This is a genomic window from Nocardia sp. NPDC056952, assembly GCF_042674185.1.
GTDB lineage: Bacteria > Actinomycetota > Actinomycetes > Mycobacteriales > Mycobacteriaceae > Nocardia.
On record NZ_JBHURA010000004.1, the window covers coordinates 509,177 to 621,485 of the forward strand.

Consider the following 112,309-nt stretch of genomic DNA (forward strand, 5'->3'; position numbering starts at 1 on the left):
GCTCATCATGGTCAGCGTGGGTCTCGACACGGTCAAGCAGATCGAGAGCCAGCTGATGAATCGAAATTACGAAGGGTTCCTCAAGTGAGAGTTGTTCTGCTCGGTCCGCCGGGTGCCGGCAAAGGTACTCAGGCCGTCCTGCTGTCAGAGAAGCTGGGCGTTCCGCACATCTCCACCGGAGACCTCTTCCGCGCGAATATCAGCCAGCAGACCGCCCTCGGTCGCGAGGCGCAGAAGTACATGGACGCGGGCGACCTGGTCCCCAGCGACGTCACCAACCGCATGGTCGAGGCGCGTGTCGGCGAGCCCGACGCCGCGAACGGTTTCGTGCTCGACGGTTACCCGCGCACGGTCGATCAGGCCGACGCGTTGAAGAAGATCCTCGAGCACAACGGCACCACGCTCGACGCGGTGCTGTGCTTCGTGGTCGCGGAGGACACCGTGGTCGAGCGGATGCTCGCCCGTGGGCGCGCCGACGACACCGAGGACGTCATCCGCAACCGGCTGCGGGTCTACCGTGAGGAAACCGAGCCGCTGCTCGAGCACTACGACGGTCTGGTCGTGACCGTCGACGGCATCGGTGAAGTCGATGAGGTCAACGCGCGGGCGCTGAAGGCGCTCGGTCAGTAATCAGCGGATCGGAGTACTGAGGCCGGATGGTCTTCAACCGTAAGAAGAAGGTCGTGCCGTTCCGTTCGGCGGGCGAGCTGGATGCCATGCAGGCAGCCGGCGCGATCGTCGGTGCCACGCTGGTCGCCGTTCGCGCGGCGGCCAAGCCCGGCGTCTCGACGCTGGAGCTCGACGAGGTCGCCGAGGCGACGATCCGCGACGCGGGCGCTGTCCCGTCGTTCAAGGGTTATCACGGGTTCCCCGGCTCGATCTGTTCTTCGGTCAACGATCGTGTGGTCCACGGGATCCCCTCGGCGAGTGACATTCTCGTCGAGGGCGATCTCGTGTCCATCGACTGCGGCGCCATCCTCGACGGCTGGCACGGCGACTCGGCGTGGACGTTCGGCATCGGCACCATCATCGAGGCCGATGAGTTGCTGAGCGAGGCCACCAGGCTCTCGATGGAGACCGGCATCGCGGCGATGCTGCCGGGCAACCGGCTGACCGACGTCTCGCACGCCATCGAGCTGGGTACGCGCGCGGCCGAACAGGCGCACGGCCGGCAGTACGGCATCGTCGACGGTTACGGCGGCCATGCCATCGGGCGCGAGATGCACATGGATCCGTTCCTGCCCAACGAAGGCGCGCCCGGTAAGGGCCCGCGCCTGGTGGTCGGGTCGGTGCTGGCGATCGAGCCGATGCTGACGCTCGGTACCACCGAGACCAAGACGCTCGATGACGACTGGACCGTGGTCACCACCGACGGGACGCGCGCGGCGCATTGGGAGCACAGCGTCGCTGTCACCGAGGACGGGCCGCGCATTCTCACGCTGCGCCCGGAGTAGTTCACCGACGGCTTTTCGGTGAAGTAATCGTTCTAATCTGTCTGGTCGCCTGCGCGATCCTGTATCTCTGAGTGATGAGATCCCGGATCGCGCTGGTCGCCGTCGGTTGCGCGGCCTCGGCCTTGCTCGTCGGCTGCGGTGAGCCGCCGCCGGACGCGCGCTATACGGGATCGGGCAACACCTACGGCACCGCGAACGCGGGTTTCGAGACCTGCATGGTGACCGACGCGGGCGGCGTCGACGACAAGTCGTTCAACGAATCCGGCTGGAACGGGGTGAAAGCCGCGATCGACGCCAACCCCGGCGTCTACGGTTCCTACCGCCAATCCAACAGTTCCGCCGACTACGAACCCAATCTGCGAGCCTCGGCCGACGACGACTGCGATCTGGTGATCGGCGTCGGCGGCCTGATGGCCGAGGCGGTGGCACAGGTGGCCGCGGAGTACCCCGATCAGCGTTTCGCGATCGTCGACGCGCACGTCGAGCTGGACAATGTCTACTCGATGGAGTTCAATGCCGCCCAATCCTCTTATCTGGCAGGCTATCTCGCGGCGGGAGTGTCCAAGACCGGCCGGGTCGCCACCTGGGGCGGCATGCAGATTCCCGCGGTGACCATCTTCATGGACGGGTTCGCCGCCGGAGTGGCCGGGTACAACGCGGCGCACGGGACCGCGATCGCCGTGCTCGGCTGGGATGTCGAGGACCAGAACGGTTCGTTCACCGGCAATTTCGACGATACGAGCGCGGGTCGCTCGATCACCGAGAACTTCATCGCCCAGGGCGCCGACGTGATCCACCCGGTCGCGGGACCGGTCGGCATGGGTGGGGCGTCCGCCGTGCAGGACTCGCCGAACGTATCCATGATCTGGGTGGATTCCGATGGCTACGAGGCGGTTCCGGAGTACCAGGACATCATGTTGTCCTCCTCGATGAAGGACATCTCCGCCGCGGTGCGGGTGGCGATCGACAATGCCTTCGGCGACGGTGTCAAGGACGGCCGGTACGTGGGCACCCTGAGCAATGCCGGGGTCGGGCTCGCGCCGTTCCACGATTTCGACGCGAAGGTGCCCGAGCCGTTGAAGCGGGAGCTCACCACTCTTCGGCGCGACATCGTCGACGGCAAGATCGTGATCAATTCCCCGGCCGCCCCGAAGCTGTAGAGGACAGGCGCATGCGACTCGAAGCACAGGGACTGACCAAGGCATTCGGAACGTTTCTCGCCGACGACAGCGTCGATCTGGTGGTCGAACCCGGCCAGGTGCACGCGATCCTCGGCGAGAACGGCGCGGGCAAGTCGACCCTGATGAACATGCTCTACGGCATCCTCGAACCGACCAGCGGTCAGATCCTGATCGACGGCGAGCCGGTGCGGCTGCGATCGCCGGGCGACGCCATCGCCGCCGGAATCGGCATGGTGCATCAGCATTTCAAGCTGGTCGGGCCGTTCAGTGTCGCCGACAACGTGCAGCTGGGTCGCGAACACGTCAAGCGGGGCAGCCTCGATCGGGCGACCGCGCGGCGGGCGGTGCTCGAGGTGTCCGAGCGGTACGGTCTGGCGCTCGATCCCGACGCGATCTGCGAGGACCTGCCGGTCGGCGTGCAGCAGCGCGTCGAGATCGTGAAGGCGCTGTCGGGCCGGACCGATCTGCTGATCCTGGACGAGCCGACCGCCGTGCTCACCCCGCCCGAAGTGGCCGAGCTGCTCGGGATCATCCGCAATCTCACGGCCTCGGGGATGTCGGTGATCTTCATCAGCCACAAGCTCAAAGAGGTGAAAGCGATCGCCGACACGATCACTGTGCTGCGGCGCGGGAAGGTCGTGGCCGAGGCGTCGCCGCAGGACAGCGAGGCCGAGCTGGCGGCGGCGATGGTCGGGCGGTCGGTCGTGCTCACCGTGGATCGCCCGCCCGCGCGGCCGGGCGAGATCGCGCTGGACATCAAGGATCTGACAGTGCTGGGCGAGCGGGGGACGCCGATGCTCGACGGACTGAGTTTGGCTGTGCGGGCCGGTGAGATCGTCGGGTTGGCCGGGGTCGAGGGCAACGGGCAGACCGAACTGGCCAGGGCGGTGCTCGGCACCATCACGCCCGAGGGCGGGTCGGTGGAGATGAGCGGGACCCCGGTCACCGGATGGAACCCGTATCGGCGGATCGTCGCCGGGCTCGGCTATATCCCGGAGGATCGTGGCCGCGACGGGCTGGCCGCCGATTTCACCGTCGCCGAGAACCTCGTCCTCAATCAGTACCGTGACAAGCCGCTGTCGAATCACGGGGTGGTCGACGCGGCGGCGGTGCGTTCGCTGGCCGACAAGGCCATCGCCGATTTCGACATCCGTACCAGGGGGCCGGGGGAGCTGGTGTCGGCGTTGTCGGGCGGCAATCAGCAGAAGGTGGTGATCGCGCGCGAATTCTCCAGGCCGCGCTCGGTTCTGATCGCCGCGCAACCGACGCGAGGAGTCGACGTCGGCGCCATCGAGTTCATCCATCGCCGGCTGGTCGCCGAACGTGACTCGGGGACAGCGGTTCTGCTCATCTCCGCGGAGCTGGACGAGATCCTGGCCCTGTCCGACCGCATCGCCGTGATCCACAACGGGCAGATCGTCGGCGTCCTGGCCCCGGACACGCCACGCGAGATCATCGGTCAGCTGATGGCAGGCCATCGTCCCGCCGATCCAGCACCCGCGAGCTGAGGACACCCATGCCGAGTACGACCATCGAGCCGGACATCGACTCCCCCGGCGAGCGTAAGCCAGAAAAGCGCGACGTAGGCCGCACGTTCGTGGGGTACTTGACCGAGGCCAACAGCGTGATGGTGACGATCTATTCGTTGCTGCTGGCCTTCGCGATCGGCGCCCTGTTGATCATCGTCTCCGACGCGGCGGTGCGGGGTGCCTGGGGCTACTTCTTCAATCGTCCCGCCGATGCGCTGAGTTTCTCGTGGCAGGCGGTGAGCGCGGGATATCGCGACATGTTCGAGGGCGCGATCATCGACTTCGGGCGGGTGAGCCAGTACATCGACGGTGACGCCACCCTGGCCCAGGTGCTGCGCCCGATCTCGGAGACGCTCACCTACGCGACCCCGCTGATCTTCACCGGGCTCGCCGTCGGTCTGGCGTTCCGGGCCGGACTGTTCAATATCGGCGGGCACGGGCAGTTCATCCTCGGCATGCTCGGCGGCGTGATCGTCGGGTTCGCGCTCGACCTGCCGCCGCTGCTGCATGTTCCGCTGGCCCTGCTCGCGGGGGCGCTCGCCGGCGGTGTGCTCGGCGCCATCCCCGGTGTGCTCAAGGCGAAAACCGGCGTGCACGAGGTGATCTCGTCGATCATGCTGAACAATATCGCCACCTATTTCCTGCTCTGGGCGTTGAGCACCACGTTCATCCACGCGACGACCTCGCAGGAACTGGTCTCCAAGCAGGTGGACTTCTCCGGCCGATTGCCCCGGTTGCTCGGCTGGGCGGGCTCGGGTCTGCGGGTCAGCGCGGGGCTGTTGCTCGGGCTGGCGCTCGCGGCCGGAATCTGGTGGCTGTTGCGCAAATCCACCTTCGGCTACCGGATCCGGGCGGTCGGCGCCAATACGCACGCGGCGGAGACGGCGGGTATCGATATCGGGCGCACGTTCATCACGACGATGGCGGTGTCGGGCGGGCTGGCCGGGTTGGGCGGTGCCGCACTGGTACTGGGACTCAACCCCTACACGGTGAATCCGGGTACGGTCGCCGAATTCGGGTTCGACGGGATCACCGTCGCGCTGCTCGGGCGGGCCCATCCCGGCGGCATCGTGGCCGCCGCACTGCTGTTCGGTGCGTTGAAATCGGGCACGCTGCACATGCAGCCCGCCATTCCGGTCGAGATGTCCACGCTGTTGCAGGCGGTGATCGTGCTGTTCGTCGCCGCGCCCGCGCTGGTGAAAACCCTGCTGCACCTGCGCACACCGCGCGGTGGTCTCAACACTCTGGAAGCGAGGGGCTGGTGAGTACCACCACCGCGTCACCGGCCGTCACGGCCGAAGCCGTCCGGCACAATGTGGCCGGGGTGGTGCTCATCGTGCTCGGCATCGGTCTCGGCGTCCTCGGCCTGCTGTTCGTCGAGGGTGGGCGCACGACCACCTTCCGGCTGGATCAGACCGTCGAAAGTGGTTGGACCGTCGACACTCTCACGATCGTGCTGGTCCTGAGTGTGGTGACGGTGGTGCTCGGTGGGGTGCTGGCGGCGCGGCCGCTCTCGCGGCGCGCGCACGGGGCGATCGTCGGCATCGCGGTGGCGGCCCTGGTGATCGCGGCGCTGTCGTGGGTGGTCACGCCGGGTGTCGGCTTCCCGGTGGAGTTCGTGCTGGCGTCGACGCTGTTCCTGGCGCTGCCGTTCATCTTCGGTGCGCTGTCCGGCGTGGTCTGTGAACGGTCGGGCGTGATCAACCTCGGCATCGAGGGACAATTCCTGGCGGGCGCGTTCACCGCGGTGCTGTTCTCCTCGATCACCGGCAGCCCCTACGCCGGGATTCTGGCCGCGGTGATCAGCGGCATGCTGTCGACGCTGCTGCTGGCCTGGCTGGCGACCCGCTTCGAGGTGAACCAGCTGGTCACCGGTGTCATTCTCAATCTGCTCGCGCTGGGGCTCACCGGCTTCCTGTTCGAACGGCTCATGCGCATGGACCATTCGCTCAACCAGCCGAGCACGGTGCCGCGCATCGGTGGGTTCCTCCACGACATCGGCCTGGGCTTCCTGACCGACATCCCGGTGCTCGGGCCGGTGCTGTTCGACCAGAACCTGTTCGTCTATGTGGCGCTGGCCTGCGTGTTCGGGCTGTCGTATCTGCTGTTCCAGACCCGCTGGGGCCTGCGCACCCGCGCCGTCGGCGAACATCCGGCCGCGGCCGACGCCGCGGGCATCGACGTGAACCGCCTGCGCTTCTGGAATGTCACCTGTGCCGGCGCCCTGTCGGGGTTCGGCGGCGCCTTCTTCACCATCGCCAACAACGTGACCTTCAGCAAGAACATGACCGCCGCGCTCGGCTTCGTGGCCTTGGCGGTGATGATCGTCGGCCGCTGGAAGCCGGTCGGTGCCCTGCTGGCCGCCCTGCTGTTCGGCTTCTCCAGCGCCCTGCAACGCTTCCTCAACACCATGCCGGGCAACCCGATCCCCACCGAGTTCCTCGGCATGCTGCCCTACATCGTCACCCTGGTCGTGGTCGCCGGATTCATCGGAAAGGCGGTCGCGCCCGCGGCCGACGGCATCCCGTACCGGCCGGGCGACAAGTAGTCAGCCTTCGAGCAGGACGGTGACCGGGCCGTCGTTGGTGAGTTCGATCTGCATGTGGGCGCCGAATTTTCCGGTGGCGACCGTGGCGCCCAGTTCGCGGAGTGTTTCGGCGAAGATGTCGACGAGGGGTTCGGCGAGGGAGCCGGGGGCGGCGGCGTTCCAGGACGGGCGCCGGCCCTTGGCGGTGTTGGCGTAGAGGGTGAACTGGCTGACCACCAGGATGGGGGCATCCAGGTCGGCGGCGGAGCGTTCACCGTCGAGGATGCGCAGGCGATAGGCCTTGTCGGCCAGAGCTTTCGCGTTGGCCGCGGTGTCGGTATGGGTAGCGCCGACGAGAGCGAGGAGGCCGTGGGGGACACCAGACGCCGCCGGATCGATGCGGCCGACCACCTGATCGTCGACGCTCACCTGGGCGCTGGTCACACGTTGCAGCAGTACTCGCACAGTTCCGATCATGCCGGGTGACCGCGCCGGGCGGCATCCCGGGGCGATGTATCTGTCGGTGCGATCAGCACGGGTCCACTGGTCACAGCGTGCCGATTCAGTCCTTGCCGAAGAAGAGGATATTCGGGCCGTAGTCGGTGAGCGGGGCCTTCTCCGCGGACTGGCGGATGCCCGCGCCGGGGAGCTCGGTGACCTTGGCGAACATCTCGGCATTGCCGAAGGCGGCTCTGACCTGGGTTTCGGAGGCGTAGTCGGCGCCGTAGTCGGCCAGGGTCGCGAAATCCAGGGGGGCCAGCGGGGTCTCGAGGGGTGCCTGGCCCGCCGGCCTGCCGAGCGCGGCGTACTGGGTGGCGACGCCGTTGTCGTAGAGGCACAGTTCGTAGGAGATCTTCTCGATCGTGGCGACGGTGAGGACCGGCCATTTCATCGAGAGGGCCACGGCGAGTGGGTGTTTGCCGAGGGCGCCGATCTCCCAGTTGAGGCTCTTCACCGAAATCCAGCTGCCCGAAGACTTTTCGACGAGCACCACATCGGCGCCGAGCTCGGTCTCGAGGTTGGTCTTGGGTTCTTTGACGCCCCAGTGCTTGTCGTGCACCCCGGCGAAGCGGCCTGCGTCGACGGGATTCCCGCCGTCCTGGGCGTACGCGGCGACGATCGCGGCGCGTACCTGGTCCAGCGCGTCCGGCGCCGAGCACCGGACGGCGATCGCGCCGTAGGTCGCGGAGATCTCGACCGGTCGCGACGGCGGCTCCGGCATCGCCCCTGCCGCAAGGGGTTTGAGACCGACCAGGGCCAGCCGCCAATTGATCTCGTCGATCGTGGCCAGGTCGCCACCCGACTGGTACAGGATCTGCTGCTGGGTGAGCCGCCCCGCGCGTTCGAGGGTCGGTGCGCCCAGTTTCACCAGCGCCTGCGTGGTCTTGACGGTGAGATCGAGCTCCTCGACCCGGGTTTCCCGCAGTTTCGCCGTGCTCGCGGTGGTGGTCACCTCGGAATACAGGGTGCGGTAGCTCGCGATGGCCTGCTTGCGTGAGCGCCCCACCATCAGGGTGCGCAGCAGAGTGCTCAGACTCGCCAGGTACTTGCCCGGTTGTTCGGAAGCGCGCGCGTACATCGCCGCCCGAATCCGGACCGCCGACTCACTGGCCGCCACCGCCGCGTCGTGATCGAGCCGCATCAACCACACACCGCACTTGGACAAACCGTCGGCGCACATGGCCGAAACATCCGGGTAGTCCTGCGCGACCTGCCGATACGCCGAACAGGCGCTGCGAATGGTGTTCGTCGCGAGCTGCCGGTGCCCGACCAGCCGTGTCGCCTGCTCGAACAACCGCAACGCGTCCTGCAACGCACCCGCGTACTCGTAGGAGACGTACCCCCCGACCAGCCAGTGCAGCCGGATCGCGACCGCTTCCTGCGCGGGCTCCAGCGCCTCCGCCGTGCGGTCGCGCCCCGACGGATCATCCCTGGTCGTGAGCAGACCCTGTGCGAGCTCGGTCAGTGATCCGGCCAAGCGCAGGTAGTCGTCGGCGTGCTGGCTGCGGGTGTTGGCGCGATTGGCTGCCACGCGCCGTTCGAGGCCGCTCAGATCGGTCATGAGCAGTTCCATCGCGACGTCAAGCTGGGCACCCATCGTTCGTTCGTTCATGGCCGTCCGGCGGCCGCTAGCGCTTTGATCGAGTCTGTCACAGATCGGTGTCGGCTGCCGGATCGTTCGCCGGAACCGGCTGTTCATCCGGCATCGGTGCCGGTGTTTCCTTGGTGCTGTGCATATTTCGCATTGCTCACTAGAATGCGATGCGATCGAGTCGGCTGCGAGAGTCGGCGGTGGGGTGCTTCGAGGAGCGGTTAGCGTGGGCGATTCTCCCTGGTCAGGACTGGCCAGTAAGGCAAAAGTCAAGGTCGAGACGGGAGCCGCGCTCGAGGCGGCCAAGGCGTGCAGTACGGCGATCGAGGTGTTCAAGGGTTGCCAGAATCTGTTCCGCGACCACGACCTCAATAACTACGACGAGTCCAAGCTGGGCGGCAGCCAAGTCGACGCGGGTCCGCCGCTGCGGACCAAGTTCATCTCCGAGGCCACCCAGGCCAAGGACCTGCTGGGGCGCTATATCGACTCGCTCGAAGACCTGGTCTCGATGTTCAAGGCCGCGGGCGAGTCCTACACCGACACCGACAAGGGCTCCGGCGACAACATCGCCGCGCTCAAGGGTGATCTGAAGAATGTGAACTCCTCGCCGGGTGCCAAGGATATGAAGGGCGAGGTCTCCCAGGCCGGTGGTTACACTCCGGCCCACTGGGAAGTCGATGTCAAGGTGCGGCAGGGCACCGGCATGGAAATCAAGATGGAGAAGCACAACTACGACATCGAGACCGCGAACGTGCCCAAGCACGCGGGCACCGCGACGGCGGAATCGGGCGGTGTGCGGATACCCGTCCGCGCCGCGGACAACATGTCCTGGCGTGACATGTACGACCTCGGTCAGCGGCTGTCCTGGCAGGAGGTGGCCAACGACGCTCCGATCTGGGAGGCGATGGCCCATGCCGTGCACGGCGCCGCCTACAACCTCGAGCAGAAGCTCGGTGAGATCACCCGCGACCGGTGGGAGAGCCAGGGCGGTGACGCCGCGTTCGCCGCGATCTCCACGTTCGGCAAGTCGGCGATGACCGCGAGTGACTCCTTCACGATGATGCAGCAGAACCTCGAGTACACCGCGAACTGGTTGTACGCGACCAAGGTGTCTATGCCGATCGACAAAGAAGACAAGTGCGACGACGATCTGCAGGAGAACCGCGATCGGTACAAGCGCCACTACGTCGACGGTGTCGGGCAGACCGAGAAGCTCTTCCCCGCGGCCGCGGAGCCCGCGGCGCCGAAGGGGCCGGTGAAGCCGCCGGAGAACAACAACAATAATAACAACAATAATAATAATAATAACGGCAACAGTAATAACAACGGCAATAACAATGCCGGTGGTAACAACAACTCCGGTGGTAGCGGAAATTCCGGTGGCAGTGGCAATTCCGGGGGTGGGAGCCAACAGCAGGCGACGTCGCCGGCCGCCGTGGCTGCCCAGCAAGCGGCGCAGCAAGCTGCCCAGCAGGCGGCCGCGGAGCTGCAGCAGAACGGCACCAACGGTTCGCAGCAGGGCGCGAACGGTCAGACGGCGGGTTCCATCGGATCGAACGGATCCACCGGGTCGTCGGCGGGGTCGAGCGGGTCGGGGTCGGGCGACATGTCCAGCATCCTGTCCTCGGTGATGTCGGCGGTGACGTCCGCGGTGTCCTCGCTCACCCAGGCGCTGCCCTCGCTGGCCACCGCGCTGCAGCAGGTGTCCGCCGACACCAGCGGTACCGGCGCCACGTCGGGCCTGCCCGATTTCACCCAGCTGGGCAACCTGTTCGGGCAGTTCCCCGACCTGACCGAACTGCTGTCGCAGTCGCCCGAGATCAACCAGCTGATCGCGGACAACCCCGCCCTCTCGCCGCTGGCGGAGTTGCTCGGCATCGATACCGCGACGACGACCGTCGACGGAGCGGGACTGCCGCAGGAGAGCACCGAAACGGCTGCGGGCGAAGCATTCCCGCGTGCCTCGCTGCCCGACTTCTCCAATCTCTCGGGTCTGGGCGAGGTCGTCACTCCGCTCACCGGCTTGCTCGCGGAGTCGATGGCGACCGAAGCGCCCGCGCAAGTGGTGGAAGCGCCCGCGCAAGTTGTCGAAGTGCCGGTCGAATCCGTGGAAGTCGGCGCCGCCGGCTCGCTCGCGCACGCGCGGCCGGAGGCGCAGGCGTGACGCGCAAGTGGGAGCTCACCGACATCGAATTCCGGGTGCTGTGGCAGCGATTCGTCGGCACCGATCTGCCGCGTCCGCTCACCTTCCAGACCAGGACTCGCCTGCACGAGGACTACGAGGAGGAGAAGTACCAGGTCTGGCAGCGTCTGCAGCACACGGTCGATCCGACGCTTCGCTCGGTCTTCGATGTGCTGGAACGGCCGGAAGTATATGTGCGGCTGCGTGGTTGGAACGATCGTGCGCGTGACGACGCCGACCAGTGGCTCAAGGCCAGGGCCGCGCGAGCCGGTGCCAACGGATACCTGGTCTACCAGCTCCCCGGTGAAACCCCCACCCACAGTGGTGGTTACACGGTGGTCGACATCGGTCCTCACGGTCTGGCCGACGCCATCGTCGACCTGATGCCGACCACCGGTGCGGGCACGGGCGGGATGATCCCGCTCGTCACCGACGCGAGCGCAGGCGCCGGCGACGAGTACGGGCAGCGATCCTCGATGTTCTTCGAAGAAGCCGACACCTCGATCGTCGAGCGCAGCACCGAGTTCTTCAACCGTTCCGCCGACCGCACCGGAACCATCAACATCCTGCAGAATCAGTCCATGTTCGGCTCGCGCGGGATGCATCGCGACATCCTGGTGTGGCGCGATCTTCCCGACGACGGACGCTATGTCATCGAACTCCCCAGCGAGAATCCCATCGCCACCCCGATGTCGCGATCGGACCTGACCGAGAAGGTCAACACGTCCATCCAGCGGATGATGTCGCGCGTGGAATCGCATTGGGAAGCAAGCGCATAGGGGCCGCGAGGTACCCACCGTTCACAGCGCTTTCATCCCGGGTTCGTTCCGTCGTGCGAGGCTGTTGCGCACGCGAAAGAGTTGTGGTGTGCTCAGAGCCACCACTCGTGGAGGGATGAGGGCGATGGGCACCTTCGAGTACGACGCCGACGATTTCCGGACCGCGGCCGGAAAATCGCGCAACGTCAGCACGCAACTCACCGGCATCATCAATACGCTGAACAGCTCGCTCAACGGCCGCGGAAACGTGTGGGGCAACGACAAACTCGGTCAGAGCTTCAACGACGGCCCCGGCGGCAACGACGGTTACGACTCCTCGTGGACCAACACCAGCGACAACGTCAAGACGATGGCGAAGTCCATGGGCGAGTTCGCCGACGGTCAGACCGAAAGCGCCGACTACATCGACAAGATGGAAAAGGGCAACCGCGACGGCTTGAAGTAGCCGCGCAGTCGGTCAACTCGCGTCCGGGATACCGAGGCCCGGCAGATGCAGGCTGCTGTTTCCGGCACGCTCGACCCAGCCCTGGTAGACCAGCGTCAGCGGGGAGTCGATGCCGAAGCCGTCGCGGAGTCCGGTGACGGTGATCGCGGCGAGCCGGCGGTAGGCGTCGGTGTCGACCGGCCAGGGGAATTCGGCCCACCAGTTGTCGCAGTGGTCCTGGTCGGGTTGGCGCCAGCCGGCCCGGGTGATAGCTCGCCAGCCTGCGTCGTCGGGGCGGGATGCCTGGTCGAGCCAAGCGTTGCCGGGGAGTTCGGCCAGGACCGATTCGCTCGTCTTGCGAAATTGTGCGAAGCGGCGCGAACCGGATGGTGCCACTTCGCCGATCACCAGAACTGTGGTGTCGGGGGCGGCGGCGAGCTCGTTTGCCAGCCCACGGGCGAACTCTTCCCAGTCGGTCACAGTAGGCCCTGGTTGTCGAGTTGGAGGTTGCGGTCGTCTGCGGCGAGGCGGGTATTGGTGACCAGATTCAGCCAGATCGACGCGGTGGAGAGGATGAGGACGACGGTCGTTTCGGCGCCTGCCCATCGAATTTGCGGGGTCGGTGCTTTGACCTGCGCGGTCGGCTCACCGAGGCGCTCGCTGATCGCCTGCGCGTAGTCGACGAAAGCTGTTTTCACTGCGTGCTTTTCGCTCGCCTCGGCGTAGTCGGTGAGCTGCAGCTCGATGCGGGTTACATCGCCACTTTTGGCTTGGATGGTCCCGCTGTCGGGGCCGAATCCGGTGTCGAGCATGATTCGGCGCGGTCGGCTGGAGATGGTGTGCCAGCCGAATTGTTCGACAATCGAGGGGGCATCGTCGATGTTCCATGACCAGTCGAGGGCGGCCAGTCTGTCGGAGAGATCGGCGGCGTCGGCGGATGGCATCGTTCGCCATGTGGTCATTCGCTTGCCTTCCTGTTGTCTTGGAGCGCGAGGCCGGTCATGGGAGCCGCGAGTGCGCCATCCTCATCCCATTGACGTCGGAGTAACAGCCGGTGGTGTCTGTCGTAGTGGTGTTCTTCGCTGATCCGGCCGTCGGGGCGGTACCGGTACCAGGATCCGATGGGGCCGGTGGGGCTGTTGACACCTTCGTGGCGGACCTTCCCCTTGACTGATTCGGTATAGAGGCCGTCGGGATAGCCGTCGCGATAGTCCTGGATGTATGTGGGGGCGTGGACTCGTCCGGTGAAGGGGTGACCGTTGTGCTGGAGGGCACCGGATTCGGCGGCTGTGAGCGTGGGATCGTCATGGGCCAGGTCGGGGTGTGTCTCGGCGGGGTAGGCGGTGAGCTCGCCGTTGTCGTCCCAGCGCTGTTGGCGGAGAGTCTTCCCGGAGTCGTCGGCGATCGCACGGTGTCGTGGTGTGCCGTCCTGGTTCCAGGTGATCTGAAGACCGATGGGGTTTCCCCGGTGATTCACCCAGGCGTGGTCGCGTGCGCCGTCCCAGTGCCAGGCGAATTCAGGCCCGTCGCGGTAGCCGTCGAGGTGCCATTCGATTTCTACTACGGGCCCGTCCGCGTAGTTGTAGCCGTATCCGACCGCTTGGCCGGTAAACGGTCGGCCGTGGTAGGTGTTGAGGCCGTCGTGGTTCTTGTCGTAGACGAGTCCGGGGTCTTTGTGGTTGACGGCGCTCGGGAGGAGGGGTTTGGCAAGGGCTGCGGCGTCGAAGTCTTCGACGAGAACTCCGGCGGAGTCCCAGCGTTTACGGTGTTGGAGATAGCCGCTCGTGTCGTAGCTGTCTTCTTGGATGAGCGTGCCGTCGGGGGACCAGTAGCGCCAGTCGTCGTACTTGAATCCGCGCCTGTACCAGCCTGAGTGCCGCCGTGTTCCGTCCGGATACCAGGCGGTGCAGCTTTGTTCGCGGTAGCCGTTCTCATAGGAAGTGTTTTCGATTTCGGTGAAGTCGGGCAGGTATTCGACTGTTTCACCGGTGAATGGTTCGCTGCGGTAGTAGACCCGTCCGTCCACCGTGGTCAGTTCGGGGTCATTGATGTCGATGAACAGCGACACGCGACTTTCCTTCCCGCTCGTTCGCTTCTCAGAAATAGGACAGGAACGCCGCGTCGAAATCGGGGTCGCGGGTGTCGAAGTTCTGGGGAGCGTAGTCGAGGGCGCGGACGTGTTCTATGAACTCGGTGGGCAGGACGAGAGCCTGCTCGGCGAGGTACTTCAGCGAGTCCTCGCGCCAGATCCAGACGCCGTCGGAGTACAGGGAGGGGCCGCCCTCGATGTCGGCGTCTCTGGTGAACAGGTCGGGGGATTCGCCCATGACGTCGAAGATCGCGCGAACCTTGCGCATGTAGTTCAGAATCCGGTCGCGGTCGCCCTCGACGGTACCGGTGGGCGCGTCGAAGACCGAGGGCAGCTCGTCGTGCCCGCGCTCGTACATCTCGCGGTACATGGCCACCGGCTTCAATTCCATTGCGTGCGTCCCGTTCTCGATATCATGGAGTCTGTGTCCGGCTCGGCGTGCTCGTCGGCTCGGGGTGCCCCGTCGTGCCAGCGCTTCGGCGTGCCCCGACCCCGATCCTTCGCCCGCACCGGCTGGTCGTCAAGTCGCCCGCGCGGGGTTCGTTCCGGCTGCCTGGCGTTCATTCTGTCGTCACCACGGATTCGTCGGTAGCTGTCACTCTGTTGCGCAGGCGAACGAGTTGTGGTGTGCTCGACCGGGCATCACTATTGAGGGATGAGGGGCGATGGCGACGTTCACGGGCTCGAGTTGGTGACGTAGCGCTCCATGATCGATCTCCCATCTGGGCTGCATTGGCTCTCGATTCTTGCCGGCATGGAGTGGCCGGAGGGCAATGAAGACGAGATGTGGGCCATGGCCGAGGACTGGCGCACGGCCGCAGACAGTCTTCGTGGCCTGGTAGACGACGTCGATGCCGCCAAAGACGCTGCGTTCAAGGCATATCCGCAGGGCGACGGCGTCGAGGACATGCTCAAGGCCTTCGAGGGGATGGCCCGCGGCGATCAGTCGGTGACCAAGCTGGGCGAACTGTTCGACATCCTCGGCGACTCGGTGTATCAGACCGGCACCGAGATCGAATACACCAAGATCATGTTCCTGTCGTCGCTGGGCTTGCTGGCGCTGGAAATCGCTGCGGCGTGGATCTTTCCGCCGACGGCTCCCGCGGTGGAGGCCGCCGCGATCGGCGTGACCCGCGTGGTGGCGCGAGGAATCTTCGGACGCGTGCTGGCCGCGATCCTGCGGCACGGCGCGAAGGCCGTGATCACCCGGGTCCTGAAGTTCGTCGGCCAGCACGTGGCGATCGACACGGCGCTGGGCACCCTGCAGGAACTCGGCGTCCAGCAGTGGCAGGTGGATCAGGGCCACCGCAAGGAGGTCGACTGGAACCAGGTCAAGGCGGCCGCGGTCTCCTCCGCCGCCGGTGGTCTGGCGGCCGGTCCGTTCGGCAACTTCCTCGGCAAGCGGCTCGGCGACGGCATGTCGCCCTGGCTCAAGGGCGCGATCACCGGCACCGGTGCCGGTCTGGTCGGCGCGGGCGGCGGCATGCTCGGCCAATTCGGGTACGAGGGTATGACCCAGGGGTGGGATCAGGCCTGGAACAACCTGAAGACCGCGGCGTCCGACCCGCTGATGTGGAGTGCGGGCGCCACCAACGGCGGACTCTCGGGACTGAACAAGGCCGGGGCGAATTCCGCGTGGTCGGCGATGAAGCCCGGGTTGTTCGAACGGCCCAGCTTCAGCTCGCAGGTTCGCGATGCCATGCCCGGCCACGACCTCGGAACATTCGGGCAGAACGACGGTGCGGGCGGCGACGGGTCGTCCAACCGTCCCGGCGGTGAGGGCGAGAACCGGGCCGGAGCCGACGACGAGGCGACCGGTGCCGGTGACGACGACGGCGTGCGCGCGGGCGCGGGCGACGACACCATGGGCGGCGAGGGCTCGGGCGAGTCGCGAGCCGGTGCGGGTGACGACAGTCAGTCGATGCGCCCCGCGGGCAGCACGCAGTCGCCCGAGAGCGAAGCCCAGGGGCCGACGAATTCCGAAGAGGGACGGGCGAATCAGCAGTCCGGCGACGACGGGCAGTCCTCGGCCGAGGGCGGTGCGGCGGCTGGGCGCCAGGACTCCAAGCCCGAGGTGCAGGGCGGCGAATCGCAGGCGGGCGACGGTGGTCGTCAGGACGGCGGCGGCCGTGCCGAAGGGGAAACCCCTGCGGCGCAGTCGGATTCCGGGCAGGACAAGTCTCGGGCCGGAGAGGCCGAGCAGGCCGATGGTGCGAGCGTCGGTGAGGGCACGCGCACCGACGCGCAGTCGAGTGGTCAGCCGGTCACTCAGGTCAACGACACTCCGGCGACCAACCGGGACACCGCGACGCAGGCCGGGGCGCCGGTCGGCGCGGGTATGACGGGTGCCGGTCCCGCGGCGACGGCGGGGCCCTCGCCTGCCGCGAGCGGTCAGGCGCCGGTCACCAATCAGGCCGCGACGCCGACGACCGGTCAGCCCGCCGCGAGTCCCGCTCAAACACCCAGTGCCCCGGCGCAATCGACGCCGCAGCAGTCCACTCCGGGCCAGCAGTCGACGCCCGCGCAGGGTTCGCAGCCCGCGGCCCGCCCCGGCGCGCCGGAAGTCCGCGCGGGGCTGACCGACGGCGTGCAGCCCGGATCCGACATTCGTTCCGGCGCACCGGAAGTCAGAACCGATAACCCGACTGTCGACGAGTCGGGGGTGGCGGACCCGCAGGGCACCGCCGAAGATCCCGGTGCGACGGGTCGACCCGACGGTGAGAGTCGCGCGGGTGTCGGTGAACAGCGCGGCGCCGGTGTGGCCGAGACGCCGCTTCAGGGGTTGCAGGCTGCGCCGGGCGAAGCGCCGCCGACCCGCGCGGGCGAGCCCGAGGCAACCGCCGACCGGACTCGGGTCGGCGATTCCGAGGTTCGGCCGGAGGCCGATCCGCTGGCCGAAATTCCGCCGGTGGTGCCGATCGTCGGTGCGGATCCGGGCGCGAGCCCGGCCCGGCCGGGCCCGGAAACGGGTCGTCCCGGGCGAGCGGGGGCCGACGACGCCGCCTCGCCGCGGGACCGCGCCGACTCCGGCGATGATCGCAGGCAACCGCAGCCCGACGACAACGACAGCGGCCCGGTCTACGACACCCAGCTGCCCAACGGCCAAGGCGTCGTACACCATCCGACCGGCACGGCCATCGGTGAGGACGCCCGCACGCACCGGGTGAGTGAGAACGTCCGCAACGACGGCTCCCACGACGTGGTCGTGCACGGGCGGCGCGACGGTTCGGTGACTCCGAGCAACGGGGACCCGGTCCACCCGCGCGACATCGTCGACGCGATCCGCAACAACCCGAATTACGTTCCAGGAACGCCTATCCGGCTGCTCTCCTGTCACGCGGGCAACAGCAAGGGCTGGGCGCAGTACATCGCCGACCAGCTCGGCGTCGATGTCACCGCGCCGACCGATCGAGTCGGTGTGCGGCGCGAGCCCGGCTCCGATCCGGTGATCGATCGCGGTGGCCAGTGGCGCACGTTCAGCCCGGAGTCCGCGACGACGCCGAGCGATACACCTTCGCCCAGAACGGATTCCGATCCGTCCGATACTCGCGATCGCGACACTCTCGATGGCGACGGACCACCACTGGATCGCGAGCTCGTCGACTTCATGAGCGACCAGGACCCGCCGACCCGCCCGACCGCGATGTCGTTCCTCCAACCCGAACCGGGGACCGTCAACGCACCGTTCAGCCGAACGCCCGGTGTCGACGCGCATCTGCTGGGCGTGCTGGATCCGAACGACCCGATGGTGCAGACCGCGGGCGATCCACCCCGGATCACCCATGTCGGCGGGGAGCCGATCGACGAGTTCTCCCACCGGCTCAGTGCCGAGCGCGGCCAGGCGTTCGTCGACGCGTCCACGCCGGACGCGGCCTTGGTCGCCGACTACGAGCAGCACAAGGCCCAGCAGAAGGCGCTGGAAACCGCGAAGTCCGACAAGGGCCGGGCGGTGCGCGATGCCGCGATGGCCCTCAAGGACGCCCGGACAGCACACACCCGCGCTGTCGAGGCCGCCGCGGACGCACGCAACCGCGGCGCCGAGGACGCCGACGCGCTCGACCGCGCCGCCGAGGAGGCCGCGGACGGGGTGCAACGCGCGGAGGCAGGCGTCGCGGACGCCAAGGAGCAGGCCGCGGCGGCCAAGACCGCCCTCGACAACTTCCTGGCCGCCGACGCGGCCGAATCCGAGGCGGGCAATTCGCCCGCCAAGCGCTTGGAGAAGGCCGAAGCCGAGCGGCTGCCCGGCAAGCGGCGGGGCCACGTCACCTCCATCACCATCGACCGCCTGACCGGTCGCGTGTACGAAGCCGCCAACGGCACCTCCGAGCAGCGCATCCACCCCAGCGAGCTGCACCCGACGCTGCACGACAACGTCGCCCGCTACCAGGACCCCACCGACGCCTACCACAACGGGCGCGACCCGGCCCATTTCCCGCACACGGACAACCCGCTGGGCCACGCCGAAGTGCGCGGCACCAACGCCGCCCTGCACGATCGGGAACTGCTCAACCAGCAGCGTGACCCCGGCGATCAATTGCCGACCGACTTCGACGGCCTCGCCTCGATCCTCAATTCACCGTTCGTCCCCAGCCGTGGCGTCGAAGCACCTTGCTGTGCGAACTGCACCCGGGTGGTGCAGGGCACCGAGAGCACCGCGGGCCACATCATCGACGAAGGGGCACCCCGGGTCGACCCGCTGCGGCACACCGATCTCGAACAGGCGGCCAGGGACGGCAATCCCATCGAACCCCGGTTGGTCTCACCCGAATATCCGGAGACCGACTTCATGGGCGACGACGATGATGTCGCGGGTCCGGATCGAGGGTCCGACGATTCGGTGCCGCCGGGGATGTTCCGTGGGGAAGATGGGCTGTTGCACCGGCCCGGGGATCGAACAGACAGTTATCGGGATCCGGATGGGACCTGGCATCACGTCGATGATCCGGCGGGTACCAAGCGCAATGTCAACTTCGGCCTGCACGGGCCCGGCGGGGCGTTCGTCAAGGATCACCTGAGCAGCGCCGACTACCTGTACGACGCGATGAAGGGCGATTCGGATTCGCACGAGATGCGCGATCCGGACCGGGCCGCCGAGCTGGAAGCCGCGTCGGAGCGGCGCCTCGAACTGCAAACCGAACGTGACGGCGTTCGGACCGAGCTCAAAAAGCTCATGGCCGAGTTCGAGATCAAAGAGGCGAAAGAGCTCGCTCCCAAGCGTCTTTCCGAAGCGATCCAGAACCTGCGCCAGGAAATCCGGTCCGATGCCACACTGAGCCCGGACGAACGGACCGCCAGGCTCGAGCTGCTCGGCGATCTGGAAGACACCGCCACCGACTACAACGATCTCGGTCGCGAGATGATCGAGGTGTCAAAGACGCTCGGCGAGGTGGCCGGAATCGACTTCGCGCTCGATCCGGATGCTCGCCCGCGTGCCGTGCTGCTGACGCCCTTCGAAGGTGCGTTCGACGGTGCCGGTGTGGTCGACATCGCCGCCTACGTGCCGCGCGCCGACGCGGACTCGGCGCCGACCCTGGTCGTCGTGGAGGCCAAGGGTGTGGGCTCGGTCCTCGGCGGCTCCAAAATCGCACAGGCGGAACAGGGTTCGCCGGAATACCTGCGGCGCACCTTGGACATGGATCGCAATCTCGCGCAGATCCTCAACGAGACTCCCGACCAGATGGTGGCCCGGGGCATCGACCCCGACAGCGCCGAGGGTCGCGCGCTGACCGACGCCGTCGCCGACCTGCGGCAAGCGATGGAAGACGGCACCCTGCAGGTCGAGTACCGGCTGGTACATACTGCCGCCGACGGAACAATCACCGTCACCGAGCTGCTGCTCCAGCGCGACGGCGTGAATGTGCTCGCCGATGTTCCGTTGCCGTTCGGCGCCGATCCGAATGCGCTCGACCGTGGCGACGACTCGCGCGACGACGACATCGATTTCATGGATGACGACGATCTGCCGCCCAGCGATACACCGGATTCACCGGACAGCGATCCGCCTGAGCTCGCCCCCGCGATGTCGAAGGTCCAACCTGTGCCCGCCGTCGGCGAAGAGCTGAGGTCGAGCGATGTGCCCGCCGCGAAGGCACACCTGCTCGGCGAGCTGACCGGAGACATAGTCCGGGATGGCGACGGTTACATCACCAAGGTCGACGGTGAGTACGTCGACGAACTCGTGCGCCGGGTGGCTGCCGAGCGGTTGCCCTTGTACGCGGCGGTCAGCGAAACGGCGGACCGGCAGAAGGCTGCCGATATCGCGGCGACCAAGCCAGAAAAGGCCCGTCTCGCTGACGAATTGGACGCCGCCAAGCGTGCGCGAGGCATCGCGAATCGCAATCTGAAAGGTGCGGCGCCCGAGGATCTCAGTGCCTTGACCGAGATTCGCGACCAGGCGAATGAAAAGTTCGAAGCCTTGGAGAAGAAGGCCGCGGCGGCGAAATCCGCGTTCGGTGAGGCGAATGGGCGGGCGAACCCGATCGGACCTGTGGTGGCCGTCACGATCGATCGTCTGACCGGGCGCGTCTATGAAGCGGCGAACGGCGCGCCGGAATCCGGCCTCCGCGTCCCTGACCTCCACCCGAGGTTGTACGAAAACGCCGAAGCGACCGGTCAAGATATGGCCGAGCTGGCCAAGGGCAACAAGGACGCGAGGGTGTGGGATCACGGCGACGATCCGCTTCGCCATGCCGAGGTTCGCACGACCAACGAAGCGCTGCACGATCGCGAACGAAACGGTGAGCGCACCGATCGCGCCTCGATGGCGGCGCTCGTTCACGCACCCATGAATCTCAAATCGGCCGAAGGCGTCGTGTGCTGTGCGAACTGCACCCGAATGGTTTCCGGGACGGAGAGCGCCGAGGGCTTCTCCCGCAGGCATGCCGAGGGTGTGCCGCAAGACATTGTCGACGCCGAACTCCGCGCCGACCTCGAAGGCTCGGCGAATCCGGATGGCACGCCGAGGAAGCCACCCCTTGTCTCTTGGGACGGTGCGCTGCGGGCCGATACCGACTTCATGGGTGACGAAGACGGCGAAACACGGAACCGGAAACCGGATTTCGCTGACCCGGAGCCTGAACCGATGCAGCGCCAGGTCCGCGTCGAGCTGGGTGCCAACGGAGAAGTCGTCGCGCTGCACATCCAGCTGGCCGACGGGCAGTGGGTGGTGGCGCGGAACGACGGCGACGAGGCCACGCAGAATGTGCCCGCGCGCAACGACGCCGACATTCCCGAAGTCGACAACCGGAATGCCCTGCGGAAACTGGTCGACGATCTCAATGCCGGGTATCAGGGGCTGAATCTCAAGTACCCGTCCGGATCGGGTCTCGACGGGCGCGGACAGACCGCGTTGCGCGACGGCGTCAGCGGCGGCGCGCACCTGCTGACCGACCCGCCCGTGACGCCGGCACCCGCGCAGCCCGCGCCGCCGGTAGACGGTCCGATGATCAGCGAACCACCGCCCGGTGCGGGAGATCCCGCGTTGAACGTGGCGCGGATCGGCAAGGAAGGGCTCACCTGGTACCACAACCGTGAGCACATTCCGGTGATCGGCGGAGTGCTGGGACGCGAGGCGGATTCGGCGGGCAATTACCGCCCGGTGTACTACCCCGACGGCACCGAATACCGGCCGTGGATCTCCGATGCCGATCCGAACGCGGTGCGCGACACCGTGCTCAGCGAGCTGCGGGCCAACCGGATGGACGCCGACGAGGTCCGCGACATCCTGAAGGAACTGTTCGCGGACGCCCGCGATCCGCGCCTGCGCCAAGACCTGATCGACGATCTGGAATTCAACGGACTCATCGACACCGACGAGGCGCGGGCGATGGAGGACGCGCCCGTTCCGCCCGCCGAGACGCCGCCGGAGCAGCAGGGTCCGCCGCCCGAGGGGGAGACGCTGGCCGAGATGGCCGAGCGGCTCGGTATCGATCTCGACGGTGAGGGACCCCGGGATGTGCGCCGGGCGATCGATCTCCAGAGCCACCGGCTGCTGCGCGAGATCGGTGCGATCGAGGGCCTGGCCGACGCGGCACGCCGAGCCGACGAGGAACAGACCCGCCCGTACCGGCGCGCCGATCATCCCGCCGACCCGGCGCCTGCCCCTGACGACCGGACGCTGCACGGTCCTGACCGCCTGCGCGAGATCGAGTCGGACGAACCACGGGACGACGCCGACTATTACGACGACGACGAACCGGGCGGCGCCGAGACGTCGCGCAGTCACTGGGGCGACACCAGTGCCCCACGCCCGGTGCCGTTCTCGCGGGAGGTCAGCTTCCTCGACAAGGATCCGCTCGGCCGGTTCCTGCGCGACCTGATCGTCGCCTTCGAGGGCGTCACCTCGCTGCGCGACTACGACCGGGTCGGCAACGGCGCGGACCGGCTGCCCGAATGGGCCAGCTTCTCCGACGATCGGGAGCCGGGCCGGGACGAGGCGCGGGCCCGCGAGTTCTTCGAACACGCACTGCGCCGCGACCAGCTGCGGGACGAATTGTCCGGCTGGGCAGCGATGTTCGGCCGTGACCTCAGTGATCTGTCCGGCGATCGGATGGAACCGACGCTCAACGAGCTGCGTGACGCGGCTCGGCAGCGGGCCCAGAACCTCGCCGATTTCATCGCCGCCGCGCAGCCGATCCTTCAAGGTGACGGCGCCGAACCGGTGGGCAAGTCCTACGGTGATCAGGTCGCGCGGGTGCCCGATGCCGACGGTGGGCCGGACCGGTTGCTGGTCGTCGACGGTGCGCTCGACCGTGAGGAGGCGCTGGCCCGCGCGCTGCGGGACAACCCGGAGCTGGCGATCGACATCGACAACGGGGTGCTGCGGCCCGACTTCCGGGCCGTGCACGCCGACGGCGCGGGCAGGCAGTTCCTCGATCCGGTGGCGACCCCGGAGGTGCAGCACATTCGGCGCACTGTGGACGGCGCCGAACTGCAGGTGACGATGATGCGCGGCGAGGACGGCGAGTGGCGCCCGGTCCAGGCGACACCGGAACCGCCGCCCGCCCCGCGCGACCGTGCGGACATGGTGCGCGACATCGTCGATCTGGCAAGGCAACTCGGTCTGGGTCCGGCCGCGCTGCACCCGGACAATATCGACGCCACCATCCGCGCGCTGCACCTGGACAACGCGGTGCGCGCCGGGCAGGCCGAGGCGCTGTTCGATTACGCCCGCACGATGGCCGACATCGAGACCTTCTACCTGATCGGCGACGCGCGCGATCAGCTGACATCGCGGCTCGGTATCGCGGAGGGCGAGCTCACGCCGAGACGGATCGCCGAGGCCCTGACCGATCCGAAACAGCGGCGCGGCAAACGCCAGCAGCAGTTCGAGGACCTGCTCGACGGGCAGCAGCGCGAACCGAGCAAGACCGCCGGTTACTCCCAGCAGCTGCGCAACGTCGACGCGGCCGCGGTCAAGGCGGCGCAGGAAGCGCTGATCAAGGCGCTGAGCCCGGGAAATCCGGAGGCACTGCGCCCGAAGGTCAGCAAGACCGACCCACTCACGGGCCGGTCGAAGGTCGGCCCGGCCGACAGCGGCATCGATCCGGCCAAGCTGCGCAAACTCGTCACGCGGATGCACCGGCTCGGCGCGGGCGACCACGCGCGAGGGGCGCTGGCCGCCTACGCCGACGCGCTGATGCGCATCGACCCGTACACCGATCATCCCGCGGGCACCAGAGCGGCTGATCCGCGCACCACCGGCGATCCGCACATCTACGACCGCAACGCGATCCACGGCCTGCGCGATGTGGTCGACGCCGCCGAGCCCGGTGCGAATCCCGTCGATTTCGCGGCCCAGGTCGCCGGCAACATCGCCCGCTCCTATGGTGCGGACGAGCCGGTCGGACCGAATGATCCACGGCCACAGCCGAATCGAGACTGGGCGCGCTTGGTCGGCGTGGATGTGTCCACCGCCGACGGCGCGAAGTTCGTCGAGATCTACGAGGCCTACCGCGACGGCAAGATCGAGAAGCACGAGGGTCTGAGCCCGGAGAAGCTGGCCGCCGAGATCGCGGCCATCCGCGAGGAGATCCGCCTCAGGACCGAGCAGCTCGAGCAGCTGCAGGCGCTCACCGACGAGTTCTACCGGCCGGTGGCCGACCTGCCGCCCGCCGAGGGAACGCCGGCCAGGGAACACCCGGGGTCGCAGCCCGACGGGTTGCCCGAGGGTCGGCGCGGACTGCCCGCGGGGCCGGAGGGTGGCAAGCCGGGCGGGGGTCCGCGACCGGTTGGCCCGCAACCGGATTCGGGCCGACCCGATTCCGAGGTGCCGCCCGAACGCGGCCGCGACCTCGACGATCGGGCCGATGCGAAGCTCGACCAGACCATGCGCAAGCTGGACGAGGTCGCCGACGAACTGGCCGAACCGATTCCCTCGCTGGACGACCTGGTCGGACCGGGTGATCCGGTCGCGCCGCTGGCGATGATCGACGACGCCGTCGAACGCCAGAACAAGCTGCACGACCAGGCGGACGAGCGCCGCGCCAACGGCGCCGATGCCGCGCTGGAGGACACGCTCCGTGATCTCGACGGTGTCGACGAGGACCTCGCCGCGTTGGAGTCGTACCTGCGCGCCCAACGGGATTTCGACGCCGCGCAGGCGGAGATCGCCGCCAGGTTCGAGGAACTGGCTGCCAGGGACGCGGAGGCCGCCGCGCGGCGTGGCGATGACGCCGAGGCGGATTTCGCCGTACGCGCGGCCGACCTGGCCGCGCTCGAGTCCTACCTCGCCGCGCAGCAGCAGTTCGACGCGCTGCGTGCCGAACTCGCCGAGGCCGCGCAGACACGGCCCGACGAGCTCGACGCCGAAGCGTTGGCCGACGCGCAAGCCCTCGAGTCGTATCTGCGGGCGCAGCAGGAATTCGATGCTGCCCGTGCGGAAATGGCCGCCCGGTTCGCCGCCGCGGTCGAACGGCAGGGCGCCACGACGCCGGACAGTGGGAACGGGTCGACAGGCGAGAGCGGCAACGGCTCGCGTGCCGAGAGTGCTTCGCGTGAAGACGACGGTTCGCGTGACGATGACGACGATTCGGGTGATCCGCCCGCGGCGCAGACGGCGCCCGGCGGCCCGCCGTCCAAGCCGCCGTCGCGTCCGCCGACCGCGCCGAGCCCGGAACCCGAAGAGCCGGCCAAGAATTCGTCGCCACTGGATTTCGGTCTGCCCAAGACGCCCGCCGAACTGGCCGTACCCGGCGACGCCGTGCTGGATCAGCCGGTCACCGACGGTGTCGACGCCGGTGACGAACCCCAGCGCGCGTACCAACGCAGAGACTTCCTCAACGATGTCCACCAGTTCCTCCAGGAACTCAGCGATCTGCCGCCCTCGGTAACCGCCGACACGCCACCACTCACTCCACAGCAGGCCGAGCAGATCCGCGTACTCGCCGACGCCCTCGGCCTCGGTGACGCGCTCACCGGCCAGCGTGATCCGCTCGGAGCGCTCGCCGAGATCGCCGATATGGCGCGGGCCCGCGGGTTCCTCGACAGCGCACTGGATCCCGACGCCGAACTCGGCACACCCATGCGGTATCCGGACGACTACGAGCCGCTCGACGTCGACGAGTTGCAGGACGGGCTCGACCACTGGCGGGTCGAGGGCGATCCGCAGGTGCGTGCCGAGATGGCCGAGGAACTGCGGCTGGCCGGACTCGACGACGCACGCCCAGCCCTCGGCGCCGATCCGGAGCCGAACCCGCAGGCCACGCCGCTGCACCCGTCCTCGATACTGCCGCCGGAAGACGGTGCCCGTCAGCCGGGCGGGCCCAGGATCGAGCCCGCGCAGCAGGCGATGGATTGCCTGGCCGCCAGGTTCGGTGTGGATCTCACCGATGCGGGCTCACTCGATGCCGCACGGTATCGCCAGTTGCTGCGAGCGGGTGCGGTCGAGGCGTTCGCCGCCGCGGTCCGGCATGCCGAGGCCGCCACCGATCCGCAGCAGCGGGCGCTGCGCGAGGCCATCGCCCGGCGCTGGGCGGCCCGGCTGGGACTGCCCGCCGACCCCGGTCTCGTCCGCGCCGCCGACGACATCAACCGGTTGCGCGCAGGGGTGACGCGCGACGCCGGTGATATGGCGCACCTGTATCAGATGGTGCGCACCGAGCTCGACGACCGCGTGCTGTCGCTCGACGTCGACGGCGACAAGATGCTGGTGCGGCTGGTGGCCGACGGGCCCGACGCCTGGCATCTGGAACCACTCGCGCGCATCGAACCGAAGCCGTTCACCACGACCGCGGACAAGGCGGTCGAGGTGCCGCCGAAGAAGAACTGGCTGCGCAAGCTGTGGGACCGGCTCGTCAATCGCGGTTACTACGGCGACAATCCGAAGTATCCGTCCGGATCGAGCATGGACGGTGCTGGTCAGTCGATGCTCGGCCACAGTGCCGGGCTGCCGTTGACCACGGTGAAGGACTCGACGCCAGGTCAGCCAGGCGGCGAATACGACCAGCTGCAGATCAAGTTCAATCCGGCGCGCATCCTCAAAGAGGGTGTGCTCATGTGGCAGAACCGCGAGCTGGTTCCGATCCTCAAGCACCTGTCCTCGCGGATCGCCGATCAGGCGGGCGAATTCCTGCCGCTGCGCAATCTCGACGGCAGCGAGTACAAGCCGTGGATCTCCGATGCCGACCCGCAGCTGCGCCGTCAGATCGAGCAGGACCTGCGCGACGCGGGGCTGGAGCATCTGCTCGAACCGGAGAGCTTGTCGCCCGAGGAGCTGGCTGCGCGGGAGCCGAAGCAACTCGCGGACTCCGATGAGCCGGTGCAGATTTCGAGCGAGGGCGAGGAAGTTCCCGCCGTTGCCGAACCGCTGCCGCCGTGGCTGCAGGATGTGGTCGACGCGGTCAACGGACGCATCTCCGATGCGACCGTGCTCGAGGCGCTCGCCCGCGAACTCGGGGTCCAGCTCACCGATTTCAGTGAAGAAGGGCTGCGCAAGGCTGTCGCCGAGGCCGAATACCGGTTGCTGCGCCGCGACGGTGTGATCCAGGCGCTGGAAGCGGCCGCGCGATTCTTCAACGCCGAGCACGCGGACATCCCGTTCCGGCCCGCCAACTTCCACAGCAAGGACCCACTCGGCGCCTACCTCAAGGAAGTCGTCGCGGCCAAGGGCGACGAGTTCAGCTTGCGAATGCTCAACTGGCGCGGAGTGAACAACGGCGGCGAATGGGTCAACATCTGGGGCGATCTCAGCGACGACGGCGGCGATCCGACCGTTCACGCCGAGGACGCACGCAAGATCTTCGACGACGCGCTGCGCCGCGCCGGACTGCGTGACGAACGGTCCACCTGGGCACACCTGGCCGGGGCGGACCTGGAGGCGCTGGTCAACAATCTCGACGGCGAGATCGCGAGGCTGCGCGGGCAGCTGGACGACAACGTCGGCGTGCTCGGTGAATTCACCCAGCGGGTAGCCGATTTCAACGACAGCGACAGCGGCGACCGGCTCGTGGTCGACACCGACAACGGCAAGATCGCGATCGTCGACACCGGGGCCGGACACGAGGCCGCGCTGGCCCGTGCGCTCGCCGAGGCCGACGCCGACTTCATCGACCGGCTCAACCGTGGCGAGGTCGACATCGAGATCCGGGTGGTCGGCATCGACGACGGCGGCCGCGTGCACATCCTCGAGGTCGACGCGCCCGAGGTGCGGCACCTGCGCACCGAGGTGGACGGGCGCACGGTCGACGCGACGATGGTGCGCGACGGGACGCAGCCGTGGCGGATGATCGAGCGGCCGCCCACGGGCACCGAGCCGGCCGCCGACCTTCCCGCAGTGGCGAATGACACGAATCAGCCTGTGCCGGAACCTCGTTCGCTGGCCGAACTCAGGGCCGACATCGCCGAGGTGGCGCAGCGGCTCGGCATCGACGATCCGTCGAACCTGTCGGGGGAGCAGCTCGACGCGCTGCTCGCCGAGCAGGAACGCGCCAATCAGGTGCGGGCCAGGCAGGTCGAGGGGCTGGTCGACTACGCGCGCAGCGCCGACGCGATCGACAACTTCAACGCGCTGCACAATGCGCGCAGTGCGTTGGCACTGCGCTTCGGGGTCACGCCGGAGGCGCTCAGCCCGGAGGCGATCGCCCGTGGGCTCGCCGACCCGGCGACGCGGGTGGAGCTGCATCGTCAGCGGTCGGCGAATCTCACCGATTACGCGAAGCTGCTGCGCGCACTCGACCCGGCGGCCGTCGACGCCGCCCGTGACGCGCTCGCCCCCCATCTCGGCCTGCCGCGCGGTGCGCTGCCGCTCGACGCGGCGGCGCTGGCCGAGGCGCTGTCCAACCGGGCCGCGCGCGGTGAAATCGACGATCTCCTCGGGCCGCTCGCCGACTACGTGCGGGCGCTCGCGAAGGTCGATCCGTACGCCGACAACCTGGTCTACAACCCGGACACCGACCCGCGCGCCATCGGCGACGACCCCCCGGTGCACCTGCGCGACGCCCTCGACTTCCTGCGCGAAGTGGGCGCCGACGACCTCGGCAACCGGTCGCCGCTACCCGCCGCCCCCGAGGACGCCGTCCCCGGACCGAGCCGCGACCACGCGCGCCTGCTCGGCGTCGACCTGACCGACGCCGACGACAAGCGGGTGGCACAGGTCTACGAGTGGTTCCGCGACGGCCGCATCGACAAGCACGAACGCCTGACCCTCGAACAGCTGGCGCGAGTGCACGAGGAGATCCGCGACGAGATCCGGCAGCGCGCCGCCGACATCGCCCGCCTGCGCGAGCTCCTCAACGAACCGTTCGTCACCGACCCCGAGATCGACGCGCCCACGTCCCCACCCGCAGTGGACGCTAGGCCGACCCCCCATGCCCCCGCCCCGGATTCACCCGCACTGCCCACACCTGATCCCGCCATGCCTGCGCGCCCCGGTACACCCGCGCCGCCGGCATTGTCTGCGGGTCCGGATGTCAACGGCAACAACCAGGTTCCGCCGGCGTTGCCTGCAGGTTCGGTTTCCGATGGCAATAACGAGGTTCCGCCAGGGTTGCCTGCGGGGCGGGATGCTGACGGCGACAACCAGATTCCGTCGACATCGGGTGTGGGGCCGGATGGCAACGGCAACAACAAGGTTCCGCCGGGTTTGTCCGCCGGTCCGGATATCGACGGTGAGAACAAGGTTCAGCCGGGTGCTGGTTCGCGGCAGGATCCGGGCTCCGACCCGGCTGCCGAGAACGCTGACTCCGGGCTGCCGACACAGAGGCCGGGATCGCCGGATCCGAGCGAACGAGTGGGCCGGAGAGAGCGCGGCGACCTTGGCGACCCGGCGAATTCGCCGACTCCGCGCAGGGTCGGCCCGGTGGGCGCAGACCCGGACGTTGTTGCGGGCGAAGTCGATCCGAGCGGAGACGTCGGCGCGGGTCGGACCGGCGACGGCAGTGCGGCTGGGCAGGCCATCCCGCGTGAGCCCGATCCAGTGGGTGCTGGCGCGAATGTAGTGGTGGGCGAAGCTGATCCGAGCAAGCCGACATCGGGCGTTGACCGGGGCGACACCGGCCGGGCCGAACAAGAAGGTTCGGAGGCGGGCCAGGGTGCGCGTCGGCCGTCGGTGGACGATCCGGATTCGGGTGTCGATGACGGCGTGCCGACCACGGCCGGAGACTCGGACAAGGGTGGGGACAACGCTGATTCGGGGGATCCGGACAAGAGCTTCGACCTGGATCGGGACGGTGATGCCGACGGGAACAGCCAGGGTCCGCCGCGGTCGCCCGATGGTGAGGGGCGGCCGGGAGTGCGCAGGCAATTGCCGGGGTCGGCGATGCGTTCGCACATTCCGCATCCGCCGCACGAGTACGAGGTCGAGCTCGACGTGCCGGTGTTCGACGCCGTCCAATGGCCGGTGCCGCCGCTGGCGCTGACGCCGGAGCCACCACTGCCGCCGGAACCGCCGAGCCAGCCGGAACCGCCGCGCCCGCCGAGCCAGCCGGAACCGCCGCGCCCGCCGAGCCAGCCGGAACCGCCGTGCCCGCCGGATCAGCCGAATCCGTCCGTGCCACCGAAACCGCCTGTGCCGCCGGGCGAACCGCTGCCGCCGGTTCCGCCCATGCCACCGTTGCCGCCTGCGCCGCCGGAACCGCCGCTGCCGCCTGTGCCGACGCTTCCGCCGCTGCCACCCGTGCCGCCGGTACCGACTGAGCCGCCGCTTCCACCTGTGCCGCCGTGGCCGACTGAGCCGACACCGAACGAACCGACGGTGCCGTCGTGGCCGGTCCAGCCGACACCGCCCGGCGGAAATCCGAGTCTGCCGTCTCTTCCGCCGTGGGGAACGCAACCCCCTGGCTCGGGTATGCCGGATCAGCCGGGAAGCGGTCAGCCGTTCCCGCCAGGCAATGGTCAGCCCTATCCGCCGAGTAGTGGCCAGCCGTACCAGCCGGGTAATGGTCAGCCGTTCCCGCCTGGAAGTGGGCAGCAGTACCCGCCGGGTAACGGTCAGCCGTTCCCCGGTAGTGGTCAGCCGTACCCCGGTAACGGTCAGCCGTACCCACCTGGAAGTGCTCACCCGTACCCACCCGGCAACGGTCAGCCGTACGCGCCGGGCAACGGTCAGCCGTACGCGCCGGGCAATGGTCAGCCACCGGGTAGCGGCCAGCTCTACTCTCCGGCGAACAGGAACCCGGCCCTCGACCAATCCGGTTGGCAGCAGCCGGGTACCGGCAATCCGCAGGGTGGTGCGCCGATGTATCCGCCGCCCGCGATGCCGCCTGCCGGTGGGCAGGGCGATGCCCGCAGGCCGTATCGGCCGGAGTATCAGCCGCCGACCGAGCACATCGTGCTGCTCGTCCGTCCGTACGGCGGTGGCGTGCTGGCCGAGTTCGATCCGCGGTCCGGCTCGTTGCGGCCCGCGGCGCCGGGACAGCTCGGTGCCGACGGCCTGTACGCCGATCTCGGTGGGGTGACGGTGATCTTCTATCGGCTCGCCGATCGGCTGATGGTGCAGGTCGGCGCTCAGCCGATCGAGCTCACCTGGGCCGCGCACGTGGGCTGGGAGCGTTCACGGCAGCGGATGACGCGGTTCACGGTCGCGGTCGACGGCAGGCCGATGGGTGAGCTGATCTACCGTTCGCTGCCGCCGGAGCTGGACCTCGGCCTGCTGATCCGTAACGTGGTTGCCGATCCGGCGGGCCGGATGACAATCTTCAGCGACCGAGTCTGATGCGATCGGAGAGGTTTCGAAGGTGAGTGACGATCCGATCGAACTGAGCGATCCGGATGTGGCGATCGACGCGGCGACCGGCAGGTTGTCGTATCGGGGTGAGCCCTACAGCGGCGCGGTGACCCAGACCCGCCCCGACGGCAGCTGGCGCGAGTACTGGAGCTACGACGACGGCGACCGCGACGGTGACTGGACGGGCTGGTACCCCGACGGCACCATGCGCTACAACGGCGAGTTCTACCGCAACCGGCCCGTGGGCACCTGGCAGGAGTGGTATCCCGACGGCGCCCGCCGCTTGGAGGACGTCTACGACATCGAGGGCACGCTGCTCACCCACTCGGTCTGGAACCAGGCGGGCGAGGTGATCGAATTCGAGGACGAGCGCACCCGCAAGGGCATCGCGGCCGACGCGTTGCCCGCGGACGATCCCGCGTTCCGCTGGGACGACGAGGAAGGCCGTCTGTACTACGGCGACGAGCCGTTCACCGGCAGGCAGTTCCGCCGCCCGGCACCGAGCAGCCCCATCACCGAACTGGCCGGCTACACCGACGGCTACCCCGACGGCCCGACGCGCGGCTGGTACCTCGACGGCACCCCGCGCTACACCGGCGAGTACGCCGATCGGCACGAGGTGGGCCGCTGGCGCACCTGGTTCCCCACCGGGAATCGCAAGGAAGAAACCGTTTTCGCCCCCGACGGCGCGCTGCTCACCCGGACCGTGTGGGACGAGGCAGGCACCGTGACCGCGCGGTACGGCGAGAACCAGGACTAGGCAACAGGAGTGCGCAGTGGCTGACGAGCTGGCCGGGGATCCCGATGTCGGATTCACCCTCACCACGGTGGTGGCCGACGACGACGGGATCACGGATCGGGCCGCCGCCCTGAGTCATCGCATCGCGAAAACGCTGGCGGCGCTGGGTCCGCCGGGCTGGACCAAGGTCGAGGCTTCCTTCGCGCTGACGGCGGCGGCCGAGGTGTCGATGGTCGTGTTCCACGATGAGCAGGAGCGTTTCGCCCGGGTGTTCCCGAGCCCGGAACTGCTGGATCTGCTGCGTGAGCACCGGCACCTGTCCGCGTCGATGGGCGACGGGCCGTGGTGGCGCTACCTGCTCACGCTGAGCAACGCGGGCCGGATGAACGTCGAATTCGACTACGGCGACGACCCGTTCCCGGACGACCAGCTCTTCCCGCCGACGGTGTACCGCACCGACATCGAGATCTATCCGCGCGATCGGCTGCCGATCTGGCTGGCCGCCTACATCGGTCACGGTAACCGGCAGATCCGCACGCCGCTGGCCGCGGCCGAGCAGGCGCGTGCCGATACCGCGGCGGGCCGCACCGCCATCGGGTCGGCGCCGGACGTGGAATTCCCGCCGCTCGATCTCCTGGCCCGCCGGTGGGCGCTGATCGCCGCCGCGTTCGTCGCGATCGGCTCCAAGTGGGGGCCGCGCGTGACACCGGCCTTCCACGTCTTCGAGGGCTCGAAACACAGCGGCTCCACCCTGTGTCTGCTCCCGGGCGATCGTGCGGTGCTCTCCGGCGGGGTATGGGACGCACCGGAACTCGATGCCGTCTACAACAAAGACCTCCCGATGCCGCAGTTCTTTCTCGGGGCCCCCGACTGGGTCGCCGAGCCGGTGATCAACCGCCGCGCCGAGAACGGTCTGCTGAGTTTCTGCTACTGGTGGGAGGGCGGCCGCTGGTATCGGGGCGCGTCGGCGGGCGCCGACGCGCTCACGTCCGCCGTCCCCGGGATGTGGGACACCAGGACTGTCGTCGACGTGCTGACCGGCTTGCTCGGCGCGAAAGCGGGTCAGGCGCAGAAGGAAGCGGTCCCCGGCCTGGTCGAGGCCGCCGAGCGTGGGGCTGTGGCCAGGGAGGCGTTCACCCGCGTCTTTCCCGACGATGTCTACAACGTCGATTCCGCGTGGTTCCAGCTGAATCTCGCCGGTTCGGCGGGCACCCACACCGTCGGCCTGGCGACCTGACCTACGGCGTCGTGCTGTTGCGTGGGTGTGGCAGTTGTGGTGTGCTCGCTAACCGACGGGTTGGGCGCGACGGCCCGCGAGTCGGAGGGAACCGGGAATGGCCAACGAGCACGCCAAGGCACAGATGGCGGACATCCTCGAGACTGTCCAGACCCAGATGCGTGCGATCGCGCAGGTCCAGCAGGACCGCGCCAAGATCATCGCCAGCGCCACCGTGCGCAAACGGGTGACGGTGACGGTCAACGCCGACTACAAAGTCATCGAGACGAAGTTCACCCCCGACATCGACGACCTCACCTACACCGAGATCGCCAAGGCCGTGACCGAGGCCGCGCAGCAGGCCTCGGTGGAGGTGGCCCGCAAGACACAGGCGCTGATGGCGCCGATCCAGAGCGAACGCGCCCGCCTGCCGAAGATCACCGAATTGGTCGACGACATGGACGGTTTCGCGATTCCGCAGCCGGTGGAAGCCTCGCTGGAGCCGCCCAACTCGCCTGAGCGGGAACGACTCTCGACCGACGACGAAGACGGATCCCGAGATCCGTCGCGGCCCGCTACCGACGCGGGCTGGTGATCGCGATGGCCGGAGATGGTCGAACCATCGCCACCAGTGAGATCGCTGCTGTACATGCGTAATTCATGTGACAGACCGTAGAATCGTTAGCAAGCCGTGCGAATCGGCGGTGTCGTGGTAGCGGTGCCAGGCGGGGCGCGAGGCGACACCGGTACGGACAGGGAGGGTCGACTTCATGACGGGACCATCGGCGCAGGATCAGTGGGCGGGGCTGCGTTCGGCAGCCTCGGACGGATCGCTGATGCTCGAGCCGTCGGCGTTGCCGAACCTGGTCGAAGCCGCCAACAACGCGCGTTACTGGGTCAACTCGGTGAAATCCCAGGTGGACATGGTCTCGAACCTGCCCGAGTTCTCCTCACTGGAGTCGGGCAAACAACTGTCGAAGCAGTTCGAAGGCAAGGCCGGTCAGCTGCAGACCGTACTCGGTAAGCACGAGACGGTCCTCGACAATGTCGCCAACACCTTTCTCGACGCGGCCCGGCATTACAAGGGCGCCGAGGACGGCAGCAAGGTGGATCTGGACGCGCTGCGTACCAAGATCGAGCAGGGCAGAAGCGCCGGCATGGCCAAGACGCCGCTGCCGCCCACGGTCCTCCAATTCCCGGCGGTGGCGACCGCGGTCAACCTGCCGAAGGTCCTGTCCGATGGCAAGACCTTCGATCCGGCCGGAATGAAGGCGGAGGGCCCCGGCGGCTACAACTACAACGAACTCCAGGCGATCATGAATTCGCTGTCGACGGTGCCCGGAAATCTGGCCCACACCGCGTTGTATTGGGGCAGGCTGGCAGGTTGGCTGAAAACGGGTTTCGACGACCTGAACGCCAAAGTCGAAGCGAGCAAGAAGAGCTGGACCAGCCCGGGCGGCGCCACGCGCGCCATGTCGGCGATGTCGGCCTACCACGAGGCCAACGGACTGCTGGTCGATCAGACCAAACAGGTGGCCGCAGCGCTGGATTACACCGTCGGCTGGATCAATGCCACCTCCAAAGGGCTGGCGACCGCGCTCATGTTGCCCCGGTGCTACTCCGATCCCAACGGCTCGCAGGCACAGGCCGACAAGGAGGCCTGCGCCAAGAACGGTCGCCAGGTCATGTGGAACACCTACGTTCCCGGACTCAACAGCACTACGAGCCACATTCCCACGCTGCCTGATCCGACCGCGCCGTCCTCCGGAAACGGAACCGGCAACGGGAACGGAAACGGCAACGGCAACGGCAGTGGGAACGGCTCCGGAAACGGCAGCGGGAGCGGCTCCGGTTCGGGGAGCGGGTCGGGTTCGGGCGACACCTCCGCCGCGTTCAAGAAGGCCATGGCGGAGCTGCAGGAACAGAAGTCCGGTAGCCAGCTGGGTAACGGCAGCGGGGATACCACGGGCAACGGCTCGCTGGGGTCGACCGGTTCGACGGGTTCGACGGGGTCGTCCTCGACCGATCAACTGACCTCGGCCCTGCAATCCGGTCTCGAACAGGCCAGTTCCGCCGCGCAGTCGGCCGTGGAACAGGCGACCTCGGCCGCGGAACAGAGTGCCCTGGCGGGTATTCCGAGCTCCGCGGCGCTCGGTTCCCTGCAGGACCAGGCCAAGAAGGCGCTCAGCGCGGCGAGCAAGGGCGGCGGTGGCGGCGGAGGCTCGGGTTCCGGCGGCGGTGGCGCCGGTGCGGGCGCCGCGCCGCTGTCGCCGAGCCTGGACAGCGCGTCCAAGCTGTTCCCGCGAGCTTCGGCCACCACGGGCATGGAGGGCTTCCGCACGGGCGTCGCGTCGTCGGCGGCCGGCTCGCCGATGGGTGGTATGCCGATGTCGCCGATGGGTGGCGCCGGCGGTGGTCAGGGCCAGCAGAAGGAACACAAGCGGGCCGACTACCTCGACTCGACGACCCACCTGGACGAAGCGCTCGGTGACGCGCCGATCGTCGCGAGGCCGGTGGTGGAACAGTGACGCCCACCTGGGAATTCACCGGCGACGAGTTCGATGCGCTGTGGGCAGGCATCGACGAGGAGTACATGCCGGACCCGTTCATCCACAGCAGTGAGCCGAGCACCTCCGATGAGGCGGAGTTCACGCTGAAGCACAACTGGATGACGATCAAGCAGCGCTGGGGGCACGAGCTCGACGACATCATCGAGGTGCTCACGCATCCCGATATCCGGCTGATCGTGCGCGGGTACGGCGGTGGTGAGCGACTCACCGATCCCGCGTTCTCGGTGCGTATGCTCGCCGCGCGCAAGGGCGACGTGGGCTATCTGGTGCGCCAGCGCCCTGGCCGAACCCTGTACCACGCTGAGGGATTCGTGATCACCCGCCATGATGCGCTGTCCCTCGGTGACGTCGTCGCAGGCCACCTGCCCCAGGCGGACGCGGGGCGCAGCCAGGAGATCCGCCTCGACGAACCGGCCGACGACCAGCTCGATCACTCGTACGGCCGCTCGCTGGTTCAGCACTACGACGACGATGCCGCGGTGCGGACGTTGACCTTTCAGCAGGCGCCGCTCGACCGCGACGGCTTCATCGACATCGAGCAGGGCTGGTCGCGATTCGGTCCGCGCGGCATCGTGCGCTTGCGGCTGGGCTGGCGCGACCTGACCGATGACGGTCGCTATGTGCTGGTGCCCGGCACGCCGCGGGTGGCTGTCGGCGCCGATCGCAGGCGGGTGGTGTCGCTGATCAACACTCAGATCGCGGAAGTTGTCAGAGCCATCAGGGACGATCGGGCGTAATGATGCCGGGCCAGACGGAAGGGGGAGCTGTGGACGAGTTTCCGACCGAGTTCAGCGCGTCGTCGGTGACGGGCGCGATCGTGGTGCGTACCACCGAGCAGGGACTGCCGGTGGGGATCACGGTGGATCGCGAACAGGTCCGCCGCGACCCGGCCGAGCTGGCCGCCGAGATCCTGCGGTTGTGCCAGAAGTCGGCGAAGCGGGCGGGTCTGGCACGGCGTAATCAGCTGGCGGAGGCGGGGTTCGACCCGGCGCTGCTGGCGGCGACGGGACTGCCCACCGAGGCCGAGGTCGCGGCGGCGGAAATCGTCGAGGAGCAGGAATACGACACCGAGCCGGACAGCTGGCTGCGGTCGGTCTAGCGAGCGAAGAGGGGAGGACAAGGCGATGGTCGAGACCATGGACGAGCTGATCGCGAAGGTGCAGGGTCAGCTCTATCGGTTGCAGGATCTGGCCGATGCCACCAACGGCATCCGGGCGCAGGAGGTTTCGCCCGACGGCGCGGTGACGGTGACGGTCGACGGCGCGGGCGCGCTGGTCGGGCTCGAGTTCAGCGCGGCGATCGCCAAGTTGTCACCGGCTGATTTCGAGCGCGTGCTGGTACAGACCGCGCGGGCCGCCGCGCATCGCGCCTTCGGTGAGCGAGCCGAGCTGGTAACGGCGTACAACCGGGCAGGCACGTGAGATTCAACTGATCTTCACCGCAGATTTGTGTGGTGTCAGGGCCGGACGGGTAGATAAAGTAACGAAACACCATGGGCTGTTTCGAGATTGGACGATAGCCATGAACCATGTTGCGGTAGTTCCGGACGCAGTTCGTGCGTACGCGGGTGCCTCGGCCACGATGGCGGCGGGGGTCGCCCAGGCGGGCGCGGTCGACCAGGTCGCCACGATGGCCGCCGCGGTGCCCGTGTTCGGCCTGATCGGCCAGGAATTCCTGATGTCGTTCGCGTACGCGCAGGCCAACCACCTCACCTCGGTGGCCCAGCTGGCCGCGGTGCACGCGGGTACCGCGTTGACCGCTACCCAGGCCGCCGCTACCTATGAGGGCGCCGACGGCGCGTCCAAGCTGGGTATCTCGGCGGTCGATCAGTAGCGATGACGTATCCAGGGGGAGATTCGGCCGGCGTGGCAGCGTCGGTCGATCCGACTGTGCTCGAGGTGCTGCGCGGTAGTTCGTTCGCGCCGATGCTCGATCAGCCGGTGAGTCAGGTGCTCGGCTCGATGGGGTTGCCGCAGCTGCCGGAGCTGCCCGAGTTCATCCAGCTGCCGGAGATGCCCGCGCTGCCGACGATCGATCTGACGGCGCTGATGCAGCCACTCACCGAGCTGGCCTCCGCGTTCGGCACCGGCGCGCTCGGGAGCACCGGCGCGACCTCGGGCACCGGCACGTCGAGCAATCCCGCTGAGGCACTGACGAATATCTCCTCGGTGCTCGAGACCGTGATGTCGCTCGGCTCGACCGCGCTGCAGACGGTGATGCAGCTGTGGCAGAGCTCCGCGGCGACGGAGGCGACCACCAAGGCGACCGCGGCCCAGGCCGACGGCGCCAAGCTCGCCACCCAGAGCACCCAGGAGAAGGCCGTGCTCGCCCAGGCGGCGGGCAATGTCGCCGTCGGCGGCGCCAAGCTGGCCGCGGTGATCGCCCGGTACTCGGCCACCCTGGCGCTCGCTCCGCTCTACGTGCTCACCCCGGGTGGTCAGGCGGTGCTGATCGCGGCGACCATGGAGGCGATGGCGGAGGGTCTGGCGATCACCGCCGAGACCAAGGCCGAGATGGTGGCGCGCAGCGGCGAGATGGTGCAGGCGGGTGAGAAGGTCGAGGTGACCAACGCGCCGTCCGGCGTCGACGCGGGCAGCGAGTCGCTGAGTCAGCTGATGAGCCTGATCACGCCGTTGATCAGCACCGCGAGCACCGCGGTCTCCTCGCTCGGTTCGCTGGCCGAACAGGTGAGTTCGCTGTCGACCAGCACCACCGGCTCGACGACCACCGGCACCGAGATCTCCGCGACCGGTGAGGAATCCGCCGAGGAACTGGCCGCCGCGAGTGGTGGTGCAGGCGGGGGCGGCGGTGCGATCGGTGGGGTCGGTGCGATCGGCGGCGCCGGGTCGTCGTCGTCACCACTGAGTCCGTGGCAGGGCGGTCGCGCCAGTGGTCTGTCCACCGTGGGTGCCACCGGCGCGGTCGGTGGCGCGGGCGGCACCACCTCCGGCGGCGCGAACATGACCACGGCATCGGCCGGCGGCTCGTCGCCGGGAATGATGCCGATGGGCGGTGCCGGTGCGGGCATGCCGATGGCGCGCGCGGTGGAGGGCGGCGGCAACGAGGCCGTGCACTCGCAGCTGGTCACCGGAAATCACGGCGACGAAGTCGTCGGCCAGATCGCGGGGGTGGCGACCCCGGTCGTCGGCGCCGCCGAACCGGTGGTCACCGAAGCTCCGCCGGACAAAGAACTCTCACTGTGACGCGGCACGACCATGACAGGAGTGGCAGATGAGTAACACCTTCGAATTCGATTCGGCCGCGGCGAGCAAAGCCGCGGCAGCGCTGGACGGCATCGCCGACCGGCTCACCACCGAACTGACCGCCGTGGCACCGGCGCTGCACGTGGCACCGGCCGGTACCGAGGAGGTGTCGGTGCGCGCCGCGAACACGGCCAACGGCGTCGCCGACGACTACCTGACCGGAGCCGAGGCGGGTGCGCACGAGATGAACAAGCTCGCCGCCACCCTGCGCGCGCAGGTGAGCGAGTTCGACCAGATGGAAACCGACAACACCAGCGGCTTCAACGGATAATGATCGAACCACCGCAGCCCGGCTTCACCGGAGTGGTGTGGGAGGCGCGCGAGCCGGACAAGCTCGCCACCGACCTCACCGCCGGTGCCGGACCGATGCCGATGGCCGACGCGGCCGCCGCCTGGACGCGGCTCGCCGCGGCCTTCGGCGCGGCCGTGCTCGACTACGAGCAGGTGCTGCAGACCTTGCGTGGTTCCTGGAAGTCCGGGAGCAGCGAGCTCGTGTGGGAACGGATCTCGACGCTGCGTGAGTGGTTGCTCGAGACCGCGGCGGCCGCGACCGCCAACGCGGCCAGGATGCAAGCCCAGGTCCTCGCCTACGAGGTGGCGGCCATCGCCATGCCCAATACCGCCGACATCGCCGCGATCACGGCGATGCAGCAGGCGCTGGAACAGGTCGGCGCCGCCCTCGGTGCGCCGATCAAGGCCATCGCGGCGCAGACCGACGCCGATGCCGACATGGCCAAAGCCGTTGCCTCCCGGGTGATGCGCAGCTACGAGGCGGCCACCGAACCGCTGGCGACGCCGTGGTTGCACGCGCCGCCGCCGCCGATCGCCCCGGAAGCCGCGCTCACCGGCGAGAAGTCGGGCCAGAGCGCGTCGCCGTCGCCGACGGCCGGGGCGATGCCCGGGATCGGCGCGATCGGCCTCGGCGCGCTGCCGTCGATGCCGGCTCCGGTGCAAACCGCGTACCGTGCGCTGACTTTCGTTCAGTCCGCGACCACGGTGAATGCCACGACGCAGGCGGCCCCGGTCACCACCACCCCTGCCGGCCAGTCCGCGCCGCTCGTCCCCGGCGCGATGGCGCAGGGCGGAGGCCAGGACTCGGCTGCCCGCTTCCCGCGCGCGGGCCTCGCCTACGAGGAGTCCGACCAGCTGGTCGCCGAAGGCGAGATCCAGGCCGCGCCCGCGGTGCTCGGCGTCGCCGAGCGAGCCGCCGCGCAGACCGGCGCCACCGCCACCGTGGAGGGACGGCCATGACCACGCTCACCAACGACGCGCTGCTCGCGGTCGCCGACCGGCTCGGTGTGCAGACCCTGCCGCTGGTGCTCGCCGTCGGCCCGCAGCAGGACACCTTCGACGCCTGGCGCGCGGCCCGCGACGCCGCGGTCGCCGAACTCACCGCCACCGGCATCTTCGACAGCTACGGCGATGTCGAACCCGACCTGGCGGGCGCGCTGCACACCCTGGCCCAGCCCGACGCCGAACTCGTCGCCCGTGGCTACGGTGACGACGGCAGGCGGCGAATCTGCCTGGCCCGCCGCGGTTCCGGTCACGCCAGCGCGGTACGCACCGGCGAGACCTTCGAGATCGCCACCGATGCCATCGACGGATCCGACCGCGAACTCGCCCGCCTGCTACTGGCCGCGCTGCCGACCTGCGCGCCCGCCGAGGTAGCGCCGGTGAGCGTCGCGGCCGACGACCTGGCGGCGCGCCTCGACGCGGCCGACACAACTTCCCAGTACGTGGACGCGATGTATGCGCTCGGTATCGACGCGCACCAGGCGACCGTGCTCGGCGCGGCCTTCGGCACCTGCCATGGCTACACCGAGATCGTCGCCGTAGTCCACCACGACGGGCTGACCACCCGAGCCCCTGGCGCGGTCGCGGTGTACGACACCGCGCGCGGCCGGATCGTCGTAGCGCCGATGACGGCGCCCGACGGGCAGGTGTGGTCGACCATCACGCCGGGCACCGATCACCGCCTCACACAGGCAATCGGTGCGCTCCTCGAGGGGCTTCCCGGTGGGGGGTGGCGGCCAGATTAAGCCATCTCTCGTTTCAACCATCAAGTAGGAAAGGTTCGGCACATGCCCCCTCAGGGACCAGTAGGTGTAGAAGCCGGCGGCGTAGACGGCGTCGTCTCCAAGCTCGAAGGCAGCATCAACAACCTCCGCACGTCGGTCAGCCAGATCGATGACGCCGCCCAGGCCGTGCTCCGCGGCTGGAAGGGTGACGCCTCCGACGAGTTCGTGAAGGTCGCCCAGGCCTGGCACGACGAGTCCGACGCGCTGAACAAGAAGTTCGACCGGCTCACCGAAGCGGTCAGCTCCGGTAAGTCCACGCTGGTGAACATGGACAGCGCAGGCCTGTCCGGTGGTGGTTCCACCGGCGGCGGCAGCAGCTACACCAATCTCTGACCGCGAATCAGAAACGAACAGGAACTGAGCTCATGACCATTCTTTATGATCCCGCGGCGATGAACGAGCTGTTCAGCGACCTGCAGACCTACGGCGGGAAGATGAAGGGCGAAATCGACGAACTCGAGGGCGCCGCTTCGGATTTCCGCAACAACCTGCAGGGTGACCAGGCGATCTCGACCTTCGACACCGCGCACAAGAACGTCACCACCGAGCTGACCGACACCCTCGACAAGCTCGACAAGCTCGCCGCTCAGGTCGAGTCCGCGCTGAACCGCGCACTCGAGGCCGACGGCAAGGTCGGCGACGGTTTCGCTGATTTCTAGGAGCTGAGTTATTGGAGCGCTGGCGCGCTCGAGCGCGGCCCCTGAGGGGCCACCCGAAAAACGGGGCGGGACTCGTGCCTTCGGCACTTTGTCCCGCCCCGTTTTTCGGGCGGCCGGGCCGCTACGCCCGCTGCGCGGGCGAGGGCCTCCTAGAGGTCGGCCCCGTGGGGGTTGGGTTGTGCGGGTCGGGCTCGTACGGGGTGGACCTGTGCGAGGTCGGCCCGTAGGGGGTTCGGTTGTGCGGGTGGGTGGCTGGTGCTGGGTTCGCGGTGCGGTTTTCCGAACTGGGTGTGAAGTCGGGCAATTCTCAGCGGGCCGCGAGTGATTCGCCGATGTAGTGCATTTCGTCGGGGGTGGTCACCATCGACACTGTCGCACTGCCGGTGCTGGTGCGGACCGTGATCCGGTTCGGGGCGTACGGGTCCTGGATGAGGGTCACGTCGGGCGGCAGCGCGTCCGGATCGCGTTCGGTGGTGCGGATTTCGACGAAGGTCGCGCCGCCGAGATGGGTTGTCGGCGCGATGCCGTCGAACACCAGGACGGTGGTGGTCGGGTACGGGGCCGCGGGGACGGGTGGCGGGCCGGGGGGTGCCTGTGGGGTCGCGCCCGCGGCGCGCGGCGCGATCGACAGCAGTTGGGGGGTGGCCAGATTGGCGACCATCGACTGCCATGCCTGCGGGCGTGAGGTGTGCACGACGGCGTGCGCGCCGAGCGCGGTGGCCCGCAGGACCACCTGCTGAGCCAGGTCCAGGTTCCCGATCACGTCGACATGGCGGGTGCCCGCGCCGATCAGCGGGACGGCGATGCCCTGGCCGCGTTCGTCGGCGCCGATCAGCTGGCCGCAGCCGGTCGTCGGCACGGCGATGTCGGTGAGTGCGGTGAGGGTGCCCCGGTAGCCGTCCCGGCCGCCGAGGGCGTCGGCGGCGCCGATGGGCAAGGTGTCGAGCAGGATTCGGCGCTGGCTGCCCGGGAGTTCGCGCAGCCCGGCGATCGGCGCCTTGTCGTAGGGCTCCACCGAATCGAAGCGGACGACGGCGTTGAGCACGACGGTCCCCGCCTTGTCGTCCACCCGGCCGATCCGGCCCGCGCCGGGATGCAGGCGCAGGGTGACGGTGGTCGACAACGTGGGCAGCGACCAGATCTCGGCCAGTCCGTTGGTGCCGATCATCGGTGCGGTGAGCTGGTAATGGGTGAGATGCCTGCCGTACTCGGATTCCAGGCCGTGCGCCGACTCGGTCAGCCGCAGCGGGTCGAAGCCGTAGGACAGTTCGCGCAGCGCGCTGTTCATCTCGGTCGCGGTGAGCACCGCGGCGTCGATGCCCTGGGTGGCCAGCCGATTCGCGACCCGGCGGGTGGCGATGATCATGGTGCGCAGCGCACCGGTCGCACCGCCGCCACGCTTGTCCACCGCGGTCGCGTTGGCCACGGGGTCAAGGCGCAGCACGAGCCAGCAGGTGCGGTGCGCGATGGCGGGCAGCGGGCCGAGAATCCGGTTGTACAGCTGTGCGGCCGCACCGGTGCCCGCGGTGCGCGCGCCGGTGGAGATCACATCGATGCTCACCAGCCCCACATCGAATTGCTCGAGGCAGCGCGCCACTTCGGTGAGCGGGAGCAGCTGGTCGGCACTGAGCGAGCCGCGACGCAGCAGAGTGAGGGTGTCCGGCGGCGGGTCGATCCGCAGCATGGTGAGCAGCAGATCGCCGTCCCAGCGCACCCCGCAACCGCCGCCCTCCGGCAGCGGTACGTCGAACGCGGGAGCCCGATCGAGGGTGTCGGCGCGGCCGCGCAGCCGACGCGCCAGCCAGTCACCGATGCGGACCGCCGGGGGCCGTCGCCGGATCGGCACGAGCCCGATCAACAGCATGAAAGCGGCGCCGCCGATCGCGCCGTAGACCGAATCCGTCGTCGCCAGCACGATCCAGGCCACGATCGCCGCGAGTATCGCGGTGGGCACACACGCACGCAGCGGGTACATCCGGAACAACCAGAATTCCGGGTCACGCAGGGTGTCGTAGACGTGTGCGCTGCCGGTTTGCCCGGCGTTCATACTGTTGTTCAAAGCCGTTGTCCCCGCTTGGCGTACGTCGAATCATGGTGAAGGACAAGTTCCGGATTTACGGTACCGTGTCCGACGAGATGGTGATCAACTCAGCAATGGAGTCCCTGTGCCGGCACAGCTGACAACCAAAGCCCAGGTCAATGGTTATCGCTTTCTGCTACGCAGGCTCGACCATGCCCTGGTCCGCCGTGACGTGCGCATGTTGCACGATCCGATGAAGTCGCAGAGCCGGTCGCTGATGGTCGGCGCGGTCCTCGGTCTGATCATCGTGGCAGGGGCGGCCATCCTCGGCTTTCTGAAACCACAGGGCGCGATCGGCGACGCGCTGATCGTCACCGGGAAGCAGAGCGGCGCCATGTATGTGGTCGTCGAGGCGAAAGAGGGCGAGAAGACCCTCCACCCGGTGCTCAATCTGGCCTCGGCCCGGCTCATCGCCGGCGACGCGCAGGCGCCGAAATCGGTGAAGGACGACAAGCTCGGTTCGATGCCACGTGGTCCGCTGCTCGGCATTCCCGGCGCCCCGGCGGCCATGCCGGGTTCCAAGCAGGGCTCGAGCTCGAATTGGACGCTGTGCGAGACCACCCCGCTCTCGGCCGCGGGTAGCGCGTCCGGCGCGGGCGGCGGCCTCACCACCGCCATCGTCGGCAAGCTCGAGACCGGCGACCGGATCGGCGCGGTCGGCGCCGACGACGCCATGCTGATGCGCCACAGCGACAAGACCTTCCTTCTGTACAAGGGCGCGCGGGCCGAGGTCGACCCGACCAACTCGGTGCTCGCCCGGACCCTCGGGCTGACCGGTCAGCAGGTCCGCCCGATCGGTAGCGCGGTGCTCGGCGCCACCACTCAGGCCCCGCCGCTCGCCGTGCCGGCCATCGAGCGCGCGGGCGAACCCGGCCCCGGCAAACTGTCGAATGTGCCGATCGGCGGGATCATCTCGGTGACCGGCGTGGAGGCCGCGGGCAAGGAGACGATGTACGTGGTGCTCGCCGACGGCGTACAGCGCGTCTCGGAGTTCACCGCCGACCTGCTGCGCAACGCCGATTCGCGGGGGATGCGCGAGATCGCCGAACTGGCGCCGGATGTGCTCGACCGGATGCCGATGCTGCACACCTTGCCGATCGACGCCTTCCCCGAGCACAAGCCGCGGATCCTGTCCGCCGAGGACGCCCCCGTGGCATGTGTGAACTGGGCCAAGGATCCCGGTGAGGCCACCGCGCAGGGCAAGTCGGTGGACGGGCCGACCGAACGCGCCACGGTGACGTTGCTCGCCGGAACGAAACTACCGCTGGCCGGATCGGCCAAGCCGGTGACGCTCGCGACCGCCGACGGTTCGGGCAACCGAATGGATGCCGTGTACCTGGCGCCGAGTACCGGCGAATTCGTCCAGGTCACCGGCGTCGAGCCCGGGAGCTTGCGGCGGGAATCGCTGTTCTATGTGGCCGACAACGGGATTCGCTACGGCATCCCCGACGCCGGTACCGCCGCGGTGCTCGGCCTCGGGGACAAGCCGAAGCTCGCGCCGTGGTCGATCATCGGCCAGCTCGTCCCCGGCCCGACGCTGTCCGCGAAAGATGCGCTGACCAGCTACGATTCGCTGCCCTCGGCCAGTAAGTAGCCGAAAGAGCGGGGCCTGGCGCGCATTCGCACCGGGCCCCCCTTCGGCGTTCAGCTCAGGTTCGGGATCTGTCCGATATTGAGGGTGGCGACGATCCCGGCGAGCGCGGTCCGCATGTCCGGCTCCTCGATGCGCATCAGCACGTCGTCGTCGACCTCGGCCAGATCCAGCCCCTCGGTATTGGCCAGCCGGAATTCGCGTTCCTCTTCCGCCGACTCGATCACATTGCGGATGAAGCGACCGTTGCCTGCCAGGTCCACACCGCGGCGCGGTTGCCCGCTCTGGTCGGTGCTCTCCAGGTTGTAGAGGTAGTCGCAGGTCTCGATCAGGGTGGCCAGCGACTCCGGCGACAGTTGTGAATCCCGGCTGTTGGCGACGATTTCGCCGATCTGCCCGAGTTCGGCGGCGGTGTACGACGGGAACTGCAGACGCTTGGCGAAACGGGAGGCCAAGCCGTCGTTGGCGGCGAGCAGCCGGTCGATCTCACCGTCGTACCCGGCGATGATCACCACGAGGCGGTCGCGGTCGTTCTCCATGCGCGCCAGCAGCGTGTCCACGGCCTCGCGACCGAACGCGTCACCGCCCGAAAGCCCGGTCTGGATCAGCGTGTAGGCCTCGTCGATGAACAGCACGCCGTCCATCGCGCTGTCGATCAGCTTCTCGGACTTGATCGCCGTGCCGCCGAGGTTCTGGCTCACGAAGTCGACACGCTTGGCCTCGACCACCTTGTCGGTCTTCAACAGTCCGACACCGCAATAGATCTTGGCGACCACCCGCGCGATGGTGGTCTTACCGGTACCGGGCGGACCCGTGAAGGCCAGGTGCTGACCACGGGACTGACTCGACAGGCCCTTGCCCGCGCGGATCTTGGCCAGCTGCGCCGAGGACTGCAACTTGGCCACCTGGTTCTTCACCGAGGCCAGTCCGACCTGCTTGTCGAGCTGTGCGCGTGCCTCGGCGAGCACGGTCTTCGCACGGTCCTCCGCGGCGGCCTCGTTCATCGACGCCAGGGTCGGCGCCGAGCCGGCATCCCACTTGTCGGTGCGCGCGTCGATCACCTCGCGGCTGGTGACCACGATCCGGAAGGTGCGGTCGCGCATGGCGGTCGTGTTGGCGGCGAAATCGGGCAGCTGCGAGTAGACCTGCTCGAACAGCTTCTGGGCCTCGGCCTCGTTGCCCGATTCCCGCAGGCACAGGCCGCGGTTGTACATGGCGGTGAACTTGGCCGACGGAATCGGGCCCGCCTCAGCCTGTTCCATCCGCCGGATCGCCTCGCCGAACAATCCCAGCTGCGCGCAGGCGGTGCCCACCATCACGTTCGCGCCGGTGGCCAGATAGGGGTCTTTCCAGCTTTCCGAACCGGCCAGCACGGTCATCACATCCGACCAGCGCTGCGTGTTGTAGTGCAGGATGCCGCGGATGTAGGCGCTGATCCGATCGTCGATCTGCTTGTCGGGGTCGTCGGCGCGCCCGCCGCGCAGCTTCGCCAGTTCGTCGAGCACCTGCTCGGCCTGGTCGTAGTCGGTGTCCGCGATCAGCTGCGATGCCCAGGCGAGCCAGATCTCGGTGAGCCCGGCCAGCGGGTAGTCGATGTAGAGCCCGGGCAGGAAGCGCCCGGCCATGGCGCGGGGTGCCAGGCCGATCCTGCGCTGCTCGCGGCCGAGTGAATCAAGGCTGGTGCGGTGCAGATTGAACAGCACCTCCTTGGTCACCTCGCCGGCTGCCGCGCGGCCGAGCCACGCGTCGCACATCGAGGAGTCCCATTCCGTCGCGCGCTGGAAGGCCAGCTTCGCGTACTCCTCGTCGCGCGCGGACTCCTGACCGTCGATGGACAGACCGAGCGAGAGGACGCCCGCGTCGAAGGCGCGTTGAGCCTGGCGAATGTCTGGCATGTGGTGTCGGACCCCGAAATCTTCCTCTGATGGACAGCTGGTGTTCAATCCGGCGGCAGGACTTCGATCGCGCCGGTTTGCCCTGTCCGTTAGATTAGGTAACGCTGCCGTGTGGTCGCAACGGAAGTAGTCAGCTACGACTGAGAGTTCATCACTGGTGTCGACGTTGTTAGGCAATGAGCCCGAACTATGCCGAGTTTCAGTGATCGGGGGTGATACGCAGCTCGACATAGGTCTGCCCGCCACGGTTCCGATCGCCGGATTCATCGGTGATCTGGTGGCGCTGATCCGTTCGCGGGATCCGCGCCTGCCCGAAGGCGACGAGGACTCCGCTCCGATCCGCGCCCAGCACTGGACGCTGGCGCGACTCGGGCAGGACCCGCTCGCACCGAGCCGCACGCTCACCGAGGCCGAGGTCTACGACGGTGAGCTGCTGGTGCTGAGCCCGGTGACCCGCCGGGAGTCACCCGCGCTGTTCGACGACGTCATCGACGCCGTATCCCGGCTCACCGCAGGCGAGTTCCGCGGTTGGTCCGGATCGGCGGCCCGCTGGACCGGGCTCGTGCTGGCGACCGTCTCGATCATCGCCGCACTCGCGCTGTTGATCGTCTCGCGCACCCACACCGATCCGCTCGCCCCGGCGTTCGCACTGCTCGGCACCGGGATCGCCGCGTCCGCGGCGGCCGGAATCGCCGCGCGGAAATTCACGGATTCGATTACCGCGAACTGGCTTTCGCTGGACGCGCTGCTGTTGTTGTTCGGCGGTGGTGCGCTGGTGGTGCCAGGCGTGCTCGGGGCGGGCAGCCTGTTGCTCGGCAGCGTGATGCTCCTGGTCGCCGCGGTGATCGGGTATCGGGTCACCGGAATCGGAGCCGGATTGTTCGCCGCCGCGATCACGCTCAGCGTGTTCGGCGCGGTGTCGGGTGCGATCTATCTGATCTGGCATCCGGGGCTGGCCAAGCTGTTCGCCGGGGTGCTCGTGGCAGCGGTGATGCTGCTGTCGTCGGTGCCACGGCTGGCCGCGGTGACGGCACGGCTGCCGATTCCGCCGGTGCCGACCGCGGGCGGGGCGATCGACCCCGCCGATCACGAACAGCGGCCCACCATCGAGGGTGTCGGCGCGGTCGGCGCGATCGCGCTGCCCTCGGCGGCCGGGCTCGGCGAACGCGCCCGGGTCGCGAATCAGATCCAGACCGGGCTCGTCGTCGCCTGCGCGCTCGCCGCGCTGATCGGTGCCGTCGGCGCGGCCGACCCGTTCGGCTCGTTCCACTCCGGCGGCGTCGCCCTCGCGGCGGTCGCGGGGATCGTGCTGTGTCTGCGCGGTCGCTCCTACGCCGACCTGGTGCAGGCCGCCACGCTGATCATCGCGGGCGCGCTCACCCTGCTCGCGTTGCTCTCCGGCCTCGGCCTCGGCCACGAATCGCTCGAATTCGTCGCGGTGGCACTGCTGTTGGCGACCGCGGGTGCTGTCATCGGGTTCGGCGTCATCGGACCCCATGTCGAAGTGACACCGGTGACGCGGCGGATGATCGAGATCTTCGAGTACCTGTTGATCATCACGATGATCCCGCTCGCGCTGTGGGTGATGGATGTGTACTCGACCGCCCGCAACATATGACCGGCGCAGCCATGCGGCGCGCGCTGCTGCGGCTCACCTGTGCGGCGACCGTGCTCGGCACCGTCGCCGGATTCCCGATGCCGGCGGGCGCCATCGCCCCGCCCCGGATCGATCCGGGCGCGCTCGACGCCGCCTTGGCGCTGAGCGGTAGACCGGCTCCGCTGGAGGCGACCGAACAGCGCGAACTGTGCGCCGAACCGGTGCTGCGCGGCAACGCGCCGGTCGAACCGCCGATGTCGCAGCAGGTCCTCGATCTGCCCTCGGCCTGGCAGTTCAGCCGGGGTGCCGGGCAGAAGGTGGCCGTGATCGATACCGGCGTCAACCGGCATCCGCGCCTGCCCGCGCTGCAAGCGGGCGGTGACTACGTGAGCGATACCGACGGCACCGTCGACTGCGACGGCCACGGCACACTGGTGGCGGGCATCATCGCCGCCCGGCCCTCACCCGACGACGCGTTCGTCGGGGTGGCCCCGGACGCGGAGATCCTGGCCATCCGCCAGCTCAGCCTCGCCTACGACCGCAAGGACCGGGCCGGTTCGGTCAAGGAGGACGGTGCGCTGCGCAGCGACGGCTACGGCAGTGTGCTCACCCTCGCCGGTGCGGTCGTGCGCGCGGTGGACATGGGCGCCACCGTGATCAACATCTCCGAAGTGGCCTGCACCGCAGCCGGTTCCAATACCGCCGACGGCGCGCTCGGCGCTGCCGTGAAGTACGCCTACGACCGCAATGTGGTGGTCGTGGCGGCGGCGGGCAATGTGGAGCAGGGCGGGCCGTGCCAGAACCAGAACGAGGGATCCGGCTGGAGTTCGGTGACCACTGTCCCGTCCCCGGCGTGGTTCACCCCGTACGTGCTGTCGGTCGGTTCGGTCGACGCCGACGGCCAGCCCTCGGCGCTGTCGCTGCGCGGGCCGTGGGTCGGGGCCGCCGCGATCGGCCGCAACATCGTGTCGCTGGACAGCAAGCCCGGTGGCACCGGGCTGGTCGACGGCGTACAGACGATGGAGGGTGTGCAGCCGGTCGACGGAACCAGTTTCGCCGCACCGTATGTCGCCGGATTGGCCGCGCTGATCCGGTCACGCTTCCCGGAACTGTCCGCCCAGCAGGTGATCGAACGGATCACCCGCACCGCGCACGCACCGGGGCGCGGCCGTGACGATGCCATCGGCGCCGGTCTGATCGACCCGCTCGCGGCGCTCACCGCGCCGTTGTCCGCCGAGCCGCCCAGCAGGGGCGCCGACGTCGGCCATCCGATCGCCGAACCCTACGCGGCGCCGGAACCGGATTCCCGGCCGCGCCAGGTCGCGATCGCCGGATCGCTGTTCCTGTTGGCCGCCTTGGGAATCGGCGCCGCGTTCGGGTTCCCGTTCCGCCGCCGCGGTGTTGACCTCAATCAGGAATTCGAGGAGTAGAGGGTTCGATGGCAACCGAAGGTTTCGTCCGTCGCCCCCGGATCGCGCCGCCGCGCGCACCGGGCGGTGAAGTAGCGCTCACCCCGCCGCCGGAGATCCAGCGTGCCATCCCGTCGCCGCTGATGATGAAGCTGATGCCCGTCATCATGGTGGTCGCGGTGGTCGGCATGATCGCGATGATGGTCACGATGGGCCGCAATCTGCTGGCCAATCCGATGATGATGATGTTCCCGATGATGATGCTCATGTCGATGGTCGGCATGATGGCGGGCATGCGCGGCGGTGGTCCCAAGCGTGCCGTCGAGCTCAACGAGGAACGCAAGGACTACTTCCGGTATCTCGACCAGGTGCGCAAGGACGTGCGCACCACCGGCACCAAACAGCTCGAGACGCTCGGCTGGAGTCATCCCGAACCCGCCGATCTGCCCTCGCTGATCGGTAGCAGGCGGATGTGGGAGCGCCGCCCCAACGACCCCGACTTCGGGCATGTGCGAGTCGGCGTCGGCAGCCACCGCCTCGCCACCAAGCTGGCCCGGCCCGAAACCGGCCCGCTCGAGGATCTCGAACCGGTGTCCACGGTGGCGCTGCGCCGTTTCGTCCGCACGCATTCGGTGGTGCACGAACTGCCGACCGCGGTCTCGCTGCGGGCCTTTCCCGCCATCAATATCGGCGGTGACCTCGACGAGGGCCGCGAGCTGGTGCGGGCCATGCTGATGGAACTGACCACCTTCCACGGGCCGGACAATCTCGTCGTCGCCATCGTCTGCGCCGATCCCGATACGCATTGGGCCTGGGCGAAATGGCTTCCACACGTGCAGCATCCGTCGGTGCGCGACGGACTGGGCTCGGCGCGGATGATGTACACCTCGCTGGGCGAGCTCGAATCGGCGTTGCAGGCCGAGCTGATGGAACGCGGCCGGTTCATGCGCAATCCGCAGCCCACCCAGGGCCGGTTGCACCTGGTGGTGGTGATCGACGACGGCTACATCAGCGGTAACGAGCGCACCATCAGCGAATCCGGCCTCGACTCGGTGACCGTGCTCGATCTGACCGCGCCGGAGAACGGACTCGCGGCGCGCCGCGGCCTGCAACTGGTCGTCGCCGACGGCGCGGTGTCGGCGCGCAGCGCCGCCGGGGTGGAACGGTTCGCCACGGCCGACGAGGTCAGCCAGGCCGAGGCGGCGGCCTTCGCGCGCTCACTCGCCCGCTACCGGCTCGCGACGGCCGCGCAGATCGTCAGCCTGGGGGAGGGCACCACCAGCGACCCCGGCCTGATGGCCCTGCTGCGCATTCCCGACGCCGCCCAGATCGACCCGGCCAGGGTGTGGCGACCGCGAACCGCGCGGGAACGTCTGCGGGTGCCGATCGGTATCACCCCAGACGGCACGCCGGTCGAGATCGACATCAAGGAGTCGGCCGAGAACGGCATGGGCCCGCACGGCCTGTGCATCGGCGCCACCGGCTCGGGTAAGTCGGAATTCCTTCGTACGCTGGTACTTTCGCTGGTCACCACGCACTCGCCGGATGCCCTCAACCTGGTCCTCGTCGACTTCAAGGGTGGCGCCACGTTCCTCGGCCTCGACTCGCTGCCGCACGTCGCGGCCGTGATCACCAACCTCGAGGACGAGCTCTCGCTGGTCGACCGTATGAAGGACGCGCTCGCCGGTGAGATGAACCGCCGCCAGGAGCTGCTGCGCTCGGCGGGCAACTACGCCAACGTCACCGACTACGAGAAGGCAAGGGCGGCGGGCGTTCCGCTCGATCCGCTACCCGCGCTGTTCGTGGTGGTCGACGAGTTCTCCGAATTGCTCTCGCAGAAACCCGATTTCGCCGAACTGTTCGTGATGATCGGCCGTCTCGGTCGCTCGCTGCACGTGCATCTGCTGCTGGCCTCGCAGCGCCTGGAGGAGAACAAGCTGCGCGGCCTGGAATCGCACCTGTCCTACCGGATCGGTCTGCGTACCTTCTCGGCCAACGAATCACGCGCGGTACTCGGCATCACCGACGCTTACCACCTGCCCAGCGTGCCCGGCGCGGGCTACCTGAAAAGCGATGCCTCCGAACCGCTTCGGTTCAACGCCAGCTATGTCTCGGGTTCCTATGTCGCGCCGGTCGGCACGGTCATCGACGACGACGGCGCGCCGGTCGGCGGGCAGCGGCCCGTGGTGTTCACCGCGGCCCCCGTCGAAGCCGCGGAGTTCGAGCCGGAACACGAGGAGACCGACCCGATCCTGCGCGGTCGTCCGGAACTCCCCCCACCGCCCCCACCCGGTGGCCAGAGCGCCGAGGAGGGTATCCCGGATTCGTTGCTCGACGTGGTGGTCAAGCGGCTGACCGGGCACGGCAGGCCCGCCCACGAAGTGTGGCTGCCACCGCTGGAGGAATCGCCGACCGCCGACATGCTGCTGCCCGACCCCGACTGGCGTTCGCCGGTGAACCGGCACGGTCAGCTGTGGATGCCGATCGGTGTCATCGACAAGCCCTACGAGCAGCGCCGCGACGTGCTCACCATCAATCTCGCGGGCGCACAGGGCAATGTCGCGGTGGTCGGTGGCCCGCAGTCGGGCAAGTCGACCACCTTGCGCACGATCATCCTGGCCGCGGCCGCCACGCACACTCCCGAGCAGGTGCAGTTCTACTGCCTCGACTTCGGTGGTGGCAGCATGGCCGGTCTGGTCGGGATCCCGCACGTCGGTTCGGTTGCCGGTCGTCTCGACGGCGATCGGGTCCGGCGCACCATCGCCGAGCTCACCACCCTCATGCGGCAGCGCGAGGAACGGTTCGCCGAGCTCGGTATCGAATCCATGGCCGAGTTCCGCCGGCGCAAGTTCTCCGCGCTCGAGGCGCGACAGATCAACGGGACCACCGCCGCGCCGGGCGACCTGCTCGCCGCGGACCAGTTCGGTGACGTGTTCCTGGTGATCGACGGCTGGGGCGCCATCCGCGAGGAATTCGACATCCTCGAACCGCTGATCAATGCCATTGCCACCCAGGGTCTTTCCTTCGGCGTCCACCTGATGATCGGCGCCTCGCGCTGGGCCGAGATCCGGCCGGTGGTCAAGGACCAGGTCGGTACCAGGCTGGAGCTGCGTCTGGGCGATCCCGGTGACTCGGAGATGAATCGCCGCACCGCGCACCAGGTTCCGGTCGGGAGGCCGGGTCGCGGTCTCACCCGCGAACAGTTGCACATGCTGATCGCGCTGCCCCGCCTGGATTCGGACTCCGACCCGTCCACGGTCGCCGACGGTGTCACCAGGGCGCGGGAAGAGCTCATCGCGCTGTATCCGGGACGCCGTGCCCCGCAGGTGCGCATGCTGCCGCTGAGCTTCCCGCGCGACGAGGTCGTCGCCACCGCCAAGGGGCAGGGCGTGAAGCTCGACCGCAGCAAGGTCGTCGTCGGTCTCGGCGAGTCCGAATTGCAGCCGCTGGTGCTGGATTTCGGTCTCGAACCACACTTCATGGCCTTCGCGGACGTGGAATGCGGCAAGACCACGCTGCTGCGCAACATCGTGATGAGCATCGCCGAACAGTCCGACGCGTCCGAGGCGCGGGTCATCCTGATCGACTACCGGCGCACCATGCTCGGTGTGCTCGAGGGGGATCAGCTGGCCGGATACTCGACCTCGTCACAGACCTGTGGGCCGATGATCGCCGAGGTCGCGGGCTACCTGGCCAAGCGAATTCCGGGTTCCGACATCACCCAGCAGCAACTGCGCGAACGCAGCTGGTGGTCCGGCCCGGAGATCTATGTCGTCGTCGACGACTACGACATGGTGGTCACCGGATCGGTCAATCCCTTCGCCCCGCTGCTCGAATACCTGCCGCAGGCACGCGATATCGGCCTGCACCTGGTCGTCACCCGCCGCATCGGTGGCGCGTCGCGTGCGCTGTACGACCCGGTGCTCGGCGCGATGAAGAACCTGTCGGTGCAGACGCTGATCATGAGCGGTTCCCGGGACGAGGGAAAGCTGATCGGCGATGTTCGCCCGAGCAAGATGCCGCCCGGCCGAGGCACACTGGTCTCCCGGAGCCAGGGCATCGAACTCGTGCACATCGCCGACCTGCCACCGCTGTAACCCCGCGGTCAGCCGGGAAAGCGATCCATCAGCGGCAGTGCCGGGACGGAACGCCGGTGGGCCGCGCGGCGGACCGGCGGACCGCACCAGCTGTCGGTGCGGCGTTCGAACAGCGCGCAGGACGGGCCGGTCGTCAGTGGGTCGGCGATGCGGGCCAGGGTGAAGCCGGCACGGCGGTAGTAGTCGTGCAGGTGGCGGTTGGCGGTCCAGGCATCGAGGCGGACCCAGTCCCGGTGCTTCTGGTCGGCCAGCCGCGCGGCGTGGGCGAGCATCCGGTGCCCCACCTGCATACCCGCGAACCGCAGGTCGACGATCATGAAATGCACGATCACCGACTCGGCCAGCTCCCACGCCGACCACAGTCCGGGATCGGCTCGCTGGTTGACCGTGATCGTCCCCGCGGGCTCACTGTCGACCTCCGCGATCCACGTCTCACCGCGATCCAGCGCCCGCCCGACCGCCCCGGCGAAGATCTCGATCGGTCGGCCGCGCCCCGCCACCGTCCACTGATCCGACCCGCGTGCCGTCAGCCACGACGTGCGCTGGACACGCAGGCGGCAGATCAGCGGCAGGTCGCCCAGGGTGGCCGGGCGCAGGCGCACCGTCATGGCAGCGCGACGGCCAACCGGGGTGCGATGCCCAACGTGCGGGCGATGACGTCGGTGCCCGTGGTGTCGCCGAGCTGATAGGCCAGCTGGTTGCGGCCCGCCAGGGAACGGTGGCGGGTGGCGCGGGTGACGCGTTCGTGGTTGGCGCCGATGCGCAGATGGTCGAGCAGGACGGTGCCGGTGGCTACGCCGAGCACTGCCGCTTCTTCGGCGGTGGCGGCGCGGGCCAGCACGGTGTCGCGGTGGGCGGTCTCGCCGTAGCCGCGGTCGGCCAGGCGGCGGGTGGTGCCCTCGGGGATGTCGTGTGGCGAGTCGATGCCCGCAGCTTCGGCGAGGTCGCGGGGGTAGAAACTCACCTCCCACGACCACGGTTCGTTGTCCAGGTACTGCACGACCGTGCGCGCGAGCACCCAGGAATCGGCGGCGACACCGAGCCAGCGTGCGACTTCGGTGTTCGCGGGTTCCATCCTGGTGCTGAACTGCTTGGACGGTTCCCGGTTGGCAGCGCGCGCGATCTCCTCGAAGATGTCGTGCGCCGACCTGGGCCGATCGCGCCGGATGTGGTCGGTGACCACCGACTCCAGGACTTCCTGGTTGCGCACGATGGTGCCGCGGGAAGTCGCTGTGTAGACGAGATTTTCAGCGACGAGCACCTGAATCGCGTTGCGTGAGGTGGTGATCGAGACCTGCATCTGATCGGCGAGCTCGGAGTGGCTGGGTAGCCGGTCGCCCGGTTTCCATGTGCCCGCGTGGATCTCCTCACGGAGGAGGTTCGCGATCCGGAGATAGGTCGGACCGTCCGCCATCATGCTCCTCGGTAGGTCGTGCAGGTAACGAAGTGTACTCGTATCGGTTACCTACGGCCGAGTAATGCTTGACAGAAAGCTTGCGAGGTTTATTGTAATGAACGTCCTGATCCGGTGCTCTGCGGCGATGACGGCGAGGCAATGTGGCTGGTTCGGAGAGTTCAACAGTTGTCATGGCTTTCCCCGACACAGTGCGGAGTGTCGATTCCGCCGGGCTCCCGGCAGCTACCGGTCTGTTACCCCTCTCCGACATTCTCGTCCGGGCGTGTCGTGGACATCGGGTGGTCGGGGGACCGCTGCTGTGGTTCGCGCGCGATCTGGCCGTGCTGCACGAGAAACGCATCGTCGGGCGCGGCGGCCGAGTCGACACCGATCCGGTGGTCCTGCGCGAAATCGACTGCCGGCGTAGTGAACTGGTCCTGGCGATCGACGACTGGGTGTTGCGGTCCATCCCGCAGCACCGCCTCGGCGCCACGCTGCACACGGAGACCGTCGGCGCGGTCATCGACCGCATGGCCGAGGCTTCCGTGCGAGCGCACCACGCCCTGATGACGCTGGCGGCCAACGACGAAATGCTGCACTGCGCGTGGCATCACCTGGCCGAACTGGCCGACGCCTACGACGATCTGGTGCGTGACGTACTGGCCGGGCGCAGGCGGCTGCCCGAGTGGTGAGCTAGCACTTCGACCGCACACCACGTCCGCGGTGCACACCGCGGACGTGCGTGTCAGCCGAGCCGGTGGTGGTGGACGCCGAACTCGTCGGCCACCGTCGCCGCCAGTTCCACATACGCGCGCTTGGTGGTCTTGTGCAAGCGGTGCAGGTCGATCTCGGCGCCCTCGGAGAGGTGCTCGTCGAACGGGATGATGTGAACGGCGCGGCAGCGGGACAGGAAGTACTCGCGCAGCTGCTGGACGCCGACGTTGGGTGAGCCCTCGCGCGGGAGGTTGATCACGACCACCGCGTTGCGAACCAGGTGGTCGTGGCCGTGCAGGGACAGCCAATCCAGGGTCGCGGCGGCGCTGCGGGCGCCGTCGATGGCGGCCGAGGAGATGAGCACGAGCGAATGGGCGAGGTCGAGGACGCCGCTCATCGCCGAGTGCATCAGACCGGTGCCGCAGTCGGTGAGGATGATGTTGTAGAAGCGCTGCAGAATGCGGGCCACGGCCCGGTATTCCTCGTCGTTGAACGCTTCCGACGCGGCCGGATCACGCTCGCTGGCAAGGACTTCCAGGCGACTCGAGCCCTGGGAGGTGTGCCTGCGGACGTCGGAGTAGCGCTGGATCGCCGGGTCGAGCAGCAGATCGCGCACGGTCGAACGGGTCTGGATGGCGACGCGCTGCGACAGGGTGCCGAAGTCGGGGTTGGCGTCGACGGCGATCACTCGGTCGCCGCGGATCGAGGCGAAGATCGAGCCGAGACCGGTGGTGGTGGTGGTCTTGCCGACGCCGCCCTTCAGCGAGAGGACCGCGATGCGGTAGTCGCCGCGCACAGGCTGGCGGATCCGGGCCACGAGTTCCTGCAGGCGCAGCTCCTCGGCGGACATCCCCGGGTTGATCGCACCGCCGGACACGTGGTGCACGGCCTTGCGCCAACCACTGCCGGGGGCCTTCTTCGCGCGCTTGACCGGGACGTCGTCGAGCGAGGGCTGGTAGCCCTGTGGCTGTGCGCCCCAACCCGGTTGACCGTAGGGCTGCTGGTGGCCCTGCTGGTAGTTGCCCGGCTGCTGGTACTGCTGCGGCGCGTTCGGCTGCTGGTACTGCTGTGCGTGCGTGCCGTCGGGCTGGTACTGCGGACCGGGCCCGCTGGGCTGGTTGTACTGCTGTGCCGGTGGGCCGTCCGGCTGGTACTGCTGGCCGGGGCCTTGCGGCTGCTGGTACTGCTGCGCGTGCGTGCCGTCGGCTTGGTACTGCGGTGCCGGACCGTTCGGCGGGAACTGTTGCTGCGCCCCCTGATTCGGCTGCTGATACTGCGGAGCGGGGGAGCCGTCGGGCCGATACGGCGGTACGGGAGCGCCGTCGGGCTGCTGCGCGGGTGCGGCATCGGGCCGATACTGCGGTGCCGCACCGTCGGGCCGCTGGGCGACGCCGTCGGGACCGTACGTGGGCAGACCGTCGGGCTGCTGGTGCTGGGCCGGGGTGCCGTCGGGGCGGGGATACGGCGACGCGGTGTCGGCCGCCTGCACGAATTCACCCGAGCGATAACCGGTCTGCGCGGCGCGTGGTTGTTCCGCGGGGTCGGTGCCACCCTGCCGACTCACCTGACCGTGCTCACCCGGCGCACTGCCGTGTAGCCGTGGATCGTCGGACCGGTACACCTCGGTCCGCCCATCCGGCGCATGCGTCGGCGCGACCGGTGCCGGATCACCGGGGACCGGGTTGTATTGCGTCGCGGGGTAAGCCGACGGCGGCACGCGCTCGCCCGATGCGTACGGCGACCGCTGCTCGGTAGCCGGTGGCTGCTGCGGAGCTACGGACTCGCCGGAGCTGTACGGCGACCCGTGTCGTGGCGCGATCGCGTCCTCGTCGGGCGCGGACAGCCCGTCGGCCGAGTGGCGCGCACCGGTTGCCGCCGATTCGGCGGACTCCGCGGCGGTCGTCGCCGTGGTCGGTTCGGGCACCTCGGCGGTTGACGGACGAGGCGGTGTGGCCTGCTCGGTCTCCTGGAACGACGATGCCGAGGAAGGCTGTACATCGGCCGACTGCTCGACCTCGCCGGGCGCGGGTATCGACAGGGCGTCCGTGCTGGGTTGTTCGACCTCGTTACGCGCGGTGACCGGCGATGGCGCCGGGTCCGGTTGCTCGACCGGCTGCTCGGCAGCGACGGGCCGCGGTTCGGCGGTGGTCGGCTGCGGCGGGACGGTCAGGCGCGGTGGGGCCTGGGTCGGCCGCGCGGGCGGGTCCGGCAGGGGAGGGGGCGGGGGAAGGTCGGGACGCTGCTGGTTCGGGCCGAGCGGGGTGAAGCCGGTCGACGGTGGCGCGGGCGTGCGGGTGGGGAGCGCGTTCGCGGCGTGATCCACCGCCTCGCTGATCGGCGCGGGTATTGCCGGGCCCGCGTGCGCAGGCCCGCTGATAGGTGCGGGCGGGAGCGGAGGGGGCGTACCGGTGGATGCCGGTGCGTGATCCGCCGGTGGCCGACCCGACGACCACGGAGCCGCTGTCGACGCCTGACCGCCGGCCCACGGCGCCGGATCCGCGGCCGAGGGCCCCGGAATCGACGACGGACCGCTGGTGTCCGGTCGCGGCGCCGGATCGGCCGGCGGCGGTGGGCTGACCGGCGGAGTCAGCGGGTTCGGGGCAGCCTGCCACCCGGCGCTGGGCTGTGCGGGCGCGGCCTGCTGGTGTGGCTGCTGGTATTGCGACGCATCGCGGCCGGCCTGGGGTGCGGGCTGCTCGTAGGTGGGCTGCGGACGCGGTTGCTCTTCGCGGCGGGGCTGCTGGTGGGACGGGCCGGGGATCAGCGGGTCGGCGGGCTGCTGCGGGGTGGACCAGCCGGAACCGGACTGATGGGTCGGCTCGGCGGGGCGGCGCTGGTCGACAGCCTCGCCCGGACGTGGGGTGGCTGCCTCTTCCTCGGATTCGCGATCCTTGCGGCGGCGCCTGCCCTTTTCCTTGCGCGGCGCGTCGTCACCGCGCCCGCCCATGAAGCGGCGGCGTTTGGGTGCGTCGTCGATCTCGTCGTCCTGGGGCAGGTTCTCGACCGGAGCCTCGTAACCGACCTGTGTGACGTCGCTCTCCGACAGCCACGGCGGCAGCATGGGGAGGCTGTCGTTGTTGCGGCTCACCGGCACGCCTCGCTCACCAGGGTCCCCCGATCTGATCGACCCACTTCTCCGACGCCGGTGAGTTTACGCGACAACCCCCACGGCGTGGTGGCCGCCCGGTGGCTGGACACCGTGCTCAGGGCGGCGCGCTCGCAGGCCTCCCGATTGTGCGGCACGGGGCCCGGTCAGGGTGTACGGTTCGGGGCACTTTTGCCTCTGGCCGCCCGGCCCGGTAAGCTTGAGCGGCGGTGCACCTATGCGCCGACTGTTCGCATGCATGTCGACGGGCTCTTGGTCGACGCCACACACGCGGACGGCCATCAAACTCAGGTTGAGCGTAACCGGGATCGCGGAGGATATGGCGAAGAAAGACGGGGCCATCGAGGTCGAGGGTCGAGTTGTCGAGCCGCTGCCCAATGCGATGTTCCGGATCGAGCTCGAGAACGGTCACAAGGTTCTCGCGCACATCAGCGGAAAGATGCGGCAGCACTACATTCGTATCCTTCCGGAAGACCGCGTTGTCGTCGAGCTGTCGCCGTACGACCTCTCACGCGGCCGGATTGTCTACCGCTACAAGTGATGCCTGACGGCGTCGCGAGCCTCACCGGCGCGCGGCGTCGCACAGTGTCCCGGCAACGGGACGCACACCAGACTTCCCCAGTCCTCTGGCTGGGGAAAAACTGTGTTCACACCACCTGTGTGGACCAATACAAGATTGGACTGACGTGAAGGTTAATCCGAGCGTCAAGAAGATCTGCGAGAAGTGCAAGGTGATCCGCCGTCATGGTCGGGTCATGGTGATCTGCGACAACCTGCGCCACAAGCAGCGTCAGGGCTGATACAGCCTCACCACCGGGCACCGATCGTCTGATCGGACTGACCGAAAGAAGCACTCCCAGTTCCAGCGCGCACGCACTTGTGCGCGCCATCCACCGGCACGGAGGCCGGTGCCCCCACCTTTGTGAAGACGGGGGGACGGACGGGGAGCAGACCTCCGCAACCATTAAGGAACCTGCCACATGGCACGTCTGATGGGCGTTGATCTCCCGCGCGAAAAGCGCATGGAGATCGCGCTGACCTACATTTTCGGAATCGGGCGCACCCGCGCCACCCAGATCCTGGCCGAGACGGGCGTCAGCCCCGACCTGCGCTCCAAGGACCTGAACGACGACGACCTGGCGAAGCTCCGCGAGTACATCGAGGCTTCGGACTACAAGGTCGAAGGTGACCTGCGCCGCGAGGTTCAGGCCGATATTCGTCGCAAGATCGAGATCGGCTGCTACCAGGGCATCCGCCACCGTCGTGGCCTGCCCGTTCGTGGTCAGCGCACCAAGACCAACGCGCGTACGCGCAAGGGTCCGAAGAAGACCGTCGCCGGCAAGAAGAAGTAGGGATAGCGTATGCCTCCGAAGAGCCGGGCCGCTGGCCCGAAGAAGACTCAGAAGTCGCGTCGCCGGGATAAGAAGAACATCCCGCACGGCCACGCGCACATCAAGAGCACGTTCAACAACACCATCGTCTCGATCACCGACCCCGAGGGCAATGTCATCTCGTGGGCGTCGTCGGGTCACGTCGGTTTCAAGGGTTCGCGTAAGAGCACCCCGTTCGCCGCGCAGCTCGCTGCCGAGAACGCTGCCCGCAAGGCGCAGGAGAACGGCGTCAAGAAGGTCGACGTGTTCGTGAAGGGCCCGGGTTCGGGCCGCGAGACCGCGATCCGTTCGCTGCAGGCCGCCGGCCTGGAGGTCGGCTCGATCTCCGATGTCACTCCCCAGCCGCACAACGGCTGCCGTCCGCCCAAGCGGCGTCGCGTCTAATAGCGGGAAAGGAAAAAGCTCAAAATGGCACGTTATACAGGCCCCATCACCCGCAAGTCGCGTCGTCTGCGCGTCGACCTCGTCGGAGGCGACCAGGCGTTCGAGCGTCGTCCTTACCCGCCCGGCCAGCACGGCCGCGCGCGGATCAAGGAATCCGAGTACCTCATGCAGCTGCAGGAGAAGCAGAAGGCTCGCTTCTCGTACGGCGTCATGGAGAAGCAGTTCCGTCGTTACTACGAAGAGGCCAACCGCCTCAAGGGTAAGACCGGCGACAACCTGCTCCGTCTGCTCGAGTCGCGTCTGGACAACGTCGTGTACCGCGCCGGTCTGGCCCGTACCCGTCGTCAGGCCCGTCAGCTGGTCAGCCACGGTCACTTCATCGTCAACGGTGTCAAGGTGGACGTCCCCAGCTTCCAGGTCTCCCAGTACGACATCATCGATGTCAAGGAGAAGTCGCTCCCGACGCTGCCCTTCCAGGTGGCTCGCGAGACCGTCGGCGACCGCCCGGTTCCCGGTTGGCTGCAGGTCGTCCCCGGCCGCCTGCGCATCCTGGTGCACCAGCTGCCCGAGCGCGCGCAGATCGATGTGCCGCTGCAGGAACAGCTCATCGTCGAGTACTACTCGAAGTAATCGCTTAACGGTGGGGGTCGCTACGCGGCGACCCCCGCAATCACTGACGAGGCATCAAATAGCGGATGCCCTGAACAGGAAGTAGATCCTCATGCTGATTTCCCAGCGTCCGACACTGACCGAAGAGGTTGTGGCGGAGAACCGCTCGAAGTTCACCATCGAACCCCTCGAGCCGGGCTTCGGTTACACCCTCGGCAACTCGCTGCGTCGTACCCTGCTGTCCTCCATCCCGGGGGCCGCGGTCACGAGCATCCGCATCGACGGCGTCCTGCACGAGTTCACCACCGTCCCCGGCGTGAAGGAAGATGTCACCGACATCATCCTGAACCTCAAGGGCCTGGTCGTGTCCTCCGAAGAGGACGAGCCGGTCACCATGTACGTGCGTAAGCAGGGCCCGGGCACCGTCACCGCCGGTGACATCGTTCCGCCTGCCGGCGTCATCGTGCACAACCCGGACATGCACATCGCCACCCTGAACGACAAGGGCAAGCTCGAGATCGAGCTCGTCGTCGAGCGGGGCCGCGGTTACGTGCCCGCCGTGCAGAACAAGGCGACCGGCGCGGAAATCGGCCGGATCCCGGTGGATTCGATCTACTCCCCGGTGCTCAAGGTGACCTACAAGGTCGAGGCCACCCGTGTCGAGCAGCGCACCGACTTCGACCGTCTCATCCTCGACGTGGAGACCAAGAACTCCATCACGGCTCGGGACGCGCTGGCTTCGGCCGGTAAGACCCTGGTCGAGCTCTTCGGCCTGGCCCGTGAGCTCAACGTCGAAGCCGAGGGCATCGAGATCGGCCCCAGCCCGGCCGAGGCAGATCACATCGCCTCGTTCGGTCTGCCGATCGAGGACCTGGACCTCACCGTCCGGTCCTACAACTGCCTCAAGCGCGAGGGTGTGCACACGGTGGGCGAGCTCGTTGCCCGCACCGAGTCGGACCTGCTCGACATCCGCAACTTCGGCCAGAAGTCCATCGACGAGGTGAAGGTCAAGCTGCACACGCTGGGCCTCTCGCTCAAGGACAGCCCGGCGTCGTTCGACCCGTCCTCCGTGGTGGGTTACGACGCGAGCACCGGAACGTGGAGCGACAGCGGCACGTTCAGTGATACCGACGGCGGCGAGCAGGACTACGCCGAAACCGAACAGCTTTAATACGCCCAGGAGAAACCCACAATGCCCAAGCCCAAGAAGGGCCGCCGGTTCGGCGGCTCGGCGTCGCACCAGAAGGCGATCTTCGCCAACCTGGCCACGGCGCTTTTCGAGCACGGTCGGATCACGACCACCGAGGCCAAGGCCAAGGCGGTGCGTCCCTACGCCGAGAAGATCATCACCAAGGCGAAGGGCGGCAGCCTTGCCGACCGTCGTGAGGTCATGAAGGACATCCGCGACAAGGACGTCGTGCACGTCCTGTTCGCGGACATCGGCCCCTCGTTCGAGGGTCGCGAGGGTGGCTACACCCGTATCACCAAGGCGCTGCCGCGCAAGGGTGACAACGCGCCGATGGCCATCATCGAACTCGTCCGCGAGAAGACCGTGACCAACGAGGCCGATCGGGCCCGTCGCGTCGCCGCTTCGCAGAAGACCGAAGAGGCTCCGGCCGCTGAGGTCGAGGAGACCGTCGCCGACGAGACCGTGGCTGACGCCCCGGCCGCCGACGAGGCCACCGAGGACAAGAAGGACGCCTGATTCTCAGGAGTTCTGCCGAGCCCGTCACCCTTCGTGGGTGGCGGGCTCGGTTCTTTTCCGCGTGCGAATTCAGGAGGATGGCATGACTCGGGTGCGGCTCGGGATCAGTTATGACGGCACCGATTTCACCGGCTGGGCACGTCAGCCAGGGTTGCGCACCGTGCAGGGCGTGCTGGAGGAGTCGCTGTCGAAGGTGTTGCGTGAGCCGCTGCAGCTGACGGTCGCAGGCCGCACGGACGCGGGCGTGCACGCCGAGGGACAGGTCGCGCACTTCGACACCGAGTCCGAGTTCGATGCCGACAAGTTGCTGTACCGGATGGCCAAGTTCCTGCCCAAGGACGTGCGGATCACCGAAATCCGTACCGCTGCGCCCGAGTTCGACGCCCGCTTCTCCGCGATGCGCCGCCACTACGCCTACCGGCTCACCACCGCCCCTTACGGCGCCCAGCCGTTGCAGGCGCGCGGAGTGGTGCCGTGCAAGCCCGGCGTAGACCTCGAGGCTATGCGCGCCGCTTCACGAAACCTGTTGGGCCTGCACGACTTCGCCGCCTTCTGCCGACGTCGCGAGGGCGCGACCACCATCCGCGAACTCCAGCGCTTCGACTGGGAACGTGACGGCGACCTGCTCACCGCCTACGTGAGCGCCGATGCCTTCTGCTGGTCGATGGTCCGCAGCCTCGTCGGCGCCGTCCTCGCGGTCGGCGAGGGCCGCCGAGCCCCCGAATGGACTACGTCCCTGCTCGCCGAGACCGCACGTTCCAGCTCGGTGACGGTCGCTCCCGCCCACGGTTTGAGCCTCATCGCCGTCGACTATCCGGCCGACGCCGACCTCGCCGCCCGTAATGTCCAAACCCGGGAATCCAGAACTGTACCGGTGCCCGAAGGCGGTTGCTGCGGCGATTAATAGCCGTATCCATTCACCGAATTTGTGACACCTGAACTGTCGAGTGGCGATCCGATATTTGTTCGAGACTTTTCCCTACTCGAAGAAAATAAGGAAAATTTCTTGTCCCGGCCGCCGAGTTGTGGTGGTGGCGCTCACGTTATCGGTGTGGTAATCGGTGGCGATGCTAGATTTCCCAGACGATGGATACTTCCTCGGCCACCTCATTCGACGAGTGGCAGCGATCATGGCGGAGACACGAATGGCGCCAGCTGAATTCGGGGCGAGCATGCGCCCTGTCGCGTTGGAATAGCGACGTCGGGCGATGACGTCGTTCGAAGGTTTTCCCGAGATCTGCTCGACCGCGCAGATCGCGGTGCCGGACGCTTTCGCGCACTGGGAACAGCTGGTCGCCGGCGCTATCACCGAGGTGTCGATCGCGCCCACCGTGTCGCGCCCGTTCGAGGGGCGGATCAGGTCGGCCGACTTCGGGGACATCTCGGTGGGCACGGTGGTCGCCGAGGGGCACGAATTGCGCCGTACGCGTAGGCATATCGCCAGGGCCGACGATTTCCACGTCATCGGGAGCGTGGTGCTCGCCGGCCACGCCCAGGTGGAGCACGCGGGCAACCGCGTCGAGCTGGCACCGGGCGCGATGATCTTCTACGACACCTCGCAGCCGATTCGGTGGCGCTCGGAGGGCCTGATCGAGGATCTCACGGTTCGGGTGCCCCGGCAGCAGGTCGTCGACCACCTGGGTATCCGTGCCGATGTGCTGCCTGCCGGGATGGTGATCGGGGAAGGGGGCGTCGGGTTCATGCTGGCCAGATTCTTCCGCCAGGTCGCCCAGCTGCACAGCACCGATCCGGCGGCGGCGGCTGTGCTCGCAGGCAGCGGCATCGACCTCCTCGGTGCGGCGGCCACCATCGCGGCGGGTGAGCGGCCCGGCCGGGCGCAGATCGCGGCGGTGAACGGGCAGCAGGTGCTGGACTATCTGCGCGCCCATTTCACCGACCCCGAACTGACGATCGAGCGGATCGCGGACGGCTGCCGGGTGTCGCGGCGCACGCTCTATCGGGTGGTCGCGGAGTTCGAGGGCGGGCTCGGGGCGGTCCTACGCGGAATGCGGTTGGAGCGGGCGCGGGTGTTGCTCGTGGCGAGCGACTTCCGTTCGATCGCGGCGGTAGCGACCGCGTCGGGATTCGCCACCGAGCGACAGTTCTATCGTGCGTTCCAAGCGGCGACGGGTATGACGCCGGGTGAATACCGAGTAGTAGCTCGTTCCGGCGCCGATATCGGCTGACGATTGCCGTCAAGCCGGGTTAGGTGATGTGCCTCACATGGATGTTTCATATTGAAAGACTCATGACGGTTATCCGCTGGAATCGGCGGTGCTAGACGCATTTCCGATGTCGACAAACCATCCCATTCGGAAACAGTTGATGGAAATTGGACGGTTGATCTGGCAGGCTCGGCCACGGGCGAGCCCGACGATTGTGCGACGCCAACTGTTTGCTGTTCGACTCGGATAGGGAGCGAGGTGGTTGGCATGGAGATCGCGCAGACCCGCGCCGGAGCACGTGAATCGTTTGCCGAATGGGAGTCGCTGCTGTCGGAGAGTTACGTCCCGCTGATGGCGGATCCGAGCGGAGACGGCACCTTCCACGGCCGCATCGAGCGCAGCAGTCACCCCGGCTTCGATCTGTCGACGGTCCGCGCGAGCGGCCAGCGCATCCGCCGCACGCCTCGCGGGATCGCCAAGACCGACGGTGAATTCCTCCTGGTCTCCATCCTGACCGAGGGTTCCGGACTGCTGCACCAGGACGATCGAGTGGCCTCGGTCCGCCCCGGCGACATGGTCTTCTACGACACCTCGCGCCCGTACCACTGGGACCTGGAGGGTCCGTGGGCGCAAGTCGTGGTGCAGACGCCACTCGAGGTCCTGCGCCAACAGCTCGGCCCGGGCGGATCCCCGTTGCCGACCGCGGTGACGGTCACCGCCGACAGCGCGGGTGGGGTGGTCGCAGGCTTCTTTCGCGATCTGGCCCGCATCCAGCAGAGCGCTCCCGGCCATGCGACCGTCCTGGCCGACAACGGTGTCAAACTGCTCGCCTCCGCGGTCCGGCTGGCCTCGGGCGAAATCCCGTCGGGTCAGCCGGCGCAGGCGCTGTCCCGCGAGCAGGTGCTGTCCTTCATGCGGACCCGGTGCGCCGACCCGAGCCTGACCGTCGACGACATCGCCCGTGCCTGTCTGGTATCGCGTCGAACGCTGTACCGGCTCTTCGGTGATGTGGAAGACGGACTCAGCGCCGTGCTGCGGCGCATGCGGGTGGAATGCGCGCGCACCCTGCTCACTCGCGACCCCGGCCGCGCGACGGCGACGGTCGCGCTCGCGTCCGGCTTCGCCTCCGAACGACACTTCTTCCGGGCCTTCCGGCTGGAGACGGGGATGACTCCCGGCGAATTCCGCATGCTCGCGTCGAGCGCGCTGACTATCTGATACCGCCGTTCTCACGCGATATTTCGGTAGACCTCGGCGAAACTCATCGCAATCGGCGGATTGGCACAAACGGTCAGTCGGCTGGCACAGGATGACAGTTTGTGTGGCGCCATTCTGCGAGAGAGTGAATTGAACACTCTTCACTGGTTGAGCGGACAAGGGGGCACGATGAGTCGGGTACGCGTGGCAGCGGTGCAAGCCGAGCCGAAGTGGTTGAATCTGTCTGCCGGAGTCGAACAGACAATCGAATACATCGCGTCGGCCGAACGCGGCGGCGCGCAAGTGATCGCTTTTCCGGAGACATTCCTGCCCGGATTCCCGTGGTGGATGTGGCTCAATTCGGTCGATTGGGGTGAGGAATTCCTGGCCAGGTATCTGGCCAACGCGCTGACCGCCGACGGTCCCGAACTGCGTGCCATCGCGTACGCCGCCCGGCGCACGGGCGTGCACGTTTCGATCGGCTTCGCCGAGCGGGCCGGACACGAGGTCTTCATGTCCCAGGCGTTGATCGATGCCGACGGCACCATCGCCGTCGCTCGCAAGGCGGAACCGACCGGGCTCGAGCGCACTGTCTTCAATGCCTCGCCCGGTGGGGGACCGCTGGTTCGTGACACCGTGCACGGCCGGATCGGCGTCCTCGGCGGCGCCGATCATCTCCGCGCCGACCTGCGTGGACAGATGCACGATCAGCGCGAGCAGCTCCACGTCGCCGCCTGGTCGGGCTTCACCGTGTACTACGGGGAGGGCAAGGAATGGGGGCCCGACCTCAATACCGCTGCCAGCGTTCGCTACGCGATGGACGGATCGACCCATGTCATCGCGCCCGTCGCGGTCGTGCCGGTGGCAGGCTGGGAGGTCGTCGACGCGCGGATGCCGGAGCGGCGCCTGCTGCGTGGTGGTGGCGGCCTCTCGCGAATCTTCGGTCCCGGTGGACTCGAACTCGCCGCACCGCTGGCGGAAGGCGAAGAGGGACTGCTCTACGCCGATCTAGATCTCGGTCGCACCGTGCGCCCGGCCGCCGCGGCCGCGCCCCGCGGTGAGCGCTTGCCGGTCCGGGGGCCGAGCGGTCGGATCGTGCGGCGTGAGCCGGTGCGCGTCGGCCTCGCGGGGGCCTGAGGCGACGGCCGCGAACCACAGTGCGACGAAGCCGGACGTCATCGCAGCGGCACCGAGACATCGGCGCCCGCTTCACGGGTCAGCCGGGCGTTCACCTTGGCCAGGGCGGGCGTCGGGACGAATCCGCCCGCCAGCAACGCCTCACCCTGTCGGAACCAGGGCGCCTGGGCGAGCAGGCCGCTCGGCGCGTAGCCGAAGTAGGTGCCGAGTTCCTCCAGGTCGGATGGGGAGGTCATCTTCATCAAGGCGAGGTTGTCGCACTGAGAGATGATGCCGGGGTGCACCTTTGACGGGCGCTGTGTCGACAGCAGCAACCACAGACCGAATTTGCGCCCCTCGGCGGCGATCTGGATCAACCGCTCGCGCACGGCGACGGCCACCGGCGATTCGAGCCGGGGCGAGGCGAGGTTGTGCGCTTCGTCGATCACCAGCAGAACCGGGCGGCGTTCCTCGCGTTTGGCCCACAGATCGTCGAGCAGCGACAAGGCGACGACGAGTTGCTGTGCGGGCGTAGAGAATCCGCCGAGATCCAGGACCGTCACATCGGGTCGATCGGCGACGATCTCGGTGACCGCCTGGTCGGTTCCCGCCCAGACCTCCCAGTCGAGCAGTCCCAGATTCTCCACGCGCATCGCGAGTCGGCGGCGAGCCGTGTTCTCGACGGCACGCAGGTTGTCCAGGACATCGTGGACTTCGCCGGACATCGCCGACGACAGATGGATCAGTTCGTTGAACTCCTCCCTGTCGGCCACCGGATCCAGCTGCAGCACAGCGGCCTTCGAGGTCAAGGGCATGTCGATGAACTTCGCCCGCAGGCGACCGGGTGGCTCCGATTTCGGTCGCAGGACGCGGATATCGCGCTCGCGCAGGGCCTGCGCGGTGGGGCCGGTGGCGCCGGGGATCACCTCGCCGATGCGGACGAAATCGGAATTCGGGTCGAAGATGACGATCGGCAGCGCGGTGTGCGCGATCAGCTGCTCGAGGACGACGCCGGGCGCGTAGGTCTTGCCGGAACCGCTCTGGCCACACCAGAACGTGTGCCGGTTGAAGCGGGTGGGGAGCAGTCGGGCGGGGCCGCCGGGCGCCGACAGACTCACGCCGACCTCGAGTTCGGCGCCGGTGGTGTGGTGGAGCGCGGCGACGGTGTCGCGATCGGCGGGGCCGATCTCCCCGCCGTCGAAGGCGTGACTGGCTCTGGTGTCGATCCCGTCATCGGTGAGTTCGCCGATCAACCTGCCGCGTAACCCGACGGGCACGGTCGCCGTACGCTCCTCGACCAGCCCGAGCTGCCTGCGCCCCGCGCAACTGACCACGATCAGGGATCCGGCGGGGAAGGAGCTGGCCGCGGCGTTCTCGACGACGAACGAGCGGCCGTCCTCGGAGCGCACGGACAGGACAGCGGATTCGGCAGACATGGATGTGTCCTCCCGGTGGCGCGTCGACGAGCATCCTGCTGGCAACCACCAGTAAACACGGCCCGGTCACGTCTTCCGGTACCGCGCGCACGTGTGTCGGGTGCTGTCTGCGGCCCTCGTACCGGAGTGTGCTGAAAGAGGCTTGCGCAGGGAGGTTTTACCTGGTCAAGACCGAATGTAAGTACATTTGCAATCGCATTCGAGGCGCGGAGCGGGGGTATTCTTCTGGGCGATGCCGCAATGACGGCAGCACCCGATTCTCGTTTCCGGAGGTCGCCTGTGGCGAACGAAACGACGACGCTGGAGTTCTCGGCGCCGACACCGCGCAGTGCGGAGTTCGAGCAGTGGGAAGCGTTGATGACGAAGACGTATTTCCCACTCGCGCTCGATCCCACATTGGACGCGCCCACGTTCGGCAGGCTCACCAGCAGTCCCTTGCCCGGAGTCGCCGACTTCTCGCTGACCGCGCTCGCGGGCGGGAATCAGGAATTCCGGCGCACCAAGACGCATGTGGCGTGTGCCGACGAGGAATACCTGCTGATCAGCATTCAGGTCGCCGGTCGTGCCCGGCTCACCCAAGACGGCCGCTCGGTGCTGCTCAAGCCGGGAGAGATGACATTTCTCGACACTGCGCGACCCTCGCTCTGGCACGACAGCGTGTCCTACGAGCAGGTGCTCGTGCGAGTGCCGACGCGACTGCTCCGCCTGCAGCCGGGTCTCGCCGAGGTCCGCATACCGACCGCCACCGCGATTGCTCCGGACAGCCCGGCGGGCGTGGTGGCCACCTATTTTCGTGAGCTCGCCCGGGTCCGCGCGCAATCGCCCGCACAGGCCGACATCCTGGCCAGAAGTGCGCTCGACCTCCTCGGCTCGGCGGTGCTGCTCGCCGCGGGGAGCGAACCTGTCGATGCCCCTGCTGACGCGCTCAGTCGCGAACACGTCATGGTCTACCTCCGAAAGCGGTGCACCGACCCGGAATTGACCGTCGACGAGGTGGCCGCGGCCTGTCACATCTCGCGCCGCACGCTGTTCCGAATCTTCGACGGCACCGGCGACAGCCTCAGCACCACCCTGCGCAGATTGCGAATCATGCATGCGCGAAAGCTGCTGGCCCGCACGAGAAGCCACCCACCCGCAGCGGTCGCTTACGCCTCGGGATTCGCCTCCGAACGGCACTTCTATCGGGTGTTCCACCAGGAAACAGGGATGACGCCCGGCGAATATCGGCAGTCGCACATCGGCTGATCAACGTGGCACTGATTGTCAGAGGCTTGGCGCGGGAGGACTGCCAGCACGATCGTTCTCGCAGCACACTGGATCTCGTCGGACCAGTGCGTACGAGGAGCGATCACGATGGCCGACGCCACTGGAACGTGAAGTCTTCGCCGGCGGTGTAGCGCCGTCGGCGGTTTACCACACCGAACTGGGCCGGGTCGGCGTCCTGGGGGGGAGTCGACCACGTGTGCCCGGACCGGCGCGTGGACCTGTGGCGGGAGCAGGTCCACGTCGCCGCGTTCTCCGGATTCACCGTGTAAGTCAGGGCTGCTGTCCGCCGATCTCGTAGTCGGCGAGGCGACGAAGCCGCGGACCGGCGGACAGGATTGTCTGCGGACAGGGTGACGGTTCGGCTCGCGGGCTCACTGGCGATTTCGTGAGTCGGTCAGGATCTGACCAACCGGGCGATCGCGTCGGTGGCCTCTTTGATCTTGGCTTCGGCCTCGGGTCCACCGGCGATCGCCGCGTCGACGACGCAGTGTGAGATGTGATCCTCGAGCAGCCCCATCGCGACGGCCTGTAGTGCCTTGGTCATGGCGGAGACCTGGGTGAGGATGTCGATGCAGTACTTTTCCTCTTCGACCATCCGCTGGAGGCCGCGCGACTGACCCTCGATGCGGCGCAGTCGCTTGAGGTAGTCGTCCTTGGCGGTGATGTAGCCGTGGCCTGCGTGGCCTGCGTGCTCGCCGCCGGTCGCGGTGTCGGGGGTGGGTGTTGTCACCGTAGGTCTCCTCGCCTGCCTGGTAGCTCGCGTGGCGAACTAATACCCCCCTAGGGTACAGTTTCGCGGTCGAAATGTCAGGTGACAGGTCCCCGGTGCTGCGCGCGGACGGCCCGGGCGGAAGAATCGGCGCTATGAGTTCGCTTCCCCGGCCCGCACTCGCCGTCATCGGCGGCAGCGGTTTCTATGACTTCTTCGACCACGACGCGGTGCACGTCGAGGTCAACACACCGTATGGCGCGCCGAGTGCGCCGGTCGCGATCGGGGAGGTCGAGGGCCGCGCCGTCGCCTTCCTGCCCCGGCACGGCAAGCAGCACGAGTTCGCGCCGCACACCCTGCCCTACCAGGCGAACATGTGGGCGCTGCGTTCGCTCGGGGTGCGCCGGGTGTTCGCGCCGTGCGCGGTCGGCAGCCTGCGCGCCGATTGGGGTCCCGGCACCGTGGCGGTGCCGGACCAGCTCGTCGATCGGACCTCGGGTCGCCCGCAGACCTACTTCGACGGCGGCGGTGTGCACGTCTCCTTCGCCGATCCCTACTGCGATGATCTGCGCGCCGCCGCGGTGAAGTCCGCCGGTGACCTTCGGGTCGAGGATTCCGGCACGATGGTCGTCGTTCAGGGCCCGCGCTTCTCGACCCGCGCCGAGAGCCGCTGGTTCGCCGGGCAGGGCTGGGACCTGGTCAACATGACCGGCCACCCCGAGGCTGTTCTCGCTCGCGAACTCGAAATGTGCTACGCGGCAGTCGCTCTCGTCACCGACTTGGATGCCGGCCTGGAAGAGGGCGACGGTGTGCACGCAGTCGATGTGTTCGCCGAATTCAAGAAGAACCTCGGACCCTTCAAAGAGCTCATGCGACGTGCGGTCACCGCGGTCGACGACACCGACACCTGCGAGCGCTGCCGCGTACACGCCGGGGTGTCGCTGCCCTTCGAACTGCCCTGATCACCCCGGCTGCGCGGTGACCTGCAACTGAGCGAGCAGGAAAGCAGGCGCCGCGCCGCCGCCGGGCAGCGGTGACACCTCGACGTCGACGGTGAGCCAGCCACCCGCCTCGGCGGCCAGCCGTAACCCGCTCAACCCGGCGCGCGTGGCACCGGCCAGCACCTCGGCCCGCAGGGCGGCGATTCTGGGCCGGTCCTCGGGATGCGGGACGGTTCGCTCGTCGACCCCGCGCCATGTCAGCCCCGGCACCGGCTCGGTGACCCAGCGCACCGCGCGCACCTGGGCGGTGTCGACGATGACCAGGTAGAGGCCCGGCTGGGACTCGCGCAGCAATTCGAGCGTCGCGGCCTCGAACGACTTGTTTTGTGGGGCAACACTGTCGGTGACATCGACGGACACTCCGCGCCACGTGAACCGCTGCTCGGCGTCGCCGTTGCGCGCGGCCACCAGCAGCGAACGCGGGCCGATCGCCGAATGCACGGTGGCGACGCCCGACCACCTGCTCCGAGGTTCCGAACGGTACAGCGCGGCAACGAATTCCAGTGCGCGATCGAAACGCTCGATCCGCTCGAACGGCTCGGCACCGCTGTATTCGACCGGGGCCGAACCGAAGTGGGGTCCGAGCCCGGCGGGATGAGTGCGGACCACGCGGGCGTACGCGTCGACCTGGAACGGGGCCACGCGAAGCTCGTCGGCCGGGACCTCCGGCCCCACCCACACCTTCACCGCATGCACGGACGAGTCCGGCCACAACACCGGCACGGCCCGAAATCGCAACTCCGACCAGGGGTTGCGCGACTTCGGCAACATCTGCTCCACCGGCGTCCCGGTCTCGTGCGCGGCCGCGATCAACGGCTGCAACCGGGCCGGAACAGCCCGCTGATACGACGCCCATTCGCGCGGCGTGGTACCCGCGGTCAACATCGACCAATCCCGCGACGTCCCCAACGTCTCCACCAACTGCCAACGCCCGATAATCACCCGTGCGACCCCCTGCGCCCCATGAACGAAACCGACAGCCCTATGGTGCACGAGCCGACCAGCGGCTCCGGTACCGGGGCATTTCGGGGTCGATAAGCTCGGCGGCATGAATGCACCGCTGCGGTTGGAGATCATCGTCGCCAGCACCCGGCCCGAGCGATTCGCGCCCGTGGTCGCCGGCTGGCTGGTCACCGCGCTGGGGGAGCGGCCGGAATTCGAGGTGGGGGTGCTCGATCTGCGGGATCTGGCGTTGCCGACGGACCTCACCGAGACGCCGGAGGTCGAGGCGTTCCGGGCCAGGCTGGCCGGTGCGGACGCGTTCGTCGCCGTCACCTCCGAGTACAACCACGGGTATCCGGCTTCGCTGAAGACTGCGCTCGACAGCGCCAAGCACGAGTGGCGGGCCAAGCCGATCGGGTTCGTCTCCTACGGCGGGTTGTCGGGTGGGTTGCGCGCGGTCGAGCAGTTGCGTCAGGTGGTGGCGGAACTGCACATGGTGTCGGTGCGCGAATCGGTGAGTTTCGCCCAGGCCAAACGCCGCTTCGACAAGGCCGGCATGACCGACGACGCCGCCGCGATCGACGCATGCGACCGCATGCTGAACCAATTGTCCTGGTGGGGAACGACTTTGCGGGCAGCCCGCACCGTGGAACCGTATCCGGGCTGAGTCGGCCGTGGCATCACCCGCGTGGTGACGCGAGCTACGGCGAACCGATCAGGCCGACGCCATCGCGCGCTGACCACGCGGCTGGCCGATGTAGGTCGACTCGCGCGGAATCGATACCAGCGTGAGGTTCACCCTGGTCGTTCCCGTGCGCAGCACCACGCGGTTGCCGATCGCTCCGGGCTGGAAGATCTCCAGGTCGGGGCGAGAAGCGGGCCAGCCGTTCGGATCACCGGTGAGGTAGATCGTGGTGACACCGGCGTGCGGGGCGGGCGCGAGCACACCGTCCACCACCGTCGCGGTGAAACCCGCGTCGGACTGGTGTGTTTCGACGGCGATGGTCAGCCGCTCCGGATTGCCGACGGTGGTCACCAACTGCTCCCAGGCCTGCGCCCGGTCGGTGCGCACCAGCACCCGCTCGCCGACAGCCAGCGCGCGGAACACCAACTGCTGGGCCAGGTACAGCTCACCGGCGACGTACACGGTGGAGATACCGGCGCCGACGATCCTGGTGGCGACGCCGTTGCCCTCGTCGTCGGAGCCCAGCAGCTGCCCGCAACCCGACGACGGAAGATGCAGTGCGCCGATGACGTCGATCGGGTACTCGATGGTCGGGATCGTGTCGTCGACACCGGGCACCGCGATCGGCAGGTGCGCCAGCAGCGCGTCGCGATGACGACCGCTCATCGACACCATGCCCTTGGACTTGGTCTTCTCGGGCAGCTCGCGCGCGGTCAATCGCCATGCGGCGCCGACACTCACGGATTCGGCGTCGCTACCGGGACGCAACCGCACCGCGACCGTCGTCCCCCGCGACGGCGCGACCCACAGCTGCGCGAGCAGATCCGAACCCAGCTGCTTGGGATCCACCGCACTGCCGATGTTCACCGCGTTGCCGATCTCGGCGTACTTCCACCGCTGACTCAGCGTGCGCGGATCGAGACCTGCGGTGATCTGCTGAACGGCCTTGCGGATCTCCGGTGCGGTGAGGATGCGCGCATTGCAGTCGGCGTCTTCGAGCGTGCGCATGATCCGCTGGGTGGCGATGGTGACCGAGCGGGAAGCGCCGTCGGTGCCGCCGCCACGACGAGCCGTCGCGTCCGGGCAGGCCACCGCGTCGAAGCTGATGGCGAGCCACACGGTGCGGTGCGCGGTCGCGGGCAGCGGGCCGAGCAGCGATTCGTAGATCGCGCCCGCGGGTGTGCCGGACCGGCTGCGGTGGCCGTGGCTGATGATGTCGATCCCGCTGAGCAGGATGTCGTGCTGGTGGAGGCAGGCGGCCAGTTCGGGCAGCGGCAACAGGTGCGAGGCGTGCACGGCGGTGCGAGCGATTCGGGTCAGCCCGCCGCGCGGCGGCAGCACCTCGACGACGGTGACCACGCGACTGCCGTCCCAGTACAGGCCGAGCGAGCGCCCGTCGGTGTCACGGAAGTCGACGGTGTCGCCGAGTGTGTAGTCGCGCTTGGCGGAATACCGGCGGATGGTCGAGATCCAGTCGAGGATCGTGCGCTTGCCGATCGGGATCAGCGGCAGCAGCGCCACCACGACGGCGATGGCGAGCGACGTCAGCGCATCGATGCGGCAGACCAGTGCGACAACCCCCGCGATCAGGCCGAGGACCTGCGCAATGAGTAGGTGCGGCAGCGAAATCCGACCGAACAGCGGGCGCGGTCCCGCCCCGGTGAACTCAGCCATTCGTTCCTCCCCCAGGTACCCATTTGTCGATCGGCCGATGGCCGAATGCGAACAACTGCTGCCGGGAACTGTACTGTGTTGCCCGGACGAGAGCACTGTTCGGGGGAGGAACCATGCCTTCAAAACCCACAACGCGCTGGCAGGTCAGCGGATACCGCTTCCTGGTGCGGCGAATGGAGCACGCCCTGGTGCGCCGGGATGTGCGCATGCTGCACGACCCGATGCGCGCGCAGACCCGTGCCTACGTGGTCGGGCTGGTGCTCGGCATCGTCGTCCTCGCAGGGTGTGGTGTGCTCGCGCTGCTGCGCCCGCAGGACAAGATCGGCGACAGCAAGATCCTGATCGCGAAGGAATCCGGCGGCGTCTATGTGGTCGTCGACAATGTGGTGCATCCCGCGCTGAACCTGGCCTCGGCCCGGCTGGCGGCCGGTGAGGCGTCCAAGGCCGCGATCGTCAAGGAGTCCGAGCTCGGGAAGAAGCCCCGCGGTCAGCTCATCGGCATTCCGGGCGCCCCGTCGTCGATCCTCTACGACAAGGGCGGCAAGGGCCGCACCTGGACGGTGTGCGATCAGCTCAAGTCCGACGGCACAGCGGATCTGACCACGTCGGTGCTGGCCGGTGACCCGAATCTCGGCGCCAAGGCATCGAAGGTGGATGCGGGCAAGGCCATGCTCGTGAAGGGCAAGGACGCCGTCTACCTGGTCTACGACGGCAAGCGTGCGCGCGTGAAGATGGACGATCCGGCCGTCACCCACGCACTCGGCATCACCGGCGTGACTCCGCGCCCGATCGGCGAGGGCCTGCTCAACGCGATTCCCGAAGTGCTGCCGCTGATCACGCCGGTCATCGACAACCCCGGTGGCACACCGACTTACAACGTGAGTGGCCACAAGATCGGTGACGTGGTCCAGGTGTTCAACGAGCCCAACCAGAACTATGTGGTGCTCCAGAACGGGCTGCAGGAGATTTCGGCGCTGACCGCCCAGATCATCCGCAACTTCTATCCGACCATGATGAACGGCACGACTATTCAGTCGACCGACCGCACCTACGCGACCATCGTCCAGACGTTGAAGGTGCAGGACTACCCGCGCGAGCGGCCGACGCTGATCACCGCCAAGGACCAGCCGGTCAGCTGCATGTCGTGGAAGCCGATCGCGGGCGCCACCGACAACACCGACGCGACCGCACGCGCCGAGCTGACCTTGCTGACCGGCATCGATCTGCCGATCCCGGACAAGGCGAAGATGGTCGACCTCGCACAGGCCGACGGCGCGGGCCCGAACGCGGACACCGTCTTCATTCCGCCGGCGTCCGGCGCCTACGTGCAGTCCACCGGCATCGAACCGAACAGCCGCCGCAAGGACAGCCTGTTCTACATCGCCGATACCGGCGTCCGCTTCGGCGTCAAGAACGCCGACGCGGTCAAGGCGCTCGGCCTGGAGGAAGTCAAGGCCGAACCGGCGCCGTGGCCGATCATCGGACTGCTCGCGGGTGGGCCGACGATGGGCCGGGAAGAGGCGATGGTCGCGCACGACGGTGTCGCGCCCGATCCCTCGCCCGCCAAAAAGCCTGTCGCCACAGTCAATTAGTCGGGTAGGGCTGCCGACTTCGCGGAATCGGAGCGAAGTTCGGCGACCTCGGTCCGTAAGGCTCTGACCTCCTCGACCAGTTCGCGGAGCATGCTTTCGGCGCGGTCGGCGGCATCGTCGACGGTCTTGAGCTGTTCGACGACCCAGCTGGTCATGGTGCCGATGGCGAAGGAGATCAGGCCGATGCCCAACGTCATCAGCACCAGCGAGACCAGTCGGCCCTCGGTGGTCACCGGGTAGACGTCGCCGTAGCCGACCGTGGTCACCGAGACCGCCGACCACCACAGTGCGTCGCCGAAGGTCTCGATCTTGGAGTCGGGTGCGCCGTATTCGGCGTCGAAGAAGGCCAGACTCGACAGCAACAGGATCAGCAGGGAACTGGTGGCCACGAAGGTCACCAGGCGGGTGCGCGGGTGCGTCGCGCGGTTGAGGGCATCGAGCAGCAGCAGCGAAGCACGGAGCAGACGCAGCGGACGAAACGGCGGCACGAGCACGACCAGCAGGTCTAGTGGGTGCTTGCGGACGAAGCGCAAACGGTCGCCCGAGAGCCGCAATCTGACCACGAAATCGACGAAGAACACCGCCCAGATCGCGATATCGGCCAGCACGAGGCTGGTGTCGAGCCGCGGTGACACATCGGTGTCGAGCACCCGCCACGCGTACATGATGACGAACACCACCGCGAGCGCCATCAACGGCAGATTGGTCGCGCGCTCCCACCGCTGCCTGCGGGTGAGTGGACGGTCGGTTGTTGACGAATTCATGCGGCTACCTGGGTCGACGGGCTCTGGCCCGCCGACCGTACCCTGCTCTTTGGTCGAGCAGGTCAGAGATCGTCGGCCGACATCCCGAATTTGCGTCGGATCGGGAACGACGCCAGTACGCCGAGGACCAGGATGAGGCCGATGGCGCCGGAACCGATCAGGGCCACGTTGCGCGCGGTGTTGTCCGCGGGCGGCGGCGGTGCGGGCACCGCGAGCTGCAGGCTGCGCGCCGGGCTGGCCTGCTTCGGCGGAAGTTCCCTCGGCACTTCGTTGGTGAGCGCCGCGACGGGATCCACTGCGCCGTAACCGATGTACGGATTCCAGCCCTCTGCCGGTGCGTGGGCCGTGGCCTGCAACCGCTGGATGACCTGCTTGGCGGTCAGGTCCGGGAACCTGTCGCGCACCAGTGCGGCGACGCCGGCGACATACGGCGAAGCGAAACTTGTTCCGCTGTAGGCCATGTACTTGCCCTGGTTGTCGTACTTGCCGTCGGAGATGCCGGTGGTCCTGGCATCGAGGGACGTAATGCCTTCTCCCGGTGCGGCAATGCCGACCCACGGACCGGGCACGGTGAACGACGACGGTGCGCCGTTGGCGCTGATGGAGCCGACCGAGAGCACATACTCGTCGTACCAGGCGGGATTCACATAGGTGCGGATCGTGCTCCACAGATCTTGTGCGGGCTTGAGCGGGTCGGGCCCGGGATTGCCCGACTTGCAGGCGTTGTCGGAGTTACCCGCCGAGCTGACGATCACCACGTCCTTCTCCAGCGCCGCGTACCGCACAGCCGCGCCGAGCGCGCCGAACGCCGCTTCGTTGGCCGGGGAACCGCTGTTGCAGGCGACGAGCGAGATGTTGATGACGCGGGCGCCGAAGTCGGCTGCCCGCCGGATCGCGCTCGCGAGTGAGGAGACCTTGCCGTAGCCCTCGGGAAAATCGTCGGGCCCTTTGTTCCGGCCCGCGCCCTCGGACTGGTAGAGGGAGCTGGTCTGGCGAATGCTGAGGATGCGGGCCTCGGGCGCGACACCGGAGAAGCCCTGGTTGTCGATCTTGGTCGCGCCGATGATGCCGGCGACGACCGTGCCGTGCACGTCGCAGTCCTCGGTCCCGTTGCCGCCCGCGGCCACGTAGTCACCGCCTGCCCACAGATCGGGCAGGCGGGGGTGGGGCTCCACGCCGGTGTCGATCACCGCGACGAGTTGTCCTGCGCCACGCGAGAATTCCCACGCCCGCTCCAGATCGAGGGAGCGCTGGCTGGGAGGAATCACCGCCGTCGCCGTACTCGCCTGGGTGCGGAAGCACAGTCCGTTGGTACCGCTGCCGCGTTCGGTCTTGTCCGGCGGCGCGGCGGGATCTCCCGCGGGCAGCATTCCGGGGTCGATGGCCGGCGGCCGGTCCGCGTGCGCTGTGCCGTAGAGACCGAATCCGGCGTTCAGACCGACGACCAGAGCAACGGCCGTCAGTCGAAAGCCGAGCCTCACAGCCCGCGAACCAGCGAGTAGAGATCGGCGACCCAGAACACCAGCGGCAGCACCGCGGCGACGAACGCGTACTCGAGCAGTTCGACGGCCCGGCGCATCGGCGGCGTCGCGGACTGGTTCGGCACGATCAGGCCCATCACCAGCGCCGAGATCAGAATCACCAGCGCGGCACCGAAAACGACCAGCGGCTGGCGCATTTCGAGCGCGACGCCCACCAGCATGATCAGCACGATCGACGAGCCACCCGCGATCAGCACGATGGCCTGTTCGGCGCCCGCGTAGGTGCGGCTGCGGAACATCAGTACCACCGCGCACACCAGCGCGAGCGAGATACCGGGCCAGTAGGGATCTTCGGAGCCTGCGTCGGTCGCCAGCAGCGCGCCGGCGACGGTGACCAGCGTGGTCGCGCTGACCAGGCCGGCGAGGTAGTTACGGGCCCGCTCCGACCGCGCCCGCAGGGCGTCGAGGGTCGGCAGGGCGCGGTGGTCGTCCGGATCGTCCTCGGTCGGATCGATCGGGGTGCCGGGGGAGGGGACCGGCGGCAAGGGCAGTTTGGCCAGCAGCATCGAAACACGCGGCGCGAGTGAGAGTCCGGCCAGACCGAGCGCGGCGACGGCCGCGCCGATCGCCTTGACCGGCTGATCGGTGAGCAGCCCCACCAGGGCCGCGGGCACGCCGAACACCGAGACGGTCGCCGCGCCGATGAACAGCGCGAGGCCGATGCCGGTGACCCGCCAGGCGAGCACCGCGATGGAACCGAGCAGCGCGAATCCGAGCAGCAGATGCGCCGCGCCGTAGTGATCGGGCACCAGCAGCATGCCGCCGGTGAACGCGGTCGGCAGCGCGCAGCCGGCCAGCACGAGCGCGGCCGAGGCATCGCGGTACATGCGGCTCAGCACCGTGCCCGCCACCACGCAGAGGATCGCGACGAACAGTGCGAGCGACCCGGAAACCCAGAACGGCAACGCATCCGGCGCGGCCAGCAGACCGAAGCAGCCGACCAGCATGGTGAGTGCGGCGAGCACCGAACCGGTGACGCGGGCGGTCTTCGGCGTCCAGCTGCGGTAGTGCTCGGCGTCGGCGACCGCGACGTTGTACATGATGTCGTCGAACAGGGGCGTCGGCGCCGCGTGCGAGGCGCTCTCCAGCATCAGCAGTTCGCCGTCGCGTACGCCTTGTTCGCCGAGGCTGAGCGAGTTCGAGAACGGGGGGTGGCCGATGCGGGCGAGCACCCACTCGGCGGGTTCGTAGCGTTCGCCGTCGTTGTCGAAATCATTCGAGCGGCTGTGCTGCGCGACCATGTCGACCACGCTGGGGATGACGAGGGCGACCGGCACGTCGACCGGAATAGCCATGTCCACCTGCGTGTGCTTGGCCAGGATGGTTACTCGGGCAAGGTCCGGCGCGCGAACGATGCCGCGTGCGGAGTCCTCTTCCACATGATCGAGTCGCGCGTGCGTCAAAACTCCCCCAGTTCCGTCTCTACCTCGTGTTTCCGCTCGACCGCTCACACGGTCGACAGTTTGCGGAACCCACCGTTCGGACAGCAGAATGCCTGACGAACCATACGACATGTCGGCCGCGACCTCTACACTGAGCCCGTCGCGACGACAGATGAGCGAGTAGTCAAGCAGGGGGAGTCTTCGACCATGAGCACCGTCAGGTTCCAGCGCCGTGCCCGGCGCGAGATGCCGCGTACACCGGGTGGCGAGGTCACGCTGCAGCCGCCGCCGGAGATCCCGCGGATCACCCCGGGCAACCTGCTCGCGAAGCTGATGCCCGTCGTCATGGTCGTCGGCATGGTCGGCATGATGGCGCTGATGTTCACCCAGGGCAGCGGCATGCTGTCCAACCCGATGTCGATGATGTTCCCGATGATGATGATCATGTCGATGGTCACCATGTTCGGGCAGGGCGGTGGCAAGGGAGCCAAGGCCGCGGAAGCCAACGAGGACCGCAAGGATTATCTGCGCTACCTCGATCAGGTCCGTAAAGACGTCGACGAGACCGCCAAGCAGCAGCGCGCCGCCGTCGAGTGGAGCCACCCCGAGCCCGGCCTGATCTGGATGCTCGCGGGCACCAGCCGGATGTGGGAGCGCCGCTCCGGCGACAAGGATTTCTGCCACGCGCGGATCGGCCTCGGCGGCCAGCGCCTGGCGACCAGGCTGGTAGCCCCCGAAACCGGCCCCGTCGAAGAGCTCGAGCCCATCGCCGCGGTGTCGCTGCGCCGTTTCGTGCGCGCGCATTCCACGGTTCCCGATCTGCCCACCGCCATCGCGGTGAAGGGCTTCGGCACCGTCGCCCTCGACGGCGACCGCGCCCAGGCGCGCGACATGACGCGTGCGATGTTGTTGCAGCTGTGCATGTTCCAGGCGCCCGACCAGGTGCTCGTCGCCGTGGTCTGTGGCCCGGACACCGCCCGCGAGTGGGAGTGGACCAAGTGGCTCCCGCATACCCAGCACCCCGATTCCCAGGACGGCATCGGCACCCAGCGCATGTTCTACGGCTCCATCCGCGAGGCGATGAGCGGCCTGCATCCGCTGCTCGGCAACCGGGTCCGCTACTCGCGTAACCAGCCGAACAACCCGAACATGGTGCACGTGGTGATCGTCGTCGACGGTGGCCTGCTCGAGGCCGAGGACGACCAGCTGCGTGAGTCCGGGTACGAGGGCGTCACCATCATCGACCTGTGCAATTACGCACCGCGCCTTGCTGTTTCCCGTGGCATCAAGATGGTCGTCGAAGACGGCGAGTGCCTGGGCCGCGGTGCCACCGGCAACCAGGAACGCTTCGCCACCATCGACCGGGTCAGCGCCGAGCAGGCCCAGCAGCTCGCCCGCAGGCTCGCGCCCTACCGTGCGGCCACCCAGCGCAGCAGCGATGTCGAGACCGACGAGACCGAGACGATCTCCACCTGGTCGCAGCTGATGAACCTGGGCGATATCGGCAACTTCAACCCGGCCAGCGCCTGGCGTCCCCGCTACGGCCGCGAGCGTCTGCGCGTGCCGTTCGGCATCGGCGCCGACGGCGCACCGGTGGAGCTCGACATCAAGGAAGCCGCCGAGAACGGCATGGGCCCGCACGGCCTGTGCATCGGCGCGACCGGTTCCGGTAAGTCGGAGTTCCTGCGCACCCTGGTGCTCAGCCTGCTCGCCACCCACTCGCCCGACCAGCTCAACCTGGTCCTCGTCGACTTCAAGGGTGGTGCGACGTTCCTCGGCCTCGACGGCGTTCCGCACGTCGCCGCGGTCATCACCAACCTCGAGGACGAAGCCGACCTCGTCGACCGTATGAAGGACGCGCTGGCGGGCGAGATGAACCGTCGCCAGGAAGTCCTGCGGCAGGCGGGCAACTTCGCCAACGTCTCCGAATACGAGAAGGCCCGCGCGGCGGGCGCCGACCTCGACCCGCTGCCCGCGCTGTTCGTCGTGCTCGACGAGTTCTCCGAACTGCTCACCCAGCACCCCGATTTCGCGGAACTGTTCGTGATGATCGGCCGCCTCGGTCGCTCGCTGCAGGTCCACCTCCTGCTCGCCTCACAGCGTCTGGAAGAGGGCAAGCTCAAGGGCCTGGAATCGCACCTGTCCTACCGCATCGGCCTGAAGACCTTCTCCGCCAACGAGTCCCGTCAGGTCCTCGGCGTCCCCGACGCCTACAACCTGCCGAGCACCCCCGGTGGCGGTTACCTGAAGTCCGATTCGGGTGAGATCCAGCGCTTCCAGGCTTCGTACGTGTCGGGTCCCTACGTCGGTGGTGGTTCGGCCCGCGAGGTCACCAGTGCCGGCATCGTCGGCGGCGAGATCGACGTCAACGCCCGGCCTTTCGCCGCGACCCACGTCGGCTTCCGCGCCGCCGATCGGGTTCCGCTGCCGGTGGAGGCCGAGTTCGAGCCGGAACCGGTCGGCGACGACAACGAGCAGATGTCGAACCTGAACATGCTGGTCTCGCGCATCTCGGGCCACGGCCGACCTGCCCACGAGATCTGGCTGCCGCCGCTCGACGAAGCGCCGACGATGGATCAGCTCGTGCCGCGCTCGATCCTCACCGGCGAATTCGCCGCGATCGCCACCCTGCGTGCCCCCATGGGCATCGTCGACCGCCCCTACGACCAGCGCCGCGACCCGTTCGTGGTCGACCTGTCCGGTTCGCGAGGCAATGTCGCGATCGTCGGCGGTCCGCAGTCGGGCAAGTCGACCGCCCTGCGTTCGATGATCATGGCGATGGCGTTGACCCACACCGCCGAGCAGGTGCAGTTCTACTGCCTCGATTTCGGTGGTGGCACGCTGACCAGCCTGCAGGGTCTGCCGCACGTCGGTTCGGTGGCAAGCCGCCTCGACGAGGACCAGGTCCGGCGCACCGTCGCCGAGATGACCACGATCGTTCGCACACGTGAAGCGAAGTTCCGTCAGCTCGGCATCGAGTCGATGGTCGAATTCCGTCGCCTGCGTTCGATGGACCCGGCGTCGAGCCCGGCCGCCCAGGGCGCGCACGAGGATCCGTTCGGTGACGTGTTCCTGGTGATCGATGGCTACGGCTCGATCCGCCAGGACTTCGACGCGCTCGAGCAGGTCATCATGAACCTTGCGGTGCAGGGTCTTTCGTATGGCGTGCACGTGGTGATCGCACTCGCCCGCTGGGCGGAAGCCCGCCCCGCGCTCAAGGACCAGATCGGCACCCGCATCGAGCTGCGCCTCGGCGATCCGATGGATTCCGACCTCGGCCGCAAGTTCGCGTCGCTGGTTCCGCAGGGTCGTCCCGGCCGCGGTATGACCGCCGAGTGCCTGCACATGCTCACCGCGCTACCGCGGATCGACGGCTCCGCCGATCCGTCCAATCTGGGCCAAGCGGTGTCGTCCGCGGTCGAGACGATCGCCCGGATGACGCCGGGCCGTCCCGCACCGCAGGTCCGCATGCTGCCCGATCAGCTGCCCCGCGAACAGCTGCTGTACCTGGCGGGCAACTGGCCCTCGCGCGTCGATCCGGCGACCAAGTGCCTGCGCATCCCGATCGGTATCAACGAGGCCGAGCTCGCTCCGGTCTACATCGATTTCGCGGAAAGCCCGCACTTCATCATCATCGGCGACTCCGAGTCCGGTAAGACCACGCTGTTGCGCTCGATCATCGAGGGCATCGCCGCGTCGAACACCCCCAACGAGGCACGGTTCATCGTCGGCGACTACCGCCGCTCGATGCTGGGCATCATCCCCGAGGGTTACCAGGCCGGATATGGTTCCACCGCACCGCAATTCACCCAGAACATGGCCGACCTCGCGGCGTATGTCGCCAAGCGGACCCCCGGTCCCGAGGTGACGCCACAGCAGTTGCGTGAGCGTTCGTGGTGGACCGGTCCCGAGCTGTATGTGCTCGTCGACGACTACGACCTGGTGGCCACCTCGTCGGGCAACCCGGTCTCGGCGCTCGTCGAGCATCTGCCGCACGCCCGCGACCTCGGTTTCCACCTGATCATCGCTCGCCGCTCCGGCGGAGCCAGCCGTGCCATGTACGAGGCGACGCTGGCGCGGATGAAGGACCTCGGTTCGGCCGCACTGGTGATGAGCTGCAGCAAAGACGAAGGCGTCATGGTCGGTACCACGCGTCCCGGCCCCAAGCCCGCCGGGCGTGGCACCTTCGTCACGCGTAATACCGAGGGCCTGGTCCAGACCGCCTGGATGCCGCAACCGGAATGACCGTCGTCGAGCTCGTTGTCAGCGAAGCCAAAGTGTGGGCGCGTGGCGCCACCACCCATTGGGATGTCGCGCCGTCGGTCGTGTTGGGCAGCAACGGTTCCGATCTCGTCGTCGGCGAGCCGCTGATCCCGCCCACCCAGGCGGTGTCGGTGGTGCAGTACCTGGCCGGTGGTGTGCTCGCGTTGCCACCTCGGATGCCGACGGTGAGCCAAGCCCTGTCCGCGCTGCTCGCGGCGATCATGGACACCCTGCGGGTGACGCCGCTGTGTGAGCGGATCGTCGTCGTGCATCCCACCTCGTGGGGACAACCCGAACTCGATCTGTTCGGTACCGCCGCACAGCAATTCACCCACGAGGTGGCGTTCGAGGCCTGTGCCCTGCGGGCCTCGGCCGTCGATGTCACCGCCAGTCGTAGCCGCCGCACCGCGATCATCGAGTTCGGCATGCTGTCGACCTCGGCGTCATCGGTCACCTACGACACGTACGGCACCCACGTCGAGGCGGTCGAGGTCGAACCGAACCTGGCTGCCTCCGAACTCGCCGACGAGGAAGGCTTCGGCCGGCTCACGGCACTTCTCGGCCGCCTGCTCGCCGATCGCCCCGCCGACGTCGTCCAGGTGTTCGGCGCCACCGATCCGGCGGTACTGGCCGCGATCACCGCCGCAGTCGAAAGCGCGTGCGGTGCGAGCGTTCCCGTCAGCCCGCTGACCGGAACAGACCTGGCGCGCCCGACTCAGAAGACCCCCACCTACACGCCGAACATCCCGCCCGCGGCCGAGTGGATGCAGCCCCTGCGCGAACGTGCCGCGGCGACCAACCCGGTCGATCGCCGCCCGCTCTACATCGGCGCGGCGGCCCTCGCCGCTGTTGTCGCCGCGGCAGCGATCGGTGGCTTCTTCCTGTTCGGATCCGGTGACCAACAGGCCACGGCCGCCGTCGCGACCACCTCGGCCCCCGTGGTGAAGAGTGCAGCGCCCCAGCCCACGTCGGCGAAACCGATGCCGAAACCCACCACCGAGACGGTCGGCCGAGTCGTCGTCGAGATCCCTGCGGGCTGGCACCGCACCACGGCCACCGACTCCCGCGCCGACCTCGTCCCCGACGACGCGGCCCGCCACCGCATCACCATCACCCAGAAACCGGTCACCCCCGGTGCCGGCTACGACGAGGTCGCCGCCGACCTCAGCGCCCAAATCGCCAAAAAGCCCGCCGGCACCGTCACCCCCGTGCGCCGAGACGTAGTCTTCGCCGGCCGCCCCGGACTCTCCTACGAAGAGCGTCCCGCCGACGGGTCAACGGTTCGCTGGCAGGTCCTCGTCGAACGCGGAGTCCAGGTCAGCATCGGTTGCCAGTACGCCGAAAATGGTTGGGCCGGTGTGATGTCCGCCTGCGAGCAGGTCGTCGGAGGCGTCCACGTCGGGGCATGAGCCGCGTCCTCTTCGCCACACTCCTGGCGTCCTGCACTCTGGCATGCACCCCGGCCGAGCTGTCGACATCCAGCGCGCCGTCGTGCCCTGCCGACCTACCGTCAGCCACCACAGCCAACCCCGCCGGCTTCACCATCCATGCCCCGCAACCCCCGGGCTGGTCGACCCAGCCGGTCGAAGGCGGCGGTCTCGTACTCCACCGTTTCGAAACCATCGAAGGCGCCGACCCACCCTTCGGCATGGCCACGGTCACCGTCACTACCTTCAGCCCGGCGAATACCGCCGACGCCGCGAGTAACACCCTGCGGATCCTGCGCCCCCACGAATCCGACTGGCATCGAACACGTTCCGAAGAAGTGCGGATCTGCGGTACCCCCGCCCAGCTCACCACCGGAACCACCGCCAACTCCCACCACGACTACCTGGAGTTCGCCTACCCGGTGGGCGACAAGTTCTACCCCATCCGAATAACCACCCAAACCCCCATCGCCAACGTCCCCCGCTACCGCTCGGACCTGGACACGATCCTGAGCGGTGTGCGGATCAGCGAGCGGTAGCGGATTGCCTCGATTCGGGTTCGGCGGCGTGCGCAAGTACGCTCGCACCGGGTCGCCTGTGTACCGCCTGCGGCCTGTGAATCGGGAGGGGAAACCATGACTTATCCACCGCCGCAGCAAGGTCCGGGCTGGGCGCCCGGTCAGGGTGCGCCGCAGCAGTATGCCGGTCAGCAGCCGTATCCACCGATGCAGCCGCCGCAGTACGGCTCGCAGCCGCATCCGCAGCCGGGTGGTCAGCCCCACCCGCAACAGGGTTGGGGTCAACCACCGCAGCAGGGATGGCCCCAACCGCCGCAGCGGAACCCGTGGTGGAAATCGCCCCTAGTACTGGTCGGCGGCGCTGTTGTCGTCATCGGTGTGCTGGTGGTCGGGGTTGTCGCTGTCGCCGGCGGAGGCGACGACGAAGCGGCAACGGTCGCAGCACCCCCATCGTCGGTCCAGGAAGCGCCCGCGGCGCCCACCTCTGCGAAGAGCACCTCCAAACCCGCACCGACGACGACCAAGGCGGCCCCGCAACCTGTTTCGTCCGCCGCCAAGATCGTCCTCGAAGCATTGCCCGCGCCCCTGCGCGAAGTCGTCGCCGTCAACAACATCACCGAGAAGGCCCCGATCGGCAACGACCCGTACGCGGTCCGAGTGGTCTTCACGGTGCCGGCCAAGAACGGCTTGACGGTAGGCCTGCTCAGAACAGCCGTCGACATCGACCGCTACCCGATCGCCTGGATCGACACCAACCCGGACAAACTGCTCCGTCAGTGGAGCAGTCAGCACCCGGAATGGCTGATGGACAAGGGCGAGAAGAAGTTCCGCATCGATGACACGATCCCGGGTGGCGGGGCCACCGTGGAAACCTTCAACACGGCGACGAAGCTGTACACGGTGATGTCAGGGTTCAAGGACAAAGATGCTGCGTTGAAATACCTCGAGCGCGCTGGGTTCTAGGTAAACCGAGTCCCGGCCGGGTAAGCAAACCGCAATAGCGCCAGCAGTGGCGTTGGTTCGAGATCTTCGCAGTAGAAACAATTCGAGCCCCCGAGCAGTAGCTCGGGGGCTCGAAGAGGTGTGGCTCAGAACAGGCCGGCGAGGGCCGTGTCCGTGCTCTGCAGGTCGGAGTTACCGCTACTGACGAGCTTCGCGGCACCGTCGAGCGTGGTCTGCAGCTGCACCGAGTGGGTGTCCCAGGTCGCCTGCAGGGTACGGAACGCCTCCGAGGCGCTACCTTCGTCCCAGCTCTCGGCGACAAACTTCGCAACTTCGTTCTTGAAGTCTTCGAGCATGTTCTGGACGCCCTGCGCAGCATTCCGAATTTCATCGGCAGTGGCTGCGACCTCGCCGAACTTGGCAGAAATATTGGTCATGAGGTCTCCTTCGAATCAGTCGAATGTGTGAGTGAGGACTACAGTGCGGGGAGGTCGAGGCTCGACGTGTGCGACGCCACGGTGTCGCGGAACGCTTCGTCAGCGTTCGTGAACTTCCCGCTGGTGGTCATCAGGTTCTCGACGGTCTGCAGAAGCTTGTCGTTCAGCTTGTCAGCCTGGAAGTAGTACCGCTCCATGAACGAGTCGAACGCGAACTTCGCCTCACCCGTCCACGTGGCCGTGAGCTGGTCCTCGAAGGTCTTGAGGTCCCGGATTGCCTTCACGAGCGCGGCGTGCTTGTCTTCGCAGCCGTGCGCGAACGTCTTAACGGCTTCCGCGTTGACTGACGCTTTCACTGCCATAGTGGATCCTCTCCGAATGGGTCAGGTCGCGATGCTCCGCGGCATTCGACCTCTTCATCTAGTTGGACGCGAGCCGCGAGCGATCGGTTCCATCCAATTTTCGAAAGGTCTCGGACGTCCCCGTTCACCGCCATCCGCGGTGTTCGTCGTACTGCCGGTTCGTCCGGACGAACCGGTGGCGACAGTGTCGATGGCCAGTGCAAACGTCGTCGTCGCAACTGATGGCCATCGTCGCCGTGGTCCCCCCTCCTCCCCATCGCAGGCTGGTCGCGCTGCGGGCACGGCAACTGCCGTGGACCTTACCGCACCTTGGGGCGCGTGGCCATGTCCGATTCCTACCACCGCTGGTGCTGCTCCTGCCGCATCACCGGCGGTCGGACTACTTGATCTGCGTCTGCAGGACGGGAACGACCTTGTCGATCAGTGTCTGTTCAGAGCTCATCGACCAGTTCCTCATCGCGGCCACCGCTGCGGGGTCATCGATGACGATGACTGTTGCCCGCGAACTGGTGATCGCGGAGGGTAACCCGAGCAAGCCGCCCCCACCGGCTTTGGAATCGCTTCGGACAGCCAGGATGTAGCCGTTGGTGACATTCGAAAGTGCCGTGTAGCGATCGTCTTTGCCGATCGGGCGGGGCGAGGCTTCGTCACCGTTCTTCGCATAGGTCGGGCTGTAGATGAGGCCGAGGTCGCCGAGAAATCTGGTTTGGGGTGAAGGCGACAGGAAGACACCCATCCCCGGGTCGAAGGAGTTCGCGCCGGCGTCGAAGACATCCACCATGAGAATCGGCTTCCCTTCGAATGCGGGATTGTCCTTGCGTGACTTCTCGAGTGGCGTGAGCACCTTCGACGTCGAGGTGACCGATGTCGACGCGGTGGCACCGGGATCATCCTGCAGGGCAACGATTCCGATGGTCGCGGCGGCCGCAGTCGCTGCGACCACGGCAGTGACAGCTATCCACTTGCCACGGTTGTTCGGCCTCAACGGTCCGGGCGCGGTCGGCACGTGCTGCTGGGTGTAGTAGTGGGAGCCCGTCTCCGGACGGAGGACCTGAATCGGATAGGTCGGTGAGGTGTCTGTCGACACCGGATTGTGGCCCGGTGTCAACGCGGCGGCCGCCGCGTCGGTGAACTCCCGGCAGGTGCTGAATCTTTCGGCGGAACGTTTCGCCATCGCACGCGCGAATACGTGGTCCAACGCCGGGGGCAAACCAGGGTTCACCGCGGTGGCTCGCGGCGGCGGTTCGTGTAGATGCCCCATCATCACCATGGCCGGTTGGGCTGCGGGATAAGGGTTCTGTCCGGTCAGCAGCTTGTAGAACGAGCAAGCCAAGCTATAGATGTCGGCTCGGTGGTCGAGCGCGCCACCCGACAGTTGCTCCGGCGGTGCATAGGCGATCGTTGCGAGGAAGCTGCCGGTTTGCGTGAGCTCGCTCGCATCGTCATTCGACTTCGCGACACCGAAATCCGTGAGGAAGACTCGCTCGTCTTCATCCCCGTCGGTATTCGACAGCAAGAAGTTCGCAGGCTTGACGTCTCTGTGTAGCAAGCCTTTTCGGTGTGCGTAGTCGAGACCTTTCCCGACTTCGGTCACGATTCGCAGCGCTCGGAGCGGCGTCATCGCGTGACGATCGCGAGCGATCTCCGCCGACGCGTCGGTTCCGGGCACGTATTGCATCGCGATCCACAGCTGGCCGTGCTCTTCGCCACGGTTGTACACCGACACGATATTCGGGTGATCGAGCCCGGCGGCGAGGTTGGCCTCGCGTTCGAACCGTGCCCGGAACTCGTGGTCACGAGAGAGTTCCGGACTCAGCACCTTTAGCGCGTCCATTCGGGGAAGACTGGGGTGTTTTCCCAGGTAGACGGTGCCCATACCGCCTGCGCCGAGGACCCGATCGATTCGGTATCCGCCGACGATGGTGCCAGGACTCATCGCCATACTGACTGTCTCCTGTCCTGCATCAGCGAGGCGCTCTTTCTCTTCGTTTCAGAGTCTGTCGGGTGGGCAAACCGGGCGCTACTGACTGTTCGCGAGGAGCGCGTATTGGGCGGCAGCCCGTTGATGAGCATCGCGTAGCTGGTCGGCTTCGACCGTGGCGGTGTAATTGCGGTAGGTGACAACACACCGGAACCGCTTCTTCTCGATGTCATCGGTCGACTTTCCTTCGCCGCATTTCGCGTCGGGTAGAGCGGCAGGTGCGTCCGCGACACCAGGGTAGACGCCATCCAAGATCGTGGACGCGAGGCGGCGTGCGGCCTCGGCGTCGCGAGTTCGAAACAGCATCGAGGTGGAAAACGAGCCCGCGTAGCTGAGCGAGAAGCGGTCGAGTCCGACCTCGGTGAGGGTTTGTTTCCACAGGGCTGTGTTGGCAACTTGGTGTAGGAAGCCCTGCATGGTGTAAGAGCCCTGTTTGCCAGGATCGGGTAGCCCCATCGCGTTGGGGTTGAAGGTGCGCCTGAGCATCCCGTCCGGATCATTCTCCAGGAACAGCACTTCTTCCGCAGTGAGCGGCTCGAGCGCGTCGAGGCGGGGAAGCTGTGCGGCGTAAGATTTCTCGGCCAAATCCTTGAGGGCAGCGAGATCGGGGGTGGTATGGCTGAGGTACAGGCTGATGACGTAGTTGCCTTTGGCCATCACGGAACCGATGGTGGCGACGCCGGGGCGCCAGTGTGTGTGCGCCTCGGGATAGCTGGGCAGCGCGATCTTTTCGTTCTTATCCGCAGCGACGGCGAAGTCCGCCTCTTCGATCTCCGTAGCAGCCTGTTTCGCTATCGTTTCACTTGGAAACTGCATGACCGCGACGGTGGTGAACGATTGCCCGTCGACCTTCTTGCCTGACTTATCCGGCTCCTTGTCAACGCTGCCAGAGGCGAAGCCGAACATCATCTTGTTCCGTTCGAGAACCGGCTTGGTGACGTCGGCCAGTACGGTAGTAGCCTTCGCTGCGTCGACAAACGGAACCGACCCGGTGCTGTATTTGAATCGAGGGTCGATATCCATGCCGGTGACGACATTGTCGGACAACCGCATAACAGCAAGTTTAAGTCCACCGCTGAGGTCGTTCTGGTAGGTGTATCGCATATCCAGCGGAGTGGTGGAATAAGATCCGACATCGAGCTTGCGAACATCGAGTTCAGCAGGAATCGAAGAGCCTGTTACGGTGGAGCCGCAGCCGGCGACGGAGAGTGCGGTGACGATCGTGGCCATGCATACCGAAAGGCGTGTTGTCCGCGAAAACATCGGTGGTCTCTGGTCCATTTCTTCTCTACTTACTCTTCGCCAAGATGGAATATTGCGCCGATACCCGCTGATGCACATCCTTCAGCTGTGACGCCGCGACTTCAGACGAATACCTTCCGTAGGAGACGGAGCAGTAGAATTTCACTGCGTACGCGGATGGTCCGATATATTCCTTGCAGAGTGCGTTGGGAAGGTTCTTCGGAGGTTCCACGCGGCGGAAGAACTTGGATACTTGCCCGTGTTCTTCGGCGATTCGCTGTGCCCCCTGTGCATCGCGGGCGCGGTACACGAAGTCCCCCTGCCACGAGATCCGGTCCACGCCGGCTTCCTCGAACAACTTGGCGTCCGATTCCGGGGCTCCCGAGATATGAAGGCCTCCGTGTCGGGTATATACGCCGGGTATGCCGCGTTGTGCGCCGTCGATTCCTACCGTCGGCAATGCTAATCCGAGCATTCCATCCAGGTCTATGTCGGAATCCATCAGCTTGTCGAGGCGCGGCGGCGAGTAGTCTTTCAGTCCAGCGGATATTTTGCTGATACTTTTCTCGGCTCGAGTCGCCAGCTTCTCGCTGTCGTGGGTTTTCAACGTGGACATGACATTGTCGTAAAGATAGGTGGCGATGACGTACCTGCCAACAGCGATCCAGGAGTGAAACATCCCCGCCTCCCCTGGATTTACATGCGCGCGCGCTGCCGGATATTGCTTGATCTCCACAACAGTGTTTTCTGGAGAGGTTCCGAATTCCTCGGTTGCCAAGATATCGGCTGCGGCGAGTGCTTCTTGTTCGCTGTCGAAAAGCATGACAGTATTGTCGAGCTCCTGCGAGAGGTGCCCCTTCGTGCTTGTTTGTCCGGTGCTGACGAAACCGCCGATGAAACCCTTGATTGATTCGTTCAATCTATTGGGATCGGCCTTCATGCGCCCCTTGATCACGCTGGAGCCGAAGTCGGTGAACAACCGAACTGCACCTGACATCGCCGGTGGAGCGACGATGACTGCGGGGTCGATTTCCATCGGAAGCGCGATGTAGTTCGCCATTCGCATAGCTTCGACTGCGCGGGCTTGTTCGAGGCTGGTGACCTTGCCGTAGACCTTTGGCTCAGTCTTGAGGTTGCCGACATCGAGGCTGCTCAGATCGATTTGCGCTGTTGCTGCGGTATCCGCTGCCTCCGGCGAGTCGCCACATCCGGCGGTTGTGGCGACAGTCACGGCTACCCCGGCCGCGAGCAGCACTGCGCTCGTTTTCCTCATGCATTCCCCTCCGTAACGAACCACCGAGTCCGCGCGACTCGGTCGCAGCACTTCGGGGCTCTTGCCACCCCGCCAGCCAAGCGCTTCAGAGAAGATAGCACTCAGGCACCGGTCGCGCGCTCGGCGCTGGTGGGCCTCCTTGGAGCCGATCGTCGATGCTGTGGGACGTGTGTGGTCGGGTTCCGAAGAAGGCAGGTCACCGTGCGTTGGCGAATAGTGCATATTGCGCGGCCGCACGTTGATGGGCGTCCAAAAGCTGGTTGCCGCTGACTATTCCGACGTATTCGTTGTAGGCGAGGATGCAGCTGAAGCGTTTCGCCGCGCCGGTGCGTTTGTTCTCCACGCAGGCCGCGTCGGGGAGGTTGGGTGGGTTGGCGGCTTCGGTTTCCACCGGCCAGAGGAACATCTTCTCGGTGACCGCGCGGCGGGCGGTCTGCTCGTCGGGAGTGCGCACCGCGATCGAGCCCCAGGACAGGGCGACCTGTTGGGCGCTCATCTTGGTGAGCTGCTCGTCGATGTAGTGGCGATCGGTGGGGAGCTGGTCGCCCGCGTAGTGCAGGATGCCGTGTTTGCCGGTGACCACGTAGTAGCCGGAGCCCTCGGGGTTGGCCAGCTGGTCGGGGTTGAGGGTGCGCATCAGGAGGTGGTCGGGGTCCCACGGCAGCGTCATGACCTCTTCGTCGGTCAGCGGCGTGGTTTCGGCGAGTGCCTCGATCTGCTCGGTGAAGGCGTTCGAGGCGAGGGTGGTGAGCGCTTGCTGGTCGGGCGTGGGCACCGAGAGCAGGAAGGCGATCACGTAGGGGCCGTGGGGAAGCACGGTGCGCAGGAAGGGTGAGTCGGGACGCCAATGTGACAGGGCCGCAGGGTGTCCGGGGATGGCGACGGGTTGGTTGCGGCCTTCCTTCATGGCGAGGTCGGTGTCGTAGAACTCTTTCGCGGCGGCGGCCGCGCGGTCCGCGTCGGGGAACTGCAGGACCATCGTGGTGGCGGTGAGCCTGTTGTCGGCCTTCTTCGTCGGCCAGTCACCGTAGGTCTCGACGCGCGAATCCTTGGCGGCCCCATTGGATTCGAAGCCGTACAGCATCTTGTGCTTCTTGGCGATCGCCGACATCGCGGGCTCGTCGCCGAGTGCCGAGGGCATCACGCCGGCGGAGACGGTGGTCGCGCGTTTGCCGTAGGTCATCTGGGCGTCGATGTCGCGGGAGTTGATCACATAGTCGGCGATCCGCATCGCCGCCACCTCGTACATCTCGTAGAACGGCGGGACCGGGTCGTCGTCGTGGGCGTTGACCGGCTCGGTCGGGTACGAACCGACGTCGAGATTGCGAACATCCATCTCGCCGGGCAGCGCCTGCCCGGACAGGGTGGAGCCGCAGGCGGTCAGGACGGTGGCCAGCGAGGCGGCCAGCACGGCGTATCGGATTCTCATTTCGCGTTCACCAACAATGCGTACTGGGCCGAGATCCGCTGCTGGGCATCGAGGAGCTGGTTCGACCAGACATAGGCGGCGTAGCGGTCGTAGGACACGGCGCAATAGAAGCGGATCGCGATCCGTTGTTTCCTGCCGATGTATTCCTTGCACCGGGCGCTCGGCAGGTTTTTCGGTGCGGCGGAGGCGGTGAATTTGCGGGTGACGCCGCCGAGCTCGTCGCGGACACCCTGGGCGCCGGCGATGTCGCGGGCCCGGTAGACCTCGGCGCCGTCGTTGGCGTAGAGGTCGATGCCGAAGTCGTCGATCATCCTCGCGGTGCTCACCGGGTCGGAGAGGAAGTGACGGGCGGTGCGGCCCGCGTAGACACCGGGTGGGTTGATCCAGGAATCCTCGCGAGGGCGGGGCGCGGTGCGGCCGAGCATGCCGTCGCGATCGCGCTGCAGGGTCATCAGTTCGGTGCTGGGGGTGGGAGTGAATTTCGCGACGGCGGGGACGATCGTGTCGAGGCTCTTGCGGGTGAGGTCGAGCAGCGCTTGCTTGTCGACCTTCTCCAGCCAGATCTTCAGGTAGTCGTAGAACCAGGTGTAGATCACCAGATGACCGGTGGCGAACCAGGACCCGATCGACTGCTGGTCGGGCTGCCAGTGCGCGATCGCCGCGGGATAACCGGGGATCTCGATGCGCTGGTTGTTCGGGGCGTAGCCGAAATCGAGTTTCTCCAGCTCGGCGGCGGCGGCGGTGGCCTTCTGCGCGTCGGGGAAGATCATCACCGCGTTCACCATGTCCAGGCCCATATTGCTGGGCTTCGTCTCCGCCGAGCTCACGAATCCGCCGATGAAATCGGGGGCGACCTCGGCGAACCGGTCGACGGCCATGATCTTGCCGAGCGCGGCTTCGGCATCGAGGAACACCGACGCGATCGACGGATTGGTGTGGACGAACCGTGGATCGATATCGGCGGGCGTCGGCACGAAGTCGCCGAGGCGTTCGGCTTCGATGAAGCGGCCCTGATCCAGGTTGGCGACCGTTCCGACCTGGCGGGGCTGGGTCGGATAGTTGCCGACGTCGAGAGTGGCGAGGTCCACCGGGGCGTCGGTGGTGGTGATCTCATCGGGACCACCGCAGGCCGTGACGACAGTGGTCAACAGTGCGGTCGCCAGGACGCAGACGACTTTTGCGGCTCGCAACTCATTCCTCCCCGAAACGATTGTCGGCGGAATCCTACGTCACCGCAATCGAGGAGTGGGGCCGAGCGAACTCACAGGCTGTTGGCCAGCAGGGCGTACTGGGCGGTGATTTTCTGGCGGACCTCGGGCTCACCGTCGGCGCTGACCATGGCCAGGTAGCGCTTGTAGGCGACGTAGCAGCGGTAGACGTAGTCGTCTTCTTTGTTGCCGTTGTCGTTGAGTTTCAGGCAGGTCGCGGTGGGGACGTCGGCGGGGGCGGTGATCGGGTCGTAGTGGCCCGCCGAATCGATGAGGCCCCGCATGAGCGATTGCGCGGCGGACTGGTCGCGTACCCGAGTGACGGCGCCGCCCTCGACCACCGCGTGGGCTTCGACTCCCGTTGCGTCGACCAGGTTTTGGCGGGCGGTGAGGTCGGCTGCCTTGTTGACGAGGTGCTCGGGAGCATACGAGGCGAACGAGAACTGGCCGGGGCTCATGGCGGCGCGGTCGTCGACGACCGCGCGGGCCAGGAGTCCGGCGGGGTCTACCGGGAGGTCGGAGATCTTCTCGGTGGGCGTGGGGTCGAACTTCGCGAGCTGAACGAGTTCGGCGGCGAGATTCTTGTCGACCCAGGAAGTGAGGTCGGCAGCGTCGGCCCGGGGCCGCTGGATGAACAGCGAGATCACGAACTCTTCGTGGGCGAGGAAGGCGCCGATGGTGGGCACACCGGGGCGCCAATGGACGTAGGCGTCGGGATATTTGGTGGAGGCGAGTTTGCGGTTGTCGGGGGAGACGGCCAGGTCGACGTCCTCGAGTTCCCGCGCGGCGAGTGTGGCGGCCGCCGCGGTGGGGAAGCGGAACAGCGCCGTGGTCAGCGCGGTCGCGTCGGGACCGGGACGGGTCTGGCCGTCTGGATCTGCCTTGTCGGCGCCGAGCGCGACGTAGCCGGTGACGAATTTGCGGTTCTCCAGCACAGGTTTGGAGACGTTGGCGACGAAGTCCAGCGCGCGTTCGATATCGGGGACGATCACGCCGCCGCGTCCGTGCGAGAGCGACGGATCGATCCGCACCGCGGGCACCACGGCCGCCGACATCCGCGCGCCCTCGACGAGCGCGCCCCGGTCGCCCGCGGTGTCGGTGTAGGTGTGCCGGTCGGTGGCGAAGGTCCCGGTCTCCAGGCCGCGCACATCGGGCTCACCGGCGACGGGTGTGCCGCTGACGGCACAGCCGGACAGGACGATCAGAGCCCCACCCCAGGCGAGCGCGATGCGAATTCTGGTCGAATCGATCATCAGGTTCCCCTCGATGTTCCTCCCGCGACACCTATGAAGTTACCGGACCTACCCCGCCCAGGGGGACCTGATCGGGGTGCTTGCCATAGTCTGGATGACATGGCGACCCCCCTGCTGTGCAGTTCCGGTGGAGGCCGATACCTGTGAGGGATCGGCAGGTCGAAGTGGTGCTCGGAAGTCACGCGGTCGCACGGGTCGCGGGCGCGGTGATCGTGGTCGCGCATCGCGGGCAGGGCAAGCTCACGCCCGGCGATACCGCGGCGATCGCGCTGGAATCGCTGGCGGAGTTGGTGCGTGACGCGCACGAGCAGGCGCCGGCGGGGCCGGGTTCGGTGGTGGCGCGCGAGGCGACGCGGTGGCTGATGAAGTACGCCGAGCAGATCTCGCCGGGCGTGCCGATCGATTTCGGGGTGCTGTCGGCCGCCGATAACGGTGGCGTGGCGATCTTCCTGCACGGTTCGGTGACGGCGGTACTCGCCGACGACCACGGCCCGGAGTACTACCGCGGTAGTGACGCGGCGTTCACCGTCGACCGGGTCGCCTCCGAGCCCGCGAAGGCGGTCGCGCTGTTCGTCGACGACGCCAAGGGCCGCATCCCGGATCTGCCGCCGGAGCGCGGAATCGGTTGGCTGGTCGAGGGAATCGCGCAGGCCGGCGGGGCCGTGATGTGGTCCAACGATGTGCGCAGCCGGGTGCGAACCGCGGAACCGGTGGGCCAGACTCGCAGGCCGCCACCGCCTACCGCGCGTATCGACCGGGAACCGCGGGCGGCGCAACCGGATTCGCGACCGTCCGAGCAGCCCGCGACGGGAATGCAACCGGCGACCTCGATGCTGGACGCTGTCACCGGCACCGCGCACGGCACGGTCGACGCCCCCGTCGCCGACCCGCACAACGCCGAAACCCGGCTCTCCGGAACCAATCCCGCACCCGAACCCGACCCCGACCTGCAGCGCAGGCTCGAGGCCACGGCCAAGTCGACGGTGCTGGCGGTGAAGGTGATGGGATTCAAGTGCGCGCGTGCGCATCCCAGTGATCCGCGCTCGGCGTTCTGCACGGTGTGCGGCATGCCGGTCGATCAGACCCAGGCGCTCGCCGAAGTGGTCCGCCCGCCGCTCGGCATGCTCGTGCTCGACGACGGCATGACCTATCTGATGGCCGCCGACGCGGTGATCGGGCGTGATCCGGAGAACTCCGACGCCGCCCAGCGTGGACTCATCCCGCTGCGCATCGACGACACCTCCGGCGGCATGTCGCGCGCGCATGCCGAAGTGCACCTGGTGAATTGGGACGTGCAACTCATCGATCGCGGTTCCACCAACGGCACGCGCAGCCGCCACCCCGGCTACCGCGACTGGGTCCGCCTCACCCCGAATCAGCCGATGGTGCTCGTCCCCGGCACCGAGGTGATGATCGGCAACCGGGTGCTGCGCTACGAACCGGCCGCACCACCCCCGTTCGGCTGACAACCCTTCGCCGATCGCATTCCCAGCCCGCACATCCCGACCCCGAGGAGGGATCCGCCGCGCAGCGGCGGGTTCGCGGCCGTCCCGTCGATCAGGCGCCGTTGCGTAGGCGACGAAGGAGCAAGCAACGGTGCCTGATCGACGGGACACAAGGGGCCGCGAACCCGAGCGCGCCAGCGCTCCAATAACTCAGCTGTAGCGTGACAGGCAGGTGGTTTCGCCGTTGAGGACGCCTGCGCGGAAGGCATCCACGCGGGAGAATCCGCTGGGCACCGTGTTGCCCTCGGTGTCGCTGGCCGCCAGTCCGTCGGTGAGCAGGCCCGAGACCGCTTCGTCGAGGTCGCCCGCCGACAGCTGGATGTCGCCCTGGCTCACCGGACGGCCGGGCTGGGCGAGTTTGCCGGTGACGACCCCGGACAGGCAGGCCGCGCGCAGACCGGTCTTCGCGCCGGTCAGTTGCTGGCCGTGACCGCGCTGCACGGCCAGGGTGTAGCGGGAGATGAACACGACGTAGCCGTTGTAGTCGCCGCTGACCTTCACCGGCAGCGGGCCGTCGTCGTCGGTGTCGGTGGCGCCGCGTTCGGCCAGTCCGGGTACATCGGTGGCGATGGTGTTCTTGGCGGGGCAGTAGGTGACCGGTTCGGTGACCGCGCCGTCCTTGCAGTCGATGCGCGAGCCCGCGTAGTCGTAGGTCGGCGCGTCCTTCACCGGCAGGATGGCCTGGAGCGCCTTGCTCAGCTCGACGAGATTTTCCTTGGAGACGGGGTATTCGCCGCGACCGCTGTCGCCGGAGAAGCTCTGCGGGAGAGACCCGCGGCGCGAGTCGATCTCGTCCTCGTCGATGCCCTTGCAGCCGCGCGGCCCGTCGGTGAACCCGATCTGGACCGCGGTGACGCGCTCGAAGGCCGAACCGTGCACGCTCTCCGGGTCGTCGGGATCGGAGTCGCGAATCGAAACAGTCGCGGCCAGAACGGAATTCAGGCCGTCGGAGGTGTTGATCGTGAAGTGCTTGGACTTGCCTTCCGCCACGTGGCGCATGAACGCGCCCGCGAAGCAGTCGGCCTGCTGCTCCTTCACCAGGACTGGCGTCTTCTTGGTGACCATCTTGGCCATGCTCTGGATGGCGTGGCCGTATTCGTGGGCCAGCACCATCACCACCGACATCGTGCCGAAGGTCTCGCTCATGGTGGGCAGCAGCATCTCGCGGTCCCAGCCGATCGAGTTGTCGCTGCGGCAGTAGGCGGCATTGACCAGGTGGTAGGTGGTCTCCTTGCAGAATTCGACCGCCTGGCTGCGGGCGGCGCGGGCGTTCCAGGAGATCAGCTTCTCGACCGGGTCGAAGGTCTCGCCGGGGAATTCGGTTCCGAAGCCCGCCTGCCAGTAGGACTGGATGTCGTCGATCGCGTTGAGCGCCAGTTTGTCCACCTCACCGCCGTCACCGTTGGACGCGGTGAGGGGCGAATCGGGGACGCCGGTGCGCGGACCGTTCGGGCCACCCGTGGTCGGCAATCCCGCCACCTGGAACGGATCGTCGTAGATCGAGACCCCGTGTCCATCGATCGCCCGCGTGCACCCGACACCCATCAGCGCGCATAGCACGACAGAGATCGCAACGAACACTTGGGCTTTCGGCATACGTCCCCCTGGTCGGCCGGATACACGTGCAGGTCGATCGCCGGATCGGGCGCAAAGCCGTCTCGGGGGCACCGCCGATGTCCGGGCGATGGCATAGTATCCGCTCCATGTCTTCACCGGGGGCGCAGACCATCACCGTGCGCCATGATGGAACCGAACGAGTCTTCGAAGCGAGCCAGCAGATCACCATGGGCCGCGCGCCCGAGGTCACCCTGTTCGTGGACAGTCCGCTGGTCTCTCGTGTGCACGCCACTCTTCGATTCAGCAACGGCGCGTGGGTACTCGCCGACAACGGCAGTACCAACGGCGTCTTCGTCGACGCGCGCAGGCTCAACCAGCCCGTCTCGATCGACCGACCCACCCAGGTGCGCCTGGGTGACGCGATCACCGGGCCGCTGCTGCACCTGGTCCCCGCGGCGCCTGGGGCGCGCCACGCGGCGACCATGGTCGCGCCGCCGTCACAACCACAGCACCAGCCGCAACCGCACCAGCAGCAACCGCACCACCAGCAGCCGCGACCGCAGCAGCCGCATCCCGGCTTCCAGCCGCCGTCGCGCCCACAACAACAGCAACCGCAATACGTTCCCACCTCACAGCTGCCCGCGCAGCCGCAGGACAACATCAATATGACCCGCCGCGCCGATTCGTCGATGCTGCCGCCGGTCCGCAAGGCCGCCTCGACCGAACCGGTCGCGCGCGGTGACCGCATTCCGCCCGGCGGCCTGAGCATCGGCCGCACCTCGGACAACCAGATCGTCGTCAACGATCCGCTGGCTTCGCGTGCGCACGCGAAGCTGCTCGCCTCGCCCGAGGGTCTGGTCATCGAGGACCTCGGCTCGGCCAACGGCACCTTCGTCAACGGTCACCGCCAGCAGCGCTCGGTGCTGCGCGAGCGCGACATCGTCACCATCGGCAACATCGACTTCGTCGTCACCCAGGGCGCGCTGGCGCATCGGCAGAAGCCGGTCGCCGAGCAGGGTCTGTCGGTGCACGGGGTCGGGTTCACCGTCGAGAACAACAAGCAACTGCTCGTCGACGTGAACATGACGGCGGGGCGTGGCACGTTGACCGCGCTGATCGGACCGTCGGGCGCGGGCAAGTCGACGCTGTCGAAGCTGATCGCGGGCAATACCCAGCCCTCCGGTGGTGTGGTGACCTTCGAGGGCCGCAACCTGCACGCCGAGTACGAGGCGCTGCGTTCGCGCATCGGCATGGTGCCGCAGGACGACGTGCTGCACCGTCAGCTCACGGTCCGCCAGGCGCTCGGCTTCGCCGCCGAGCTACGGCTGCCGCCCGATACCACCAAGTCCGACCGGCAGAAGGTGATCGACGGTGTGCTGCAAGAGCTTTCGCTCACTCAGCACGCCGACACCCGGGTGGACCGGCTCTCCGGTGGTCAGCGCAAGCGCGCGTCGGTGGCGATGGAGCTGCTCACCGGTCCGTCGCTGCTGATCCTCGACGAGCCGACCTCGGGTCTCGACCCGGCGCTGGATCGGCAGGTTATGCAGATGCTGCGCGAACTGGCCGACGCCGGTCGCGTGGTGATCGTGGTGACGCACTCGGTGGCCTGCCTGGATATGTGCGACCAGGTGGTGCTGCTGGCCCCCGGCGGTAAGACGGCGTTCGCCGGTCATCCGGGTGGGGTCGGCGCGGCGATGGGGACCAGCGACTGGGCGGAGATCTTCGCCGAGGTCGCGGCCAACCCTGATCAGGCCTTCGCGAAGTATCGGTCCCGGCAGGCCTACGTGCCGCCACCGCCGCCCGCACAGCCCAACCGCGGCAACGTGGGCGCGCCGCCGCAATCGAGCGCGATGCGGCAGTTCAGCACGTTGGCTCGCAGGCAGTTGCGGTTGATCTTCTCCGACCGGGGATATCTGATCTTCCTGGTGGTGCTGCCCTTCATCCTCGGCGCGTTGTCGCTGGTGGTGCCGGGTAGTGACGGGTTCACGGAGGGCGCGCTGGTGCAGCTGCCCGACGGGTCGTTCGGGCGGGAGAGCGGCGGTGAGGCCCAGCAGTTGCTGGTGGTCCTCATCCTCGGCGCGTGCTTCATGGGCGCCACGCTCAGCGTGCGTGACCTGGTCGGCGAACGGTCGATCTTCCAGCGTGAGCGCGCGGTCGGCCTGCTGCCCTCGGCATACCTGATGGCCAAGATCGTCGTGTTCAGCGTGACCGCGTTCCTGCAGTCGGCGGTCCTGATCGGTATCACGTTCATCGGGAAGAAGGCGCCGGGCGCCGGTTCGCTGATTCCGAGCGGCAGCGTCGAGCTGTATTTCGACATCGCGATGACCGCGGTGTGCTGTGTGGTGTTCGGCCTGCTGATGTCGAGCCTGGCCAAGTCCAACGAGCAGGTCATGCCGATGCTCGTGGTGATGATCATGGTGCAGCTGGTGATGGCGGGTGGCCTGATCCCGGTGACCGACCGGGTCGGCCTCGAGCAGATCTCGTACCTGTTCCCCTCACGCTGGGGTTACGCGGCGGGTGCGTCGACGGTGGATCTGACGAAGCTGGTCTTCGGCTCGCAGGACGATCCACTCTGGGGGCACAGCGCGGGGATCTGGATCCTGGACATCGTGATGCTCATCGTGATCACCTCGATCCTCGCCCTGATCACGTGGAGCCGACTACGACTGAAGAAGTCACAGGCATGAGCGGTCAGCGCCCGGAGACGGTAGCTCGCGTAACCACGCGGGGCGCCCGCGCATGCCTCGATGCGCACCGCATGATCCGCCAGGTCAGCATCGTTTCGGTGGGCAAGCTGCGCGTGTCTGTCGCCGACCGGGCACACTTGATCCTGTGACCGTTCGAGTTGGGGCCCTGCATCTGGGGTGGGACGTGGTGTCCGTGGCCGCGGGTGGCGGCGCGACCCCGGTCCGCCCGGTACAGGTCGAGGGCACCTACACCCCGCCCGCCTACCTGCTCGCCGATGCCGCGGGCAGGTTGCACACCGCCGGTGTCGACCGGCAGCGCCCGGACCTGGGGATGGCGATCGCCGATGTGCGCGACATCCTCGGCCACCCACAGATCGTGATCGCCGGCGCCACCTGGCCCGCCGAACTCGTCTTCCGGGCCAGGCTCTACAACCCGCTGGCCGCGATCGGCAAGTACCTACAGGGCAAGCCACAACTGGTCGCGCTGCCGTATCCGGACAGCTGGCCCGAGGACAAGGTCGAGGTGTACGCGGCGCTCGTCGAGCAGCTCGACGTGGTCGTGGAACCGCTGCCCGAAAGCGTCGCGCTCTCGGGTTATGTGCGCGCGCTCGGCCTGGTCTCCCCGCCCAGCGAGCGACACCGCACCGGCATCGGCGCCACCGGGATCTACTCCGACGGTCGCTCGCTGCTGGTGGTCGCGGTGCACGGCGACGACGAACAGCCGACCGAATCGACGGAGGTCTCGGTCAGTGCCGAGGCGCTGCGCGACGCCCGCACGGCCGACAATGTGGTGATCGAGGCGATGGCCGCGGCCCGCTCGATCGGCGCGGACACCTCGACGGTGCTGCTCGCGGGCAACGTCTGCTTCAACGACGCGCTGCGTTTCGCCTTCCAGAACCATCTGGGCCAGCGCCTGCACGTGGCCGACCATCCGATGCACGCGCTGGTCCTCGGCGCCGCGCATCTGCTGGTCACCGAGCCCGACCTCGACGACGAGGAGGACGACTATCCGGACTCGGGGCATCCGGGTCAGGCAGTCGCTGCGCAGGTCGGGTGGGGCGCCCAACCCACCGCACCGCCCGCCGCCCAGCCGCCCGGACCGGCCGGGTTCGTCGCCGGTCCGCCCGCCGCGCAACCGCCGCAGCCGTCAGGTCCACCCGCTCGTGCGCCGCGGCACGCGCTCGAACACGACGATGCCGAGGACGACGACCGCCGCGGCAAACTGCTCGGCAAGGTGAAGAAGGGCTTCTTCGGCACCCCGGCCGTGGTCGGCGCGCTGGCGCTGGTCGCACTCCAGCCGGATCCCGCCGTCGCCTCGGCCGCCGAACCGGTGAGCTGCGCGTTCACTCCGTACGCGAACACGGTCCCGCGCGAGGGCATCGAGACCGCGCGTGGCCTGCTGGTCGACGACTCCGCCTGCGTCACCCCCGGCATCGATACTTTGCGCTACCTGATCCCCGGTCCCGCGCGTGCGACCGACCCCGGTCCGCCGGTCGTGATCTAGCCTCGCCCGATTACGGGTCGGTGATGCGTGGCTGGTATCGTTGCCCGTTGGCGTGTGGAACGCCGAACCGTTCGCGGATCGGCGTCTCCTCGATGTCCTGGGTCTCCACCGGCCGCCAGGACAGCCTCGATCCACACATCAGGGCCGGCAACACCGACGACAGACAGGGAACGACTGTGCCTACGTACAGCCCCAAGGCGGGTGACGTCACCCGCAAGTGGTACGTCATCGACGCCACTGACGTAGTCCTCGGCCGTCTCGCCGTGCAGGCCGCTGGCCTGCTGCGCGGCAAGGGCAAGCCGACCTACGCACCCCACGTCGATGGTGGCGACTTCGTCATCATCATCAACGCGGAAAAGGTTGCCATCTCCGGCAACAAGAAGCAGGACAAGCTCATCCACCACCACAGCGGACACCCGGGCGGCCTCAAGTCGCGCACTGTCGGCGAGGTGTTGGCGACCCGTCCCGATCGTCTCGTGGAGAAGGCCGTCAAGGGCATGATCCCGAAGAACAAGCTGGGTAACGCGATCGCGGGCAAGCTGAAGGTCTACGCAGGCCCGAACCACCCCCACGCCGCGCAGCAGCCGGTTCCGTTCGAGATCAAGCAGGTGGCCCAGTGACCGCTCCTGAAGAGTTCGCAGCCGAAGAGTTCGACGCCACCGATGAGGTCGTCGTCGAGATCGTCGAAGACGGCGAAGGCTACGCCGAAGGCGAGTACGTCGAAGAAGAGCTGGCTTTCGAGCCGCTCGGCCTCGACCGCCCGGTGCAGACCGTCGGCCGTCGTAAGGAAGCCGTCGTTCGCGTTCGCATGGTGCCCGGTTCGGGCAACTTCGAGCTCAACGGCCGCACCATCGAGGATTACTTCCCGAACAAGGTGCACCAGCAGCTCGTGAAGTCCCCGCTGGTCCTGGTCGAGCGTGTCGAGAACTTCGACATCTACGCTCGCCTGGTCGGTGGCGGCCCGTCGGGTCAGGCAGGCGCCCTGCGTCTGGCCATCGCCCGCGCGCTGATCGTGGTCACCCCGGACGACCGTCCCGCCCTCAAGCGTGCCGGCTTCCTGACGCGTGACCCGCGTGCCACCGAGCGTAAGAAGTACGGCCTGAAGAAGGCCCGTAAGGCGCCTCAGTACTCGAAGCGCTGATTTACGCACCGTCGACCGCCGTCTTCGCTTACTTTGGTGGAGACGGTACGGTCGGCGGAGCACGTGTGCGAGAGCAGGCTTCCAGCACGGCTGGTCGCCTGCTCTCGTGCTGTAAACGGGGACCTACGACGGGTAGAGGTTTATGGGACGGCTGTTCGGCACAGACGGTGTTCGCGGGCTCGCCAACGAGTCGCTGAGCCCGGAACTGGCGATGCGCGTCGCCGCCGCGGCGGCGCAGGTGCTCTCACGCGGCAAGAAGCGCCCGGTCGCGGTACTCGGTCGCGATCCCCGCGCCAGCGGCGAGATGCTCGAGGCCGCGGTCACCGCGGGCCTGACCTCCGTCGGCGTCGATGTCCTCTCGGTAGGCGTGCTGCCGACTCCGGCCGTGGCCTACCTGACCGGCCTGTACGACGCGTGCTTCGGCGTGATGATCTCCGCCTCGCACAACCCCATGCCCGACAACGGCATCAAGATCTTCGCGGCGGGCGGGCACAAGCTCGACGACGCCATCGAGGCCCGGATCGAAGCCCTGATCGCCGAAGGCGTCACCGTGCGCCCGACCGGTGCGGGCATCGGCCGCGTGCGTGGCGACTACACCGTCGAGGGCACCCACGAACGCTATGTCGAGCATCTACTGGAATCCACCGGGCAGGACCTGTCCTCGCTGACCGTCGTCGTCGACTGCGCGCACGGTGCGGGCGCCGAGGTCGCCCCGCAGGTGTACCGGGAGGCGGGCGCGACGGTGATCGCGATCAACGCCGAACCCAACGGGCTCAACATCAACGACGGGTGCGGTTCCACGCACCTGGACACCGTGCGGCGCGCGGTCCTCGACCATGGCGCCGACCTGGGCATCGCGCTCGACGGTGACGCCGATCGTTGCCTCGCCGTCGATGCCGCGGGCGAGATCGTCGACGGTGACGCGATCATGGCGGTGCTCGCGCTGGCGATGCGCGACGCGGGCGAACTGGTCGATGACACCCTCGTCGCCACCGTGATGAGCAACCTCGGCCTGCACATCGCGATGCGCGCCGCCGAGATCACCGTGATCACCGCCGCTGTCGGCGATCGGTACGTGCTCGAGGAGTTGCGTCGCGGCGGATACAGCCTGGGTGGGGAACAGTCCGGGCATGTGGTGTTCCCGCGGTTCGGCACCACCGGGGACGGGGTGCTCACCGGCCTGCGGTTGATGGCGCGGATGGCGCAGACCGGGCGCTCGCTGGCCTCGCTGGCCTCGGTGATGACCACGGTGCCGCAGGTGTTGATCAATGTCGCGGTGTCGGACAAGGGTGCGGTCGCTGTCGCTCCCGAGGTGCTGGAGGCTGTCGCGGAGGCCGAGCGAATCCTCGGGGATACCGGGCGGGTTCTGTTGCGGCCCAGCGGGACCGAGCAGCTGGTGCGGGTGATGGTGGAGGCCACCGATCCCGCGCAGGCGCGTCAGCTGGCCGATGATCTGGCCAAGCGGGTCGCTGCGGTCTAGTCGCCGGGACCCGGACGACGGGTCGGCGATCGGTGCTGTGGCGTGTTCCACCGGGCCCCACTACTATCGGGATACGCCGTCTGGACCTGTGTGCCCCGTGGCGCGTGTGTGCTGCTCGGCGCAGGCGGTTATTTTGGCGCGCAGCACGATTCGAAGGGGGCCGATCATGGTTCCGCCGCTGCCTGCCCGCAACTACCAGGACCAGTATCCGTACGAGTACGGCGAGGCCGACCAGCCGCACCGCTGTGGTGGGGCCTGCGGGCGACCGGGGTGCCGCGAAGTGCCGCAAGGGTATTCGCACACTGTGCCGATCCGGGACGAAGGCTACGGGCAGTCCGCCTATGAGCCGGTCACCGAGGCGCCACGCACCCGCGCGTTCGCGGCGCCACGGGTGCCGCGCTCGCGATCGTTCATCGCGGTGGTCGCCGTGCTCGGTGTCACCTTCGGCGTCGGCCTGATCGGGGCCAAGCTCGGCTCCGACATCGACCTGTTCGGTGCGGCCGAGCCCGCTGTGGTGCAGTCGCTCTAGAACTGTCCGACGACGAATCCGCTGAACAGCACCCCGAAACCACCGATCTCGCCCACGATCAGCCCGTACATCGACAGCCGTAGTTCGGTGGGAATCTTCCCGTCGAACTGGTTGGTGGTGTCCCGGCGCAGCCCGTGCAGGGCGTAACTGGCGATCGCACCGGCGAAGAACGCGAGTACCACGAGGTCGGCGGTCAGGTTGACGATCGTCGGCCAGGCGCTGAGCTCGGTGAACACCGCGAGCAGGATCCCCGCGAAGGAGTACATCAGCGCGGCGCGGTGGGCGATGTCGACATAGACGTGCGCCGCGCCCTCAGTCCGGATGCCGTGGTACTTCCACACCCCGAGCAGCAACGCGCTCAGGAAGAGGAATCCGGTGACGAGCAGGGTGATTCGGGTGTCGATACCTAATGCGTAGTCCATGCGTCATTCCTCGCTGAGAAGCCCACCGGACATGTGCCAACGACGGGTCGCACGAACAGAATCCAGCATCCGGCGATCATGCGTCACCAGAATCAAGGTGCCGGTGAAGGATTCGACGGCCTGTTCGAGCTGTTCGATGGCGGGCAGGTCGAGGTGGTTGGTCGGCTCGTCGAGAACCAGCAGGTTCACCCCGCGCGCCTGGAGCAGGGCCAGGGCCGCGCGGGTGCGTTCGCCGGGAGACAGGGTGTCGCACGCACGCGTCACGTGCGGCCCGCGCAGGCCGAATTTGGCCAGGAGCGTGCGGACTTCGGCGTCGGGCCAGTCGGGCATCGCCGCGGCGAAGGTGTCGGCCAGCGCGTCGTCACCACGGAACAGCCCGCGGGCCTGGTCGACCTCGCCGATCTCCACACCCGAACCCAGCGCGGCCGAACCGGTGTCCGGGGCGATCTTGCCGAGCAGCAGGCCGAGCAGGGTCGACTTGCCCGATCCGTTGGCGCCGGTGAGCACGATCCGGTCGGCCCAATCGATCTGGGTGGTGATCGGGCCGAGCGTGAACTCGCCGCGCGTGAGGGTGGCGTTGTTGGCGGTCGCGACCACCGCGCCGCTGCGTGGGGCGGTCGCGATCTCCATCCGCAGCTCCCACTCCTTGCGCGGCTCGTCGACCACGTCGAGGCGTTCGATCCGGCGCTGGGTCTGGCGGGCCTTGGCGGCCTGCTTCTCGGTGGATTCCGCGCGGGTCTTGCGACCCATCTTGTCGGAGTCGCTCTTGCCCTTGCGGCGGGCGTTGCGCACCCCGTGCTCGAGCCAGTTGCGCTGCATCTGCGCGCGCGACTCCAAACCCGCTTTGGTGTCGGCGAATTCGTCGTAGGCCTCGCGGGCGTGCTTGCGGGCGATCTCGCGTTCGGCGAGGTAGGCGTCGTAGCCGCCGTCGTAGAAGCCGGTTTGCTGCTGAGCCAGATCGAGTTCGAGAACGCTGTTCACGGTGCGCGCCAAGAACTCTCGATCGTGGCTGATCACCATCAGTGGTACGCGCACCCCGGTGACGAACCGTTCCAGCCGGTCGAGGCCGTCGAGATCGAGGTCGTTGGTCGGCTCGTCGAGCAGCAGGATGTCGAAGCGCGACAGCAACACCGAGGCCAACCCCGCGCGGGCCGCCTGGCCGCCGGACAGGCCCGTCATCGGGGTGTCGAGCCCGCCGGCCAAGCCGTGGGTCAGCCCCAGGTCCGCGGCGACCTCTTCGGCGCGCTGATCGAGGTCCGCGCCGCCCAACGCCAGCCAATGTTCCAGCGCGGGCGAGTAGTCGTCGTCGCCACCGTCGCCGAGGCGTTCGGCCGCCGCGTCCATCACCTGCTGAGCGTGTGCGACACCGGTTTGGCGCGAGAGGAATTCGAGCACCGTCTCGCCCTCGATGCGCTCCGGTTCCTGGGTCAGATAACCGACGGTCGCGTCGGGCGGGCTCAGCGCGATGGTGCCCTCGCCCGGCTCGCGCTCGGCCAGCATCCGCAGCAGCGTCGACTTGCCCGCGCCGTTCACCCCGACCAGCCCGATCACATCGCCGGGGGCGAGAGTGAAATCGAGGTCGGCGAACAGGGTCCGTTCGGCGTGCCCCGCGGAGAGGCCACTGGCGTGCAATGTCGTGCTCACCTCGACAATTGTGCCCGTCTCGGGGTCTGACCCTGAGGTCGGGGCCTGTCGAAATCAGGGTGCGGATGGGTCTGTGGACCGATGCGGTCGGGGGTGCTCCGACGGCACAGTGGAGACATCACCGCTCCACAGGAAGGCAACACCATGACCGCCCCCGCCCGCCGCCTCACCCGTTCGACCAGCAACAAGTGGATCGCAGGCGTCTGCGGTGGCCTCGCCGAACGCTACGGCTGGAACCCCAACGTCGTCCGCCTGGTCTTCGTCGTCTCCTGCCTGCTGCCCGGCCCCCAGTTCCTGATCTACCTGGCGATGTGGATCCTCATCCCGAACAAGTAGCCCCGAACCCCCCGGCGCCCGCTCGCGGATGACAAGATGGTGGCAACCCCGCCACGTCGTCATCCGCGAGTTTTCCGTTGGAGGAGCAGTCATGGTCACCTCGGGTGAGTTCCCCGGCCTCGGCCTACCCGACATCGACGCCCACTCGTCCCTGGGCGGCCTCGGCCCCGTCGAGCTGAACAACCCATCCCTCGACCTCGACCACGACGGCGTCGTCGACTCCCTCTCCACCGGCGATGCCGACTCGACCAGTATCTGGTCCGACTACGACCACGACGGCCTCGCCGATCACGTCACCGTCGTCGAGGAAGACGGCGACTACGCCGCCTGGGAATACCACCGTCATCCCGACGGCACGTCGGAGTGGCGCAAGACCGACCAGGGGAACCTGGAGAAGTAGCGCACCAGGGTGCCGCTGTGATCGAATCCGAGCACAGCGGCATTCGTCGTGTGATCGTGGAACCGATCCCGGTCGTGGCGCGTCTAAGGGAGTAGTGCGCCTGCCGGCGCTTGACCAGAAGGAGGGGGAAGTGGGCGATTCAGTAACGGTCGATCCGACGGCTCTGCGTAAGGCTGCGTCGAACCTGAAGGCGTCGGCGGCTGACATCGGGACGTGCTCCGCCGACGTCAAGGGCTGGTCCTTCACCGCCGCGCAAGCCGGTCGTGACTACGGTGCCGAGGGGACGAAGGTCGGGGGCGTGATCGGCAAGGTCGAGACGTGGTTGAAGAACTGGCAGACCGCGATCGACAAGACGGGCGTTCAGTTCGGTACCAGTGCGGATACGTACGCGACGGTCGACGATGCCAACGTCAAGAAGATAACGGCCGCAGGGGTGAACCTTTGATGCGCGCATTCGTGTGCACCTGTTCGGCCGCGGTGTCCGGGGGCGTTCATGGCTGACTCTCCGACCTGGGCCAGTATTCCTACCGGTGGTAGCGCAGACGAGATGCTCGACCTCGGGGCGGAAGGTTTGCAGTATTTCGTCGAATACCTACCTCGCTATGGAAAAGCATCAGCGGTTACGCACGCTCCTGCTAGGTCAGAACTGCTGGCGGGGGCTAACGGGAATTTCGATTCGATCTATGCGAAGTACGACACCGAACGTGGTATGGATATCGCGGCAATCGATCGGATGTCCGCGGCTTTGTCCAAGGTGATGGCTAAATTGCCCGGGGAGATCGACGATCAGCGGCGGCAGCTCTCGGCATTGCCGTCGATATGGCAGGGTCAGGCGGCTGACTCCGCATCAAATATGCTGAATGCGCAGATTCTCCGTGCTGAACAAGATCGCATCGAAGCCGCGACGATATCGCTCGAGCTCAGCTATGTTTCGACAGCGCTGCGAACTGCCGTTCGGCACAAAGCGGTTACGGTCCAGAGCTTTTGGTCTCCCAATACGCCTGACATACCGCAGCAGAACAGCAGCGGGATGAGCCGCACTGCGATCGATGATTACATACAAGAGGTGTCATCCAACCCGGATTCTGATGCGGGCAAGAAGGCCAAGCAGTGGCTGGTTGATATCTTCATGCCGCACGTCACCGCAACATACGATAAATTCGTTCAGCTCTGCAAGGAAGTCGACACCGAGGTCCGTCGGATTTATGGCGTTCTTGTCGAAGCCTTGAACGGACTGGATACCGGCGCATATCCGATGCCGCAGGATTCCAGCAAGCCGCAGACACCCGTGACGACGGAGCAGCAGCCCCAGACGAAAGATACGTCGAAGGGTGACACCTCGACTGGTGGAACACCGTCGACAACGGAGGACACGTCGACCA

At 67.6% G+C, this 112,309-nt stretch carries 89 protein-coding genes (1 of these 89 only partly in view); 60 read left to right on the forward strand and 29 right to left on the reverse strand.

Going from position 1 to position 112,309, the window contains the following annotated elements; all coding sequences use genetic code 11:
- The 7 genes from secY to ACFTS5_RS18415 form a co-directional block, all read left to right on the forward strand.
- Positions 1-88, forward strand: the 3' portion of a protein-coding gene (gene secY, locus ACFTS5_RS18385) for a preprotein translocase subunit SecY (protein WP_378632265.1). It extends 1,235 nt beyond the left edge of the window; 88 of the gene's 1,323 nt are visible here — the last part of the coding sequence; the start codon falls outside the window, past its left edge; it ends in the stop codon at positions 86-88.
- Positions 85-630: an adenylate kinase gene (locus tag ACFTS5_RS18390; RefSeq protein WP_378632266.1), complete on the forward strand. Its 546-nt coding sequence runs from the start codon at positions 85-87 to the stop codon at positions 628-630. Before secY ends, ACFTS5_RS18390 begins: the two co-directional genes overlap by 4 nt.
- Positions 631-656: 26 nt before the next feature.
- Positions 657-1,454, forward strand: coding sequence for a type I methionyl aminopeptidase (map, locus tag ACFTS5_RS18395; protein WP_378632268.1), 798 nt, complete (start codon positions 657-659; stop codon positions 1,452-1,454).
- A gap of 74 nt (positions 1,455-1,528) precedes the next feature.
- The gene (locus tag ACFTS5_RS18400) at positions 1,529-2,614 is read left to right on the forward strand and encodes a BMP family protein (RefSeq protein WP_378632269.1); all 1,086 of its coding nucleotides are present in this window, start codon (positions 1,529-1,531) and stop codon (positions 2,612-2,614) included.
- 11 nt (positions 2,615-2,625) lie between these two features.
- Complete coding sequence (locus ACFTS5_RS18405; protein WP_378632271.1) at positions 2,626-4,143, forward strand: ABC transporter ATP-binding protein; 1,518 nt, start codon at positions 2,626-2,628, stop codon at positions 4,141-4,143.
- 8 nt (positions 4,144-4,151) lie between these two features.
- Positions 4,152-5,429 carry an ABC transporter permease gene (locus ACFTS5_RS18410; RefSeq protein WP_378632272.1) on the forward strand — a complete coding sequence of 426 codons (1,278 nt, stop codon included), beginning with the start codon at positions 4,152-4,154 and terminating at the stop codon, positions 5,427-5,429.
- Positions 5,426-6,712 carry an ABC transporter permease gene (locus ACFTS5_RS18415; protein WP_378632275.1) on the forward strand — a complete coding sequence of 429 codons (1,287 nt, stop codon included), beginning with the start codon at positions 5,426-5,428 and terminating at the stop codon, positions 6,710-6,712. The genes ACFTS5_RS18410 and ACFTS5_RS18415 overlap by 4 nt, the downstream gene beginning before the upstream one ends.
- On the opposite strand, the gene dtd is transcribed toward ACFTS5_RS18415, so the two are convergent.
- Together dtd and ACFTS5_RS18425 are read right to left on the reverse strand one after the other, a co-directional pair.
- Positions 6,713-7,156, reverse strand: a complete 444-nt coding sequence (dtd, locus tag ACFTS5_RS18420) for a D-aminoacyl-tRNA deacylase (RefSeq protein ID WP_378632467.1) — start codon at positions 7,154-7,156, stop codon at positions 6,713-6,715.
- Between the two features lie 97 nt (positions 7,157-7,253).
- Positions 7,254-8,789 carry a hypothetical protein gene (locus ACFTS5_RS18425; protein ID WP_378632277.1) on the reverse strand — a complete coding sequence of 512 codons (1,536 nt, stop codon included), beginning with the start codon at positions 8,787-8,789 and terminating at the stop codon, positions 7,254-7,256.
- A gap of 220 nt (positions 8,790-9,009) precedes the next feature.
- On the opposite strand from ACFTS5_RS18425, the gene ACFTS5_RS18430 reads away from it, so the two are divergent.
- From ACFTS5_RS18430 to ACFTS5_RS18440, 3 genes are all read left to right on the forward strand, one after another.
- A complete protein-coding gene (locus tag ACFTS5_RS18430) occupies positions 9,010-10,947 on the forward strand; it encodes a hypothetical protein (RefSeq protein ID WP_378632280.1) in 1,938 nt (645 codons plus the stop codon).
- On the forward strand, positions 10,944-11,744 hold the full coding sequence (locus ACFTS5_RS18435) for an ESX secretion-associated protein EspG (protein ID WP_378632283.1): 801 nt from the start codon (positions 10,944-10,946) through the stop codon (positions 11,742-11,744). The genes ACFTS5_RS18430 and ACFTS5_RS18435 overlap by 4 nt, the downstream gene beginning before the upstream one ends.
- Before the next feature lie 124 nt (positions 11,745-11,868).
- Positions 11,869-12,189, forward strand: coding sequence for a WXG100 family type VII secretion target (locus ACFTS5_RS18440; protein WP_378632285.1), 321 nt, complete (start codon positions 11,869-11,871; stop codon positions 12,187-12,189).
- Between the two features lie 12 nt (positions 12,190-12,201).
- On the opposite strand, the gene ACFTS5_RS18445 is transcribed toward ACFTS5_RS18440, so the two are convergent.
- The 4 genes from ACFTS5_RS18445 to ACFTS5_RS18460 are packed head-to-tail and all read right to left on the reverse strand — an operon-like array spanning position 12,202 to position 14,648.
- Positions 12,202-12,648 carry a hypothetical protein gene (locus ACFTS5_RS18445; RefSeq protein ID WP_378632288.1) on the reverse strand — a complete coding sequence of 149 codons (447 nt, stop codon included), beginning with the start codon at positions 12,646-12,648 and terminating at the stop codon, positions 12,202-12,204.
- Entirely contained in the window at positions 12,645-13,130 is a 486-nt protein-coding gene (locus tag ACFTS5_RS18450) for a DUF6301 family protein (protein ID WP_378632291.1), read from the reverse strand. Before ACFTS5_RS18450 ends, ACFTS5_RS18445 begins: the two co-directional genes overlap by 4 nt.
- A complete protein-coding gene (locus tag ACFTS5_RS18455) occupies positions 13,127-14,236 on the reverse strand; it encodes a hypothetical protein (protein WP_378632293.1) in 1,110 nt (369 codons plus the stop codon). Before ACFTS5_RS18455 ends, ACFTS5_RS18450 begins: the two co-directional genes overlap by 4 nt.
- 28 nt (positions 14,237-14,264) lie before the next feature.
- Positions 14,265-14,648 carry a hypothetical protein gene (locus tag ACFTS5_RS18460; protein ID WP_378632296.1) on the reverse strand — a complete coding sequence of 128 codons (384 nt, stop codon included), beginning with the start codon at positions 14,646-14,648 and terminating at the stop codon, positions 14,265-14,267.
- A 363-nt stretch (positions 14,649-15,011) separates the two neighbouring features.
- On the opposite strand from ACFTS5_RS18460, the gene ACFTS5_RS18465 reads away from it, so the two are divergent.
- The 15 genes from ACFTS5_RS18465 to ACFTS5_RS18535 all read left to right on the forward strand — a co-directional run bounded on the left by ACFTS5_RS18465 (position 15,012) and on the right by ACFTS5_RS18535 (position 41,943).
- A complete protein-coding gene (locus ACFTS5_RS18465; protein WP_378632298.1) occupies positions 15,012-31,406 on the forward strand; it encodes a hypothetical protein in 16,395 nt (5,464 codons plus the stop codon).
- 22 nt (positions 31,407-31,428) lie between these two features.
- Entirely contained in the window at positions 31,429-32,178 is a 750-nt protein-coding gene (locus tag ACFTS5_RS18470; protein ID WP_378632301.1) for a toxin-antitoxin system YwqK family antitoxin, read from the forward strand.
- A gap of 16 nt (positions 32,179-32,194) precedes the next feature.
- Positions 32,195-33,394 (forward strand): hypothetical protein, encoded by a 1,200-nt coding sequence (locus ACFTS5_RS18475; RefSeq protein WP_378632304.1) that lies wholly within the window; start codon positions 32,195-32,197, stop codon positions 33,392-33,394.
- Between the two features lie 97 nt (positions 33,395-33,491).
- Positions 33,492-33,968 carry a YbaB/EbfC family nucleoid-associated protein gene (locus ACFTS5_RS18480; RefSeq protein WP_378632306.1) on the forward strand — a complete coding sequence of 159 codons (477 nt, stop codon included), beginning with the start codon at positions 33,492-33,494 and terminating at the stop codon, positions 33,966-33,968.
- A 175-nt stretch (positions 33,969-34,143) separates the two neighbouring features.
- Positions 34,144-35,901, forward strand: coding sequence for a hypothetical protein (locus ACFTS5_RS18485; protein WP_378632309.1), 1,758 nt, complete (start codon positions 34,144-34,146; stop codon positions 35,899-35,901).
- Positions 35,898-36,680 (forward strand): ESX secretion-associated protein EspG, encoded by a 783-nt coding sequence (locus ACFTS5_RS18490; RefSeq protein ID WP_378632312.1) that lies wholly within the window; start codon positions 35,898-35,900, stop codon positions 36,678-36,680. Before ACFTS5_RS18485 ends, ACFTS5_RS18490 begins: the two co-directional genes overlap by 4 nt.
- 29 nt (positions 36,681-36,709) lie before the next feature.
- On the forward strand, positions 36,710-37,042 hold the full coding sequence (locus tag ACFTS5_RS18495) for a hypothetical protein (RefSeq protein ID WP_378632314.1): 333 nt from the start codon (positions 36,710-36,712) through the stop codon (positions 37,040-37,042).
- 25 nt (positions 37,043-37,067) lie between these two features.
- Positions 37,068-37,364, forward strand: a complete 297-nt coding sequence (locus ACFTS5_RS18500) for a YbaB/EbfC family nucleoid-associated protein (RefSeq protein WP_378632317.1) — start codon at positions 37,068-37,070, stop codon at positions 37,362-37,364.
- A gap of 100 nt (positions 37,365-37,464) precedes the next feature.
- Positions 37,465-37,776, forward strand: a complete 312-nt coding sequence (locus ACFTS5_RS18505) for a type VII secretion target (protein ID WP_378632320.1) — start codon at positions 37,465-37,467, stop codon at positions 37,774-37,776.
- Between the two features lie 32 nt (positions 37,777-37,808).
- Entirely contained in the window at positions 37,809-39,146 is a 1,338-nt protein-coding gene (locus tag ACFTS5_RS18510) for a hypothetical protein (RefSeq protein ID WP_378632322.1), read from the forward strand.
- Positions 39,147-39,174: 28 nt separating this feature from the next.
- Positions 39,175-39,477 carry a PE family protein gene (locus ACFTS5_RS18515; RefSeq protein WP_358062216.1) on the forward strand — a complete coding sequence of 101 codons (303 nt, stop codon included), beginning with the start codon at positions 39,175-39,177 and terminating at the stop codon, positions 39,475-39,477.
- Positions 39,477-40,457, forward strand: coding sequence for a PPE domain-containing protein (locus ACFTS5_RS18520; RefSeq protein ID WP_378632325.1), 981 nt, complete (start codon positions 39,477-39,479; stop codon positions 40,455-40,457). The genes ACFTS5_RS18515 and ACFTS5_RS18520 overlap by 1 nt, the downstream gene beginning before the upstream one ends.
- Positions 40,454-41,245 carry an ESX secretion-associated protein EspG gene (locus ACFTS5_RS18525; RefSeq protein ID WP_378632328.1) on the forward strand — a complete coding sequence of 264 codons (792 nt, stop codon included), beginning with the start codon at positions 40,454-40,456 and terminating at the stop codon, positions 41,243-41,245. Before ACFTS5_RS18520 ends, ACFTS5_RS18525 begins: the two co-directional genes overlap by 4 nt.
- Positions 41,246-41,287: 42 nt before the next feature.
- Positions 41,288-41,617, forward strand: coding sequence for a WXG100 family type VII secretion target (locus tag ACFTS5_RS18530; protein ID WP_101464399.1), 330 nt, complete (start codon positions 41,288-41,290; stop codon positions 41,615-41,617).
- 32 nt (positions 41,618-41,649) lie between these two features.
- Positions 41,650-41,943: a WXG100 family type VII secretion target gene (locus ACFTS5_RS18535; protein WP_378632332.1), complete on the forward strand. Its 294-nt coding sequence runs from the start codon at positions 41,650-41,652 to the stop codon at positions 41,941-41,943.
- Between the two features lie 307 nt (positions 41,944-42,250).
- On the opposite strand, the gene eccE (ACFTS5_RS18540) is transcribed toward ACFTS5_RS18535, so the two are convergent.
- Complete coding sequence (eccE, locus tag ACFTS5_RS18540; protein WP_378632334.1) at positions 42,251-43,990, reverse strand: type VII secretion protein EccE; 1,740 nt, start codon at positions 43,988-43,990, stop codon at positions 42,251-42,253.
- A gap of 118 nt (positions 43,991-44,108) precedes the next feature.
- On the opposite strand from eccE (ACFTS5_RS18540), the gene eccB (ACFTS5_RS18545) reads away from it, so the two are divergent.
- Positions 44,109-45,617 carry a type VII secretion protein EccB gene (gene eccB / locus ACFTS5_RS18545; RefSeq protein ID WP_378632335.1) on the forward strand — a complete coding sequence of 503 codons (1,509 nt, stop codon included), beginning with the start codon at positions 44,109-44,111 and terminating at the stop codon, positions 45,615-45,617.
- A 50-nt stretch (positions 45,618-45,667) separates the two neighbouring features.
- Here eccB (ACFTS5_RS18545) and eccA read toward each other — a convergent pair whose 3' ends face one another.
- A complete protein-coding gene (gene eccA / locus ACFTS5_RS18550; protein WP_378632337.1) occupies positions 45,668-47,509 on the reverse strand; it encodes a type VII secretion AAA-ATPase EccA in 1,842 nt (613 codons plus the stop codon).
- Between the two features lie 157 nt (positions 47,510-47,666).
- Here eccA and eccD (ACFTS5_RS18555) point away from each other — a divergent pair, with 157 nt between their 5' ends.
- Genes eccD (ACFTS5_RS18555) through eccCa (ACFTS5_RS18565) form a run of 3 tightly spaced genes read left to right on the forward strand, consistent with a single transcriptional unit; the run spans position 47,667 to position 54,612 of the window.
- A complete protein-coding gene (gene eccD, locus ACFTS5_RS18555; protein WP_378632338.1) occupies positions 47,667-49,127 on the forward strand; it encodes a type VII secretion integral membrane protein EccD in 1,461 nt (486 codons plus the stop codon).
- Positions 49,124-50,536 (forward strand): type VII secretion-associated serine protease mycosin, encoded by a 1,413-nt coding sequence (gene mycP / locus ACFTS5_RS18560; protein WP_378632340.1) that lies wholly within the window; start codon positions 49,124-49,126, stop codon positions 50,534-50,536. The genes eccD (ACFTS5_RS18555) and mycP (ACFTS5_RS18560) overlap by 4 nt, the downstream gene beginning before the upstream one ends.
- 8 nt (positions 50,537-50,544) lie before the next feature.
- The gene (eccCa, locus tag ACFTS5_RS18565) at positions 50,545-54,612 is read left to right on the forward strand and encodes a type VII secretion protein EccCa (protein ID WP_378632341.1); all 4,068 of its coding nucleotides are present in this window, start codon (positions 50,545-50,547) and stop codon (positions 54,610-54,612) included.
- Positions 54,613-54,620: 8 nt separating this feature from the next.
- On the opposite strand, the gene ACFTS5_RS18570 is transcribed toward eccCa (ACFTS5_RS18565), so the two are convergent.
- Both ACFTS5_RS18570 and ACFTS5_RS18575 read right to left on the reverse strand, forming a co-directional pair.
- The gene (locus tag ACFTS5_RS18570) at positions 54,621-55,220 is read right to left on the reverse strand and encodes a GNAT family N-acetyltransferase (RefSeq protein ID WP_378632343.1); all 600 of its coding nucleotides are present in this window, start codon (positions 55,218-55,220) and stop codon (positions 54,621-54,623) included.
- Positions 55,217-56,026: a GntR family transcriptional regulator gene (locus ACFTS5_RS18575; RefSeq protein WP_378632344.1), complete on the reverse strand. Its 810-nt coding sequence runs from the start codon at positions 56,024-56,026 to the stop codon at positions 55,217-55,219. The genes ACFTS5_RS18570 and ACFTS5_RS18575 overlap by 4 nt, the downstream gene beginning before the upstream one ends.
- 281 nt (positions 56,027-56,307) lie before the next feature.
- On the opposite strand from ACFTS5_RS18575, the gene ACFTS5_RS18580 reads away from it, so the two are divergent.
- The gene (locus tag ACFTS5_RS18580) at positions 56,308-56,700 is read left to right on the forward strand and encodes a DUF4254 domain-containing protein (RefSeq protein ID WP_378632346.1); all 393 of its coding nucleotides are present in this window, start codon (positions 56,308-56,310) and stop codon (positions 56,698-56,700) included.
- A 53-nt stretch (positions 56,701-56,753) separates the two neighbouring features.
- Here ACFTS5_RS18580 and ACFTS5_RS18585 read toward each other — a convergent pair whose 3' ends face one another.
- Positions 56,754-58,286 carry an AAA family ATPase gene (locus ACFTS5_RS18585; RefSeq protein WP_378632469.1) on the reverse strand — a complete coding sequence of 511 codons (1,533 nt, stop codon included), beginning with the start codon at positions 58,284-58,286 and terminating at the stop codon, positions 56,754-56,756.
- Between the two features lie 1,861 nt (positions 58,287-60,147).
- Between ACFTS5_RS18585 and infA the strand changes: the two genes are divergently transcribed.
- From infA to ACFTS5_RS18640, 11 genes are all read left to right on the forward strand, one after another.
- Complete coding sequence (infA, locus tag ACFTS5_RS18590; protein ID WP_003418601.1) at positions 60,148-60,369, forward strand: translation initiation factor IF-1; 222 nt, start codon at positions 60,148-60,150, stop codon at positions 60,367-60,369.
- A gap of 145 nt (positions 60,370-60,514) precedes the next feature.
- The gene (gene rpmJ, locus ACFTS5_RS18595) at positions 60,515-60,628 is read left to right on the forward strand and encodes a 50S ribosomal protein L36 (RefSeq protein WP_056818299.1); all 114 of its coding nucleotides are present in this window, start codon (positions 60,515-60,517) and stop codon (positions 60,626-60,628) included.
- A gap of 180 nt (positions 60,629-60,808) precedes the next feature.
- Positions 60,809-61,180, forward strand: coding sequence for a 30S ribosomal protein S13 (gene rpsM / locus ACFTS5_RS18600; protein WP_067448181.1), 372 nt, complete (start codon positions 60,809-60,811; stop codon positions 61,178-61,180).
- Between the two features lie 9 nt (positions 61,181-61,189).
- Positions 61,190-61,603 carry a 30S ribosomal protein S11 gene (gene rpsK / locus ACFTS5_RS18605; protein WP_019045110.1) on the forward strand — a complete coding sequence of 138 codons (414 nt, stop codon included), beginning with the start codon at positions 61,190-61,192 and terminating at the stop codon, positions 61,601-61,603.
- Positions 61,604-61,627: 24 nt separating this feature from the next.
- Complete coding sequence (gene rpsD / locus ACFTS5_RS18610) at positions 61,628-62,233, forward strand: 30S ribosomal protein S4 (RefSeq protein ID WP_378632347.1); 606 nt, start codon at positions 61,628-61,630, stop codon at positions 62,231-62,233.
- Between the two features lie 91 nt (positions 62,234-62,324).
- Positions 62,325-63,383, forward strand: a complete 1,059-nt coding sequence (locus ACFTS5_RS18615) for a DNA-directed RNA polymerase subunit alpha (protein ID WP_056818293.1) — start codon at positions 62,325-62,327, stop codon at positions 63,381-63,383.
- A 21-nt stretch (positions 63,384-63,404) separates the two neighbouring features.
- A complete protein-coding gene (gene rplQ, locus ACFTS5_RS18620) occupies positions 63,405-63,917 on the forward strand; it encodes a 50S ribosomal protein L17 (RefSeq protein ID WP_378632348.1) in 513 nt (170 codons plus the stop codon).
- Between the two features lie 91 nt (positions 63,918-64,008).
- The gene (gene truA / locus ACFTS5_RS18625; protein ID WP_378632471.1) at positions 64,009-64,821 is read left to right on the forward strand and encodes a tRNA pseudouridine(38-40) synthase TruA; all 813 of its coding nucleotides are present in this window, start codon (positions 64,009-64,011) and stop codon (positions 64,819-64,821) included.
- 304 nt (positions 64,822-65,125) lie between these two features.
- Complete coding sequence (locus ACFTS5_RS18630; RefSeq protein ID WP_378632350.1) at positions 65,126-66,103, forward strand: helix-turn-helix domain-containing protein; 978 nt, start codon at positions 65,126-65,128, stop codon at positions 66,101-66,103.
- Between the two features lie 246 nt (positions 66,104-66,349).
- Positions 66,350-67,300, forward strand: coding sequence for a helix-turn-helix domain-containing protein (locus tag ACFTS5_RS18635; RefSeq protein WP_378632352.1), 951 nt, complete (start codon positions 66,350-66,352; stop codon positions 67,298-67,300).
- 168 nt (positions 67,301-67,468) lie between these two features.
- On the forward strand, positions 67,469-68,416 hold the full coding sequence (locus ACFTS5_RS18640; protein ID WP_378632355.1) for a nitrilase-related carbon-nitrogen hydrolase: 948 nt from the start codon (positions 67,469-67,471) through the stop codon (positions 68,414-68,416).
- 38 nt (positions 68,417-68,454) lie between these two features.
- Here the strand turns inward: ACFTS5_RS18640 and ACFTS5_RS18645 are convergent, their stop codons facing one another.
- Positions 68,455-69,831 (reverse strand): ATP-binding protein, encoded by a 1,377-nt coding sequence (locus ACFTS5_RS18645; RefSeq protein WP_378632357.1) that lies wholly within the window; start codon positions 69,829-69,831, stop codon positions 68,455-68,457.
- A 279-nt stretch (positions 69,832-70,110) separates the two neighbouring features.
- Between ACFTS5_RS18645 and ACFTS5_RS18650 the strand changes: the two genes are divergently transcribed.
- Entirely contained in the window at positions 70,111-71,076 is a 966-nt protein-coding gene (locus ACFTS5_RS18650) for a helix-turn-helix domain-containing protein (protein WP_378632359.1), read from the forward strand.
- Positions 71,077-71,491: 415 nt separating this feature from the next.
- On the opposite strand, the gene ACFTS5_RS18655 is transcribed toward ACFTS5_RS18650, so the two are convergent.
- Positions 71,492-71,827, reverse strand: a complete 336-nt coding sequence (locus ACFTS5_RS18655; protein ID WP_378632361.1) for a metal-sensitive transcriptional regulator — start codon at positions 71,825-71,827, stop codon at positions 71,492-71,494.
- A 134-nt stretch (positions 71,828-71,961) separates the two neighbouring features.
- Between ACFTS5_RS18655 and ACFTS5_RS18660 the strand changes: the two genes are divergently transcribed.
- Entirely contained in the window at positions 71,962-72,768 is an 807-nt protein-coding gene (locus ACFTS5_RS18660; RefSeq protein ID WP_378632364.1) for an S-methyl-5'-thioadenosine phosphorylase, read from the forward strand.
- Here ACFTS5_RS18660 and ACFTS5_RS18665 read toward each other — a convergent pair whose 3' ends face one another.
- Positions 72,769-73,800, reverse strand: a complete 1,032-nt coding sequence (locus ACFTS5_RS18665; protein ID WP_378632366.1) for a GAF domain-containing protein — start codon at positions 73,798-73,800, stop codon at positions 72,769-72,771. It lies immediately after the preceding gene.
- A gap of 55 nt (positions 73,801-73,855) precedes the next feature.
- Here ACFTS5_RS18665 and ACFTS5_RS18670 point away from each other — a divergent pair, with 55 nt between their 5' ends.
- Complete coding sequence (locus ACFTS5_RS18670; protein ID WP_378632367.1) at positions 73,856-74,416, forward strand: NADPH-dependent FMN reductase; 561 nt, start codon at positions 73,856-73,858, stop codon at positions 74,414-74,416.
- Positions 74,417-74,464: 48 nt separating this feature from the next.
- Here ACFTS5_RS18670 and eccE (ACFTS5_RS18675) read toward each other — a convergent pair whose 3' ends face one another.
- On the reverse strand, positions 74,465-76,108 hold the full coding sequence (eccE, locus tag ACFTS5_RS18675) for a type VII secretion protein EccE (RefSeq protein WP_378632369.1): 1,644 nt from the start codon (positions 76,106-76,108) through the stop codon (positions 74,465-74,467).
- Positions 76,109-76,221: 113 nt separating this feature from the next.
- Here eccE (ACFTS5_RS18675) and eccB (ACFTS5_RS18680) point away from each other — a divergent pair, with 113 nt between their 5' ends.
- Complete coding sequence (gene eccB, locus ACFTS5_RS18680; RefSeq protein WP_378632370.1) at positions 76,222-77,700, forward strand: type VII secretion protein EccB; 1,479 nt, start codon at positions 76,222-76,224, stop codon at positions 77,698-77,700.
- On the opposite strand, the gene ACFTS5_RS18685 is transcribed toward eccB (ACFTS5_RS18680), so the two are convergent.
- The 3 genes from ACFTS5_RS18685 to eccD (ACFTS5_RS18695) form a co-directional block, all read right to left on the reverse strand.
- A complete protein-coding gene (locus ACFTS5_RS18685) occupies positions 77,697-78,464 on the reverse strand; it encodes a potassium channel family protein (protein WP_378632372.1) in 768 nt (255 codons plus the stop codon). The genes eccB (ACFTS5_RS18680) and ACFTS5_RS18685 overlap by 4 nt on opposite strands.
- A gap of 62 nt (positions 78,465-78,526) precedes the next feature.
- On the reverse strand, positions 78,527-79,945 hold the full coding sequence (gene mycP / locus ACFTS5_RS18690) for a type VII secretion-associated serine protease mycosin (protein ID WP_378632373.1): 1,419 nt from the start codon (positions 79,943-79,945) through the stop codon (positions 78,527-78,529).
- Positions 79,942-81,408: a type VII secretion integral membrane protein EccD gene (gene eccD, locus ACFTS5_RS18695; RefSeq protein WP_378632375.1), complete on the reverse strand. Its 1,467-nt coding sequence runs from the start codon at positions 81,406-81,408 to the stop codon at positions 79,942-79,944. Before eccD (ACFTS5_RS18695) ends, mycP (ACFTS5_RS18690) begins: the two co-directional genes overlap by 4 nt.
- Before the next feature lie 186 nt (positions 81,409-81,594).
- Here eccD (ACFTS5_RS18695) and eccCa (ACFTS5_RS18700) point away from each other — a divergent pair, with 186 nt between their 5' ends.
- From eccCa (ACFTS5_RS18700) to ACFTS5_RS18715, 4 genes are all read left to right on the forward strand, one after another.
- Positions 81,595-85,632: a type VII secretion protein EccCa gene (gene eccCa / locus ACFTS5_RS18700; RefSeq protein WP_378632377.1), complete on the forward strand. Its 4,038-nt coding sequence runs from the start codon at positions 81,595-81,597 to the stop codon at positions 85,630-85,632.
- Positions 85,629-87,059, forward strand: a complete 1,431-nt coding sequence (locus ACFTS5_RS18705) for a type VII secretion-associated protein (RefSeq protein ID WP_378632379.1) — start codon at positions 85,629-85,631, stop codon at positions 87,057-87,059. Before eccCa (ACFTS5_RS18700) ends, ACFTS5_RS18705 begins: the two co-directional genes overlap by 4 nt.
- Positions 87,056-87,616 (forward strand): hypothetical protein, encoded by a 561-nt coding sequence (locus ACFTS5_RS18710; RefSeq protein ID WP_378632381.1) that lies wholly within the window; start codon positions 87,056-87,058, stop codon positions 87,614-87,616. Before ACFTS5_RS18705 ends, ACFTS5_RS18710 begins: the two co-directional genes overlap by 4 nt.
- Before the next feature lie 96 nt (positions 87,617-87,712).
- On the forward strand, positions 87,713-88,558 hold the full coding sequence (locus tag ACFTS5_RS18715) for a hypothetical protein (protein WP_378632383.1): 846 nt from the start codon (positions 87,713-87,715) through the stop codon (positions 88,556-88,558).
- Between the two features lie 125 nt (positions 88,559-88,683).
- Here ACFTS5_RS18715 and ACFTS5_RS18720 read toward each other — a convergent pair whose 3' ends face one another.
- From ACFTS5_RS18720 to ACFTS5_RS18755, 8 genes are all read right to left on the reverse strand, one after another.
- Positions 88,684-88,974, reverse strand: coding sequence for a WXG100 family type VII secretion target (locus ACFTS5_RS18720; RefSeq protein WP_378632386.1), 291 nt, complete (start codon positions 88,972-88,974; stop codon positions 88,684-88,686).
- A gap of 38 nt (positions 88,975-89,012) precedes the next feature.
- A complete protein-coding gene (locus ACFTS5_RS18725; protein ID WP_067448143.1) occupies positions 89,013-89,336 on the reverse strand; it encodes a WXG100 family type VII secretion target in 324 nt (107 codons plus the stop codon).
- Positions 89,337-89,715: 379 nt separating this feature from the next.
- Entirely contained in the window at positions 89,716-91,278 is a 1,563-nt protein-coding gene (locus ACFTS5_RS18730) for a serine/threonine-protein kinase (protein WP_378632388.1), read from the reverse strand.
- A gap of 78 nt (positions 91,279-91,356) precedes the next feature.
- Positions 91,357-92,547 (reverse strand): hypothetical protein, encoded by a 1,191-nt coding sequence (locus tag ACFTS5_RS18735; protein WP_378632391.1) that lies wholly within the window; start codon positions 92,545-92,547, stop codon positions 91,357-91,359.
- Positions 92,548-92,605: 58 nt separating this feature from the next.
- Entirely contained in the window at positions 92,606-93,832 is a 1,227-nt protein-coding gene (locus tag ACFTS5_RS18740) for a hypothetical protein (protein ID WP_378632394.1), read from the reverse strand.
- Between the two features lie 196 nt (positions 93,833-94,028).
- A complete protein-coding gene (locus ACFTS5_RS18745) occupies positions 94,029-95,261 on the reverse strand; it encodes a hypothetical protein (protein WP_378632397.1) in 1,233 nt (410 codons plus the stop codon).
- Positions 95,258-96,451, reverse strand: a complete 1,194-nt coding sequence (locus ACFTS5_RS18750) for a hypothetical protein (RefSeq protein WP_378632399.1) — start codon at positions 96,449-96,451, stop codon at positions 95,258-95,260. Before ACFTS5_RS18750 ends, ACFTS5_RS18745 begins: the two co-directional genes overlap by 4 nt.
- Before the next feature lie 71 nt (positions 96,452-96,522).
- Positions 96,523-97,722 (reverse strand): hypothetical protein, encoded by a 1,200-nt coding sequence (locus ACFTS5_RS18755; RefSeq protein WP_378632401.1) that lies wholly within the window; start codon positions 97,720-97,722, stop codon positions 96,523-96,525.
- A 143-nt stretch (positions 97,723-97,865) separates the two neighbouring features.
- Between ACFTS5_RS18755 and ACFTS5_RS18760 the strand changes: the two genes are divergently transcribed.
- The gene (locus ACFTS5_RS18760; RefSeq protein ID WP_378632404.1) at positions 97,866-99,188 is read left to right on the forward strand and encodes an FHA domain-containing protein; all 1,323 of its coding nucleotides are present in this window, start codon (positions 97,866-97,868) and stop codon (positions 99,186-99,188) included.
- 189 nt (positions 99,189-99,377) lie between these two features.
- On the opposite strand, the gene ACFTS5_RS18765 is transcribed toward ACFTS5_RS18760, so the two are convergent.
- A complete protein-coding gene (locus tag ACFTS5_RS18765; RefSeq protein ID WP_378632407.1) occupies positions 99,378-100,823 on the reverse strand; it encodes a metallopeptidase in 1,446 nt (481 codons plus the stop codon).
- 107 nt (positions 100,824-100,930) lie between these two features.
- Here ACFTS5_RS18765 and ACFTS5_RS18770 point away from each other — a divergent pair, with 107 nt between their 5' ends.
- The 6 genes from ACFTS5_RS18770 to ACFTS5_RS18795 all read left to right on the forward strand — a co-directional run bounded on the left by ACFTS5_RS18770 (position 100,931) and on the right by ACFTS5_RS18795 (position 108,125).
- Positions 100,931-103,471 (forward strand): ATP-binding cassette domain-containing protein, encoded by a 2,541-nt coding sequence (locus ACFTS5_RS18770; RefSeq protein WP_378632410.1) that lies wholly within the window; start codon positions 100,931-100,933, stop codon positions 103,469-103,471.
- Positions 103,472-103,616: 145 nt separating this feature from the next.
- Positions 103,617-104,975: a hypothetical protein gene (locus tag ACFTS5_RS18775; RefSeq protein ID WP_378632413.1), complete on the forward strand. Its 1,359-nt coding sequence runs from the start codon at positions 103,617-103,619 to the stop codon at positions 104,973-104,975.
- A gap of 176 nt (positions 104,976-105,151) precedes the next feature.
- Positions 105,152-105,595, forward strand: a complete 444-nt coding sequence (gene rplM, locus ACFTS5_RS18780) for a 50S ribosomal protein L13 (protein WP_194825954.1) — start codon at positions 105,152-105,154, stop codon at positions 105,593-105,595.
- On the forward strand, positions 105,592-106,116 hold the full coding sequence (rpsI, locus tag ACFTS5_RS18785) for a 30S ribosomal protein S9 (protein ID WP_378632416.1): 525 nt from the start codon (positions 105,592-105,594) through the stop codon (positions 106,114-106,116). The genes rplM and rpsI overlap by 4 nt, the downstream gene beginning before the upstream one ends.
- Positions 106,117-106,258: 142 nt before the next feature.
- Positions 106,259-107,596, forward strand: coding sequence for a phosphoglucosamine mutase (gene glmM, locus ACFTS5_RS18790; RefSeq protein WP_378632418.1), 1,338 nt, complete (start codon positions 106,259-106,261; stop codon positions 107,594-107,596).
- A gap of 166 nt (positions 107,597-107,762) precedes the next feature.
- Positions 107,763-108,125, forward strand: coding sequence for a hypothetical protein (locus ACFTS5_RS18795; RefSeq protein ID WP_378632420.1), 363 nt, complete (start codon positions 107,763-107,765; stop codon positions 108,123-108,125).
- On the opposite strand, the gene ACFTS5_RS18800 is transcribed toward ACFTS5_RS18795, so the two are convergent.
- Both ACFTS5_RS18800 and ACFTS5_RS18805 read right to left on the reverse strand, forming a co-directional pair.
- Entirely contained in the window at positions 108,122-108,547 is a 426-nt protein-coding gene (locus ACFTS5_RS18800; RefSeq protein WP_378632421.1) for a hypothetical protein, read from the reverse strand. The genes ACFTS5_RS18795 and ACFTS5_RS18800 overlap by 4 nt on opposite strands.
- Positions 108,548-108,550: 3 nt before the next feature.
- Complete coding sequence (locus tag ACFTS5_RS18805) at positions 108,551-110,191, reverse strand: ABC-F family ATP-binding cassette domain-containing protein (protein WP_378632423.1); 1,641 nt, start codon at positions 110,189-110,191, stop codon at positions 108,551-108,553.
- Between the two features lie 144 nt (positions 110,192-110,335).
- Between ACFTS5_RS18805 and ACFTS5_RS18810 the strand changes: the two genes are divergently transcribed.
- The 4 genes from ACFTS5_RS18810 to ACFTS5_RS18825 form a co-directional block, all read left to right on the forward strand.
- Positions 110,336-110,527: a PspC domain-containing protein gene (locus ACFTS5_RS18810; RefSeq protein ID WP_063057023.1), complete on the forward strand. Its 192-nt coding sequence runs from the start codon at positions 110,336-110,338 to the stop codon at positions 110,525-110,527.
- A 91-nt stretch (positions 110,528-110,618) separates the two neighbouring features.
- Positions 110,619-110,927 carry a DUF6802 family protein gene (locus ACFTS5_RS18815; protein WP_056818233.1) on the forward strand — a complete coding sequence of 103 codons (309 nt, stop codon included), beginning with the start codon at positions 110,619-110,621 and terminating at the stop codon, positions 110,925-110,927.
- Between the two features lie 130 nt (positions 110,928-111,057).
- Entirely contained in the window at positions 111,058-111,372 is a 315-nt protein-coding gene (locus ACFTS5_RS18820; RefSeq protein WP_067448407.1) for a type VII secretion target, read from the forward strand.
- A 48-nt stretch (positions 111,373-111,420) separates the two neighbouring features.
- A partial coding sequence (locus ACFTS5_RS18825; RefSeq protein WP_378632428.1) for a hypothetical protein occupies positions 111,421-112,309 on the forward strand: 889 nt, incomplete at its 3' end.

Excerpts from the sequence above, each read along its gene's own strand:
- ACFTS5_RS18615 (WP_056818293.1), top strand. The coding sequence starts at position 62,325 with ATGCTGATTTCCCAGCGTCCGACACTGACCGAAGAGGTTGTGGCGGAG.
- ACFTS5_RS18535 (WP_378632332.1), top strand. The coding sequence starts at position 41,650 with ATGACCATTCTTTATGATCCCGCGGCGATGAACGAGCTGTTCAGCGAC.
- ACFTS5_RS18740 (WP_378632394.1), bottom strand. The coding sequence starts at position 93,832 with ATGAGGAAAACGAGCGCAGTGCTGCTCGCGGCCGGGGTAGCCGTGACT.
- ACFTS5_RS18450 (WP_378632291.1), bottom strand. The coding sequence starts at position 13,130 with ATGACCACATGGCGAACGATGCCATCCGCCGACGCCGCCGATCTCTCC.
- ACFTS5_RS18660 (WP_378632364.1), top strand. The coding sequence starts at position 71,962 with ATGAGTTCGCTTCCCCGGCCCGCACTCGCCGTCATCGGCGGCAGCGGT.
- eccCa (WP_378632341.1), top strand. The coding sequence starts at position 50,545 with ATGGCAACCGAAGGTTTCGTCCGTCGCCCCCGGATCGCGCCGCCGCGC.
- ACFTS5_RS18440 (WP_378632285.1), top strand. The coding sequence starts at position 11,869 with ATGGGCACCTTCGAGTACGACGCCGACGATTTCCGGACCGCGGCCGGA.
- ACFTS5_RS18815 (WP_056818233.1), top strand. The coding sequence starts at position 110,619 with ATGGTCACCTCGGGTGAGTTCCCCGGCCTCGGCCTACCCGACATCGAC.
- ACFTS5_RS18505 (WP_378632320.1), top strand. The coding sequence starts at position 37,465 with ATGAACCATGTTGCGGTAGTTCCGGACGCAGTTCGTGCGTACGCGGGT.
- ACFTS5_RS18765 (WP_378632407.1), bottom strand. The coding sequence starts at position 100,823 with ATGCCGAAAGCCCAAGTGTTCGTTGCGATCTCTGTCGTGCTATGCGCG.
- ACFTS5_RS18630 (WP_378632350.1), top strand. The coding sequence starts at position 65,126 with ATGACGTCGTTCGAAGGTTTTCCCGAGATCTGCTCGACCGCGCAGATC.
- rpsK (WP_019045110.1), top strand. The coding sequence starts at position 61,190 with ATGCCTCCGAAGAGCCGGGCCGCTGGCCCGAAGAAGACTCAGAAGTCG.
- mycP (WP_378632340.1), top strand. The coding sequence starts at position 49,124 with ATGACCGGCGCAGCCATGCGGCGCGCGCTGCTGCGGCTCACCTGTGCG.
- rplQ (WP_378632348.1), top strand. The coding sequence starts at position 63,405 with ATGCCCAAGCCCAAGAAGGGCCGCCGGTTCGGCGGCTCGGCGTCGCAC.
- rpsD (WP_378632347.1), top strand. The coding sequence starts at position 61,628 with ATGGCACGTTATACAGGCCCCATCACCCGCAAGTCGCGTCGTCTGCGC.
- ACFTS5_RS18730 (WP_378632388.1), bottom strand. The coding sequence starts at position 91,278 with ATGGCGATGAGTCCTGGCACCATCGTCGGCGGATACCGAATCGATCGG.
- ACFTS5_RS18810 (WP_063057023.1), top strand. The coding sequence starts at position 110,336 with ATGACCGCCCCCGCCCGCCGCCTCACCCGTTCGACCAGCAACAAGTGG.
- rpsM (WP_067448181.1), top strand. The coding sequence starts at position 60,809 with ATGGCACGTCTGATGGGCGTTGATCTCCCGCGCGAAAAGCGCATGGAG.
- ACFTS5_RS18715 (WP_378632383.1), top strand. The coding sequence starts at position 87,713 with ATGACTTATCCACCGCCGCAGCAAGGTCCGGGCTGGGCGCCCGGTCAG.
- ACFTS5_RS18515 (WP_358062216.1), top strand. The coding sequence starts at position 39,175 with ATGAGTAACACCTTCGAATTCGATTCGGCCGCGGCGAGCAAAGCCGCG.
- ACFTS5_RS18460 (WP_378632296.1), bottom strand. The coding sequence starts at position 14,648 with ATGGAATTGAAGCCGGTGGCCATGTACCGCGAGATGTACGAGCGCGGG.
- ACFTS5_RS18465 (WP_378632298.1), top strand. The coding sequence starts at position 15,012 with ATGGAGTGGCCGGAGGGCAATGAAGACGAGATGTGGGCCATGGCCGAG.
- ACFTS5_RS18685 (WP_378632372.1), bottom strand. The coding sequence starts at position 78,464 with ATGAATTCGTCAACAACCGACCGTCCACTCACCCGCAGGCAGCGGTGG.
- ACFTS5_RS18725 (WP_067448143.1), bottom strand. The coding sequence starts at position 89,336 with ATGGCAGTGAAAGCGTCAGTCAACGCGGAAGCCGTTAAGACGTTCGCG.
- ACFTS5_RS18645 (WP_378632357.1), bottom strand. The coding sequence starts at position 69,831 with ATGTCTGCCGAATCCGCTGTCCTGTCCGTGCGCTCCGAGGACGGCCGC.
- ACFTS5_RS18670 (WP_378632367.1), top strand. The coding sequence starts at position 73,856 with ATGAATGCACCGCTGCGGTTGGAGATCATCGTCGCCAGCACCCGGCCC.
- ACFTS5_RS18800 (WP_378632421.1), bottom strand. The coding sequence starts at position 108,547 with ATGGACTACGCATTAGGTATCGACACCCGAATCACCCTGCTCGTCACC.
- ACFTS5_RS18570 (WP_378632343.1), bottom strand. The coding sequence starts at position 55,220 with ATGACGGTGCGCCTGCGCCCGGCCACCCTGGGCGACCTGCCGCTGATC.
- ACFTS5_RS18400 (WP_378632269.1), top strand. The coding sequence starts at position 1,529 with ATGAGATCCCGGATCGCGCTGGTCGCCGTCGGTTGCGCGGCCTCGGCC.
- ACFTS5_RS18520 (WP_378632325.1), top strand. The coding sequence starts at position 39,477 with ATGATCGAACCACCGCAGCCCGGCTTCACCGGAGTGGTGTGGGAGGCG.
- eccA (WP_378632337.1), bottom strand. The coding sequence starts at position 47,509 with ATGCCAGACATTCGCCAGGCTCAACGCGCCTTCGACGCGGGCGTCCTC.
- ACFTS5_RS18640 (WP_378632355.1), top strand. The coding sequence starts at position 67,469 with ATGAGTCGGGTACGCGTGGCAGCGGTGCAAGCCGAGCCGAAGTGGTTG.
- ACFTS5_RS18635 (WP_378632352.1), top strand. The coding sequence starts at position 66,350 with ATGGAGATCGCGCAGACCCGCGCCGGAGCACGTGAATCGTTTGCCGAA.
- ACFTS5_RS18410 (WP_378632272.1), top strand. The coding sequence starts at position 4,152 with ATGCCGAGTACGACCATCGAGCCGGACATCGACTCCCCCGGCGAGCGT.
- ACFTS5_RS18485 (WP_378632309.1), top strand. The coding sequence starts at position 34,144 with ATGACGGGACCATCGGCGCAGGATCAGTGGGCGGGGCTGCGTTCGGCA.
- eccE (WP_378632369.1), bottom strand. The coding sequence starts at position 76,108 with ATGGCTGAGTTCACCGGGGCGGGACCGCGCCCGCTGTTCGGTCGGATT.
- ACFTS5_RS18530 (WP_101464399.1), top strand. The coding sequence starts at position 41,288 with ATGCCCCCTCAGGGACCAGTAGGTGTAGAAGCCGGCGGCGTAGACGGC.
- infA (WP_003418601.1), top strand. The coding sequence starts at position 60,148 with ATGGCGAAGAAAGACGGGGCCATCGAGGTCGAGGGTCGAGTTGTCGAG.
- ACFTS5_RS18720 (WP_378632386.1), bottom strand. The coding sequence starts at position 88,974 with ATGACCAATATTTCTGCCAAGTTCGGCGAGGTCGCAGCCACTGCCGAT.
- eccE (WP_378632334.1), bottom strand. The coding sequence starts at position 43,990 with ATGAACGCCGGGCAAACCGGCAGCGCACACGTCTACGACACCCTGCGT.
- ACFTS5_RS18425 (WP_378632277.1), bottom strand. The coding sequence starts at position 8,789 with ATGGGTGCCCAGCTTGACGTCGCGATGGAACTGCTCATGACCGATCTG.
- ACFTS5_RS18770 (WP_378632410.1), top strand. The coding sequence starts at position 100,931 with ATGTCTTCACCGGGGGCGCAGACCATCACCGTGCGCCATGATGGAACC.
- ACFTS5_RS18710 (WP_378632381.1), top strand. The coding sequence starts at position 87,056 with ATGAGCCGCGTCCTCTTCGCCACACTCCTGGCGTCCTGCACTCTGGCA.
- ACFTS5_RS18500 (WP_378632317.1), top strand. The coding sequence starts at position 37,068 with ATGGTCGAGACCATGGACGAGCTGATCGCGAAGGTGCAGGGTCAGCTC.
- eccCa (WP_378632377.1), top strand. The coding sequence starts at position 81,595 with ATGAGCACCGTCAGGTTCCAGCGCCGTGCCCGGCGCGAGATGCCGCGT.
- ACFTS5_RS18745 (WP_378632397.1), bottom strand. The coding sequence starts at position 95,261 with ATGAGAATCCGATACGCCGTGCTGGCCGCCTCGCTGGCCACCGTCCTG.
- ACFTS5_RS18525 (WP_378632328.1), top strand. The coding sequence starts at position 40,454 with ATGACCACGCTCACCAACGACGCGCTGCTCGCGGTCGCCGACCGGCTC.
- ACFTS5_RS18735 (WP_378632391.1), bottom strand. The coding sequence starts at position 92,547 with ATGGCCACGATCGTCACCGCACTCTCCGTCGCCGGCTGCGGCTCCACC.
- ACFTS5_RS18575 (WP_378632344.1), bottom strand. The coding sequence starts at position 56,026 with ATGGCGGACGGTCCGACCTATCTCCGGATCGCGAACCTCCTCCGTGAG.
- ACFTS5_RS18480 (WP_378632306.1), top strand. The coding sequence starts at position 33,492 with ATGGCCAACGAGCACGCCAAGGCACAGATGGCGGACATCCTCGAGACT.
- ACFTS5_RS18755 (WP_378632401.1), bottom strand. The coding sequence starts at position 97,722 with ATGATCGATTCGACCAGAATTCGCATCGCGCTCGCCTGGGGTGGGGCT.
- eccB (WP_378632370.1), top strand. The coding sequence starts at position 76,222 with ATGCCTTCAAAACCCACAACGCGCTGGCAGGTCAGCGGATACCGCTTC.
- ACFTS5_RS18705 (WP_378632379.1), top strand. The coding sequence starts at position 85,629 with ATGACCGTCGTCGAGCTCGTTGTCAGCGAAGCCAAAGTGTGGGCGCGT.
- map (WP_378632268.1), top strand. The coding sequence starts at position 657 with ATGGTCTTCAACCGTAAGAAGAAGGTCGTGCCGTTCCGTTCGGCGGGC.
- glmM (WP_378632418.1), top strand. The coding sequence starts at position 106,259 with ATGGGACGGCTGTTCGGCACAGACGGTGTTCGCGGGCTCGCCAACGAG.
- ACFTS5_RS18795 (WP_378632420.1), top strand. The coding sequence starts at position 107,763 with ATGGTTCCGCCGCTGCCTGCCCGCAACTACCAGGACCAGTATCCGTAC.
- ACFTS5_RS18405 (WP_378632271.1), top strand. The coding sequence starts at position 2,626 with ATGCGACTCGAAGCACAGGGACTGACCAAGGCATTCGGAACGTTTCTC.